The sequence below is a fragment of the Pseudoxanthomonas sp. genome (assembly GCF_035999195.1).
In the GTDB taxonomy this organism is placed as follows: domain Bacteria; phylum Pseudomonadota; class Gammaproteobacteria; order Xanthomonadales; family Xanthomonadaceae; genus Pseudoxanthomonas_A.
Genome location: NZ_DASYGY010000009.1, coordinates 1,590,628 through 1,705,970, shown reverse-complemented (window position 1 = coordinate 1,705,970; position 115,343 = coordinate 1,590,628). Strand labels below are relative to the sequence as shown.

Genomic DNA, 115,343 nt, shown 5'->3' with positions numbered 1-115,343 from the left:
CCGGCATCCTGATCGCCGGCGCGGGCATTCCGATGGACGCGGTGGTGGCCGACTTCGCGGCGGGCGCGGCCGAAATGCTGTCGCCCAACGCGGCCCCGTCCCACTGGGACGTGATCGAAGGGCAGGGGTCGCTGTCGCATCCGGCGTATGCCGGCGTGTCGCTGGCGTTGCTGCACGGCAGCCAGCCGGACGTGTTCGTCGTCTGCCACGAACACGGCCGCGCGCGCGTGCTGGGGTATCCGCACTACCTGCTGCCGTCCATCGAGGAGACCATCGAGCTGGCGCTGCGCCTCGGCGCACGCACCAACCCGGCCATCCGCTGCGGCGGCGTCAGCCTCAACACCGGCATGCTGGACGCGGACGCCGCGCGCGAGGTCATCGATGCGCTGTCGGACCGGCTCGGCATGCCGGTCGCCGATCCGGTGCGGGGCGGCGACGCGTTCACCGCGCTGGTCGCCGCCTGCCTTGCCCGGCAGGCCGGCTGAGGCGATGCCTTCCACGCGCTTCCAGCGCTGGATCCTGCCGGGACTGGCCTTCAAGGCGGCGGTGATCGGCGGCGGTTACGCCACCGGCCGGGAACTCGCGGAGTACTTCATCCCCAGCGGCCCGCAGGGCGGCCTGCTGGCGATCGTGGTGGCGATGCTGTGCTGGAGCGCGATCTGCGCGCTGACCTTCGCCCTCGCCCACGCGACGCGCAGCGTCGACTACCGCGCCTTCTTCGGCGTGCTGCTGGGCCGGTTCGCGTTCGTGTTCGAGGTGGCGTACCTGGTCTTCATGGTGCTGATCCTGGCCGTGTTCGGCGCGGCGGCGGGCGAGATGTTCGCGGCGATGCTGGGCTGGCCCACGCTGGCCGGCACGCTGTTGCTGATGGCGGCGATCGGCGGCTTCGTCGCCTTCGGCAACGAAACGGTCGAGGCCCTGTTCAAGTGGGTGTCGATCCTGCTGTACGGCACCTACGCGCTGTTCGTGGTGCTGGTGCTGGCCAGGTTCGGCGAGCCGGCGATGGCCACGCTGGCCACGCCGCATCCGGCCACCGGCTGGCTGCAGGGCGGATTGACGTACGCGGGCTACAACATCGTCGGCGCGGTGATCGTGCTGCCGCTGGCGCGGCACTTCCTGTGCCGGCGCGATGCCGTGGTCGCCGGCGTGCTGTCCGGGCCGCTGGCGATGCTGCCGGGCCTGCTGTTCTTCGTCTGCATGCTGGCGTGGTATCCGGGCATCGGCGACGAAGCGCTGCCGTCGGATTTCATCCTGCGCCAGTTGCAGGCGCCGGCGTTCCACCTGCTGTTCCAGCTGATGATCTTCGCTGCGCTGCTGGAAACCGGCACGGCGGCGATCCATGCCTGCAACGAACGGATCGCGCACGCTTGGCGCGCACGCGGCCGCGCCGGCATGGGCCGTAGCGCACGCCTGTCGGTCGCGGCGCTGCTGCTGGTCGGTTCGATCTTCATCGCCGACCGTGTCGGCCTGGTGGCGCTGATCGCGCAGGGCTATCGCGCGCTGGCGTACCTGTTCCTCGTGGTCTATATCGTGCCGCTGCTGACGGTCGGCCTGTGGCGACTGCGGCATCGCCCCGCATCCGGCGCTGCGCCCGCGCCCGTCCTGTCCGGAGATCGCTGATGAACGTGTTCCTCATGTCGCTGGTGGTGGCCGCGACCGTCATGCTGCCGTGCAAGGCCGTGCAGGCGCAGGTGCCGGCCGGCTTCGATGCACGGGTCGAACAGGCCATGCGCTCGCGCGATGTGCCCGGCATGGCCATCTCCGTCGTCAAGGATGGACAGATCGTGCATGCGAGGGGCTACGGTGTGCGCCGGCTGGGCGGCACCGAACCGGTCGATGCGGACACGATCTTCCCCACCGGCTCGACCGGCAAGGCGGTGACCGCGGCGGCGCTGGCCATCCTGATCGACGACGGCAAGCTGGCATGGGACGACCGGGTGATCGACCACCTGCCCGACTTCCGCATGTACGACGCCTGGGTCACCCGCGAGATGACCGTCGCCGACCTGCTGCTCCACCGCAGCGGGCTGGGGCTGGGCGCCGGCGACCTGCTGTTCATTCCGCGCACCTCGCGCAGCCGCGCCGACATCGTGCGCGCGCTGCGGCACCTCAAGCCGGCCACCAGCTTCCGCAGCGGCTATGCCTACGACAACATCCTGTACATCGTCGCCGGCGAACTGGTCACTCAGGTCAGTGGCATGCCGTGGGAGGAGTTCGTGCGCACCCGCATCTTCGTGCCGCTGGGCATGAAGACGGCGGTGAGCGACGAGCGCGACCGTTTCGCCAACCCCAATCGGGTGCAGCCGCATGCGCGGCTGGACGCCCGGCTGCGTGGTCTGGGTCCGCAGCAGGTATTGCCCGAACGCGAGGGCCTGGGCCAGGTGGGCGCACCGGCCGGTGGCCTGTCCTGGAGCGCGAACGATTTCGCCCGTTGGCTGCAGGTGCAGCTGGCCCTGGGCGCGCTGCCCGACGGCAAGGGGCGGCTCTACAGCGAAGCGTCGGCCCGCGCGATGTGGACGCCGCAGGTGACCATCCCGATCCACGCCTATCCGGCGCCGATCGCCGACATCACGCCGCAGTTCTCCAGCTATGGCTACGGCTGGAACGTGCAGGACTACCGCGGCGTCAAGGTCGTGCAGCATGGTGGGGCGGTGTTCGGCGTGCTCGCCTTCGTGGTGCTGGTGCCGGAGCGCAACCTGGGCATCTCGCTGCAGATCAACGCCGAAGACGTGGACGTGATGCGCGGGCTCGGCTACGAACTGCTGGACCACTATCTCGGCCTGGCGCCGCGCGACTGGGTCGCGGCGTTCTCGACCTGGAACCAGGCGCGGCTGGCGGGCGGACTCGAAGCGCTGAAGGGCGCGTCCACCGGCGCACGCACGGCATCGCTCCCCTCGCTTCCCCTTGCCGGATACGCGGGTGCCTATCGCGACGCGTGGTACGGCCCGATCAGCGTCGCCGACCAGCGCGGCACGCTGCGCGTCGACTTCAGGCAGACGCCGAACATGGCCGGCACGTTGCGCCACTGGCAGTACGACACCTTCCGCGTGGACTGGGACGACACGTCCATCGAGCCGGCCTACATGACGTTCGCCCTGGATGCCGACGGCCGCGTGGCGCGCATCACGATGAAGGCGGTCTCGCCGCTGGCCGACTTCAGCTACGACTATCCGGATCTGCTGTTCGAGCCGGCGAAGTAGCGCACGGTCGGCCGGCAACCAGGCCGCACGGACGGCGCACGCGGTACCATCGGGTCCTCCCACGATTCGATGCATGCACGTGAAGTCTTCGTTCTGCTGGATGCTGGGTGGTTCGCTGCTCGTATCCCCCTTCGTCACGCCTGTCCGCGCGCAGTCGGCCGCATCCGCGGAAACGCTGGACCGCATCGTCGTCACCGCGACGCGCCTGGAAGCGGTCACCGCCTTCGATACGCCGGCATCCACCAGCGTGGTCTCGCTGGGCGATGGCGGCGCCCGGCCGCAAGCCGCGCTATCGGAAGCACTGGACGGTATCCCGGGGTTGCTCGCGCGCGAACGGCAGAACCTGGCGCAGGACACGCAGTTGTCGATCCGCGGCTTCGGCGCCCGCTCGACCTTCGGCGTGCGCGGCTTGCGGCTGTACGCCGACGGCGTGCCGGCGACCATGCCGGACGGGCAGGGCCAGGTGTCGCACTTCAGCATGCTGGGTGCCGATCGCGTGGAGGTGCTGCGCGGGCCGTTCTCGGCGCTGCACGGCAATTCGTCCGGTGGCGTGATCCAGTTGTGGAGCGAACTGCCGGACACGGGGCACGATGCGCGCGTGCAGGCCAGCGTGGCCGGCCACGACAGCACGCTGGTGGGCGCTCGCCTGCGGGGTGCCGGTGGCGCGATCGGCTACAACGTGGCGGCGTCGGTGCTGGAGACGCGGGGGTACCGCGACCACAGTGCGGCACGGCGCGAGTCGCTCAACGCCAAGGTCCGGTTGACGCCCGGCGCCGGCACGCTGGACCTGCTGCTCAACCACTTCAATGCGCCCGACGCGAAGGATCCGTTGGGGCTGACGCGCGCGCAGGCCTGGCAGGATCCGCGCCAGGCCTCGCCGGTCGCCACGCAGTACGACACGCGCAAATCCGTTCGCCAGGACCAGCTCGGCGCGGTCTACGCATGGCCGTTCGCCCACGGGCATCGGCTGCGTGCGATGGCCTACGTGGGCCGCCGCGACGTGGAACAGTACCTTGCGTTGCCCGTCGCGGCGCAGGCCAATCCCCTCAACTCGGGCGGCGTGATCGATCTGGACAACGAGTACGGCGGCGCCGACCTGCGCTGGTCGTGGACCGGCGATCTCGCCGGGCGCCCGTTCGAGCTGAGCGCGGGCGTCAACGCCGACCGCCAGCGCCAGCATCGTCGCGGCTACGAGAACTTCGTCGGCGCGGCGCTGGGCGTACGCGGCGCGCTACGGCGGAACGAACGCAACCAGGTGGCGAATGCCGACCAGTATGCGCAGGCATGGTGGCATGTTGCGCCACAGTGGTCGCTGCTGGTCGGCGCCCGCCACAGCCGCGTGCGCTTCCGCTCCGACGATGCCTACGTCACCGCCACCAATCCCGACGACAGCGGCCGCGTGGTGTACGCGCGGACCACGCCGGTGGCGGGCCTGGTGTTCGCTCCCTCCGACGCGCTGCGCCTGTATGCCTCGATCGGGCGCGGCTTCGAGACGCCGACCTTCAACGAGGTCGGCTATCGTGCCGACGGGGGTGCGGGGCTGGCCTTCGACCTGCGGCCGGCGACGACGCGCAATACCGAGCTGGGCATGAAATGGCGTGGCGGTCAGGGTGCGGGTATCGAAGCCGCGCTGTTCCGCGCGGATACCGACGACGAACTGGCGGTAGCGCGCAATGTCGGCGGCCGCAGCAGCTTCCGCAATGCTGGCGCCGCCCGTCGGCAGGGCATGGAGATCCAGGCCGAGCTGCCGTTGCACGCGGCATGGCAGCTGCAACTGGCCTACACCTGGCTGGACGCGACATTCCGTGATCGCTTCCCGATCTGCACCGCGAGCGGCTGCACCTCGCCCGTGGTACAGGTTGCCGCCGGCACCCGCATCCCGGGCGTCGCACGGCAGCAGGCATCGGCACGGCTACGATGGCAGGGCGAACAGTGGCATGCGGCCGCACAGCTGCTGGCCGTCAGTGATGTCACCGTGAACGACACGGGCAGCGAGCGCGCCCCCGGCTACGGCGTGCTCAACCTGGAAGTCGTGCGCGACTGGTCGATGGGCAGTGGGCGCCTGCAGGGATTCGCCCGCATCGACAATGCGCTTGATCGTTTCCACATCGGTTCGGTCATCGTCAACGAAGGCAATGGCCGCTTCTACGAACCGGGCGCGGACCGTACCTTCACCGTCGGCCTGCGCTGGCACTGGACCGGCGGTGGATGACGCCTCGCGCGCGTCAGGGGTGCGAGGCGGGCGCTGCGCTGCCGTGCGAGGCGACGTGCCGCATGATGTCGACGAACGGCGCCACCCAGTAGACGTCCGGGTGCGCGGCAAGGTGGCGCAGCAGCTGTTCGTGCGCCTCCTTCGAGACGGCGAGGTAGTCGCCGCCGATGCCATGGAAGGTGAAGCCGACCATCGTGCCGCGGCGGGCGGCTTCCTTCACGCGCGCGATCAGCTGTTCGCCGGTGGCATCGACGGGAACATCCACGGGTACGGCGGCGGGATCGATGCGGGTCATGTCGTCGATCACCCCGCCTTGCCCCCGCTTGATCGCGACGAAGTCCGCAGCGACGGCATCGACGTAGTTGCCGTCGCGTGCCTGCGTATCCCCGCACGGTACGGTCATCGTCCGTTCGCTTCTGCCATCGAGCGCGGCCAGCATGACGTTCGCCAGCCGCACCTGGTCGACCATCTGCGCCACGGTCGTATTGTCGAGGTCGCGGTGCGGCTCCACCCAGGCGCGGTCGGGCTGCGACGCCGAGCACTGGTGGAACAGCGTGTGGTTGCCGAGCTCGTGGCCGTTGCGTGCGGCGGCGATCCATTCCCGCTGGCGCGTGCGCAGGGTGTCGGAGCCCAGCGTCAGGTAGAAGCTGCCCTTCAGTCCGTGGCGATCGAGGGCCGGGATGGCGCGGTCGAGCTGAGAGGGGATGGCATCGTCGTACGCCAGGCTGACCGCCGCCTTGCGGCCTCCGGGCCACGGAAACGGTTCGGCCGCCTGTGCCGCCGCGCTCAGCACGACCAGCATCGACAGCAGTACACGCCGCGCGCCGCGCATGCCTACTGCACCAGCGTCTGGATGGCGCGGGCGGGAATGGTCACCACCGCCGACGCCTGGCCGACATAGAAGTTGTAGTCGATCGCCTTGTCGGTCGGATTCATCACCACCGTCGCCAGTCGCCCGTCGGGATTGACGAAAGCGGTGGCCAGCAGCGTGCTGCGGCTGGTGGCGGCGCTGACCCGGCGTGCTTCCGGCCGGATGAACTTGGAGAAGTGGCCGATGTAGTAGTAGCTGGGCGTGTAGATCAGCTCACCGGTGCGGGTGTCGGCGTGCAGTGGCGCGAAACAGTAGTTGCCCACGTGGTTGGGGCCGCCCGTGTGATCCAGCAGCATGTTCCAGTCGGTCCAGCCCACGGCGCCGTTGTTGAAGTCGTGGATCATCGAGGTGCCGTAGCGCTCGGCGTTCGGCCAGTGCTGGTAGCGCGCCGGGTCGAACTTCTCCACCGCCGCCTCGGTCAGCAGCACCGGCTTGTCGGGGAAGGCTTCCGTCACTGCCGCAACATTGCGGAACATCGGATCGAAGCCGGCCCAGGTCTCGTACCAGTGGAAGCCCAGGCCCCATGCATACTTCGCCGCGTCCGGATCGCCCAGGATCACCTGCGCGCGGTACAGCATCATGTCGCGGTTGTGGTCCCACACGATGATCTTCTTGTCGGCGTAGCCGGCGGCATGCAGGGTCGGGCCCAGGTGCAGCTTGAGGAAGTCGCGCTCCTCTTCGGCCGTGTACAGCATCGATTCCCAGGTCTGCGTGGCCATCGGCTCGTTCTGCACGGTGATGCCCCAGATCGGGATGCCTTCCTGCTCGTAGGCCCGGATGAATTTCACGAAGTAGTTGGCCCACGCATCGCGGTACTCGGGCAGCAGCGCGCCACCCTTCAGCATGTGCCGGTTGGTCTTCATGAAGGCCGGCGCGCTCCACGGGCTGGCGTACAGCGGCAGCGTGCCGCCGGCCGCGGCCATCGCCTGCTTGATCATCGGGATGCGCGCCGTGCGGTCGTGCGCGATGGAGAAGGTCGCCAGTTCCCTGTCGCCCTCCTCGATGTAGGTGTAGCTGGCGGAACTGAAGTCGGAGCTGTGGATGGTGGTGCGCGCGAGCGAGTAGCCGATGCCGTCCCGGGTGTCGTAGTAGGCGCGCATGAACTCCGCTCGCTTTTCCGGCGACAGGGTGGCGTAGACCTCGGCGGTGGAATCGGTGATGGCGCCGCCGATGCCGAGCAGCGCCTGGAATTTCCGGGTCGGATCGACGAAGACCGAGTTCTCCACCTCGGTCAGTGCGTGTCCCGGCTGCAGCGTGGCGCTCCCGGTCCGGGCAAGGCGCTGCGTGCTGTCCTGTGCCGTGGTGTAGATGGCGACGGTCACGGGAGTACCAGCCGACGGTGCGGCCGAGGCGTCGCTCATCATCGACAACCCCAGCAGGGCAGCGGCGAACAGGGGGGTGTGGCGCATCGTCGTGATCCTCGTGGGCGCGGCATGGCATCCCGCGTGCTGCGCGGGCGATCTCGGAGCGGGATGGTTGACAGCGCTGTCATACAGTTGCTACATCATGCTGTCAACCGGAGGCGAGGAACGCCACGGTAAGGCGCGGCGCGGTGAGGAGGTCGGCCATGCGCGGCGTGCGGTCTGTTGCCATGCAGCATGAAAGATGCGTCGGCCGCGCCGCCTCGCGCGCGGCCGACGCAGTATCCAGCGATGCGCGGCGCTGTCAGAATCCGGCCTCGTCGCCGGAAGGAATGGACGAAGTGGAGCGGGAACCGCCTTATGCGTAGTCGGATCGAGGATGTGGCCGCCGCTGCCGGCGTTTCGATGAAGACCGTATCGCGCGTGCTCAACAACGAGCCCAACGTGCGCGATGCGATGCGCCAGCGCGTCATGGCGGCGGTCGAGCAGCTCCAGTACCGTCCGAACCTCTCCGCGCGCAGCCTGGCCGGCCAGCGGTCCTATGTCATCGCGCTGGTCTACAACAATCCGTCGCGCAACTACCTGATGGAGATCCAGAGCGGCATGCTCGACGCCTGCCGCGACCATCACTACAACCTGGTGCTGGCGCCGGTGGGATCTGCCAGGCAGCGCAAGGCCGAGGACCTGAAGGTCGTGTTCGAGCACTTCGCGCCCGACGGCGTGGTGCTGATCCCGCCGCTGACCGACGATCCTGCGGTGCTGGAGTTCCTGGAGCAGCAGGAGGTGCCGTTCGCCTGCATCGCGCCCAAACGTACCGAGGGGCGGATCGGCGTGATGATGGACGAGACCTCGGCGGTACTGGAACTGATGGCCGGACTGGTGGCGCAGGGACACCGCCGCATTGCCCACATCAAGGGGCCGCCCGCGCACGGCGCCTGCCAGTGGCGCTACAAGGGGTACCGCGATGCGCTGAAGAAGGCCGGGATCGAGTACGACCCGGCACTGGTCGTGCAGGGTGCGTTCTCGTTCGAATCCGGCATCGAGGCGGGGGATGCGTTGCTCGGCCTCGAACGACCGCCCACCGCGATCTTCGCGGCGAACGACGACATGGCGGCCGGCGTGATCCGTGCCGCCTGCGAGCGCGGGCTGTCGGTGCCGCGGGACATCTCGGTCTGCGGGTTCGACGACACGCCGATCGCACGCCATATCTATCCGGCGCTCACCACGGTGCGTCAGCCCACCTCCGAGATGGGCAAGCTGGCGACGCTGCAATTGCTGTCGCGCATCCGCGCGGCCGAGTCGGGCGGCATGGTGCAGGTGGAACACGAAGTGCTGTTCCGCGAGTCGACGCAGCCTCCCGCAACGCGCTGAGTGCATCGCTGCAGGATTGGAAGGAGGCGCCGCGTTCCGCAGCGCGCAGGTAGGTCGCGCACGTCATCTTCCATACCAATAGAAAACCTCAGCTCTGGTCCGCGTGGAATTTTCGTCCGGCGTCGTGTCACGGATGCAATGCAGAAAACGATTTCAGCTGCGATGCAGCATGAAGAATATTGCTGAAAACAAGCGGTTTCTCAGCCAGTCCATCGAAAATTCGGGAAAGTTGACAACGCTGTCAATCGCGCGTCCAATGCGGCCCCATGCCGTGGCGAAGGGGCCGCGAGCACGTACACCACCACATTCGTGAATTTCCGGAGAGGGGAAAGTCCATGAAGCAGTTGCAGTCCGTTCCAAGGAAGCGGGTGCTGACATCCGCGTTGTTGCTGGCGCTCGCCGGCCCCGCGTGGGCGCAGCAGGCCGAGCCGCAGGGCGATACCGGCGCCGCGCCCGCCGTCACCGGCCAGGTGGATGCCACGGAGCTCGACACGGTCGTGGTCAAGGGCATCCGCGCCAGCCTCGAGTCGTCGATGAACCTCAAGCGCGACGCGCAGGGCGTGGTCGACGGCATCGTCGCCGAGGACATCGGCAAGTTCCCGGACACCAATCTGGCCGAATCGCTGCAGCGCATCAGCGGCGTGTCGATCGATCGCACGTCCAGCGGCGAAGGTTCCAAGGTCACCGTGCGCGGCATGGGTCCGGACTACAACCTCGTGCTGCTCAACGGCCGCCAGATGCCGGCGTCCAACCTCGGCAGCGGCGGTGCGGGCAACTCCACGTCCCGTTCGTTCGACTTCGCCAACCTGGCCAGCGAATCGATCTCGGAAGTGCGCGTCTTCAAGACCGGTCGCGCGGACAATCCGACCGGCGGCATCGGCGCGACCATCGACGTGCGCACCGCGCGCCCGCTGGAAGCCGATCCGGTGGCGACGTTCGGCCTGAAGGCGGTCAACGACAGCTCCAACCGCAACCTGCCCGACACCCTGCAGGGCAGCGATTTCACCGGCGAGATGTCCGGCATCTTCAGCCAGACCTATGCCGATGGCCGCTTCGGCGTGACCCTCAGCGGCAGCTACCAGGAGCGCGATTCCGGCTTCAACCAGGCGTCGGTGGCCGATGGCTGGCTGACGTTCTACGGCGACAATTCGAACAGCTGGCAGCGCCTGCCGCTGCCGGGCGAGACCTACTACGACCGCATCCAGAACCGTCCCGGGCTCGACGACGTCTATGCACGTCCGCAGAACACCGGCTACAGCGTCAACGGCGTGCAGCGCCAGCGCACCAACGGCCAGGTGACCCTGCAGTGGGCGCCCACCGACCGCGTGACCACGACGCTGGACTACAACTACATCGAGAACAAGGTGCAGCAGCAGCGCAGCGAGTTGTCGGTGTGGTTCAACTACGGCCCGGGCGACAGCTCGTGGACCGACGGTCCGGTCGCGGCGCCGATCATCTACTCCGAGGACATGACCGGCGCCGACCTGTCGATGGGTGGCATGCAACTGGCCACCAAGACGCAGGGCGATTCGCTGGGCTTCAACGTGGAGTGGGAAGTCAGCGACAACCTGAACCTCGAGTTCGACTACCACAACTCGCAGTCCGAATCGAAGCCCGACAGTCCGCTCGGTTCGGCCGGCGTGCTGGGCGTGGCCGCCTACGTGCGCGGCACCACCACGGTCGACTACTCGGGCGAGATCCCGATCGTCAACGTCGTGCTGCCGCCGGGCCAGACCGAAGTGCTGGCCTCGCAGGCGCTGGTGACCGGCTCGGTGTTCCAGAACAGCTACAACAAGTCCGAAGTCGAGCAGATGCAGGCCAAGGGCCGCTTCGAGTTCGGCGAGTACTCGGGCCTGGACTTCGGCGTGTCCGCGATGGACGTGCGGAACCGCTCCGCTTCGGCGGTGATGCAGCGCGATACGTGGGGCGGCGTGGGGACGCCGGCCGACTACGACGACAGTATCTGGTACGCGGACCACATGTCGCGCTACTTCGACGCGTTCGGCAACCACAACAATCCGAACTGGACCGACACCTTCCTGGTGTTCGACTTCGAGCGCCTGCGCCAGGCCGCGATCACCGAATCCGGTTGCGCCACCTGCTACCAGATGCCGACCCAGTTCACCGACGACATCCGCACGACCGAGAAGTCGAAGAGCGCGTACGTGCAGTGGACCACGATGTTCGACTGGTCCATGCCGCTGCACCTGGCGCTGGGCGTGCGCTACGAGGAAACCGAAGTGGTCTCCACCGCGCTGGAGCGCGTCGGCGAGACCATCAGCTGGGTGGCCGCGAACGAGCTGTACGTGAACTATGCGGACGGCCAGTCGTTCGGCCGGCGCGAGGGCAAGTACGACTACCTGCTGCCGAACCTGGACCTGAAGCTGGACCTCAGCGAAAGCATGGTGCTGCGCGGCAGCTACAGCCAGACCATCGGCCGCCCCGGCTGGGGCGCCATCCGCGGCGGCCAGCAGCTGGCCAACGTGGTGCGCATCAGCGGCGGCGACGGCAGCCGCGGCGATCCGGCGCTGGAGCCGCTGCTGTCGGACAACTTCGACCTGTCGTTCGAGTGGTACTACGGATCGGGCAGCTACTTCTCGGTCGGCTGGTTCCGCAAGGACATCGAGAACTTCATCAGCGATACCGTGGTGCGCGAGGAACCGTTCTCCCTGCATACGCCGGTGGGCGGCACGTACTGGAACAACGCGCTGGCGGCCGGCTGCCTGCCGACCGACGGCGACTGCATCCGCAACTACATCTTCGCCAACCACGCCAACGATCCGGGCGTCGACGTGGCGGCGGGCACGATCACCGGCCAGCCAGGCGATCCGATCGCCGGCTTCAACATCACCGTGCCGGCCAACCAGCGTTCGGACACGCTCGATGGCTTCGAGATCAACGTGCAGCACGTGTTCGGCGAGAGCGGCTTCGGCCTGGCGGCGAACTACACCAAGGTGGATTCGGGCCTGACGTTCGACGACACGGACCTGGGCGACCAGTATCCGCTGGCGGGCCTGAGCGATTCGGCCAACCTGGTGGCGTTCTACGACAAGGGGCCGTGGCAGGTGCGTGCGGCCTACAACTGGCGCGACAAGTTCTTCAGCGGCGTCGGCGGGCAGGGCAACAACCCGAACTACACCGAAGCCTACGGCCAGTTCGACATGAACGTCAGCTACCAGGTGACGCCGCAGCTGACGCTCAGCCTGGAAGGCATCAACCTCACCGACGAGACGATGCGCACCCACGCCCGTCACGAGAACATGGTGCGGTTCGCCACCCAGACCGGTCCGCGCTACATGTTCGGACTGCGGTACAAGTTCTGATCCTCGCTGCGTGATCCAGGGCGGAGTCGTCGGCGTGTCCGGCGGCTCCGTCTTTCTTTGCGCCATGGGTTCGGGCACGATGCCCGGGGACCGTGCTTTCCACTACAGATGGCCTGCGAGCGCCGATGAGCCAGCATGTGCTGTTGAACAACGTCGAACACCGCACGCTGCGCGTCCACGCCGGACACGGCGCAGCACTCGGCGATGCGGTCATGCGTGCATTGACGTTCCCCGCGGAGTTCCGCGACGTGCAGGCGCACTATCCGATCGTGTTCGCGCGCGATGGCGAGGGGCGCTTCGTGCCGCTGGCGCTGCTGGGCCTGGAAGAGGGCGAGAACCTGTTCCTCGACGGGACGCGCTGGGATGCCACCTACGTTCCGCTGTCCATCCGGCGGCAGCCGTTCCTCGTCGGCGTCTCGGGCGAGGAGCGTCTGCTGCACGTCGACCTGCAGCACCCGCGTGTCACCCTCGACGGCGGCGAGAGGCTCTTCCACGAACACGGCGTCGCCACCGACTACCTGGAACGGATCAAGTCCGTGCTGCTGGCGCTGCATGACGGCGTGGTCGCCACGCCCGCCTTCATCGATGCGCTGGTGGAGCACGAACTGCTGGAGTCGTTCGTGCTGGACGTGAAGCTGGACGACGGTTCGCACAACCGTTTGGCCGGCTTCCACACCATCGACGAGGCGCGCCTGCAGGCGTTGCCGGGCGCGGCGCTGGAACGGCTGGCGCGCGAGGGCCACCTGCTGCCCATCTACATGGTGCTGGCCTCGCTCTCCCGGTTCCGCGACCTGATCGAGCGGATCAACCGACGCCGTGCTGCCGCTGCCTGATCCCATCGAAGAGGTGGGCGGGTGCGATCCCGCCGCCGTACCGGAGTCGCTGCTGTCGGGCAGCACGCCACGGGTGCTGCGCGGCCTGGCGTCGGCCTGGCCTGCGGTGCGGGCGGCACGCGCCTCCGCCCAGGAAGCGATCGCGTACCTCAAGCGCTTCGATCATGGCCGCATGCCGGTCGTCGCCACGGTGGCGCCGCCGGAGGCCGGCGGACGCGTCTTCTACAACGCGGACCTGAGCGGCTTCAACTTCCGGCGCGAAGAGGTGCCGCTGGCGGTCGCGCTGGATACGCTGCGCAAGTACCTCGATGCCGTTGCGCCGCCGTCGATCTATGTGGCGTCGACCACGCTGGACACCTTCCTGCCGGGGTTCCGCGCCGAGAATCCGATGGATCTGGGTGCGCGCGATCCGTTGGCCAGCATCTGGATCGGCAACCGCAGCCGCATCGCGGCACACCAGGACGTGCCGGACAATCTGGCCTGCGTGGTGGCGGGCCGGCGACGGGTGACGCTGTTCCCCCCGGACCAACTGGCAAACCTCTACATCGGACCGCTCGATCACACGCCGGCCGGACAGGCGGTGAGCCTGGTCGATTTCGCTGCGCCGGACCTGCAGCGCTTCCCCCGTTTTGCCGACGCGATGCGCCACGCGCGCACGTCGGTGCTCGCGCCCGGCGATGCCGTGTTCATCCCGTCCATGTGGTGGCATCACATGGAAGGCCTGGATCCCTTCAACGTGTTGGTGAACTACTGGTGGCGCCGCACGCCCGCGTGGATGGACACGCCGATGAACGCGCTGATGCTGGCCATCACCAGCCTGCGCGACCTGCCGCCGCACGAGCGCGCCATCTGGAAGGACGTGTTCGACCATTACGTGTTCGGCTACGACGAAGCCGTCGATGCCGCCCACATCCCCGAATCCGCACGGCGCGTGTTGGCGTCGCTCGACGAAGACCGTGTCCGTCACCTGCGTGCGCTGCTGGTGCAGCGCCTGAACCGATAGAGTCCACCGCATGCAAAGCCAAGAACTCGTCGCCACGCCCCGTCCCGTCAAGCGCGTCGTCATCGCCGGTGGCGGCACCGCGGGCTGGATGGCCGCCGCCGCGCTGTCGAAGACGCTGGGCAAGGTGCTCGACATCACCCTGGTGGAGTCCGAAGAGATCGGTACCGTCGGGGTGGGCGAGGCGACCATCCCGACCCTGGTCGTGTTCCATCGCCTGCTCGACATCAAGGAGCAGGATTTCATGTCCGCCGTGCAGGGCACGGTGAAGCTGGGCATTTCCTTCGAGCACTGGAAGGACGTCGACCACCGCTACATCCACTCGTTCGGCATCAGCGGCAAGGACCACTGGTCCGCCGGCTTCCAGCATTTCTGGTTGCGCGGCCGCGCCGAAGGCATGGCCAGCGAGTACAGCGACTACTGCATCGAACTGCAGGCGGCGCTGCAGGATCGCTTCTCGCACCTGCCGCGCTACCACGTCAACTACGCCTACCACATGGATGCCGCGCTCTACGCACGCTTCCTGCGCGACTTCAGCGCCCGCCACGGCTGCAAGCGCGTGGAGGGGAAGATCGTCGACGTGGCCACCGATGCCGAGGGCTGCATCTCCTCCATCAAGCTGGAACGCGGCGAGACGATCGAGGGCGACCTGTTCATCGACTGCACCGGCTTCCGTGCGCTGCTGATCGGCAAGGCGCTGGGCGTGGGCTACACCGACTGGTCGCAGTGGCTGTTCAACGACAGCGCGCTGGCCACGCAGACCACGGCCGTGCGCGACGCCGTGCCGTACACGCGCGCCATCGCGGGCAAGGCGGGCTGGCAGTGGCGCATCCCGCTGCAGCACCGCGTCGGCAACGGCATCGTCTACTCCAGTCGCCACATGAGCGACGACGAGGCGCGCGAGGAATTCCTCGGCAGCGTCGAGGGTGAGGTGATCAAGCAGCCGTGGCCGATCCGCTTCCGGCCCGGGCAGCGCCAGCAGTGCTGGGCGAAGAACTGCGTGGCCTTGGGGTTGGCCGGCAGCTTCATCGAGCCGCTGGAATCGACCACCATCCACCTGATCCAGCGCGGCATCGTTCGCCTGCTGCAGACGTTCCCGCACACCATCACCCAGCCGGCGATCGACGAGTACAACGCGCGCCTGGACGAGGAACTGCAGCATGTCCGCGACTTCGTGATCATGCACTACAAGGTCAGCGACCGGCGCGACTCGCCCTACTGGCGCGAGATCGCCGAAATGGACATCCCGTCCACGCTGCGCCATCGCATCGACCTGTTCCGCGAGACCGGCACCGTGTTCCATGTGCCCGGCGAGCTGTTCGGCGAGAACTCCTGGATCCAGGTGATGATGGGGCAGGGCATCGTGCCGAAGCGCTACCACCCGACGGCCGACGTGATGTCGCCGGCGGACCTGCAGCGTTTCCTCGACGACATCCGCCGCAACGTGCTGGACACGGCGCGGCAGATGCCGGCGCACATGGACTACCTGCGCAGCTACTGTCCCGCGCCGAAGCCCTGAGCCACGCAGGCGCGGCATGGCCTATGCTGCCGGCATGATCGACACGCGACTGGAAGAGTTCGTCTCGGCGCACCGCCGTCTGTTCGTGCTGACCGGTGCCGGGTGCAGCACCGCGTCCGGCATCCCCGACTACCGGGACGAGCAGGGCGCATGGAAGCGCACGCCGCCGGTGACCTACCAGGCCTTCGTCGGCGATCCCGTCACGCGCCAACGCTACTGGGCGCGCAGCCTGCTCGGGTGGCCGCGCGTCGCGGCAGCCCGCCCGAATGCCGCGCATGCCGCCTTGGCGGCGCTGGAAGCCCAGGGCCGTTGCGAAGTGCTGCTGACCCAGAATGTCGATGGCCTGCACCAGGCCGCCGGTCATGCCGCCGTGATCGATCTGCATGGACGGCTCGACGGCGTCGCCTGCCTGGGCTGTACGGCGGTGTCGCGGCGCGAGCGGCTGCAGGTGCGGCTGGCGCAGGCGAATGCCGACTGGCTGTCGCTGGACGCCAGCCCGGCGCCGGATGGCGACGCCGATCTCGAGGGCAGGGATTTCAGCCTGTTCCAGGTGCCCGCCTGCGAGGCCTGCGGCGGCATGCTCAAGCCGGACGTGGTGTTCTTCGGCGAGAACGTGCCGCGTGCGCGGGTGGAGACGGCGATGGCGCACCTCGGGCGCGCCGACGCCATGCTGGTGGTCGGGTCGTCGCTGATGGTCTATTCGGGCCTGCGCTTCGTGCATGCCGCCGTGCGCCTCGGCCTGCCGGTGGCCGCGGTCGGCCTGGGGCGCACCCGTGCGGACGACCTGCTGCAGTTCCGCCTGGCGGCGCCGTGCGGGGATGCGCTCGGGTTTCTGCTGGACGACCCGGCGCGTTCCGCCCTCACCCGGCCGGCGGTTGCAGGGTGACCCAGCGTTCCAGCGAGTGCGGGGACAGCGGCCGCGAGACGTAGTAGCCCTGCAGCAGGTCGCAGTGGAGCGACGCCAGCACGGCGCGCTGGGCGGCGTTCTCCACGCCCTCGGCCACGACCTTCAGCGACAGGCTTTCGCCGATGCGCAGGATCGAGGTGGTCAGCGCGCGCGCGGATTCGCTGTGCTCCAGGTCGCGGACGAAGCTCATGTCCAGCTTCAGTTCGCTGATCGGCAAGCGGTGCAGATGGCTCAGGCTGGAGTAGCCGGTGCCGAAATCGTCGATCGACAGGCTCACGCCCATCCGGTGGATCGCGTCGATGTTGGCCAGCACTTCCGGCTTCTGCGCCAGCATCACGCTTTCGGTCACCTCCACCATCAGTTCGGCGGGCGACAGCCCGCACTTGCCCAGTACGTTGCCGATGAAGCTGGGCAGGTCCTGCTGTTCGAAGTTGATCGCCGACAGGTTGACCGAGACGCGCGGTACCGGCACCCCGCGACGGCGCCAGTCGGCCATCTGCGTGCAGGCCTCCTCCAGCGTCCAGCGACCCAGTTCGTCGATCAGGCCGCACTCCTCGGCCATCGGCACGAAGGTGGAGGGGGAAATCTCGCCGATCTCCGGGTGCCGCCAGCGCAGCAGCGCCTCGACGCCGTGCAGCGTGGCGTCGTCGTCCAACGCGACCTGCGGCTGGTAGTGCAGGCGCAGCTGGCCGCTGCGGATGGCGTCACGCAGGGCGTTCTCCAGCGCCAGGCGCTCCTGCATCGCCTGGTTCATTTCCAGGCTGTAGAACACGATGCGTCCACCGCCTTCGGACTTGGCGCGGTACATGGCGATATCGGCATGCCGCACCAGCGAGTCGACGTCCCAGCCGTCGGACGGGAACATCGCCACGCCCACGCTGGCCTGCGGGGTGAGCATCATGCGGCCGGCGCTGACCGGCTCGGACAGGCGCGCCATCAGGCGGTCGGCGAGGTTGGCGGCTTCCTCGGCCGTGCGATCGGGCACCGCCAGCACGAACTCGTCGCCCGCCAGCCGCGCCACCACGTCGCCCTCGCGCAGTTCGCTGCCGAGCCGCTTGGCCAGTTCGCGCAGCAGCATGTCGCCGGCGGTGTGGCCCTGGGTGTCGTTGACGATCTTGAAGCGGTCGATGTCGACGAACAGCAGCGCGACGTGGGTATCGCGTCGCGCCGCCCCCAGCAGCATCTGCTCGACCTTGCTGTTGAACAGCGCCCGGTTCGGCAGGCCGGTCAGCGTGTCGTAGAAGGACAGCTGGTGCATGCGGGCGTGCGCACGCTCGCGCTCCATGGCCAGCGCGCACAGGTGCAGGCAGACGTCGACCACGCGCTGGTGGAACTCGTCCGGTGCGCGCGTTTCCCAGTAGTACAGGGCGAAGGTCCCCAGCACGCGCCCGTCGTTCCCCTTGATGGGACTGGACCAGCACGCGCGGATGCCCAGCGCCAGGAACGGCGCGTTGTAGGCCTGCCAGCGCGGATCGCGCTCGATGTCGCCGCATTCGACCGGCTGCCCGCTCCAGGCGGCCGAGCCGCAGGCGCCGACCATGGGGCCGGCGAGCTCGCCGTCGATGACCACGGCGATGGTGTCCGGCAGGCTGGGGGCGGCGAGCGGACGCAGGCGGCCGTAGTCGTCCACGGCGATCACCGACGCGACCGCCTCGGGCATGACCTTCTCTACTTCGCGGCAGATCAGCGTCAGCACATCGCGCAGCGGCTGCTCGCGCACGATCGCGCCCAGCACCTTGCGGTGCATTTCCTCGTGCAGCTTGCTGTGGGTGATGTCGGTGTACACGCCGAGCAGGTAACGCACGTTGCGCTCGGGATCGAACACCGGGTTCACCACGGCGGAGATCCACAGCGGCACGCCGTTCTTGGCGTAGACCAGCAGTTCGGTGCGGTAGCCCTGCTGCGTATGCAGCTGTCCGCGCACCCATTCGACCGTTTCCGGATCGGTGTGCGGACCGGCCAGGAAATCGCTCGGCCGCCGGCCTACGGCGTCCTCCCGCGTATAGCCCAGCATCCGGGTGAAGCCCTGGTTGGTCCAGGTGATGCGCGCGGAGTCGTCGCAGACGACGATGGCGTTGTCGCTGTGGTCGATGACCCAGGACACGTCGGGCTCGCCATCGGCGATGTGCGAAGGCATGGCGATGGCGGTAGGCCTCACGGTCGGTTCTTCCCCAAAAGAACGGTTGCCGCATGATGGAGGGGGTCGCGGCGGCACGCGCTGCCGGGCCGCTCCCCGGGGGGCGGTACGTCGTGATATCGGCCCCGGATCATCTCACTGTACCTGAAGTTTCGCGGTGCGCGGGCCGCAGGCGCGCCTGCAAACGGTTCCAATGGCACCGGTGCACCCTGTGCTCCGGGAGGGTGCACAGGAGGGGCGCCCCGCACGACCCTTGCCCCGGCCGAGCGGCATCCCGGTCGCTGACGCATGCCCGTCATCAACGCCGCCTAGATTTGCCGACCGCAGGACAGGGGCGGCCATGAAAACGATGTTGATGTGGGTGGGCGTGGGAATCGCCTTGGGGATGACGGCGTGCGGCGATGCGGCGGCACCCGCGGTGAGCCGGGAAGAAGCGGCTGCGATCGACGTGGCAACCGGGGACGAACCTGCGGCGCCGTACGAGCGCGCGACGCGTGCGCTGTCCGCCGGCCGGATGCTGTCGCCGGCGGGCGACAACGCGGTGGAATACTACCTGGCCGCACGTGCGCAGGTCGCGGAGCAGGCGCGTGCGCAGGCGGCGCTGGCCGAACTGCAACCCTACGTGCTGATCGCCGCCGAGCAGGCGATCGCGCGCGGCGACGCGCCGGAGGCGCTGCGACTCCAGGGCCTGATCGAGCGCATCGATGCCCGTGCGCCAGCGTTGCCACGCCTGCGCACCGCCCTGGCCGCACTCGCGCGCGCACAGGCGGCACGTGAAGCGGCGATCGCGCAGGAGGCCCCGCAACCGCTTGCACCCGCAGCGGCCGCACCCGCGTTGCCGTCGCAGGCTGCCGTACCGGTGGCGCGAGCCCCCACGTCGCAAGCCGAGCCCGTGCCGCCTCCGCTTGCGCCGGCGGCGGTGCAGGACGCGCCCCCGCCGGCCAGCACGCCGCCGGCGGCATCGCGCACCGCGCAGGGCGCGCCGCCGCCGCGGCTGCTGCAGGATGCACAGCCACGCTACCCCTTGCCGGCGCTGCGTGCGCGCATCGAAGGACAGGCGGAAGTGGCCTTCACCATCCAGCCCGATGGCAGCGTGCGCGATGTCCGCCTGCTGTCGTCGACCGCAGACGGCATGTTCGATGCGTCGGCGCTCGCCGTGGCGCAGCGCTGGCGTTTCGAGGCGACCGGACGGGCGCATGCATCGAGCCGCACCGTGCGGTTCCGCTTGCCCGCCGGTGGTGCCCGCGACGGCTGAGTGGTGTCCGCGCGCGTCTGCGGCCAGAATGACGGCATGACGATCTCTTCCGCTTCCGCCGTCCTCGATACCGTCGAACAGGAAACCGGCCCGGCGCCGCAGTGGTCCGTGCTCTGGCTGCACGGGCTGGGTGCCGACGGCCACGACTTCGCGCCGCTGGTGCCCGAGCTGGTCCGTCCGGGTTGGCCGGCGCTGCGCTTCGTGTTCCCGCACGCGCCCGTGCGCGCGGTGACCATCAACAACGGCGTGCGCATGCGGGCCTGGTACGACATCGTGGGCATGGATTTTCCCACCCGTGCGGACAGCGCCGGTATCGACGAATCCATCGCCCAGGTGGAAGCGCTGATCGAACGCGAACAGGCGCGCGGTATCGCACCGAAGCGGCTGTTGCTGGCCGGGTTCTCCCAGGGCGGCGCGATTACCCTGGCCGCCGGCCTGCGCAGGCAGGTGCCGCTGGCGGGGCTCATCGCGCTGTCGACCTACCTGCCGGGCGCGGCCCAAGCCAAGTCCCATCTCGCCCAGGCGGCGACCGCACAGCCCGTCTTCATGGCACACGGCAGTGGCGATCCGGTGATCCCGCTCGTCCATGCCGAGCAGAGCGCGCGGGTGCTGGGCGAGCTGGGTTTCGACGTGCAATGGCACCGCTATCCGATGGCGCACCAGGTCTGCGCGGAGGAAATCCGTGACCTGGGTGACTGGATGGCGCAACGATTTGCGTTGTAATCCCCGCGTATCCCGACCGGGTGACGCAGGGCGCGGGCATGGGTAACCTAGGCCGCGGGGGATCACGCCAACGTTCAACGAGGACGCCTTTGCCGTGAAAGTGGTCATCGCCGACGACGAATCCCTGGCCCGCGAACGCCTGCGCGCCCTGCTGGCCGAACATGCCGGCATCGAGGTGGTCGCCGAAGCCGAGAACGGCCTCGACGCGCTGCAGGCCTGCTCCGAGCATCGTCCCGACATGGTGCTGCTCGACATCGCCATGCCCGGGGTCGACGGCCTGGAAGCGGCCCGCCACCTGGCCGCCTTCGACCCGCGTCCGGCCGTGGTGTTCTGCACCGCGTACGACGAACACGCGCTCTCCGCGTTCGAGGCCGCCGCCATCGACTACCTGATGAAGCCGATCCGCCCCGAACGCCTGGCGGCGGCGCTGGAGCGTGCCCGCACCTTCATCGCCGGTCGCGAGAGCCATCCGCCGGCGGCGAACAGCCAGCCGCGCACCCACCTGTGCGCGCGTCTGCGCGGCAGCCTGCGGCTGATCCCGGTGGACGAGGTGCATTACCTGCAGGCCGAAGAGAAGTACGTGGTGGTGCACCACGCCCGTGGCGAGGACCTGATCGAAGAGTCGCTGAGGTCGCTGGAGGAGGAGTTCGGCGGGCGCTTCGTGCGCATCCACCGCAACTGCCTGGTGGCCCGACACGAACTGGTCGAGATCAAGCGCGTCGGCGATGGTCATGTGCAGGCCATCCTGCGCCACGGCAAGGCCCCGCTGGAGGTCAGCCGGCGCTGCGTGGCCGGCCTGCGCGAGACCGTCAAGGCGCTCTGATCCCCGCCATCGCCGCGCCATGCGGGATAATGCCCGCATGACCACGCTGCGCATCGCCACCCGCAAGAGCCCGCTCGCCCTCTGGCAGAGCGAACATGTCGCCGACCGCCTGCGCGCCGCGCACCCCGGCGTCGTCGTCGAGCTGGTGCCGATGAGCACGCGCGGCGACGAAGTGCTGGACCGGTCGCTCGCCGCGATCGGCGGCAAGGGCCTGTTCCTGAAGGAACTGGAGCTGGCGATGCTGCGCGGCGAGGCCGATTGCGCGGTGCATTCGCTCAAGGATGTGCCGATGGAACTGGAGGGGCCGTTCGCGTTGCCCGCCATCCTGACGCGTGCCGATCCCGCCGATGCTTTCGTCTCGAATCTGTACGCCGACATCGCGGCGCTGCCACAGGGCGCGCGCGTGGGTACGTCCTCGCTGCGCCGGCAGGCGCAATTGCGCGCGCTGCGCCCGGATCTGGACCTGCGCGACCTGCGCGGCAACGTCAACACGCGCCTGGCCAAGCTGGACGCCGGCGAATACGACGCCATCGTGCTGGCGTGCGCGGGCCTGCAGCGGCTCGGTTTCGCCTCGCGCATCCGCGCGCGGCTGGATGCGCCGGACTGGCTGCCGGCACCCGCGCAGGGTGCCGTCGCGGTCGAGTGCCGCGCCGAGGATCCGGAACTGCTCGCGCTGTTCGCCGCGCTGGACGATGCCGCCACGCGCGTCTGCGTGGAAGCGGAGCGGGCGATGAACCGCGCGCTGCATGGCAGCTGCCATGTGCCGGTCGCGGCGTTCGCGCAGCGCGACGGCGACGAGCTCGTGCTGTCGGGCCTGGTGGGCTCGGTGGCCGACGGACAGCTGCTGCGCACGGAAGCGCGCGGACCGGCCACCGATCCGGATGCGCTGGGTCGCCGGGTCGCCGCGCAGCTGCTGGAGCAGGGCGCGGGCGCGTTCCTCGCCTGAAGGACAGCGCCTACTTGAAGCGGTAGACCACGTTCATGGTGGTCAGGGTGTCGGTCTTCTTGATGTCGGGGGCGACATCGCTGTTGTGGCGCGCCTGCCAGCCGGCCTTCAGCGCCAGGTGCGAGTTCATCGTCACCGACACGCCCAGATCGTTCTGCGCGAACGTGTTGTACTCGCCCGATTCGACCAGCAGCTTGTTGACGATCTCGGTGTTCTCGCTCAGCGCATAGCGCAGGTCGATCAGGCCGCGGCCGATGAAGCTGGCCTCGTTGCGTCCGTCCAGGGTGTCGTAGGCGCGGCGAAAGCCCGGGCCGACCTGCAGGTCCAAGTGCGCGCGTTCGTTCTCGATCACGCGGTTGCCGTAGCTCAGGCTCACCGACTGCTGCCGGCTGTAGGTGCCGAAGTCGTCTTCCTCATGGCGCACGGACGTGTTGAGCGTGCCGCGTTCGTCCATCAGGTAGGCGCTGTTGGCGGTCACCGTGTAGCGGTTGGCGGTGGTGCGCCGGTCGCGCACGATGCTGCCGTCGTCCAGCGTGCGGTTGTATTCGGAGCGGGAATGCAGTCCGAACAGGCTGCCGCTGTGGCGCCATGCGCCGCCATCGGTATAGGTCAGGTCCAGGCGCCCGTTGAAGCTTTCGTTGTTGCTGTTGCCGCTGGCGGCAGCGAAGCCCAGCTCGCCGCCGCCGGTGAACTTCGGTGCGGGCGGCGGAGGCGGCGGGGGTGTTTCCGGCATCGGACGCACCGCCATGGCCACCACCGGAAGCGCCATCCCGTGTTCTTTGGTGAAGCCCTTGCCGGTCGTGGTCGCGTCGACCTTGTCGTTGCGTGGCAGCGACATATCGGCGGCGCTGGCCTGGCACGCGCCGCCCGCCAGCAGGGCGAAGGCGAGCAGGGAACGGGGCATCCGGGCGGGCATGGCAGTCTCGGGGAGGATGGTTGTAATCGGTTACATGGTAGGCGGCGATGTGTGACACCACAACCCAAGTGCTTGTTCGGATTCAGGTTTGCGACATGCACTCGCGCACGCGCATGCGTCCGATCCGCGATGGCCGTCACGATCGACGGCGTTCCCCTTGCGGGTCGCTGGCGTCGGGCTGGACGCATCCGTTGCGCGCAGACCGGAGACCGTGCTTCGAGGATGAAGATCGCGTGCGCCGCATGGGCCCATGGCAGGCGTGCGTCGGTGAGCACGTGCTGGCAGAGCGGTGCACACTCCTTGCCGGCGTAGTGCGGCGCGACAGCGCCTTGGGTCCGCGCGTTGAGGGCGCCACGACGGTGAGGACACGCCGGGGCACCAGGCACCGCACGGGCCCAAGACGCCGTCGGCGCAGGTCCCCGTTGCCTGTTCCAACGGCGACGGGGCGATGAAAACGGCCATCCGTCGGTGATAATCCGGGCACGCCCCCTGCCGTGCCGCCCATGGACAAGATCGAACGCATCACCGCCCTGCACCGACTCCTCAAGGCGGCCCGCTACCCGGTCACGGTGAAGCGGTTGCAGGAGGAACTGGGCTGTTCGCGCGCGACGGTCTACCGCGACCTGGCGTACCTGCGCGATGCGCTGATGGCGCCGATCGAGGGCGACGGCGAAGCGGGGTTCCGCTACCACGCCGCCGAAAGCGACCGTTTCGAGCTGCCCGGCCTGTGGCTGAGCTCGGAAGAGCTGTATGCGCTGCTGGCGGCGCAGCAGTTGCTGGTGCGCACGGGGGGCGGCGTGCTGTCGGGCGCGCTGGCGCCGTTGCAGAAGCGCATCGAAAGCCTGCTGGCCGACCATGCCGGCGTGGACCACTGGCCGGTCGACCGTGTGCGCGTCATCCCGCACCGCGGTCGCAAGCTCGACGAAGCCAGCTTCCGTACCGTCGCCTCGGCCGTGCTGGAGCGCAAACAATTGCAGTTCGAATACCGCGCCCGTTCCACCGACGAGCGCACCCGGCGCACGGTGTCGCCGCAGCGCATCACCCACTACCGCGACAACTGGTACCTCGATGCGTGGGACCACGAGCGCAACGCCCTGCGCAGCTTCGCCGTCGACCGCGTGAGCAACGCGCGGCTGGCCGAAGAGGCCGCGCGCGACCTTCCGAATGAGGAACTGAACCAGCATCTGGCCTCGAGCTACGGCATCTTCTCCGGCGAGCCGAAGGGCTGGGCGAGCATCCTGTTCAGCGCCAAGGCCGCGCGCTGGGTCGCCGACGAACAGTGGCATTCCAAGCAGCAGGGCCGCCACCTGCCCGATGGCCGTTACGAGCTGAAGATCCCCTACAGCGTCTCGCGCGAGTTGCTGATGGACATCCTGCACTACGGCGCCGACGCGGAGATCGTCGAGCCCGCCGTGCTGCGCGAGCAGGCGAAGGCGCTGCTGGAACTGGCGCTGTCGAACTACGAGAAGCGATGATCCATGTAGGAGCGACGTCAGTCGCGACCACTGATCTCGAGTGTCTTGAAGCGGTACTCACGCGTTATGGCGCAGGAAGCAGGCGCCACTCTTGTTGCGAAGCATCCAGGGCAACGTCCGCAATCGGTCGCGACTGACGTCGCTCCTACAGGATGCCGAATCACGGTTCTTTCGGTTCGCCGAATCCCGGCGTCCCCACCTGCTGCGGCAGCTGCGGCACACGCACCAGTTGGCGGGCATTGATGCCGTGGTCGCGGGCGCGTTTCACCAGGTCCTGGTAAAGCGCATCGTCCATCATTGGATCCCGCGCCAGGATCCAGCCCATGTCGCGGCCGGGGTAGTCGGCCAGCGCCCAGGAGTAGTCGGGCGCCACCTCACGGATGCGCCATTTCGCCGGCACCACGCCGACGAACCACAGCGTCCACTCGCGATTGCCGGAGTCGCCCTTGACCGAGGCGCGGGCTTCGCGCGTCTGTCCGGGCTGGTCGAAGCCTTCCCGGTAGTGATACGTCACGCCCACCTTGTCGGTGTCGCGCAGCGCGTATTCGTAACGCGCGGCCACATGCCCGCGCTCGGCGAAGTAGGGGACGTGCGCGATGACGTTCCACGTGCCCATGAAGCGGGGCAGGTCCAGCGCGGCGGGGTCTTCCCGGACGGCGCCGCGATGGCCGCAACCGGCCATCAGCGCCAGCAGGCAGGCCAACAGCGCGAGGCGGACCACACGGGGAAACAACGGCATGGGCATGTTGACTCCTTTCTCCCCGTCTTACGGACACGCTAGCCAGCAGGATGCGAGGAAGATGTTAACCGGTGATGTCGCAGTCCGTGAGATGCCCGTGCGCCAGTGTGACGTCGTACCGACATCACCTCACGGGAGCCCCTTGCCATGTCCATCGTGTCCATCGCGTCATTCCCCTCGTCACGTCCGGTCGATCCCGATCGTCCCGACGCTGCCCTGGATCGCATGCTGCGTCGGGCCGTCCTGACAGGACTTGCGCTGGTGTTGCTGGTGCCGCTGGCGCGCGCCAGCACCGATGCCCTGGGCTGGTTGCCGCTGTGGCTGGTCGGCATGCCGGCGGTGGCGTGGTGGGCGCTGCACCGGTTCCGCCTGCCGGCGGCAGCGCGCCGGCTTCGCCCTGCGGTCCGCCGCCGCTCGCCCCAGGCCCGTCGCCTGCGTGCCCGCCACGCGGGCGTGGTCCGGGCGGCCTGACCTTCGGCAGGGGGTGGCCTCCGGGCCTTGTGCTAGCGTGACATGTTCATGAACTGCACCTCCGGAGCGCTCCCCGATGCCCAGACTCACCCATGCCTGCCTGGCCGCAGGTCTTGCCGTTGCGGGCGTGATGTCCGCCCCCGTCCACGCCGCGGAGGCTGATGTGTCCAACGACCCGTATGCGTGGCTGGAAGACGTCGAAGGCCAGAAGCAGCTCGACTGGGTGAAGAGTGTCAACGCCAGGGCCGAGGCCGAGATCGCGGCCACGCCCGCCTTCAGGCAGCTGGAAGCGGACATCCGCGCCATCCTCGACTCCGACGCCAAGATTCCCGGCGTGCAGAAGATCGGCGACTTCTACTACAACTTCTGGAAGGACAAGCAGCACGAGCGCGGTCTCTGGCGCCGCACCACGCTGGCCGAGTACCGCAAGGCGCAGCCGCAGTGGGAAACCGTGCTCGACCTGGACGCGCTGAACAAGGCCGAAGGCAAGAACTGGGTCTGGCACGGGGCCGACTGCCGCAAGCCCGACTACACGCGTTGCCTCATCGCGCTGTCGCGCGGCGGCGCCGACGCCGACGAGACCCGCGAGTTCGACCTGGTCAACAAGAAGTTCCTCGCCGACGGCTTCTATCGCCCCGAGGCCAAGGGCGCCCTGGGCTGGAAGGACGCCGACACCGTCTACGTGTACACCGACTTCGGTGCCGGCAGCCTGACCAGCTCGGGCTATCCGCGCATCGTCAAGGAATGGAAGCGCGGCACGCCGCTGGACAGCGCCAAGGTCGTCTACGAAGGCAAGCCGAACGACATGTACATCGCGGCTTACCACGACGACACGCCGGGCTTCCAGCGCGATTTCGTCAGCCGCACGCTGGCCTTCTACAACGACGAGCTGTACCTGCGCCGCGCCGACGGCACGCTGGCCAAGATCAACGCGCCCAACTCGGCCAACAAGGGCGTGTTCCGCGAGTGGCTGACGCTGGAGCTGCGCGAGCCGTGGACCGTCGGCGGCACGACCTACGCGGCCGGCTCGCTGCTGGCGGCGAAGTTCGATGATTTCATGGCCGGCACGCGCACGTTCGACGTGCTGTTCGAGCCGACCATGACCACCTCGCTCGCGGGCATGTCCGTCACGAAGAACCACGTCGTGCTGAACGTGCTGGACGACGTCAAGAACCGCCTCAGCGTGCTGACGCCCTCGGCGACGGGCTGGAAGCGCAGCGAGTTCGTGGGTGCGCCCGGCTTCGGCACCATCAGCGTCAGCGCGGTGGATGCCGACAGCAGCGATGCGGTCTGGATGACGGTCACCGACTACCTGACGCCGACCACGCTGTCGCTGGTCGAGCTGGGCAAGCAGCCGGAACAGCTGAAGTCGATGCCGGCGTTCTTCGATGCGTCCGGCAAGAAGATCGAGCAGCACTTCGCCACCTCGAAGGACGGCACCAAGATCCCGTACTTCCTGGTGCGTCCAGAAGGCCTGAAGTACGACGGCAGCACGCCGACCCTGCTGTACGGCTACGGCGGCTTCGAGATTTCGATGACCCCGGGCTACTCCGGCGGCGTCGGCAAGGGCTGGCTGGAGAAGGGGGGCGTCTATGCGGTCGCCAACATCCGCGGCGGCGGCGAGTACGGTCCGCGCTGGCACCAGGCCGCGCTGAAGGCCAACCGCCACAAGGCCTATGAGGATTTCGCCGCGGTCGCGCAGGACCTGATCGCCCGCAAGATCACCTCGCCGAAGCACCTGGGCATCCAGGGCGGCAGCAACGGCGGCCTGCTGACCGGCAACATGCTGACGCAGTATCCGGAGCTGTTCGGTGCGGTCGTGGTGCAGGTCCCGCTGCTGGACATGAAGCGCTACAGCCATCTGCTGGCCGGTGCGTCGTGGATGGCCGAGTACGGCAATCCCGACACGGCCGACTGGGAGTTCATCAAGACCTTCTCGCCGTACCACCTGTTCGATGCGAAGAAGGACTATCCGCCGACGCTGTTCATGACTTCGACGCGCGATGACCGCGTGCACCCCGGCCACGCCCGCAAGATGGCGGCGATGATGCTGGATGCCGGCAAGGACGTGCGCTACTACGAGAACATCGAGGGCGGCCACGGCGGCGCGGCGAACAACGCCCAGGCCGCGCACATGAGCGCGCTGGCCTATACCTTCCTCTGGCAGCAGCTGTCGAAGTAAGTCTTCGCTCCCTTCCCCCGCCTGCGGGGGAAGATGCCCGAAGGGCGGAAGGGGGCAGCGCCGACGTCAGACGGAGCCGCTGTCCCCCACCCCAACCCTCCCCCGCACGCGGGGGAGGGGGCCTATCCCGACGCATTGCATCCCGCATCCCCGGACCCCATCCATGAAGCCGACCTCCTTCCTGCTTGCCGCGACCGTCCTGATGAGTACCCCGATCACCTCCGCTTTCGCCGCCACCGCCACCCCGCCCGACGTGGCCAAGAAGCCGCACGTCGTGAAGGCGCCGCACGGCGCCGAGCGCAACGACGAGTACTACTGGCTGCGCGACGACAAGCGCGAGAACAAGGAGATGCTCGCCTACCTCGAAGCCGAGAATAAGTACACCGATACGGTGATGGCGCCGCTGAAGCCGCTGGAGGACACGCTCTACAACGAGGTCGTCGCGCGCATCAAGCAGGACGACGCCAGCGTGCCGTACCGCGAGCGCGGCTGGTGGTACTACGCGCGCTTCGTGACGGGCAAGGATTACCCCGTGCACGCGCGCCGCAAGGACGGCCCGGGCGTGGACGCGGTGTCGATCCAGAAGGCCAACGAGGCCGGCGACTTCGCCGGCGAGCAGGTGCTGCTGGACGTCAATGCGCTGGGCGAAGGCAAGGACTACTACAGCGTCGGCGACTACGAGGTCAGCCAGGACAACCGCCTGCTGGCCTATGCCGACGACACCAACGGCCGCCGCCAGTACACGATCCGCTTCAAGAACCTGGACACCGGCGAGATGCTGCCGGATACCGTGACCAATGCCGAGCCGAACCTGGTCTGGTCCGATGACGGCCGCACGCTGTTCTACGTGGACAAGGATCCGGAAACCCTGCTCAGCAAGCGGGTGAAGTCGCACGTGCTGGGCACGCCGGCCAGCCAGGACAAACTCGTCTACGAAGAGGAAGACGACAGCTTCTACATGGGCATCGGCCGTACCCGCGACGACCAGTTCATCTGCATCGGCGTGGAAAGCACGGTGTCCTCGGAGATGCGCTGCACGCCGGCGGCCAATCCGGGTGTCTTCACCGTGCTGGCGCCGCGCGAGCGCGACGTGGAGTACCAGGCCGATCATCTGGGTGGCCGCTGGGTGATCCGCACCAATGCCGACGGCGCCACCAACTTCAAGGTGGTCACGGCGCCGACGGGCTCGACCTCGCGCAAGGACTGGAAGGACTGGATACCGCACCGCGACGACGTGTTCGTCGAGGGTGTCGAGCTGTTCGACGGCTTCAGCGTGGTCTCCGAGCGGGCCAATGCGCTGGAAAGCCTGCGCGTGGTCAAGGCCGACGGCAGCAGCGAGTACATCAAGGCCGATGAGTCCGCCTATTCGATGGGCCTGTCCGCCAATCCCGAAACCGGCACCGACTGGGTCCGCTACAGCTACACGTCGATGACCACGCCGGCCACGACCTACGAAATCAACACGAAGACCGGCGAACGCCGCCAGCTGAAACAGCAGCCGGTGCCGGGCTACGACGCCTCGAAGTACGTGACCGAGCGCGTGTGGGCGCCGGCCCGCGACGGCAAGACGAAGATCCCGGTGACGCTGGTTTACCGCAAGGACGTCGCCCGTGATGGCAAGGCGCCGATGCTGCAGTACGCCTACGGCAGCTACGGCTCGTCGATGGATCCGAACTTCAGTATCACCAACATCAGCCTGCTCGACCGCGGTGTGGTGTACGCGCTGGCGCACATCCGCGGTGGCCAGGAAATGGGCCGTGCGTGGTACGACGACGGCAAGCTGTACAACAAGATCAACACCTTCACCGACTTCATCGACGTCACCGACTACCTGGTGAAGGAAGGCTATGCGGCCAAGGATCGCGTCGCCGCAATGGGCGGCAGCGCCGGCGGCCTGCTGATGGGCGCGGTGTCGAACATGGCGCCGGAAAAGTACAAGGTCATCCTGACCCTGGTGCCGTTCGTCGACGTGGTCACCACCATGCTGGACCCCAGCATCCCGCTGACCACCAACGAGTACGACGAGTGGGGCAACCCGGAAGAGAAGGGCTATTACGACTACATCCTGAAGTACTCGCCCTACGACAACCTGCAGGCCAAGGCCTACCCGGCGATGTTCGTCGGCACCGGCCTGTGGGACTCGCAGGTGCAGTACTGGGAGCCGGCCAAGTACGTCGCCCGCCTGCGTGACCTGAACACGAGCAGGAACACCGTCGTGTTCCGCACCAACATGGAGGCCGGGCACGGCGGCAAGTCGGGCCGCTTCCGCCAGTACCGCGAGCGTGCCGAGATGTACGCCTTCATGCTGGACCAGCTGGGCGTGGCGTCGAAGTAACCGCTTCGCGCGGCAACATAAAGAGCCGGGGAAACCCGGCTCTTTCCGTCTGCGGCCCGTCGCCGACAGGCGGCGCTTCAGTGACGCTCCTGGCCAGCCGATACCCTGGCAGGTCCTCGGTCGGAGTGATGCGTCATGGCAAGCTGGGGCGTGGTGGTCCGCTCCGCGCAGAGCATGTTTGCGCCGTCGGTGCGGGATTTGGGGTACAAGGTCGCCGTGCACGAGCCGTCTCCGCCACCGCCGCGCGACCTGCCCGACGCGCGCCCTGCGCGCTTCCGCTGGGCGTGGCGGCTGCTGGCCTATGCCAGCCTGGGGATGGGCATCGTGGGCGTCTTCGTGCCCGGCCTGCCGACCACGGTCTTCATCCTGATCGCCGCCTATGCCGCCTCGCGCGGCTCCGAACGTCTGCACCGCTACCTGGTCACCCACCCGCGCTTCGGCCCGATGATCCACGACTGGCATCTGCACCGTGCGGTCTCCCGGCGCGCCAAGTGGGCGGCCACGTGGACGATGCTGGTCAGTGCGGCGATCCTGCTGGCCGCAATGCTGTGGATGGGCTCGCATCGCGGGTGGATGGTCGCCTTGCCGATCGCCTGCATGACCACCGTCGCGCTCTGGCTGTGGCGACGTCCGGAGCCGCCGCACGGCCGGTGATCGACGATCGCATTCATCCCGCTGTGGCTATACTCGCGGCATGAACCGGAACGTCCGTCTTGCCTTCGCCGCCGCCCTCATGGCGGCCCTGTCCGCCTGCGGTGCCAAGGGCCCGCTGTTCATGCCGGAGAAGCCGGTCGAAGAGGCGCCGGTGACGCCGGCCGAGGCGGCACCGCCCGCGACCGACAGCGTCCCCGCCGAGCCGCCGATCGATCCGGCCACGGTGCCGGCCACCGACGGGAATGGCTGAGTCTCCGCACGCGCGGTCCAGGGCGATGCGTTTCACCAAGATGCACGGGGCCGGCAACGATTTCGTGGTGCTGGATCTCCGCGATGGCGCGCCGCCGCCGGATGCCGCGCTGGCGTCCGCGTTGGCCGACCGGCACCGCGGCGTGGGCTGCGATCAGATCCTGACCATCGAACCGCCGCGCAGCGCCGGTTCGGTCGCGGCCTACCGCATCTGGAACGCCGATGGCTCCGGCTCGCAGCAATGCGGCAACGGTGCGCGCTGCGTCGCGGCTTGGCTGGTGCGCGACGGTGTCGCCCGGGGCGATGTCTTCGAGGTCGACAGTCCGCTTGCCACGCATGCGGTGGAACGCATCGGCGATGACCGCTATGCCATCGCCATGGGCGTGCCCGAGTTCGTGCCGGCCCGCATCCCGCTGCAGGGCTTCGACCAGCCGCGGGCGGAGTACGACGCCGACGTGGACGAAGGCCTGCGGCTGCGTTTCGGCGCGGTGTCGATGGGCAATCCGCATGCCGTGATCGAAGTGCCCTCCGTCGAGGCGGCACCGGTCGCGCATTACGGCCCGCTGCTGCAGCGGGCGCGGCACTTCCCGGAATCGGTCAATGTCGGCTTCGCCGAAGTGGTGGCGCGCGACCGCGTGCGCCTGCGCGTGTACGAGCGTGGCGTCGGCGAGACGCTGGCCTGCGGCAGCGGTGCCTGCGCGGCCGCCGCCGTGCTGATCCGTCGTGGCCGGGTGGATCGTGACGTGGCCATCGTGTTGCCCGGTGGCGAACTGCGCATCCGCTGGCCGTCCGACGACGCGCCGGTCATCATGTCCGGGCCGGCGGCATTCGTATTCGAAGGGGAATGGACAGCATGAGCGAGACAGCGGAAAAAATGGGTGCGCACGAAGTCGCGGCGTGGCTGCGGCGGCATCCGACCTTCCTGAAGCAGTTCCCGGACCTGGCGCTGAGCATGGTGGTGCCGCGCGACGAAGGTCCGACGGCGTCGCTGGCCAGCTATCAGCTGGAAGTGCTGCGCGACAAGAACCGCGAGCTTTCCAAGCGCCTGGGCGACCTGTTCGCCAATGCGCAGGAAAACGAGCGCCTGGCCGTGCGCACCCACCAGCTGGCGCTGACGTTGATGAAGCAGGGGACCGCCGCCGACACCGTGCGTGCGATGGCGGCCTCGCTGGCCGAGGATTTCAACGGCGACCGCGTCAGCATCGTGCTGCTGCAGCCGATCGCCGGCCTGGAGGAAAGCGAGTGGTTGCAGGTGGTGCCGGCCGACAATCCGCACATGGCACCGTTCCGCGACTGCCTGCGCGACGGCGAGCCGATCTGCGGCCGCCTGCAGCCGGAGAAGCACGTGCTGCTGTACGGGTCGCGTGCCGAGGAAGTTGCCTCGTCCGCATTGCTGCCGCTGCCCGGCATCGGTCTGGTCGCGGTCGGCAGCCGCGACGGCAACCGCTTCTATCCCGGCATGGGCACGCTGTTCCTGCGCATGATGGGCGACACGCTGGTGACGGCGCTGAAGCGGTTCGATGGTTGAACTCGTCTCCGCAATCCTCCCCCGTCATTCCCGCGAAGGCGGGAACCCAGTGCCTTTGGCCGAGTGTGTCGCCGGCTTTCCGAAGCACGAAGTCGCTGGATTCCCGCCTTCGCGGGAATGACGGGGAGGGAAGATCCATGTCCACCGCCGACTTCCTCGCCCATCTCGACGTCGAGCGCCGCGTCTCGGCCCACACGCTGGACGCGTATCGCCGTGACCTGGCCGCGCTGGCCGAATGGGCGCACGCCCAGGACATCGCGGATCTGGCCGACATGCAGCCGGAACAGTTGCGCAGCTTCGTCGCCAGCGAACATCGGCGCGGTCTGTCGCCGAAAAGCCTGCAACGCCGGCTGTCGGCGTGCCGCAGCTATTACCAGTGGCTGCTGAAGCACGGTCGCATCGCCGCCAGTCCCGCCGCTGCGCTGCGCGCACCCAAGGCCCCGCGCAAGTTGCCGCAGGTCCTGGACGCGGACGAGGCCGTCAGGCTGGTCGAAATTCCCACCGACGCACCGCTGGGCAAGCGTGATCGTGCGTTGCTGGAACTGTTCTATTCCTCCGGTCTGCGCCTCAGCGAACTGTGCGCGCTGCGCTGGCGCGACCTGGACATGGCCGGCGGCATGGTCACGGTGCTCGGCAAGGGCAGCAAGGAACGCAAGGTGCCGGTCGGTTCGCATGCGCGCGCTGCGCTGACCGAATGGCGTCAGGAACGGCCGGCGGCGAACGAGGCTTTCGTGTTCCCCGGTCGCGGCGACGGGCCGATCTCGCAGCGCGCCGTGCAGATCCGCATCAAGCAACTCGCGAACCGGCAGGGCCTGTTCAAGCACGTGCACCCGCACATGCTGCGGCACAGTTTCGCCAGCCATATCCTGGAATCCTCCGGCGACCTGCGCGGCGTGCAGGAACTGCTCGGCCACGCGGACATCGCCACCACCCAGATCTACACCCACCTCGACTTCCAGCACCTGGCCAAGGTCTACGACGCCGCGCATCCGCGGGCGAAGCGGAAACGCTGAGTCCCTTGTAGGAGCGACGTGAGTCGCGACCGCAGATATCAACAGGCAAGACAGCCGTATCAGGCGCGGTCAGGAGGGTGTCGTACGTCGCCGGGTGTCCTGGGATCGCCGTCGCGACTCACGTCGCTCCCACAACGGCGCCAAACGTCATGCTTGAACCCGGAGGCAGCGTCCCCACCTCTGGGAGAACCCCCCGGAGGCCTCCATGGACCCCAGCCAGAACCCGAACGTCTTCCACGCCACCACCATCCTGTCCGTGCGCCGCAACGGCCATGTCGCCGTCGCCGGCGATGGCCAGGTGACGCTGGGCCACACGGTGATGAAGGGCAATGCGCGCAAGGTGCGCCGGCTCGGCCGCGACGGCCAGGTGCTGGCGGGCTTCGCCGGCGCGGCGGCCGACGCGTTCACCCTATTCGAGCTGTTCGAGGCCAAGCTGGAGAAGCATGGCCAGCTGACGCGCGCTGCCGTGGAACTGGCGAAGGACTGGCGCACCGAGCGTCGCCTGGGCAAGCTCGAGGCGCTGCTCGCCGTCGCCGACAGGGAAACCTCGCTGATCATCAGCGGTACCGGTGACGTGATCGAGCCGGAGGACGGCATCATCGCCATCGGCTCCGGCGGCTCCTACGCGTTGTCCGCCGCGCGCGCGCTGCTCGCGCATACCGAACTGGACGCGAAGTCCATCGCCGTCGAGTCGCTGAACATCGCCGGCGACATCTGCATCTATACCAACCGCAACGTGGTCGTTGAAGAGCTGTGATGGGTGATTCGTGATGCGTGATTGGCAACAACGAACTTCGCGCCGCTCGCCTTCCTCTGCTACCGCTTCTGACGAATCCCCAATCACTAATCACGAATCACGGCCATGACCAATCCCGGCTCTTCAACCATGACCCCGCGCGAGATCGTGCAGGAACTCGACCGCCACATCGTCGGCCAGCAGGCTGCCAAGCGCGCGGTCGCCATCGCGCTGCGCAACCGCTGGCGCCGCATGCAGCTCGACGACGGACTGCGCAATGAAGTGATGCCGAAGAACATCCTGCTGATCGGTCCGACCGGCGTCGGCAAGACCGAGATCGCGCGCCGCCTGGCCACGCTCGCCAATGCGCCCTTCGTCAAGGTCGAGGCCACGCGCTTCACCGAGGTGGGCTACGTGGGCAAGGACGTGGAGCAGATCGTCCGCGACCTGGCCGACACGGCGGTCAAGATGTACCGCGAGCAGGCCAAGGCGCGCATGCGCACGCAGGCCGAGGAGCGGGCGGAAGACCGCATCCTGAATGCCTTGCTGCCGCGGCGTGATGCGTCGGGTGGCAACGGCTTCGGTTTCGGCGCCGCCACGGCCACCGTCGACATCGGTGCCGAACCGTCATCGAAAGAGTCGGAAACGCGGCAGAAGCTGCGCCGCCAGTTGCGCAACGGCGACCTGGACGACCGCGAGATCGAGTTGGAACTGGCTGCCAACGTTGGCGTCGACATCATGACGCCGCCCGGCATGGAGGAAATGGGCCAGCAGCTGCGGCAGATGTTCTCCAACCTGGGAGGCGCCAAGACCCACAAGCGCACCGTGACCATCAAGGCCGCGCGCCCGCAGTTGATCGAGGAAGAGGCCGCCAAGCTGGTCAACGAGGACGACATCCGCGCCGCCGCCATCGAATCGTGCGAACAGCACGGCATCGTCTTCATCGACGAGATCGACAAGGTGGCCAAGCGCAGCGGCACCATGAGCGGTGCCGACGTCAGTCGCGAGGGCGTGCAGCGCGACCTGCTGCCGCTGGTGGAAGGCAGCAACGTGTCGACCAAGTACGGCACGGTGAAGACCGACCACATCCTGTTCATCGCCTCGGGCGCATTCCACCTGGCCAAGCCCAGCGACCTGATTCCCGAGCTGCAGGGCCGCTTCCCGATCCGCGTGGAGCTGTCGGCGCTGAGCAAGGAGGACTTCATCCGCATCCTCACCGAGCCGAAGGCCGCGCTGAGCAAGCAGTACGTGGAGCTGATGAAGACCGAAGGCGTGGCGCTGAGTTTCGCCGACGACGCGATCGACCGCCTTGCCGAGATCGCCGCGCTGGTCAACGAACGCCAGGAGAATATCGGCGCGCGTCGCCTGCACACCGTGCTGGAGCGCCTGCTCGATACGCTGAGCTACGAGGCGCCGGACCGCGACGGCCAGAGCGTCGTCATCGACCGCGCCTATGTCGATGCGCATCTGGGCGAACTGGTGCAGGATCCCGACCTGAGCCGCTACATCCTGTAGCGTGCGCCATGCGCACGACCGCATGAACCCATCTACATGCGGCCGTGCGCGCAGCGCACGCTACAGCCCGCACGCCCTGTAGCGTGCGCCATGCGCACGACCGCATGAACCCATCAAGACGCGGTCGTGCGCGCGGCGCACGCTACGCATGCGACAATCGCGGCTGTATCCGCTTCCCGGTCCGCCATGTCGACGCTGCCGCCGTGCCCCCAATGCCAGTCCGAGTACAGCTACGAGGACGGTGGCCAGTTGGTGTGCCCGGAATGCGGTCACGAATGGTCGGCCGACGTGCCGCCTGCCGGCGACGAGGAACGTGTGACCAAGGATGCCAACGGAAACCTGTTGCAGGACGGCGATACGGTCACCGTCATCAAGGACCTGAAGGTCAAGGGCTCGTCGCTGGTGGTGAAGGTCGGCACCAAGGTCAAGAACATCCGCCTGGTCGATGGCGACCACGACATCGACTGCAGGATCGACGGCATCGGCGCGATGAAGCTCAAGTCGGAATTCGTGCGCAAGGCCTGACCCCTGCGGGACGGAGATTCAATCCTCGCCGATATCCTCGTTCCACACCTCGGGGTTGGCGCGGATGTAGTCGCCGAGCATGGTGATGCATTCCTCGCTCTGCAGGTCGATGACCTCCACCCCGGATTCGCGCAGCCAGTCGATACCGCCCTGGAATGTCACCGATTCGCCGACCACCACGGTGCCGATGTTGAACTGCCGCACCAGTCCGCTGCAGTACCAGCACGGGGCCAGCGTGGTGACCATGATCGTGTCGCGGTAGCGGCGCTGGCGCCCCGCCTTGCGGAACGCATCGGTTTCGCCATGCACGGACGGGTCGCCCTCCTGCACGCGGCGATTGTGGCCGCAGCCGAGCAGGCGCCCGTCCTGGTGATACAGCGCCGCCCCGATCGGGATGCCGCCTTCGGTCAGACCCTGGCGCGCTTCGCTGATCGCGGTTTCCAGAAGGGCACGGTAGTCGGGAGAAGCGCTCATGGCGGCCTGCGTCGACGCTGGAGGGGGAACGGGATCATACAGGTGGAGAGTGTGATGCCACGCACGGCGCCCTGGCCGCATACCCGTTAGAACGCGGAGTGCGTTGCGTGGTGCGCGTTCAGGTCAGGGGAGCCGGGGAACATGAAAGGGAAGCTCAACAGGGTGTCGCGCGGTGCGCGAATCACGGCGATGCTGGCCGTGGCATGCGGACTCTCGTTCGCGACGGCGCTGCGCGCGCAGACCATCGAGCAGGGGTTGCTGCAGCTGGAGTGGGGCGATCCCGCGCCTGCGGCAACCGGCCAACCCCGTCTTTCGCCGCGCTTCAACGCCTCGCTGCTGAAGGATGACGGCAGCCGCCTGCCGCTCGATCCCGTGCAGGCACGGCTTGCCGCGGGCGATCTGTACGTGCTGGCCAACCGCCGCGTGGCGGTGGCGTTCGCGGCGCAGGGGCGGGTGATGTCGTCCGCACCCGCGATCGAGGCCATCGTGCCGGCCGATCGCGTCACCCAGTCGGCGCCCGTGCATGCGGCCAACGCACGCGTGATGGCGGCGGCGCCGATCAGCGGCACCACGCGCTGGGTGACGCTGATGTGCAAGTTCAACGACATCGTCGATGAGCAGAAGGACCTGGCGTTCTTCCAGTCGCAGTACGGCGAAGGCGTCGGCCAGCTGGGCCACTACTGGCGTGAGGTGTCGTACAACAAGATCAACCTGGTCGGCAGCACGGCGCATGGGTGGTATACGTTGCCGAACCCGCGTTCGACCTACGTGACCAAGGTGGACGGCAAGGACAAGGCGGACCTCAACAAGCTCTTCGCCGATTGCGCCTCGGCGGCGCCGGAGACCGTCGACCTGAATGCGCCGGTCGGCATCAACATGATGTTCAACGGCGACCTCGACGGGTTCGCCTGGGGCGGACAGAGCTGCGCCACCGTGCGCGGCGCGCGCCTGTGCAAGCGGGTGACGTGGAATCCGCCCTGGTCGTTCCGCAACCTGGCGCCGCTGGCGCACGAGATGGGGCATGGCTACGGCCTGCCGCATTCCGACAATTCCGACGGCGACAGCGATACCTACGACAATCCGTGGGACGTGATGAGCGACAGCTGGAACAACGCGGTGGCCGACACCACGTACGGCACGCGGCCCAAGCACATCAACATCTTCCAGCGCCATCGCCTGAGCTGGGTGGACACGGCGAGGCAGCGCGTGGTGCCGCTGGGCGATCTGGCCACGCGCGACATCGCTCTCGATTACGCGCATCTGACCGGCGCGGCCAATGCGCAGATGCTGGTGCTGTCGCTGTCGCCGCAGGCCGATCCCTACGCGACCGTGGTGTACACGCTGGAAGCGCGTAAGCGCGAAGGCACCTACGAAGGCAACCTGGCCGGCAACGCGGTGATCATCCACAAGGTGGAGCGGTCGGGCACGGCGTACAGCATGGATGCCGACACACCGCCGGCCAACCGCGCGAACAACGAAGGCTCGATGTTCAAGGTGGGCGAGCGCTGGGTCACGCCGGAAGCCTCGCATGCGGTGACGATCAAGGCGCAGACGGCCACCGGCTTCGTGATGACGGTCGGTCCGCCGCGCGTGATGAGCAGTCCGTTGCCGGCGCTGGTGCGGCCCGCGGCGGTCGCGGCGCCCGCGCCGTCGTCTGCGTCATCGACGCCGGGCACGCGCGCGGTCATTGATGACCGGACGCGTCCGCGTGCGCGCGATGCGTCCACGCCGCGTTGCGCGTCGGATGCGCGCAGATCGCCGGCGGGTTGCGCGCTGCGCGAACGCTGACCGGTAGGGGTTTTTCCGACACGCTGGGTGCGGCCCCGACAGCGCGCGCCAGGGCGCTGTCGGGGCCCGGATGGATGCGTTTCGCACGCGTTTGCTGACCGGCATCGCAGTTCGCGACATCCGTGCGGAAAACGTGTCCTGTCGCGTCCTTCACCCCTCAAGCACTCACCTTTGCAGCCGACACCCACGATGACGGCGTCATTCCGACCCGTCCATCGTGAATGGGGTCGCGCGTGGTCAACCACCGATCGGCCGGCACGTGGCGCAGGAGCATGCGGGTGCTCCTCGGCGCGGGATTGCCGGTGCTGGCATGTCTGTTTCCGTCGCTTCCGCTGCGCGCGGAAACGGTCCTGCAGGGAACCCTGCAGCTGCAGTGGGCCGATCCGCCGCGCGCGTTGCCGGGCCGCGTGCAGGCGCCACCCCAGCTGGACGCGTGGCTGGACATGGGACCGGGACGGCGTGTCGCACTGGATGTGGATCAAGCCAGGCGGGCGGCGGGCGATCTCTACGCATTGGCCAACCGCCGCGTGGCGGTGTCGTACGCGGTGCGCGCGGACATCGCCGCGTCGTCCAAGGTCATGTCGGCGGCCGGCGCACGTGCTTCGATCAGCGCCATCGTTCCGACCGACCGCCTGCCGCAGCGTGCGCTGGCGATGGGCGCCGATGGCCGCGTCATGGCGTCCGCACCGGTGATCGGCGCGACGCGCTGGATCACGCTGATGTGCAAGTTCGCCGACATCACCGCCGAACAGAAGCCACGCAGCTTCTTCCAGGAACAGTACGGCAATGCGCCGGGCCAGCTCGGCCACTACTGGTCCGAGGTGTCGTACGGCCAGATCAACCTGGCCGGCAGCACCGCGCATGGCTGGTACACGCTGCCGAAGCCGCGTGCGGCCTACCTGGCGGACGTCAACGGCAAGCAGAAGGCGCAGCTGTCGGAGCTGTTCGCCGACTGCGCCAGCGCGGCCGACCCCGAGGTCGACTTCGCCGGCATCCAGGGCGTGAACCTTATGTTCAACGGCGAGCTGGACGGCAACGCGTGGGGCGGCGGCGCGTGCAGCACGCTCGACGGGGTCTACGGGTGCACGCGCGTGACCTGGAGTCCGCCATGGTCGTTCGCCAATCTCGCGCCGCTGGCGCACGAGATGGGGCATGGCTACGGGCTGCCGCATTCCAACAACTCCGATGGCGACGGCGACACCTACGACAACCCCTGGGACGTGATGAGCGATGCGTGGCGGAACGCCACCAGCGATCCCGCCTTCGGGCTGTTGCCCAAGCATCCGAACATGTACCAGCGCGAACGACTGGGTTGGCTGCCTGCGTCGCGCAAGCGCGTGATCGAGGCCGGCAACCGCGAGACCCACGAGTTCGTGCTGGATGCGGGCAGCGTGCTCAACACGTCGAACACGCAGATGGTGGTGCTGGCCCTGCCCGCGCAGCCGGATCCCTACAGGACGGTGATCTACACGCTGGAAGCGCGTCGCCGCACCGGCACCTATGAATCGAAGCTGGCGGGCGACGCGGTGATCATCCACAAGCTGGAGGACTACGGCATCGCCTACAGCATCGACCGCGATACGCCGGCCGCCACGCTGTCGAGCAACGAAGGCTCGATGCTGAAGGTGGGCGGACGCTGGAACACGCCGGACGAACTGCATTGGGTCGAAGTGGTGTCGGCCACGGCACAGGGCTTCGTGGTGCGGGTCGGGCCACGGCCACGCTCGATGAGTTCGCCGGCGCCCGCGCTGGAGCGCCCCGCGAGCGTCGCGGCGTCCTCGTCGCCGGCGGCGCGTCCATCGTCGTCCACGCCACCGGCGCCGTCGGTGCCCGTCATCCGCGCGGCGGCGGGTCTGCATCGTCGTGCCTGCGCTGCACTGCCGTCCTTGCTGCGGAGGGCGCCGCTGTGCGCCCTGCTGGAGCGCTGATCCGGCTGGAGCCCTGATCGCGCCGGACCGTCGGCCACGCAACGCTCCGCATCTGCGGACGTCGTCGCATTCGGGTGTGACAGCGACGGAATCGGCGGACACGAACGCATACGTATTCGTCGCGACGGAGTGCGCACCGTGGCGCAGGTGAACGGCGACCTGCATTCCAGAACGCGACATTCGCCGTCGCGAACGGCAATCCCTTTGCCGGATCGAGCCTCCCGGAGCGATGTCCGAAGTAGTCGCGCGACACCGCGCGCTTTCGGAGAATGGAATGTACCGGGGCCGATGGATTCGCGCCGTATGCGCGACCATGCCGCGTGTCGTCGCGTGCCTGACGATGATGGCTGCGGCGGCGATGGAGGCGCACGCGGACGAGATCGTGCAGGGCGTGTTGCAGCTGCGCTGGGGCGACGGTCCGCCGGTGGCGCACGGCACGCCGCGCGCGGCACAGTTCGAAGCGTGGCTGGATGCGGGGCCGGAGCGGCGCTACCGGCTCGATGCCGCGCAGGCACGCGTCGCCGCCGGCGACCTGTACGCACTCGCCAACCGCCGTGTGGCGGTGGCCTACCGCGCACCGGCGCACGTGATGGCCGCCGCGGGCGCCGGCAACGCGATGCCTGTGGTATCGGGTATCAGTGCGATCGTCCCGGTCGAGGCATCGGCCGGCAGGACGATGGCCCGCAGCGAAAGCGTCGGCGGACGCACGCCGACGCTGTTGTCCGGCACCACGCGCTGGGTCACGGTGATGTGCAAGTTCGCCGATGTGCCGTCGGAACAGAAATCGCGCGCGTTCTTCCAGTCCCAGTACGGCGATGCACCGGGGCAGCTGGGCCACTACTGGTCCGCCGTGTCCTACGGCCGCATCGACCTGGCCGGCAGCACGGCGCATGGCTGGTACACGCTGCCGCGCACGCGGGCTTCGTACCTGTCCGTCGTGAACGGCCGCACCCGGGCCGACCTGTCGCAGCTGTTCGCCGACTGCACGGCGCTGGCCGATGCCGAGGTGGATTTCCGCGGTGCGCAGGGCGTCAACCTGATGTTCAACGCGGAACTGGACGGCAGCGCGTGGGGCGGCGGCGCCTGCGCAACGCTGGACGGCAGCTACCAGTGCACGCGCGCCACCTGGAACCCGCCCTGGGCCTTCAGCAATCTCGCCCCGCTGGCGCACGAGATGGGGCATGGCTATGGCCTGCCGCATTCGGACAATTCCGATGGCGATGCGGATACCTACGACAATCCCTGGGACCTGATGAGCGACGCCTGGCGCAACGCGGTCAGCGACGCCGCGTACGGGCTGCTGCCCAAGCAGCTGACCATGGCGCAGCGCGACCGGCTGGGATGGGTGGCGCCGGACAGCAAGCGCGTCCTGGCCGCCGACAACGCCGCCACGCATGACGTGCTGCTGGCCTGGGCGGACGGCGCCGCGGGCAGCGGCGCGCAGATGCTGGTGCTGGTCCAGCCGACGCAGCCCGATCCGTTCCGCACCGTCGTGTATGTGCTGGAGGCGCGCCGCCGCCACGGCAGCTACGACGGCAGGCTGGCGGGCGATGCGGTGATCATCCATGTGCTGGAGGACTACGGAATCGCCCGCAGCATCGACACCGACATCCCGTTGGCGGATTTCTCGAACAACGAAGGCTCGATGCTGCGCGTCGGCGAAAGCTGGCGTACGCCGGACGAGCGGCACTGGGTGGAGGTGCTGTCGATCACGGCGCAGGGCTTCCTGGTGCGCGTGGGACCCCGGCCGCGCGCGATGAGCACGCCATCGCCGGTGCTGGTCAGGTCGACCGTGTCGGCCGGGCAAGCGGCCACGCGCGCGACGGCATCGCCGGCTTCCGCACCGAAGGCCTCGCCGCCGGCGCGCCGGGCCCGCGCACAGGACCGTCGCTGCGACGTGCTGCCGCGGTTGCTGCGGCTGCCTACCCTGTGCGCGGTCCTGGCTCGCTGAGGCGCGTGCGATGGATGCCACGAGGCGGCCTTCGCGTTACGTGCGTTCCGTCCTGCGCAGGACGATGCTGCTGGTGCTGTGCGGCCTGCCGTGGGTGGCCGCGGCGCAGCAGATCGTGCAGGGCACCTTGCAGCTGCAGTGGGGCGATCCGGCGCCGGCCACGCGTGGCGAACGTGCGACGCCGCGGTTCGAGGCCTGGCTCGACGTGGGGTCGGGTGTCCGCCTGCCGCTGGATACCGCGCAGTCCCGGCGCGCCGCCGGCGATCTGTACGCGCTCGCCAACCGGCGGGTGGCGGTGTCGTATGCGCCCGGTCTCCACGCGGCGCGGATAGACGCCATCGTGCCCGCCGACGCAGCGGTCGCGCGCGATGCCGACCGGCACGTCAGCGGGCGGGTGCTCGCGGCCGCGAATGTGCAGGGCAGCACGCGCTGGGTCACGGTGATGTGCCGGTTCGCCGATGTGGCGGGGGAGCCGAAGCCGCGCGCGTTCTTCCAGCAGCAGTACGGGTCGGCGCCGGGCCAGCTCGGGCACTACTGGTCCGAGGTGTCCTACGGCCGGATCGACCTGGCCGGCAGTTCGGCCCATGGCTGGTACGCATTGCCACGCGCCCGCGCCGCTTACGTCGCCAGCGTCAATGGCGTGCTCAAGGTCGACCTGAATGCCCTGTTCGCCGACTGCACCGCGCAGGCCGATGCCGAGGTCGATTTCAGCGGTGTGCAGGGCATCAACCTGATGTTCAACGCAGAACTCGATGGCCGTGCCTGGGGCGGCGGCGCCTGCGCCGAGCTGGAGGGCGCATACCGCTGCATGCGTGCGACCTGGAGCCCCCCCTGGGCCTTCGCCAACCTGGCCGGCCTGGCACACGAGATGGGACACGGCTACGGGCTGCCGCACTCGGACAACGCCGATGGCGATACCGATACCCATGACAACCCCTGGGACGTGATGAGCGACGCGTGGCGGCATGCGACCCACGATGCGGTCTACGGCCTGCTGCCCAAGCATCCGGGCATGATCCAGCGCGAACGACTGGGCTGGGTGCCCGATGCGCGCAAGCGCGTACTGGGGATGGACAACCGGCAGGTGCACGAGATCCCCCTGGACGTGGCCGGCCTGCGCGACGCGGACGGCGTGCAGATGATCGTGCTGGAGGGCGTGCCCCAGCCCGACCCTTACCGCACCGTCATCCATGTCATCGAAGCGCGCCGGCGGGCAGGCGCCTACGAAGCCGCACTGGCCGGCGATGCGGTGATCATCCACACGCTGCAGGACTACGGCATCGCCCGCAGCATCGACGCCGACCTGCCGCCGGCGGACCTGTCGAACAACGAAGGCTCAATGTTCAGGCCGGGCGAGATCTGGAGCACGCCCGATGGCCGCCATCACCTGCAGGTCGTGTCCGCCACCGATCACGGCTTCGTGGTGCGGATCGGCCCGCGCCCGCGCGTGATGAGCCTGCCGATGCCCGCCCGCGAAGCGCCGGCCGCGACGGCGCAGGCGTCGTCCGCGCCACCACCGCTGCTCCAGCGCGTACCGGCCACGCCCCCGCAGGCGCCCTCCGGCCTGCGCGAGCCGGCCCGCATGCGCCTGCTGCCGCGGCACCGCTGAGCGCTGTGAGGAATGCGCGGGCCGGGGAGTGCGATAATCCCGGCATGAGCGAATCCCCCTACGAACGCGGCACCACCCATTTCGGCTTCCGCGACGTCGCCGCCAAGGACAAGCAGAAGCTGGTCGGCGAAGTCTTCACCTCGGTCGCCGGCAAGTACGACCTGATGAACGACCTGATGAGTCTCGGCATCCACCGGGTCTGGAAGCGGTATTTCGTCAGCACCTGCCAGGTGAAGCGAGGCGACCGCGTGCTCGACCTGGCCGGCGGCACCGGCGACATCGCGGCGCTGTTGAAGGACCGCGTGGGCGACACCGGCCAGATCGTGCTGGGCGACATCAACGCCGGCATGCTGTCGGTGGGCCGCGACCGCATGACCGACCGCGGCGTGGTGCAGGGACTGGAATACGTCCAGTGCAACGCCGAGGCGCTGCCGTTCCCGGACGCGAGCTTCGACCTGGTGACCATCGCCTTCGGCCTGCGCAACGTCACCGACAAGGCGGCCGCGCTGCGCGAGATGCACCGGGTGCTGAAGGTGGGCGGGCAGGCGCGGGTGCTGGAGTTCTCCGAGGTGACCGTGGACTGGTTCAAGCCGGTCTACGACTTCCACTCGTTCAAGGTGCTGCCGAAGCTGGGGCAGCTGTTCGCACAGGACGCCGGCAGCTACCAGTACCTGGCCGAAAGCATCCGCAAGCATCCGCCGCAGGCCGAACTGCAGGGCATGATGGACGAGGCCGGCTTCGCCCGGACCGGGTTCAAGAACCTGTCCGCCGGCATCGTCGCCATCCACACCGGCTACAAGGTCTGAACCGGGCGGCCGCGCCATGGCGCGGTAAACTGGGCATTCCCCTGTAGCGCTGGAAGTCCCCTGATGCGTTCTCTGGCTTTGCTGTTGTCCTGTGCCGCCGTGCTGGCGGCCGGTTGTTCCAAGGAACCCGACCCCACCCCCGTGGCCGCCACCCCCAAGCCCGCCGTCCAGGCACCGGTCGACCGCGACGAGCATTCGTATGCCGAGCCGCAGAAGGTCGCCATCTACGACCTGGCGCTGGATATTGCCGTCGATTTCGACGCCAAGACCATCGGCGGCACCGCGACCTACACGCTGGACTGGAAGGACAAGGCCGCCACCCAGCTGGTGCTGGACACGCGCGACCTGACCATCGCCAAGGTCGAAGGCCTTCGACAGGCTCAGGCCGATCGTGCCGAGGAGTGGGCGCCGCTGCAGTACGCGCTGGCCGCCAAGGATGCGGTGCTGGGCAGCAAGCTGACCATCGAGACGCCGGCCCGCAACGCCAAGGTCCGCGTCACCTACGCCAGTTCGCCGGAGGCCTCCGGCCTGCAGTGGCTGACGCCGGAGATGACCGAAGGCAAGCAGCTGCCCTTCATGTTCAGCCAGTCGCAGCAGATCCATGCGCGCAGCTGGGTGCCGCTGCAGGACACGCCGCAGGTGCGCTACACCTACAGCGCTCACGTGACCTCGCGCCCGGACGTGATGGTGCTGATGAGCGCCGACAACGACCCGGCCGCCGCGCGCGACGGCGACTACACGTTCAAGATGCCGCAGAAGATCCCCTCGTACCTGATGGCGATCGCGGCCGGCGACCTGGTGTTCAAGCCGATCTCCGCGCGCAGCGGCGTGTGGGCCGAGCCGGCGATGGTCGACCGCGCCACCAAGGAGTTCGAAGACACCGAGAAGATGATCGCCACCACCGAGCAGCTGTACGGCCCCTACCGCTGGGACCGCTACGACATGCTGGTGCTGCCGCCATCGTTCCCGTACGGCGGCATGGAGAACCCGCGCCTGAGCTTCATCACGCCCACCGTGATCGTCGGCGACAAGACGCTGGTCTCGCTGATCGCGCACGAACTGGCGCACAGCTGGTCCGGCAACCTGGTGACCTTCTCCAGCGCCAAGCACGGCTGGTTGAACGAGGGCTTCACCAGCTACGTCGAGAACCGCATCGTCGAGGCGCTGTACGGCAAGGAGCAGGCGAGCATGGAGTATGCGATCGCCCGCAACAGCCTGAAGAAGGAGATCGGCACCATGCCGGAGGCGACGCAGTCGCTGGCGGTCAAGCCGGGCACGCAGCTGGACGCCGACGACGCGCTGAGCGCGGTGTCGTACGACAAGGGCGCGTGGTTCCTGCAGTTCCTGGAAGAGCGTTTCGGCCGGCAGGCGTTCGACGCCTTCCTGCGCGGCTACTTCGATCATTTCGCGTTCCAGAGCATCACCACCGAGCAGTTCCTCGATTACGCGAAGAAGCACCTGTTCGACAAGCATCCCAACCTGGTGACCGATGCCGAGATCCAGGCCTGGGTCTACGGCACGGGCATTCCCGCCAACGCGCCGCAGGTGCAGTCGCGCGGCTTCTCCAACACCGACACCGCACGCATCGCCTGGCAGGGCAGCGGCCAGCTGCCGAACAAGCAGCTGACCGACGCCTGGGTGACGCAGCAGTGGGTGCATTTCCTCGAGGGCATGGGCGAGAAGCTCACGGTCGAGCAGCTGAAGCAGCTCGACGGCGCCTACGGCTTTACCGGTACCGCCAATGGCGAGATCGCGATGCGCTGGTATCCGCTGGCCATCCGCAGCGGCTACGTGGACGCGCAGCCGGAGATCGCGAAGTTCATCGAGCGCGTCGGCCGTCGCAAGCTGATCATGCCGATCTACGAGGAGCTGGTGAAGACGCCGGAAGGCCTGGCGCTGGCGAAGGAGAGCTTCGCGCGTGCCCGGCCGGGTTACCACCCGATCACGACCGGCTCGGTCGAAGCGCTGCTGGCGAAGGCCCCGGCGGCGCCGTAAGCCATGGCGTTGCGCCTGACCCGCACACGGACGGTCGCCTTGCTGGCGGCCGTTCTTGTTTGCGCGGTGGCAGCGGTCTGGCTGTGGCGCGACCCGATGGCGCCGCTGCGCAACGGCTTTGCGCTGCAGGGGTGGTGGATCGGCCTGTCGGAACGGCACGTCGTGGCGGGCGACCATCGCTGGGTCTACGACGAAAGCGATGCGGATGATCCCACCGCAGCGACCGTGGTGATGGTGCACGGCTTCACGGGCGGCAAGGAGAACTGGTATCCGCTGGCCGAACGGCTGCGCGGCCGCTACCGGCTCGTCATCCCCGACCTGCCGGGATGGGGCGAAAGCCAGCGCATCGCCGGGGCCGACTACGGTTTCCGCGCACAGGCCGCGAGACTGGCGGACTTCCTGCGTGCGGTCCGCCGCGATGGCAGTCCCGTCGTGCTGCTGGGGCATTCGATGGGCGGTGGCATCGTGGCCATCACGGCCGCCGACCACCCGGCGCTGGTCGCACGCGTGGCGCTGATCGACGCGGCGGGCGTGCGCTTCGCCGACAACGCCTTCGGCCTGGAGGTGCTGGCCGGACGCAATCCGTTCGCGGTGCATGACGCGGCCTCGCTGCAACGTTACCTGGACACCGTCTTCCACGATCGGGCGGCACAACCGGCGATTCCGTGGCCGGCGTCGAAGGCGGTGATCGACTGGCGCATCGCGCAGGCGCCGTTCGAGCAGCAGGTGCTGGACCGTATCGGACGCAGCGAGGAGCGCTTCCTGCCCGGCGAGCGCGCGGCATCGATCCGCCAGCCGGCGCTGCTGCTGTGGTGCCGGCAGGACCGCGTGATCGATCACAGCGCGATGGCGCTGTATGCACAGACGATGCCGCAGGCGATCCAGGTTTCACTGGACGGTTGCGGCCACATGTCCATCATGGAAAAACCCGACGACGTGGCGGCCGCGGTCGTCCTGTTGATCCAGCAAGGAACCCCCCGATGACGATGAAGCACACGACCCACGCCTTCTCCCTGGCGCTGGCCTGCGCGCTGGCCGTGTCCGCCTGCGGCGACCGCGAGGCCGAACGCGCCGCCGCCGCGGCGGCGGAAACGGCCGCGATGGAACAGCAGGCCGACGAGCTGGCGAAGAAGTACGACAGCGCCGTCGCCTCCAACGACTGGGACATGGCGCGCATCCATGGCATCGCACTGGTCGACCAGTACCCGCAGAGCACCGCGGCCACACGCATCGGCCCTGCGCTGGACGAGGTGAAGTCCAAGGCCGAGACCGCGCGGGAGCAGCGGCGGATGGAAGCGCTGTGGGCCTACGCGCAGGTGCCGGCCGGCAAGGGCATCCAGCGTTCGGCGATGATCTACAGCAAGGAGCCGGTGGACGTGGACGGCAGCGGCGCCAGGCCGGTGCAGCTGGTGTTCCGCGACCACCCCGAGTGGAAACGGAGCAGTTACCTGGTGCTGCAGGCGAGCGACTTCGCGAAGGCCTGCTACACCCGTTGCCAGGTGACCCTGGTCGCCGACAGCGCCGCGCCCAGGCGCATGGCGGCGCACCGGCCGGATACTGACGAAGCGACGGCGATGTTCATCGACGACAACAAGGCGCTGTGGCGTCTCGTGCGCAAGACGAAGGTGCTGGAAGTCGAGTTCCTGGTGAAGGACGGCAGCCCGCGCACGGCCGTGTTCGAGGTCGGCGGACTGGACGGCAGCCAGATGCCGGGATGGGACTGACGCCGGCAGCGGCACCCGCCGCCGTGCCGGCGCTGGCGGACCTGCGGCACTGGGTGTTCGACCTGGACGGCACGCTGACGGCGCCGGTGCACGACTTCGTGTTGATCCGGCGTGCGCTGGAGATCCCGGCCGACGCCGACATCCTGGGCCACCTCGCCGCGCTGCCGGCGGATCAGGCGCGCCAGAAGCACGACTGGCTGATGCGGCACGAGCGCACGCTGGCCGAAGCGGCCACGCCGGCGCCGGGCGCGGTGGCACTGGTACGCGCGCTGCACGGCCGGGGATGCCGGCTCGGCATTCTCACCCGCAATGCGCGCCCACTGGCCACGGTGGCGTTGGGCGCCATCGGTCTGGAGGGCGTGTTCGACCCCACCGACATCATCGGGCGCGACGAGGCGACGCCGAAGCCGGCACCGGACGGCCTGCATGACTTCGCGGATCGCTGGAACGTGTCGCCGGCGCAGATGGTGATGGTGGGCGACTACCGGTTCGACATCGAGTGCGGTCGCGCCGCCGGCACGCATACCGTGCTGGTCGGCGACACCGATGAGGCGTGGTCGGCGTGGGCGACCTGGCGGCTGGCCGATTGTGCGGCGATCCTGGCCGAGATCGACCGTGCGCCTGCGCGAGACGGGCGCGATCCGGCATGAGCCTTCCGCGCGACGTATCGCGCCGCCCGATGCACTTACGACACCACCCGGTTGCGCCCCATCGCCTTGGCGCGATAGAGCGCCACATCCGCCTGGCTGAGCAACGTCTCCAGCGCATCGGCGTGCATCGACGCGGATGACAGCGCCACGCCCACGCTGACGGTGATGTCCAGCACGCGGCCGTCGTCGAGCGTGATCGGTTCGCTGGCCAGGTGGCGCAGGCGCTCGGCGACGCGCATCGCCGCGTCGGCGTCCAGTCCGGGCAACAGCGCCGCGAACTCCTCGCCGCCGAACCGCCCGAACAGCCCGTCCTCGCGCAGGTGTTCGCGCATGCGGGTGGCGAACGTCACCAGCACCGCATCGCCGGCCGCATGGCCGTGGCGGTCGTTGACCGACTTGAAGTGGTCGATGTCGAGCATCATCGCGACCACCGTACCGCCCGTGCGTTGCGCACGTTCGGCCAGTTCGCGACCGCGCCGCAGGAAGGCGGCGCGGTTCAGCGTGCCGGTCAGCGGGTCGTGGTCGGCGGCGTGGTTGAGCGTGGCCAGCAGCCGGTTGCGCGCCGCATTGACGCTGGCCACGGTCAGCGGCGCCACCGCCAGCAGCGCCATGCCCATGCGCAGCGAGATCACCGGCAGCGGGCCATCGCCCTGCAGCTGCAGATCGATCACGCCGGTGGCGATCGCCATCAGCGTCCACACGCACAGCAGCAGGGTGACCAGGGCGGTGGTGAACAGGCGGTAGGCCAGCGCGCACCACAACAGCGCGGGAACCGGGAAGGCGATGGCGCCCGGGCCGCCGATCGCCACGCCCAGCAGGATCGTCAGCAGCAGCGCCAGCAGCGGCATCACCGTCAGCGGGCGCCGCCGCAGCCGCACCAGGCGCTCGCGCAGCGCATGCCCCAGCGTGGCCGGCGCCGGTGCCAGCAACACCACCGGCAGGATGGCGACATAGCAGACCAGCTCGGCCGAGAACCAGAAGCCGCTGGTGGCCAGGAAGCCCAGCTTCATCGACGAGGTCAGGCTGCCCGCCAGTCCGGCCGCCAGCGCCGCGGCGGCGGACACCGCCAGCACCGACAGCATCGACAGCGGATGCTGCAGCTGCCGGTCCTCGTGGCGCACCCGGCGGAACACCAGAAAGCCGGCCGCCACGCCCGCCAGGTTGGCGGTGGTCAGGCGCAGCGTGGTGAACAGCGGACTGCCGGTCAGCAGGTCGGCCGCGACATAGCCCAGCGCGGCGGCAGCCCAGCCGGCCGGCGAGGCGAGGGCGGGACGCCGGGCGAACAGGCCCAGCAGCAGCGCATTGGTGGGCCAGAACGCGGCCAGCTGGTGCTCGGGGCGGGTCAGGATGCCCAGTCCGCTGGCGATGAAGACCACCGCGACGATCAGCAGGGCCTGCAGCGCGAGCTGGCGGAACGTGGCAACGGCGGAGACGGGGACGTCTTGCGAAAAAGGTTGCCGATGCTGCACGACCATGCTGCCCCTGCCCGTTGCCGACTGCGCGGGACAGCGCACCGAACGCCGCTTCCCCGGCGCTAACCTTACGTCACAAACAGGTCCGGGTGGCGACCATCCCGGGGGAAACGTCGAGTCACATTTGAGGCGCAGGAGAGAGGGGCGTGCACATCGCGGACGGCGTCGCCGCCCACGCCCGGCCGCGGCCGGCCTACAGCGCGTAGCCGAACTGCTGCTTGAACTGTTCGTTGAATTCGTCGAAGTCGAAGCGCTGGTTCTGCGTCCCCGGATGCTCGACCTTCAGGGCGCCCATCAGGTTGCCCATGCGGCCGATGGTGAGCCAGTCGTAGCCCTTCTCGATGCCGAAGATCAGGCCGGCGCGGAAGGCGTCGCCGCAGCCGGTCGGGTCGGTCACCCGGCGCTCGTGCGCCGGCGGGATGTCGAAGGTCTTCTCGGGCGTATGGATCTGCGAACCGTGCGGACCACGCGTGGTGATGTAGGCCTTCACCCGCTGGACGATGTCGGCCTCGCTCCAGCCGGTGCGCTCCTGCAGCAGGTTGGACTCGTAGTCGTTGACGGTCACGTAGTCGGCCAGTTCGATGAAGTGGCGCAGTTCCTCGCCGTTGAACAGCGGCATGGCCTGGCCCGGGTCGAAGATGAACGGGATGCCGGCGTCGGCGAATTCGGCGGCATTCTGGATCATGCCCTCGCGCCCGTCCGGGCTGACGATGCCGAAAGTCACCCCAGCCACGTCCTTCACGTGGTTCTCGTAGCTGCGCATCATCGCGCCCGGATGGAAGGCGGTGATCTGGTTGTTGTCGTGGTCGGTGGTGATGAAGGCCTGCGGCGTGAACAGTTCGTCGATCACCTTCACCTGATCCAGCGTGATGCCCTGCTCGACGAAGTGCTCGCGGTACGGGCCGAAATCCTGGCCCACCGTCGCCATCGGCACCGGGTCGCCGCCCAGCAGCTTGAGGTTGTAGGCGATGTTGCCGGCGCAGCCGCCGAACTCGCGGCGCATGCGCGGCACCAGGAACGACACGTTCAGGATGTGCACCTTGTCCGGCAGGATGTGGTTCTTGAACTGGTCCGGGAACACCATGATGGTGTCGTAGGCAAGGGAACCACAGATCAGTGCGGACATCGGCAGACTCGGCTGGAGGGCGGGTGCGGCCGTCCCGGGCCGCAGGAAAAGCGGGACGTGCGCCCCATTCCCGGCGCGCCGGTGCGAAGGTTACCGGCTGGACCGGGCGGCGGCCAGTCTTGTCCGACGTCGCGGCACGGCGGAGCGGTGCGGGCCACGACCGCGCATGCGTTCGGCGAAGCGCGGTTTTTCCTGTGCATTTACGAGATTTTTCCTTGCCCGCACCATGCCGGATTGTTAGGCTAGCCGACTTGTTTTTTGCCCAAAAAATCGCCAGCCCCGCGCGATTTTCCAGCCCCCAGCAGGAACCCGTCCCCCGATGTTCAAGAAGCTCCGCGGCATGTTCTCCAACGACCTGTCCATCGACCTGGGCACGGCCAACACCCTGATCTACGTGCGCGGGCAGGGGATCGTGCTGAACGAGCCGTCGGTCGTGGCGGTGCGCCAGGACCGTGCCATCGGCGGCTCGCGTTCGGTCGCGGCGGTGGGCGCCGAGGCCAAGCAGATGCTGGGCCGCACGCCGGGCCACATCACCACCATCCGCCCGATGAAGGACGGCGTGATCGCCGACTTCACCTATACCGAGGCGATGCTGAAGTACTTCATCAAGAAGGTGCACAAGTCGCGCTTCCTGCGTCCCAGTCCGCGCGTGCTGGTGTGCGTGCCGGCCGGCAGCACCCAGGTCGAGCGCCGCGCCATCAAGGAATCGGCCGAGGAGGCCGGCGCGCGCGACGTCTACCTGATCGAAGAACCCATGGCGGCCGCGATCGGCGCCGGCATGCCGGTGACCGAGGCGCGCGGCTCGATGGTCATCGACATCGGCGGCGGCACCACCGAGGTGGCGGTGATCTCGCTGAACGGCATCGTCTACTCGCAGTCGGTGCGCATCGGCGGCGACCGCTTCGACGAGTTCATCACCAACTACGTGCGCCGCAACCACGGCATGCTGATCGGCGAAGCCACCGCCGAGCGCATCAAGCTGGAGATCGGTTGCGCCTACCCGCAGGCCGAGGTGCAGGAGATGGAGATCTCCGGCCGCAACCTCGCCGAGGGCGTGCCGAAGATGATCAAGATCAACTCCAACGAAGTGCTGGAGGCCCTGCACGAGCCGCTGTCCGGTATCGTCAGCGCGGTCAAGCTGGCGCTGGAGCAGACCCCGCCGGAGCTGTGCGCCGACGTCGCCGAGCGCGGCATCGTACTGACCGGCGGCGGCGCCCTGCTGCGCGACCTGGACCGCCTGATCAGCGAAGAGACCGGCCTGCACGTGCAGGTGGCCGACGACCCGCTGACCTGCGTGGCCCGCGGTGGCGGCCGTGCGCTGGAGCTGGTCGACATGCACGGCAACGAGTTCTTCGCGCCGGAATGAGGAAGGCAGGAACGAGTGGCGAGGAGTGAGAAGTGAGTGGAAGCCACTCGCCCGCCCTGGCCTGCGTTGCACTCCTCACTTCCCACTCCTCGTTTCTCTCCACGCGTCCCTAGCCCGTGCCCTCCTACGCCGGTCCGCCCGTCGCCTCCCGTCCCGGTGAAGTCGCCAGCACGCTGCGGCTGCTGGGTTATCTGGCGCTGACCATCGCCCTGGTGGTCATGGACCATCGCGGCGGCTGGCTGTCGCAGCTGCGCTCGCAGCTCAACGTGGTCACCCAGCCGCTGTGGTGGGTGGCGGGTCTGCCCGGGCGGGTGACCACCCGCGTCCAGGACGATGCCGCCACCCGCGCCGGCCTGATCGAGGAGAACGGGCGTCTCCGCAACGACCTGCTGGTGGCCAACGCCCGGCTGGCCCGTCTGCAGACGGCCGCCACGGACAACGCGCAGCTGCGCGCGTTGCTGGGCGTGAAGACCTCGCGCGGGCTGGACGTGCAGCTCGCGCCGATCCTCGATGTCGACCTGGCACCCGGTCGGCAGCGTCTGGTGCTGGACGCCGGCAGCCGCGCCGGTGCGAAAGTGGGGCAGTCGGTCATCGATGCCGGCGGGCTGATGGGCCAGATCATCGACACCACGCCGGCGCACGCCACCGTGCTGCTGCTCACCGATCCGGATCATGCGGTGCCGGTGATGGTCGCGCGCAACGGCGTGCGCCTGATCGTCTACGGGCGCGGCCGCAGCGACCTGCTGGAACTGGCCGACGTGCCGCTCAACAGCGGCATCGAGGTCGGCGACCTGCTGGTGACTTCCGGCCTGGGCGGCCGCTTCCCGGCCGGATTCCCGGTCGGCAGGATCTCCGCGCTGCGCCCGGACGACAGCCATGCCTTCCTGGTGGGGGACGTCACGCCGGCCGCGCGCCTGGATCGCGGCCGCGACGTGCTGCTGCTGAAGTCCGCGCCACCGCAGCCGTTGCCAACCCCGGATCCGTCGCGGTTTCTGCCGGAGGTGGCGACGCCTGGCGAAGGTGCCGCGCAGCCGGCGGGAGCGCCACCTGTCGCGCCCGCGACCCAGAGCCCCTCTCCCCCCGGGAGAGGGGTTGGGGTGAGGGCTGACGAAGGCAGCACCGGGGCGGCTGCGCAGAATACATCCGCGCCCGCGCCCACTTCTTCGCAAGCCCCACGCCCCGCGAACGTCCCGACCCTCACCCCAACCCCTCTCCCGGCGGGAGAGGGGCTCAACGGCCGCGCGCCCGTAACCGGCGAAAGACTCGACCGCGATACTCCGGCTTCGCCCCGCCCGACCACGCAGGAGCCGCAGCGATGAGCCGCGCCCGTACCGGCTGGCTGATGCCGCTGAGCGTCATCGTGGCCCTGCTGCTCGGCCTGCTGCCGTTGCCGGAGGTGCTGCAGCCCCTTCGCCCTTACTGGCTGGCGCTGATCGTCGCGTACTGGGTGATCGAGGCGCCGGACAGCGCGGGCCTCGGCTTCGCCGTCGGTATCGGCCTGGTCGCCGACCTGATGTTCGGCACGCTGCTGGGCGAACAGGCGCTGCGCCTGCTGATCATGGCCTTCATCCTGCAGCGCTTCCGCGCGCGGCTGCGCTTCTTCCCGATGTCGCAGCAGGCGCTGGCGATCGGCGGCCTGCTGCTCAACGACCGCATCGTCACCACCGTGGTGCACCTGACGCTGGGCGAACCGACGCTGCCCTGGCAGTACTGGTGGGCGCCGTTGCTGGGCATGCTGTTCTGGCCGCCGCTGTTCGTGCTGATGGACGCGCTGCGGCTGGGTCGCCGCCGGCGGGGCTGAGCGATGATCGGAGCCCGCCGACGCGGCAAGAACCCGCACGCCGAAGCCGACCAGTTCCGCCGCCGTGCGGTGACCGGCTTCGTGGTGGTGGCGTTGTGCCTGCTGGGCCTGGGCGCGTGGTACTTCAAGCTGCAGGTCATCGAGCACGCCGACTACGCCACGCGCTCGGAGGCCAACCGCATCCGCCCGCGGCCGGTCGTGCCCGGGCGCGGCACCATCTACGACCGCAACGGGCTGCTGCTGGCGGAGAACGTGCCGGCGTTCCGCCTGGACGTCACGCCGGACAAGGTGAAGGAGCCGGCGAAGCTGGTCGCCGACCTGGCGAAGATCATCGACCTCTCCCCCGAGGACATCGAGCGCTTCGAGGCCACCCGCAAGGCGACGCGCGGCTTCCGCCCGATCACGCTGAAGCTGCGCGTCAGCGAGGAGGAGATGGCGCGCTTCGCGGTGGACCGCTGGCGCTATCCCGGCGTGGAACTGGTGCCGTACCTCACCCGGCGCTATCCCTACGGCGAGCTGTTCGCGCACATCGTCGGCTACGTCGGCCGCGTGGACGAGAAGGATCTGGAAACGCTGGGCGAGATCAACTCGGCGCTGACCCACATCGGCAAGACCGGCCTGGAGCGTTACTACGACGAGCAGCTGCGCGGGAAGATCGGTTACGAGAAGGTCGAGACGAACGTGGAAGGCCGCGCGCTGCGCGTGGTCGGGCGCGTGCCCGCGCAGGCCGGCACCGACCTGCGCCTGAGCGTGGACGCGAAGCTGCAGCAGGCCATCGTCGATTCCTTCGGCGAACTGGAAGGCTCGGCGATCGCGGTCGATCCGCGCACCGGCGAGATCCTGGCGATGGTCAGCCTGCCCAGCTACGACCCCAACCTGTTCGTCAACGGCATTTCCAGCAAGGACTTCAAGCGGCTCAACGACAATCCGTCGCGCCCGCAGTTCAACCGCCTGGTGCTGGGCGGCGTGGCGCCCGGCTCCACGCTGAAGCCGCTGATCGCGCTGGCCGGACTGGACAGCGGCAAGCGCAAGCCGGAAGACACGGTGGTGTCCACCGGCATGTTCTACCTGCCCGGCACCAGTCGCGGCTGGGGTGATGCCAGCCGGCGCGGCCACGGCGTGACCGACCTGCGCAAGTCGATCTCGCAGTCGGTCAACACGTATTACTACCGGCTGGCGCTGGACATGGGCATCGCGCAGTTCGACGAGTACATGGCGCACTACGGCTTCGGCCAGCCCACCGGCATCGACCTGCGCGGCGAGATCGGCGGCATCCTGCCCTCGCCGGCGGCCAAGCTGAAGTCGCGCAAGGAACGCTGGTACCCCGGCGACACCGTCAACGTCGCCATCGGCCAGGGCGACTGGAAGGTCACCCCGCTGCAACTGGTGCGCGCCACGGCCGGCATCGCGAGCGGGCAGTTGCGGCGTCCGCACCTGGTGCGGGAGACCCGTGTCGGGTTCGATCGGCCATGGGAACCCGTGCCGCAGCCCGCGCCCATCGCGATCAGTCCGAACCCGGCGAACGTGGAGGTGGTGCGGCTCGGCATGCAGGACACCATGCAGCCCGGCGGCACCGGTTGGCGTACGGCGCTGGGTGCGCCGTATCTCATGGCCGGCAAGACCGGCACCGCGCAGGTGATCAGCCGCCGCGGCACGGCGGCCGTCGATCCGCGCAGCCTGCCGATGCACCTGCGCCATCGCTCGCTCTTCGTCGGCTTCGCGCCGGCCGACAACCCGACCATCGCCATCGCCATCGCGGTGGAAGGCGGCGGTTACGGAGGCAGCACCGCCGGCCCGATGGCGCGCAAGATCTTCGACGCCTACCTGCTGGGGAAGATGCCCGAGAAGGAAGGGGAGGAGGCTGCGCCCGCCGGCACGGCACCGGCGACATCGCCGGCATCGCCGACACCGGCGCCGGCGCAGCCGACGAATGCGAATCCGCGCCCGGGCCAGGTTCCGAGCCAGGTTCCGAGCCAGTTTCCGAGCCCCTCTCCCTCCGGCGGAGCGCCTGCTCAACGCCCCTCTCCCAATGGGAGAGGGGCTTGAAGCCGCCTCTGCGTCGAGGGCTTCGGCATGACCGATCTCCTGCGCTCGGGCTTCGACCTGCTGCGGCACCTGCTGCGCACGGTGGACTGGTGGCTGCTCGGCGCGCTGCTGGCGCTGATGGGCATCGGCCTGGCCGTGCTGTACAGCGCGGGCGGGGAGGCGTTGGGCGAGCGGCTGGTGCTGGCGCAGGGCGTGCGCTTCGGCGTTGGCCTGGTAGCGATGTGGGCGCTGTCGCGGGTGACGCCGGTGCGCCTGCGCGCGTGGACGCCGGGGGTGTTCGCGGTGGCGCTGCTGCCGCTGGTGCTGGTGCTGTTCATCGGTACCGGCAAGCACGGTGCGCACTGGATCGACCTGAAGTTCTTCTACCTGCAGCCGTCGGAACTGCTGAAGATCGCGCTGCCGATGATGCTGGCCTGGTACCTGCATCGCGAACCGCTGCCGCCGGGCTGGCGCACGACGATCGTGTCGGCGTTGCTGATCGGATTGCCGACCGGGCTGATCCTGCTGCAGCCTGATTTCGGCACGGCGATGCTGGTGGCGGCCAGCGGCGTGTTCGGCCTCTACCTGGCCGGGCTGTCGTGGTGGTGGTTCATCACCGCCGGCGTGCTGGGCGGCACCGCGGTGGGTCTGGTGATGTTCGCGCCGATCTCGTGGTTCTCGTTCCTGCGCGAGTACCAGCAGAATCGCATCCTGACGTTCCGCGATCCGGAAAACGATCCGCTCGGTGCCGGCTGGAACATCCTGCAGTCGAAGATCGCCATCGGCGGTGGCGGCTGGACGGGCAAGGGCTGGGGGCAGGGCTCGCAGTCGCACCTGGACTACCTGCCGGAGCACACCACCGACTTCATCTTCTCCGTGCTGTCGGAGGAATTCGGCTGGGTCGGCGTCGCGGTGGCGCTGTCGCTGTACCTGTTCGTCGTCGGCCGCTGCCTGTGGATCGCGATGGACGCGCGCGACACGTATTCGCGCCTGCTCGCCGGTACGCTGGGCATGGCGCTGTTCGTCTACGTCATCGTCAACGGCGGCATGGTCTCGGGCCTGCTGCCGGTGGTGGGCGTGCCGATGCCGCTGCTTAGCTACGGCGGCACGTCTGCGGTGTCGCTGCTCGCCGGCCTGGGCCTGGTGATGGCGGTGCGTGCGCACCGGCCGGTGCATGGGTATTGAGGCGTGAGTGGAGAGGAGTGAGGAGTGAGGAACGGCAAGGCCCGCTTCTGCTCACGTCTCACTCCTCTCCACTCACGCCTGCCCCCCACGTTCACGATTTTCAGCACCCTGCATGCTACCCTCGCGCCGATGATGCGAAACGCACTTTCCTGTCTTTTGGTGCTGGGCCTGGCGTCCTGCGCCACGCCGCAGCCACCGCCGCCGGCCGCGTCGGCGACGCCTCCCGCACCTGCTCCCACCACCCCCGCCGAAACCTCGGTCGAACGCGTCGCCGAGGTGCCGACGGAAGCGCTGAAGCCGGTCGATTTCCCCACCGCGCGGGCGCAGTTCGTGCGGGACACGGCGGCGAAGTACGGCATCGCGCCGGCCGAGATCGAAGCCACGCTGGCGAAGGCGCAGTTCCTCGACAGCGTGGTCGCGGCCATGTCGCGTCCCGCCGAGCGGGTGAAGCCGTGGAGCGAATACCGCGTCGGCTTCCTGACGCAGGCGCGCATCGACGGCGGTCGCAAATTCATCGCCGCGCATCGTGATGAACTGACCCGCGTCGAGCAGCAGTACGGCGTGCCCGCGGAGATGATCGTGTCGATCATCGGCGTGGAAACCAACTACGGTGGCTTCACGGGCCGCCACAAGGTGCTGGATGCGCTGTATACGCTGGCCTTCCGCTATCCGCGCACCGGCAATCCCGAGCGTGCCGCCTACGAACACCGTCGCGAGCAGTTCTTCCGCGACGAGCTGGCGCAGTTGTTCGCGCTGGGCCGCGAGGAGAACCTCGACATCGCCTCGCTGACCGGCAGCTACGCCGGCGCGATGGGGCTGGGCCAGTTCATGCCGTCCAGCTATCGCGAGTTCGCGGTGGACGGCGACGGCGACGGTCGTCGCGACCTGTTCGCCAGCTACCCCGACATCTTCGCCTCGATCGCCAACTACTTCCGCAAGAAGGGCGGCGAGCGCGGCGGCTGGGTGCCGGGCGGCGCGGTGGTGGCGCGTGCGCAGCTGCAGGATGGCTTCGCCGAGTTCAATCCGGACACCTGGACGCCGGACTACACGCTGGCGCAGCTGGCCGACAAGGGCTACCGCCCGATCGACCCGGTGGCGCCCGACGCCACCGCCACGCTGGTGCAGCTGGATGGCGCCGACGGCCGGCAGTACTGGCTGGGCTTCCAGAACTACTACGCGATCACCCGCTACAACAACTCCAAGATGTACGCGATGGCGGTGTACCAGCTGTCGCAGGCCATCGCCGGTCGCGAGATTCCGCCGGCATGAAGTGGCTGGCCCTGCCGCTGATCGCGGTGGCGTTGGCCGCATGCAGCACGGCGCCGAAGAAGTCGCCGTCGCCGTTGGGCGGCGGCGCCACGCGGCCATCCCCGGCGACGCCATCGCCGGCCGTCGCCGGCAGGGACTGTTCGCGTTACGCACCGGCGCAGGAAGACCTGTCCACGCGCGGCGACTACACCGCCGGCGGTCTCTACAAGCCGGGCGTGCCCGACACCACGCCGGACCACGTGCCCGACCTGGACTGCATCCGCGAGCCCCTCGTCACCGCCGAGCCGCGCTCGCGCGTGGGCAACAAGTCGCCGTATTCGGTGCTCGGCAAGCAGTACCGCGTGCTGGACAAGGTGGAGGGTTACGTCGAGCAGGGCACGGCGTCGTACTACGGCAACAAGTTCCATGGCCGTCGCACCTCCAACCAGGAGGTCTACGACATGTACGCCTACAGCGCCGCGCACAAGTCGCTGCCGTTGCCCAGCTTCGCGCGCGTCACCAACCTGGACAACGGCAAGTCGGTGGTCGTGCGGGTCAACGACCGCGGGCCGTTCCACGAAGGCCGCGTGATCGACCTGAGCTATGCGGCTGCGGTGCGCCTGGGCATCACCCAGCGCGGCACCGGTCGGGTGGAAGTGCGTGCGTTGACGCCGGACGGCACCGCGCTGGCCGCCGCGCCCGCATCCTTGCCCGCATCCTTGCCCGCGTCGTCGGCGATGGATCACCTGGTCGGGCGGTTGCCGAAGGAGGCGGCGCGCTACCACGTGCCGGCCAAGCCGGGCGATACGCCCAGCGCGGACGGGTTCGACGCATGGATGAAGGCCAATGGCGTGCGCGTGGCCTCCGGCAAACCCGCCGCGCCTGCAGCGGCCACCCCGGTCGCCACCCCGTCGGCGATGCCTGCCGCCGCTTCGTCCGCAGCGGTCGCCGTGCCGGCCAGCCGCGCCCCGGCTGCGCTGCAACTGCAGGTCGCCAGCTTTTCCAGCCGCGACAACGCCGACCGCGCGCTGGCGCGGCTCACCGCCGCGGGCATTGCCGACGCGCGGCTCAGCGATGTGCCGGGTGCGGACCGTCCGTTGTGGCGGCTGCGCGTGGGGGCGGCCGATGCCGCGTCGGCCGAGGCGCTGGCGGGCAGGATCGCCAGCCTGGGCTTCGCGCGCCCGCGCATCGTCCGCGAGTAGGAACGGCGTTTCCCGGCTTTTTACGTCTTTCCAACCCATGCGCCGGCGCGTCTCCCTACAATGTGCGCCTCGAACCGACAGGCCCACGGCCTTGCCAGGAGTTTTCCGCCGATGAAGTTCCGTTTCGCCCTCGCCGCGCTCGCGACCACCGCCATGGGGCTGGCCATCGCCCAGACGCCCGCGCCGACGCCGGCGCCTGCCGCTCCGGCCGCTGCGGCTGTCGAGATTCCGCCGCCGCCCACCCCGACCGCCACGGCGTGGATCCTGATGGACTACATCACCGGCCAGGTCCTGGCCGGCGAGAACTACAACGAGCGCGTCGAGCCGGCCAGCATCACCAAGGTCATGACCTCGTACGTGCTGGCGGCCGAGCAGAAGAACGGCAAGATCAAGCCCACCGACCAGGTGATGATGAGCGAGCGCGCCTGGCGCGAGGGCGGTGCCGGCACGGACGGCAGCTACAGCGGTTTCGCGGTCAACAAGACCGCGTCGCTGCTGGATATGGAAACCGGCATGGCCGTGCAGTCGGGCAACGACGCCGCCATCGCCCTGGCCGAACATGCCGCCGGCAGCCAGGAAGCGTTCGCCGCGCTGATGAACAACTATGCCGCGCAGATCGGCATGAAGGGCTCGAACTTCGTCAACGCGCACGGCCTGTCGGCGCCGGAGCACTACTCCACGGCCTACGACCTGGCCCTGCTCGGGCGCGCGCTGATCCGCGAGTATCCGGAGCAGTACGCCTTCAACAAGATCAAGGAGTTCACGGTCGGCACCATCACCCAGCCGAACCGCAACCTGCTGCTGTGGCGCGACCCCAGCGTGGACGGCATCAAGACCGGCCATCACTCCGGCGCGGGCTACTGCCTGATGAGCTCGGCCAAGCGCGGCGACCAGCGCCTGATCGCGGTGGTGATGGGCTCGACCTCCGAGAAACAGCGCGCCGACGACAGCCTGGCGCTGCTGAACTGGGGCTTCCGGTTCTACGAAACGCATCGCCTGTACGAGCCGGGCAAGTCCATCGCCACCCAGCGCGTGTGGAAGGGCAAGGCGAAGGACGTGCAGCTGGGCGTCGCGCAGCCGATGCTGGTCAGCGTGCCGCGTGGCCGTTACGAGCAGCTCAAGCCCACGATGGACGTGCCGAAGACGCTAGTGGCGCCGATCACCGCAGGCCAGGCCATCGGTACCGTGAAGGTCACGCTGGACGGCAAGGTCGTCGCGGAATCGCCGCTGGTGGCGATCACGGCGATCGAAGAAGCCGGCTTCTTCAAGCGCCTGTGGGACGCGTTCTGGATGTGGTGGGAGTCGGAGTGATCCGCCGCGATCCGTGAGCACGACGAAGCCGGCGAATGCCGGCTTCCTTGTTTTCCGGCTCAGCGCATCCCGCTGGCGATCAGCGCGATCGCCACGATCGCCAGCGGAATGGCCAGCAGGTTGAGCCGGCCGAGCCGCTCGCCGAAGCCGAACACGCCCGCCAGCGTGCCCAGCAGCACCACGCCGATGTTCATCATCGAAAACACCACCGCCGGATGCTCGGGCAATGCGCGGTGCGCCTTCACGTAGAACAGGATGTTGGCGAAGTTCAGCACGCCCAGCAGCAGGCCGCTGCCGAGGGCGGCGCGGGTCAGCGCGACGTGTCCACGCCAGGCGCGCAGCAGCTGCACGGCCAGCATCACCGCGAAGGCGGCGACGAAGGCCAGCTGCAGCGACGCGGCGAACGGGGTGCCCGAGGCGGACAGCCGCTTCAGCAGCACGTCGACGCTGGCGTAGCCCACCAGCACCAGCAATGGCAACGCCCAGGCCTGCCAGCCGTCGCTGCGTGCGCCGCGCTCCGGGCGCACGACCAGGCAGGCGATGGCGATCACGCCGAGGACCAGTCCGGCGATCCGCAGTCCGTCGACGCGTTCGCCGAACCACAGGAAGGCGGCCAGCAGCGACAGCACCAGCGACATGCGCTGGGCGATGTCGGTGCGCACGATGCCGGCCGCGCGCACGGAGGCCGACAGGGCCAGGAAGATGCCGGGCAGCAACAGGGCCAGCAGGGCCAGCTCTCCCTGCGGCGCATCGGCACGCGCCAGCGTCGCCAGCGGCGGGTCGAGCAGCACGAAGCACAGCACCGCCGCGGCCAGGTAGTTCCAGGTGATGCCCTGCGCCGTGTCGATCCCGCGCCGCTGCATCAGCTTGAGCAGCACCGAGACGAGCACGCTGCAGACGATGCTGATGAGCAGGTAGGACACGGCGGGGCTCGATGCGGGGCGGGCGATTATCGCGCACCGGCTGGCGGCCACGGGCCAGGGTCCCCGATGGCCTGTCGGCTTCACATTCGCCGTGCTTGCAGGCATGGCGCCCGCCATGGCCTATCATCCGCACCGGGGACACCGGCATCCGCGCCGCGGTCGCCCGTGCCGATGGAGCGCTTCCGCGTCGGGAGCGACAATCTTTCAAGGAGTGACATCAGTGAGCAGGGGAATGAGCAAGACCGTACGTATCACCGCCGGCATGCTGGCGCTCGTGGCCGCGCTGCCCGCGTTCGCCCAGCGCCAGAGCGCGCAGGACCAGCGCAAGCAGCAGACCGCCGAAATCCCGACCTGCAGCAAGCCGCTGGGGTCGATCTCGGTGATCGAGCCGGAGGATGCGGTGAACTGGTGGACCGGCCAGCAGCTGCCGGCGCCGTCGAGGCTGATCAAGGTGTTCGTCAACAAGTCGCGCTGCTTCACCCTCGTCGATCGTGGCGCCGGCATGGGCGCGGCCATGGCCGAGCGCGACCTGGCCGCGAGCGGCGAGCTGCGCAACCGCTCCAACGTGGGCAAGGGACAGATCCGCGCCGCCGACTACGTGCTGGTGCCGGACCTGATCTCGCAGAACAGCAATGCCGGCGGCAACGCCATCAGCGGCCTGCTGGGTGGGCTGATCGGCGGCAACGCGGGCGCCATCGTCGGTGGCCTGAACTTCAAGAAGAAGACGGCCGACGTGGTGCTGACCGTGACCGACGTGCGTTCGTCCGAGCAGGTGGCGATGGCTGAGGGCAACGCGGTCAAGACCGACATCGGCTGGGGCGCCGGTGGCGGCCTGTTCGGCGGCAGCGGCCTGGGCGCGGCGGGCGTCGGCGGCTACGCCAATACCGAGATCGGCCAGGTCATCACGCTGGCCTATCTGAAGGCCTACACCGACCTCGTCGGCCAGCTGGGCGGACTCACCGACAACGCATCGGGCTCCAACGCCCAGCAGGCGGTGGAAATGACCAAGCCGGGCCGCCTGTTCGCCAACGCCAAGGGCACCGGCAAGGCCGTGCGCGACCTGGATCCGGGCATGATGCTGTATCCCACCGGCAACAAGGACGGCGTGATGTGGGAAGTCGAGGACGAACTGGGCAACAAGGGCTGGGTCTCCTCCACCCTGGTGAAGCTGGCGCGCTGAGCGTCGCCGCCGCAGGAACGAAGGGCCGCGCATGCGGCCCTTCGTCGTTCGGGGACCGGTCGGCTTGGCTTTCGCCGTCTCCATCCCAATAATCCGGGCATGGAGATCAAATCCGACAACCCCGAACACGGCTTCCAGTTCCCCGGCACCTTCGAGCTCAGCGCGATGGGCACCGCCGGCACGGGCCTGGAAACCGAACTGCCCCGCCTGCTGGAAGCCTCCGGCGTGTCGGTGGTGCACGAGGACATCACCTGGCGGCATTCGGCCAACGGCAAGTACGTGTCGGTGCGCATCCGCTTCCAGGCCAACGACCGCGCGCAGTACTACGCCGCGCACGAGGCGCTGCGCGAGCATCCCGAAGTGAAGTGGACGCTGTGACCACGGACTGCGTCGTCCGCGACCTCGGGCGGCAGCCGTACGAACCGGTCTGGCGCGCCATGCAGCGCTTCACCGATGCGCGGACCGACGCAAGCGGCGACGAACTGTGGCTGGTCGAACACGAGCCGGTGTTCACGCTCGGCCAGGCGGGCAAGCCCGAGCACGTACTCGCGGCCGGCGACATCCCGGTGGTCCAGGTCGATCGCGGCGGACAGGTGACATACCACGGCCCCGGCCAGATCGTCGCGTACCCGCTGTTCGACCTGAAGCGTCTGAAGGTCGGCGTGCGCGACTATGTCTGCAAGATCGAACAGGCGATGATCGATACGCTGGCCGAATGGAACATCGAGGCCGTCCGCAAGGACGGCGCGCCCGGCGTGTACGTGGCCGGCGCCAAGATCGGCGCGCTCGGCATCCGCGTGCGCCGCGGGTGCACCTTCCACGGCCTGGCGTTCAACATCGCGATGGACCTGGAGCCGTTCCATCGCATCAATCCCTGCGGTTACCAGGGCCTGCAGGTGGTCTCGCTGGCCGATCTCGGTGGCCCGACGGGCATGGACCAGGTGAAGCCGGTGCTGCTGGAGCAGATGGCGGCGCAGTTCGGGCTGTCGTTTAAACACGACGCCGCGTTGCCGGATCTTTCCGAAGCGGCCTAGCGCCGGTACGGTGTGGGAGCGACATAAGTCGCGATCGCTTTCCCGGGGGGGGGCGCCGCCCAAGCGGTACAGGCTCCGCTTCAGCCAAGGCGTATTGCACAGCTATGCGTTCGCGGCGGTTCGTTCGCGACTCACGTCGCTCCCACACATGGACGACGGTGATCGCGTGCCTCGCGCGGCCCCATGCCACAATCGGTCGCCATGAATGACGCGACCCCGCTTCCGGATGCCGAGCGCGATGCCCTGATCGAACGCGGGCTGGTGCGATTGCGTGCCGTATCGACCGACGTCGATGCGCTTCTTGCCGATCCGCACCACGTCGATCGCGTCTCGCACGTGATCGCTGCCAGCGACTTCGCCCTCGAAACCCTGCGCCGGCAGCCCGACGTGCTGACCGTACTGCTGCGCGACGATGGCGCCGCGCCGTGGCCGGTGCCCGCGCTGACGATCGACAACGCCGCGCAATGGCCCGAACTGCTGCGCCGCTACCGGACCGCCGAGTCGACGCGCCTGGTCTGGCGCGATGTGCATGGCCTGGACACGGTCGATGACACCCTGGCCGGCACCACGCGCCTGGCCGAGGTCTGCCTGCAGACGGCGCTGGAGGCCCTGGAAGCGGAGTTCGCGCAGCGTCATGGCGTGGTGCGCGCGGCCGACGGCAGTGCGCAGCGGCTGGTGGTGTTCGGCCTGGGCAAGCTGGGCGGCGGCGAACTGAATTTCTCGTCCGACATCGACCTGGTCTATGCATACCCGCAGGGCGGCGAGTCCGACGGCGCGCGATCGCTGGCGGCGGAGGATTACTTCATGCGGCTGGGCCAGCGGCTGGCCAGGCTGCTGGACGAACCGACGGTCGACGGCTTCTGCCATCGCGTCGACCTGCGCCTGCGGCCGTTCGGCAACGCCGGTCGCGTTGCGCTGTCGTTCGCCGGGATGGACCAGTACTTCCAGCGCGAAGGGCGCGACTGGGAACGCTACGCATGGCTGAAGGCCCGCGCCGTGGCAGGCGATATCGAGGCCGGCGAAGCCTGGCTGGAGTCGCTGCGGCCGTTCGTCTATCGGCGCTACCTGGACTACACCGCCCTCGACGGCCTGCGCGAGATGAAGGCCGCGATCGCCGCCGAAGTCGCACGGCGCGAACTGGCCGACGACATCAAGCGCGGGCCGGGCGGCATCCGCGAAATCGAATTCCTGGTGCAGGCGCTGCAGCTGATCCGCGGGGGGCGCGAGCCCAGCCTGCGCGAGCGCCGCCTGCGCGTGGCGTTGCCGGCGCTGGTCGCCGCCCGGCAGATGTCGGCGGAAGAGGGTGACGCGCTGGCCGGTGCGTATCGCTTCCTGCGCCGGCTGGAGAACCGCCTGCAGATGCTGCGCGACGCGCAGACGCACGCGCTGCCGGAGGATCCGCTGGACCGCCATCGCATCGCCGCAGGCCTCGACTATCCGGACTGGGACGCCCTGCGTGCAGCGCTCGACGTGCAGCGCGCACGCGTGTCGGCCGAATTCGCCGAACTGCTGGCACCGCGCCGGCGCGATGCCGCCCCCGGAGCGCTGGCGCTGTACTGGCGTGCGCTACCCGAGGGTGGCGACGCGGAGACGCTGGCCGCGTCGGGTTTCCAGGACCCCGGCAGCGCCGACGGCGCGCTGCGCGAGTTCGCGCAGTTCAGCGGCGTGCGCGCGCTGTCGGATGCGTCGCGCGCCCGGCTCGACCGGGTCGTTCCGGCATTGCTGGAGGCCTGCGCGCGGTCGTCGCAGCCGGATGCCGCACTGCGTCGCGTGCTCTCGCTGCTGCAGGCCATCCTGCGCCGTGCCAGCTATCTGGCGTTGCTGGACGAACAGCCCAGCGCGCTGGGCCGGCTGGTCGACGTGCTGGCGCGCAGTGCCCTGCTGTCCGAGCGGCTGGCGCAGTATCCGTTGCTGCTGGACGAGCTGCTGGACACGCGCGTGTCGGGACCCATGCCGGATCGCGCGGAGTTGCGAGGCGAATGCGAAGCTGCGTTGGCCGAGGACGATCCGGAGACCTGCCTGCGCGTGCTGAACGAGCGCAGGCTCGCGCTGAGCTTCCGGGTGGCGCTGGCGGCACTCGACGGTCGCCAGGCGGCGCGCGACAGCGTGCGCCAGTTGGCGTGGCTGGCGGACGAGGTGGTCCGCGTCGTCGTGCAGATCGCAGCGCGCGATGTCGCCGCGTCGCATGGTGCCGTCGCGTCTGGCCGGTTCGCGGTGGTGGGTTATGGCAGCCTGGGCGGCGAGGAACTCGGCTTCGGCTCCGACCTCGACCTGGTGTTCCTGTTCGACGCGCCGGCCGACACGGAATCCGAGGGCGCGCGTCCGCTCGAAGCCGGTCGTTGGTATGCGCGCCTTGCGCAGAAGATCGTCGCACTGCTGGGCGCGGTGACCGCCGCCGGACGCCTGTACGACGTGGACGTGCGGCTGCGCCCGGACGGTGCGAAAGGCCTGCTGGTGTCCTCGCTGGCCAGCTTCGGCGACTACCAGCGCGACCGCGCCTGGACGTGGGAACACCAGGCGCTGGTGCGCGCGCGCGGCGTGGCCGGCGATGCGTCGCTGCTGCGGGCGTTCGAAGACATCCGCAGGGCCACGCTGGCACGGCCACGCGAGATCGAAGCGCTGCGCGAGGAAGTGGACAGGATGCGCACGCGCATGCGCGCGGAACTCGACCGCAGCGACACCGCGCGGTTCGACCTGAAGCAGGGCGCCGGTGGACTGGTCGACCTGGAGTTCCTGCTGCAGTACCTGGTGCTGCGCGACGCGGCTGCGCAACCGGCCCTGCTGTCGCCACGCGATACGCCCGGCCTGATCGCCGCGTTGTCGACCGCAGGCGCATTGTCGTCCGGGCAGGCGACTGCGCTGGATGCCGTGCATGCGACCTTCGTCGCCGAGGGGCTGGCCTGCACCCTGGACCGGCGTCCGCGGCTGATCGTCGAGCACGCATCGCTGGCCACGGCGCGCGCCGTGGTGATGCGCACGACCGCCGCGCACGGACTCGCCTTCGCTTCCGTGCCTACCTAGGCGGGAGCCCGAGACGGGAGCGAACGTCCGCGGCGATGCGGGCGGTCTCGCGCAACGGCTCGCCATCGAACGGGAGAGGCGCATCGGGAAGATCGTGGAGGCGGCCGCGTTGGCGCAAGGCGTCGAGGAAACGGCGCGGGCGTCCGCTGGCGCGATCCGCCTCGAAGACGTGCACCGGTACGCGCGTGCCGCAGGCTTCCGACACCATGTTGACCGAGTCCGGCGTGCAGACGATGCGGTCGGCCCAGCCCAGCAGGCCGGCGTACGGATTCGGTCCATCGGCGGGGCCGCACCAGAGCACGGCATGGGGCCGCTGCGACCAGCGTGCCCGCAGGGCGTCGATCACGTCGCCTGGTGTGCGGCGCGAGGTCGTGACCAGCAGGCTGCCCGCCGTCGACGCGTCATCCAGCTGCGCCGCCAGCCGGTCGAACGCGGCGGCATCGAAACGGTAGTGCGCGCTGTCGCCGCCGAGTAGCACCGCCGTGCGTGGCGAAGGCAGGGCAGCGAACGCGGGGAATGCGTCGCGCGCGTCCGCCAGCCATGCATCGTCGACGGGATTCAGGCTGCCGAGCAGGGTCAGCACGTTCGCGCCCCGCAGGCCATCGTGTTCCGGCGCGATGACGAGGTCCCAATGCGCCGGATCGAGGCGGGGGTCGAGGATCTGCACCGTCCGGCTGCCGCATGCGCGCAACAGGCGTGTCGCCAGTGCGGCCTGCCGGCCGCAGCCGATCGCGACGGCGGGCGCCTGCATCCGCAGGGAATGGAACGCCGTACCGAACGCACGCCTTGCACCGGGCAACATCCGTGGCGCGCTCCAGCGCCAGGGTGCCCGTGGCTCCAGCACGATCTCCTCCGCCTCGACGCCGAGTGCACGCGTCAGCGACTGGGCCTGGCGTAGGTTGCCGGCACGGCCGTCGGTCAGGGTGCAGACGCTGCGCGAAGCGGGGTCGACAGGCGGCGTTCGTTCCACTTGTTAAAACAATCCGTTCCGGGTCGATTGGATGTTGCCATAGTCAGGACACTCTACACTGCCCCGCATTCGGTCTCCCCGGCCCCATTCTTCCGCTGAAGGTCTGCCCATGTCCCACGCCCTCGACGCCGCCTCGCTCGACCAGCTGTTCCGCACCGCCCGCACCTACAACGCCTTCACCGGCGAGGTCAGCGACGACACGTTGCGGCAGCTGTACGACCTGGTGAAGTTCGGCCCCACCCAGGCCAACACCACGCCGGCGCGCTTCGTGTTCTTGAAGTCGGCCGAGGCCAAGGCCAAGCTGGGTCCGGCGCTGTCCGAAGGCAACTACAAGAAGACGATGGACGCCCCGGTCACCGTCATCATCGGCCGCGACGAGGACTTCCACGAGAAGCTGCCGTTCCTGTTCCCGCACACCGATGCCAAGGCCTGGTTCGATGGTCCGCGGGAAAACCGCAGCAAGCCCTCGCTGCGTAACATGAGCCTGCAGGCGGCGTACCTGATCATCGCCGCCCGCGCGCTTGGCTTGGATGCCGGCCCGATGACCGGCTTCGACGCCGACAAGGTGGATGAAGCCTTTTTCGCCGGCACCGCGATCAAGTCCGACATCCTGGTCAACCTGGGGCACGGCGACCCGGCCAGCATCTTCCCGCGTTCCCCGCGCCTGGGCTTCGACGAAGCCGCGCGCATCCTCTGACACCCCACCACCCGGAGACATCCCCATGCGCAAGACCCTGCTCGTCGCCGCCCTGTTCGCGTTCGCCGGTTCCGCCTTCGCCGCGCCGGTGACCTACAAGATCGACCCCGGCCACACCAACGTGCTGGCCAGCTGGAACCATTTCGGCTTCTCCAACCCGAGCGCCAACTTCGGCCAGGCCGACGGCACCCTGGTGTACGACGCCGACAACGTGGCCGCGTCCAGCGTCCGGGTCACGCTGCCGCTGACCGGCCTGAGCGCGCTGGCCGACCAGTTCTACGAGCACCTGACCAGCGACAAGTGGTTCGATGCCGCCAAGTACCCCAGCGCCACCTTCACGAGCACCAAGGTGGAAGCCGCGGGCGAAGGCAAGCTGAAGGTCACCGGCGACCTGACCATCAAGGGCGTCACCAAGCCGGTGGTGCTGGACGTGACCCTCAACAAGGCCGGTGAGCACCCGATGAAGAAGGTGCCGGCGATCGGCTTCGACGCCACCGCCACCGTCAAGCGCAGCGACTTCGGCCTGGGCGCCTACGCGCCGATGGTCAGCGACGAGGTCGCGCTGAAGATCACCACCGAAGCCACGGCCGACGCCAAGAAGTAAACCCGCTGCGATCCGGTGCGCTTCCCTCGCCGGGTACCGCCCGTAAGGACTCGCCGCCCCGCTCATGCCGGGCGGCGTTTTCTTCGGGGGCGGTTCCATGGGCGGGCGTGGCGCCGGCTGGTAGACTGGCGCCCTCGTTCCACGACCGCCTGCACGCCATGAGCCAGACCGCCACCGCGCCCGCCAACGCCGAGAAGCGCTACACCGTGTCGCGCGCCGACCTGCCGCTGAGCTGCCCGCTGCCGTCGATGGCGCTGTGGAATTCGCACCCGCGCGTGTACCTGGCCATCGAGGATGCGCCCGGCGGCGAAGTGCAGTGCCCGTACTGCGGCTCGCACTTCGTCCTGGCCGACTGACCGCCTGATGCGGTCGCGCCGCATCGCCTCTCGACCATGCGCCGGCTGACCGTCGTCCAGCTGCTGCCGGCGCTGGAATCCGGCGGTGTCGAACGTTCCACCCTCGAGATCGCCGACGCGCTGGTGCGCGCCGGGCATCGCGCCATCGTCGTGTCCGCCGGCGGGCGACTGGAGCCGGCACTGCGCGCGACCGGTGCGGAACACGTCGCCCTCGACATCGGCCGCAAGTCGCTGCTGACGCTGCGCCATGCCGCTGCCTTGCGACGGCTGTTCGCCGAGGTCGGCGCCGACCTCGTGCATGCGCGCTCGCGGCTGCCGGCCTGGATCGGCCTGTGGGCGCTGCGGGGCATGCCGGCGGCGTCGCGGCCGCGCTTCGTCACCACCATGCATGGGCTCAATTCGCCGGGTCGCTACAGCGCGGTGATGACCTATGGCGAGCGCGTGATCTGCGTGTCGGACACGGTGCGCACGTATCTGCTGCAGCACTATCCGCAGACCGATCCGTCCAGGCTGGTGGTGATTCCGCGCGGGATCGACCCGGCGCAGTTCCCGCATACCGCGCATCCCGATCATGAGGCGCGCGCGTGGGCGGCAGCGCAGCATCCGGCACTGGCCGGCGAGGGACCGCTCCTGCTGCTGCCTGGCCGCGGCACCCGACTGAAGGGTCATCACGATGCCATCGTCTTGCTGGCCCGCCTGCGCCGGGCCGGCATCGATGCGCGCGTGTGGATGCCGGGCGCACGCGAAGCCGGGCGCGAGCAGTACGTGCTCGATCTCGAAGCGGATGCGGCGCGTGCGGCGTGCGCGGAGGCAGTGGCCATCACGCCACCCACCACCGAAATCGCACGCGCCTACGCCGCCAGCGACCTGGTGCTGCAGCTGTCGCACAAACCGGAAGCCTTCGGTCGCACGGTGATCGAGGCGCTGTCGGTGGGGCGTGCGGTCGCCGGCTGGGCGCATGGCGGTGTCGGCGAACTGCTGGCCGAGCTGCAACCGTGCGGTGCGGTGGCGCCCTTCGACGAGGATCGCCTGTTCGATACCGTGAAGGCGATGCTTGCCCATCCGTCGCCGCCATTGGCTACGATGCACGCCTACACCCTGCGCGCGATGCAGGACGCCACGCTCGCCCTCTACCACGATCTCGCCGATGACCGCCGACTCGCCCACGCTCCCTGACACGTCCGCGCGTCGCGCGCCGCACGGCTGGCGCTGGGCGCCGGCGTGGGTGCTGACGTTCGTCGCCCTGTGGCCGGCGCCGGGCTATGCCGAGGCGGTGATGGTGCTGGGCGCGCTGGCGGCGATCGTGCGCCTGCTGATGGATCGATTCCGCAACGGCACCCGTTTGCTGAGCAGTGGCGCCTGGGCGCTGACCAGCGCGCTGTTCGCGGCCTACTGGCTGCCGCAGGCGATCTCGGCGGTGGATGCCGTCGATGCGCCGCGCGCCTTGCGCGAGGCGGCCGTCGACCTGCGTTACCTGCCGTTCCTGTGGCTGGTGGCGGCGTCGGTGGCGAACGCGCCGGCACGACGCACGACCTTCAACGGCCTGGCCATCATCGTGGCGGTCTGGACGCTGGATGCGCTGGCGCAGGTGGTCTTCGGCACCAGTCCGCTGTTCTGGGGGCTGGATCAGCTCAAGCAGGCGATCAGTGGCCGGCCGATGTGCACGCCGGATGCGACGCTGGCCGTGGATCGGCTGAGTGGGTTCCTGGGGCCATGCAACCTCAAGCTCGGTATGGTCATGGCCAGCCTGTCGCCCTTCCTGCTGTTCGTGGCCGCGCGGCGCATGGACGTGGCGGGATGGTTGCTGGCCGCGACCCTGGTGGGCATCGTGGTCCTGTTGGCCGGCGCCCGTGCGGCCTGGATCACCTATGCGCTGGTACTGGTGTTTTCCGGTTGGCGCCTGCTCGGTTGGAAGCGGTTGGCGGCGGTGTTCGGTTTCGGCGGATTGCTGCTGGCCTGCCTGGCCGTGATGTCGCCGCAGGTGCGCGAACGCGTCGTGCGCACCACCCACGTGTTGACGGCGGACGGGGCGGGCGTCGACACGGCGCTCTCCGGGCGCGCGCAGATCTGGTCCGCCGCCACGTGCATGGTGATCGATCATCCGGTCAATGGCGTGGGCGCGCGCGGATTCCGCGAGGCCTATCCGGCGTGCGATGCGATGCCCGGGCAGCGGCCCGCCTGGGGCGAGGGTCCTGCGTTGCACGCGCACCAGATCATCCTCGAGATCCTCAGCGAAACCGGCGTCATCGGGTTGCTGCTGTGGCTGGCCGGCGCCGCGCTGGCGTGGCGCGCCTGGCGCTATGCCACGCCGCAGGCGAAGGACCGCGCACGGCCGGCGATGCTGGCGCTGGCGGTCACGGTGTTTCCGTTGAACACGCACCTGGCGTTCTATTCCACCTTCTGGGGCGGGCTGACCGTGATGCTGGCGGCGCTGTACGCAGGCAGCCTGCTGGCGCGCGATGGCGAGTGAGCGCGCGTCGGGCGTGCGTTGCTGGTTCGTGATGCCCGCCCATCTGTTGGCATCCGCGGTGGCGCGCCTGCCGCAATCCGGGCTGCTCGCACTCGGACGCCTCGCCACGGTGGTGCTGTGGCCGCTGCTGGGCAAGCGTCGGCGCTACGCGGCGACGAATCTGGCGCTGTGTTTTCCCGAGCTGGATGAACGCACGCGCACGCGACTGGTGCGTGCCACGGTGCGCGCCACGGTGACCGGCGTCTTCGAGCTCATCCGCGGTTGGTACGCCCCGGCACGCGCGCTGCGCGGCCTCGCCGACGTGCAGGGCCTGGAGCACGTGCGCGCCGCGCAGGCACAGGGGCGCGGCATCCTGCTGTTCGGTGGGCACATCCCGCATTCGGAGCTGTGCGCGCGCCTGCTGGGCGACGCGCTGGGTGAGCGCGTGACCATCGTCGCGCGGCGCAACAACGATCCCTGCATCGAGCGCCTGATGGACGACGCGCGCCGCCGCGTGTTCGCCGACGTCATCGGCAAGAAGGATGTGCGCGGCCTGCTGCGCGCGCTGTCGCGCGGCGGCATCGTGGCATATTCGGCCGACCAGGACTTCAACTACCAGAACGCGTTCGTGCCGTTCTTCGGCGTGCAGGCCGCCACGCTGACGGCCACGCCGGATCTCGCGCGCCGCGGCAATGCCGTGGTGCTGCCGTTCTGGTTCCATCGCGACGAAGACGGCCGCTACCGGCTGCAGGTCGAGCCGACCTGGAGCGGATGGCCGAGCGGCGATCCGGTGCAGGATGCGGCGCGCTACATGGCCGAACTGGAAGCCGTCGTGCGCCAGCATCCCGAGCAGTACCTGTGGATCCACCGCCGCTTCAAGACACGGCCGCCCGGCGAACCGGATCTCTACCGGTAGAGTGCGCCGCGCCCGTCGGGCTGGCGCTTGAAGCGCCGGTGGATCCACAGGTACTGCGTGGGCGCCTGCCGCACCATGGTCTCGATCGCGGCGATCACGCGCGCGGTATCGGCGGTCGCATCGGACGACGGAAAGTCCTCGAACGCAGGCGACAACCGCAGCGTGTAGCCGCCGTCTTCGCGACGCACATGCGAGAACGCCATCACCGCGGCGCCGGAGAGACGCGCCAGCTGGTGCGTCGAGGTCAGGCTGTAGGCGGGATGGCCGAAGAACGGCACGAACACGCTGTCGCCCCGGCGCGTGTCCTGGTCCGGCGCGAACCACAGCAGTCCGCCCTGCTTGAGATGCTTCAGCGCGGGACGCAGTTCCTCGCGCGTGAACATCGCGGTGGCGTAGCGCAGCCGGCCGCGCTTGACCGCCCATTCCATCGCGCCCTGGTTGTGCGGGCGGTACATGCCGGCCAGCGGCGCGTAGTCGCACATCAGGCGCGCCGAGATTTCGAGCGTGGTGAAGTGGCCCGACACCACGATCACGCCACGGCCGCCCGCACGGGCGGCGGCCAGGTGCTCCAGCCCCTCGACCTGCAGACCCTTCCGCATCGGATCGACGCTGCCCCACCAGGCGCGGGCGAACTCGAACAGGCCGATGCCCAGTTCGCCGAAACTGGCGCGCGCCAGCGCTTCCTGGCGCGATGCGTCCAGTTCCGGGAAGCACAGCGCGATGTTGCGAAGGGCGACGCGCCGGCGGTCGCGCAGCACGCGGTACAGCAGCGCACCCACGCCGCGGCCGAGGACGCGCTGCAGGCGCCACGGCACGCGGGCGACCAGCCAGGCCAGACCGATGCCCAGCCACGATGGCCATTGCCGCAGGCCCATGGGCGGGCGTTCGCCCGCGTCGGAGGATCGCTTCTCGGATTCGGCCATGACCCATTGTAACGGTGGCCCCGGGTATCCTTGTCGCCCATGTCGAACCGCACCGCCGAACGCCTGTTGCGCATCCTCTATTCGGTGGTGCTGTACCTGCTGACGCCGGTCACCGTCTACCACCTGATCTGGCGCGGCTTCCGCTATCCCGAGTACTTCCTGCGCTGGAGCGAGCGCTACGGCAGCTACGCCACGCCATCGCGTCCCGTCGACGTCTGGCTGCACGCGGTGTCGGTGGGCGAGGTCAACGCCGCCGCGCCGGTCGTCGACGCCTTGCTGAAGCGGCATCGCGGCCTGCGCCTGCTGGTCACCACGATCACGCCGACCGGGTCTCAGCGCGTGCAGGCGCTGTGGGGCGAGCGCGTGCTGCATGTGTATTCGCCCTACGACCTGCCCGGCGCCGTCGCACGCTTCCTCGCGCAGTTCCCGCCGCGGCTGGCGCTGATCATGGAAACGGAACTGTGGCCCAGTCTGCTGTTCGGCTGCCACGATCGCCGCGTGCCGGTCTACATCCTCAATGCGCGCCTGTCCGCGCGATCGCTGCGCGGCTACAGCGTGCTGCGGCCGTTGATCGCGCGCACGCTGCGCACCGTGCGCAGGGTGGCGGCGCAGTCCGGCGACGATGCCGCGCGCTTCGTGCAGCTGGGCGCACGGCCCGACCAGGTGCGCGATGTCGGCAACCTGAAGTTCGACATTCCCGTACCCGCCAACGTGGCCGAGGTGGTCGCCGGCTTCCGCCAGCGTCTGACGACCGGGCGTCCCGTCTGGATCGCCGCCAGCACGCACGAGGACGAGGAAGCGCCGGTGCTGGCGATCCATGCGCGCCTGCGCAAGCGCTGGCCGGACCTGCTGTTGCTGTGGGCGCCCCGGCATCCCGAACGCTTTCCGCGCGTGGCGGAATCGGCGCGCGCGGCGGGCTGGAACGTCGGCACGCGCCGCGGCGAGGGCTGGCCGTCCACCGGCAACGACGTCTTCGTGCTCGACACGCTGGGCGAACTGATGGCGTTCTACGCCTGCGCGGACGTGGCCTTCGTCGGCGGCAGCCTGCAGGCCATCGGCGGACACAACCTGCTGGAGCCCGCCGCCGTCGGCACCCCTGCCGTCACCGGTCCGCACCTGTACAACTTCAGCGAGATCTCCCGTCGCCTGACGGAAGCCGATGCGCTGGTGATCGCGCCCGACGCGGCCGGCGTGGGCGATGCGGTCGAAGCGCTGCTCGCAGATGACGCCCGCCGCCAGGCGATGGCCGACCGCGGCCGTGCGCTGGTCGAGCACGGACGCGGCGCGCTGGCGCGCACGCTGGCGATGATCGCCCCGCACCTGCCGGCGCCGGTGGCGTGAGCACGGCAGCGCCGCAGGCCCTGGCGGGTGTGCGCGTGCTGGACCTGACGCGCGTGCTCGCCGGTCCGTGGTGTACGCAGGTGCTGGCGGACCTCGGCGCCGACGTCATCAAGGTCGAGCGCCCCGGCAGCGGCGACGACACCCGCCGCTGGGGGCCACCGTTCCTCCGCGACGCCGACGGCAACGAGACGACGGAATCGGCGTACTACCTGTGCGCGAACCGCAACAAGCGCTCGCTGACCGTCGATATCGCCACCGAGGCGGGGCAGGCGGTCATCCGCCGGCTCGCGCTGCAGAGCGACGTGCTGGTGGAGAACTTCAAGGTCGGCGACATGGCGCGCTACGGCCTGGACGCCGCCACGCTGCGCGCCGCCAATCCGCGGCTGGTGTACTGCTCGATCACCGGCTTCGGCCAGGACGGCCCGTACGCGCAGCGTGCCGGTTACGACTTCGCCATCCAGGGACTCGGTGGCCTGATGAGCGTCACCGGCGCGGCCGAGGGCGAGCCGCAAAAAGTGGGCGTGGCCGTCGCCGACCTGTTCACCGGCATGTATGCCACCGTCGCCATCCTCGCCGCGCTGCGCCACCGGGATGCGACGGGCCAGGGCCAAGTGATCGACATGGCATTGCTGGACACGCAGGTCGCGATGCTCGCCAACCTCGGCAGCCACTATCTGGTGAGCGGGGACATGCCGCCGCGGCAGGGGAACGCGCACGCCAACATCGTGCCGTACCAGGTCTTCACCGTCGCCGACGGGCATATCGTCGTCGCCGTCGGCAACGATCGGCAGTTCGCGCGGCTGTGCGGCCTGCTCGGCGAGCCGCAGCTGGCGGACGACACGCGCTTCGCGACCAATGCCGGTCGCGTTCGCCATCGCGACGTGCTCGTGCCGCTGCTGCAGCAACGGCTGCTGTCGCGCGAACGGCGGGCCTGGTTGGCGCTGCTGGAATCCGCCGGCATCCCCTGCGGACCGGTCAACGACCTCGCCGACGTGTTCGCCGATCCGCAGGTGCAGGCGCGGGGCATGGTGGCCGGGTTACCGCATCCGCTGGCCGACGCATTGCCGCTGGTGAACAGTCCGATCCGGCTGTCGGCCACCCCGGTCGTGCACCGGCATGCACCACCGCTGCTCGGACAGCATGCCGACGAGGTATTGCGCGAGGCCGGCTACGATGATGCGGAGATCGCCGCGCTGCGTGCGCGTGGCGCGATCTGACGTGCACGTGTAGGAGCGACGTGAGTCGCGACCGGACATCTTCCGTGGCGTGCGGTCGCGACTCACGTCGCTCCTACAGCAGTGCCTGACGCCGGAAACGACGACGGCGGGCCGAAGCCCGCCGTCGTGATCGTGCGTGGTGCGCTTGGCGTTACTGCGACACCGGCTGCGACGACAGGCGCGCTTCGGCGTCGGCGGTCAGCAGGCGGTTGATGTCCTGCACGTCGGTTCCGTCGAGCGTCCCGGCGGCCTGTTCCAGCAGCAGGCGGTTCTGCAGGAAGTTGTAGCGGGCCTGCGCATACTCGACCTGCGCCTGGAACAGCGTGCGCTGGTTCTGCAGCACGTCCAGCACGGTACGCGTGCCGACTTCCAGACCGACCTGCGAGGCATCCAGCGCGCTCTGCGCGGAGAACACCGCCAAGCGGCGGGCTTCCACTTCGGTTACGCCGGCGACCAGCGCCTGGTAGGCGTTGCTGGTGTTGCGGATCAGCGCGCGGCGCGTCTGCTCCATGCCGTCGGCCGCGCGGTCGCGCTGGGCCAGCGCCTGGCGCACGCCGGACTGGGTGGCGCCACCGGAGAAGATCGGGACATTGAGGGTGATGCCCCAGTTGTAGCCTTCGTCATCCTGGGAGATGCCGGGGCTCAGCGGACCGTGCACAGAGTCCCACGCGGTACCGTTGGAATAACCGCCGCGGAAGTTCAGCGTGGGGTAGTGGCCGGCGCGCGCGCTGGACACGCCATGCTGCGCGGACTCCAGCACGTATTCGGCCGACTTCAGGTCCGGGTTCTGCTCGAGCGCGCGGTCCACCCACGCCTGTGCGTTCTGTTCCGGCGGAAGTTCCGGACGGAAGTCGTCCGGCAGGCCCTTCAGGCCGCTGATCGGCTGGCCGGTGATCTCGGCCAAGGCGCGGTAGCTGTCGTCCAGCGCATTGCGGGCCAGGATGGTGTTGGCGCGCGCGCTGTCGTACTGGGCACGGGCTTCATGCACGTCGGTGATCGGCGCCAGGCCCACATCGAGGCGCTTCTGCGCGTAGTCGAACTGCTTCTTCGACGCGGCCTCGTTGGTCTCGGCGGCGGCCAGCGACTCGATGCCGATCAGCACGTTGAAGTAGGCGGCCGAGGTGCGGGTGATCAGCGTGTTGTTGGCCGAGGCCAGGTCGTAGTCGGCGGCCTGGCTGATGGCGCGCTGGCCGCGCAGGTTGGCGATGCGGCTCCAGTCGAAGATCGTCTGGCTGACGTCCACGCCGTAGCTGCGGCTCTTGGTATCGCCGATGTCGATCTGGCCGCCGTTGCCGTCGTTGACCAGGTTGCCCGGGCGGCTGCTGTGGTTCAGCGAATAGCCGACGCTGCCGCTGACCTGCGGCAGCAACGCCGCACGCGCCTGCACCGCGCCTTCCTTGTCGAACAGACGGGTGGCCTCGGCGATGGACAGCTGAGGATCGCCGGTGCGCGCCAGCTCATAGGTCTGCATCAGGTCGGTGGCGCCGGCCGCGGACGGCAGGGCCAGGGCGAGCGCGAGTACGAGGGGGCGACGGCTCATGCGGGGTTCCTTGTTTAATCTTCAGAAGACGAACTGGGGCGCCGGTGCGGCGCCGACCAGGTAGGGGAGGTCGGTTTCGAACAACGATTCGATGCGCGCGCCGTTGACGTCGTTGACATGCAGTACGCCTTCCATCACCGGCGATGCGCCCTGCACGACGAACAGGCGGCCGCCCGGACGCAGCCATTGCAGGAAGCGCGCGGGCACGGTGGCGACCGCGCCGGTCACGCAGACCACGTCGAAACGGCGGTCGCTGTCCCATGCCAGCGCATCGGCGGTTTCGATGCGCACGTTGCTGCCCAGGCCGGTGGCATCCAGGCGCGCACGCGCGGCCTCGGCCAGGTCGGGATGGATCTCGAGGCTGACCACCTCGCGCGCCAGGTGCGCCAGGCAGGCGGTCAGGTAGCCGCTGCCGGTGCCGATTTCCAGCACGTCCTCGTTGGCCTGCGGCTTGAGCGCCTGCAGGGTGCGGCCTTCGATCACGGGCTTGGCCATGACTTCGCCATGGCCAAGCGGCAGCGCCAGGTCCGCGTAGGCCAGTGCACGGTGCGCGTCGGCCACGAAGGCCTCGCGCGGCAGCGTGGCCAGGGCGTCCAGCACGCGCGCGTCCAGCACGTCCCAGGGACGTACCTGCTGCTCGACCATGTTTTCGCGGGCCTGGGAGTAATCGATCGTCATGGGGGTGGTCATCCGACGCGGAGGGCTGGGCCGGGCATTTTAGCGGGCTGGCCCCGTCCGCGCTGGGCAAGGATCGCGGCACGCACGCCGGCGGACGCAGTGCCGGAAGTCACCGCAACCTCCGTCGCCCGGGGCGGCGCTTCAGATTCAGCGGCGGCCATAGGCCCTCAGGAACATGTCCACCGTGGCGTCGACATGCTGGCGGGCATCCATCGGCCCGGGCCGGCTGCACAGGCCGCAGGTCATGCGGGCATGCACTTCGCCCTTGATCAGGGAGAAGAACTGCACGGAGGCGGTCGCCACGTCGGGAATGTCCAGTTCGCCCTTGGCCACCAGCGCCTGCAGCATCGCGGCGAACGCATCGTGCGTGCGCTGCGGGCCGGCGTCCCAGAAGGTCTGCTTGAGTTTGTCGTCGATGTTGCCCGGCACCATCATCATGCGGTGCGTGCTGATGGCCTCCTCGCTGGTGATCAGCGCGAAGAAGGCCTGCGCGATGTGCCTGAGCTGGTCGCGCAGGCTGCCGGTCAGTTCGAGCTCGAACAGCGTGTCCGGCAGCATTTCCTCGCACTTGGCCTTCACTGCGGCGGCGAACAGCGCGTCCTTGTCGCCGAAGTGGCTGTACACCGTGAGCTTTGAAACGCCCGCCTCGGCGGCGATCTGGTCCATGCTGACGCCGTTGAATCCCTCGCGCGCGAACAACTGCTTGGCGGCTTCGAGGATGGCGGCGCGCTTGCCCAGGTCCTTGGGGCGGCCGGGACCGCTGGCAGCGGGCTTGGCGGGGGACTTGGGGCGGCTGGCGGAGTGGCGTGGACTGACCATGCTGTAATACTAGACTACCCGGTTCGATATTTATACTATACCGCCAAGTCCATTAATTGAAATCGCAACGGAGCGGTCATGCGCCAGACGCGCTGGAACGGAGTGTTCGCAATCGTGCTGCTCGGGCTGGCCGCCTGCAGCGAGGAGCAACCCGCGGAAATGCCACGTCCCGCGCTGGTCGTGCAGCCCGGCGGCGGCGCCGGGGCCGCGCTGTCGGCCTACGCCGGCGAAGTGCGGGCACGCGAGGAAAGTCCGCTGGCGTTCCGCGTCGGCGGCAATCTCGTCCGACGCAACGTGGATGCCGGTGCCCGCGTTCGCAAGGGCGAAGTGCTGGCGGTGCTCGATGCCGGCGACTTCGCGCTGCAGGCACAGGCCGCGCAGGCGCAACTGGCCGCCGCCGAAGCCGACCTGGTCCGCGCGCGCGGCGACCGCGACCGTTACGCCAAGCTAGTCGGCGACCGGCTGATCAGCCAGTCCGCCTACGACGCGCAGGTCGCGGCCTACCGGGCCGCCGAAGGCCAGGCGCGTGCCGCGCGTGCGCAGATGGACGTGATGCGCAACCAGGAAGGCTATTCGCAACTGCGCGCCCCGCGCGATGGCGTGATCGCCAGCCGCCAGGCAGAAGCCGGGCAGGTGGTCGCCGCAGGCCAGACGATCTTCACCCTGGCCGCCGACGGCGGTCGCGAGGTCGCGATCGGTCTGCCGGAGAACCGCATCCGCCAGTTCAGTGTCGGTCAGCCGGTGATGATCGAGCTGTGGAATGCCCCCGGCCAGCGCCTGCCCGGTGTCATCCGCGAAATCGCCCCCGCCGCGGATGCGCAGACCCGCACCTATGCCGCACGCGTCAGCCTGGTCGGCGACGAAGTGCAGCAGCAGGTCGAACTGGGCCAGAGCGCGCGCGTGTACGTGCAGGAGAGCGGCACCCAGGCGGCGCTGAAGCTGCCGTTGTCGGCGATCCAGCGCGGCGACGGCGACAGGACCACGGTGTGGGTCGTCGATCCGGCCAGCGGCAAGGTGCGTGCGCAAGCGGTGCAGTTGGGTCCCTACGGTGAGGCGTCGGTGCCGGTGCTGGGCGGGCTGAAGTCCGGCGACTGGGTGGTCGGCGCCGGCGGCCATCTGTTGCGCGAAGGCCAGGTCGTCGCGCCGGTGGATCGCAGCAACCGGCCGCTGGCGCTCGCTGCATCGAAGCCGCAGGAAGGATCGCGCTGATGGACGTGCCGATGAGTTTTCCGTACCCGTATAGCGCCCCTTCCCCCGCTTGCGGGGGAAGGTTGGGATGGGGGCAAAGCATCCGCGGACTTTCCGGAGAGATGTTGCACACGTTCGCCCCCACCCCAGCCCTCCCCCGCATGCGGGGGAGGGAGCTGATCGCCATCGCGGGGAGTCGCTGAGCCATGCGCCGCTTCAATCTTTCCGAGTGGGCGCTGACCAACCGCAGCCTGGTGCTGTTCGCGATGATCCTGCTGGGCCTGGTCGGCGCGTGGTCGTACCGCCACCTGGGCCAGTCCGAGGATCCGCCGTTCACCTTCAAGGCGATGGTGGTGCGCACGGTGTGGCCGGGGGCGACCGCCGAGGAAGTCTCCCAGCAGGTCACCGAGCGCATCGAAAAGGCGCTGATGACCACCGGCAACTACGAGTACATCCGTTCGTATTCGCGGCCGGGCGAGTCGCAGGTGATCTTCGCCGCGCGCGACAGCCTGAAGTCGCGCGACATGCCCGAGCTCTGGTACCAGGTGCGCAAGAAGGTCGGCGACATCCGCGCGACACTGCCGGCGGGCGTGGTGGGTCCGTTCTTCAACGACGAGTTCGGCGACACCTTCGGCAACATCTACGCGCTCACCGGCGACGGATTCGACTACGCGGTGATGAAGGATTACGCCGACCGCATCCAGTTGGAGCTGCAGCGGGTGGACGACGTCGGCAAGGTCGAACTGGTCGGCCTGCAGGACGAGAAGATCTGGATCGAACTGTCCAACACCAAGCTGGCCACGCTGGGCATCCCGCTCAATGCCGTGCAGCAGGCGCTGGAGGAACAGAACGCGGTGACGCCCGCCGGCTTCTTCGAGACGCCCACCGACCGCGTGCAGCTGCGGCTCAGCGGCGAGTTCACCTCGGTCGACGAGATCCGCGAGTTCCCGATCCGGGCCGGCGGGCGCACCGTCAAGCTGGGCGACATCGCCGAAATCACGCGGGGCTTCGCCGATCCGGCGGCGCCGCGCATGCGTTTCATGGGGCAGCCCGGCATCGGCATCGCGGTGGCGATGAAGGATGGCGGCGACATCCTCAAGCTCGGCGCGACGCTGGAATCCGAATTCCAGCGTCTGCAGAAAACGCTGCCGCTGGGCATGGAGCTGCGCAAGGTGTCCGACCAGCCGGCGGCGGTGGAGGCGTCGGTGGGCGAGTTCGTCCGCGTGCTGGCCGAGGCGGTGGTCATCGTGTTGCTGGTCAGCTTCTTCTCGCTGGGTCTGCGCACGGGGCTGGTGGTGGCGGTGTCCATCCCGCTGGTGCTGGCGATGACCTTCGCGGTGATGCACTACTTCGGCATCGGCCTGCACAAGATCTCGCTGGGCGCGCTGGTGCTGGCGCTGGGCCTGCTGGTCGACGACGCGATCATCGCGGTGGAGATGATGGCCATCAAGATGGAGCAGGGATTCGATCGCCTGAAGGCGGCCAGCTTCGCCTACGAATCCACGGCGTTCCCGATGCTCACCGGCACCCTGGTGACGGCGGCCGGCTTCCTGCCGATCGCGACCGCGGCGTCGAGCACCGGCGAGTACACGCGCTCGCTGTTCCAGGTGGTGACGATCGCGCTGGTGGTGTCGTGGATCGCGGCCGTGCTGTTCATTCCCTACCTCGGCGACAAGATGCTGCCCGACCTGGGCAACCCGCAGCCGCCGAAGCCGGGCTCGCTCGCTGCGCGCTGGCACGCGTTCCGTGCCGGCCTGGCCGACCGCTGGCCGCAGTACGCCGGCATGCTGGCGCCGAAGCCGCATGATGCGCACGACCACAATCCGTACCACACGCCGTTCTACCAGCGCTTCCGCGGCTGGCTGGCCTTCTGCCTGCGCCACCGCTGGGTGGTGATCGGCATGACGGTGGCGGCGTTCGTCGCCTCGATCGCGCTGTTCCGCTTCGTGCCGCAGCAGTTCTTCCCGGATTCGGTGCGTCCCGAGCTGATGGTCGACCTGGAGCTGGCCGAGGGCAGTTCGCTGAAGTCCACCGATGCGCAGGCGCGCAAGCTCGAGGCGCTGCTGGCCAAGCGCGAGGGCATCCTCAACTACGTGGCCTACATCGGCACCGGGTCGCCGCGCTTCTACCTGCCGCTGGACCAGCAGCTGCCGCAGGCGAACTTCTCGCAGTTCGTGGTGCTGACCGCGGACACCGCATCGCGCGAATCGACCCGGCGCTGGCTGATCGACGAGGTGGCGCCGCGGTTCCCCGAGCTGCAGTTCCGCGTGACGCGGCTGGAGAACGGTCCGCCGGTCGGCTATCCGATCCAGTTCCGCATCTCGGGCGAGCACATCGACCGGGTGCAGGCGATCGCACGCCAGATGGCCGAGAAGGTGCGCGCCAATCCGCATGTCGCCAACGTCAACCTGGACTGGAGCGAGCCCAGCAAGATCGTGCGGCTGCAGATCGACCAGGACCGCGCACGCGCGCTGGGTGTCAGTACGGCCCAGGTCTCGCACTTCCTCTCCGGGTCGCTGTCGGGCCTGAGCGTCAGCACCTACCGCGAGGGCAACGAACTGGTGGAGATCCTGCTGCGCGGGCCGGAAGAGGAGCGCACGCGGCTGGACCTGCTGGGCAGCCTGGCCGTGCCGACCGGCAACGGCGGCAGCGTGCCGCTGTCGCAGATCGCCAACCTCGAGTACGCGTTCGAGGACGGCATCATCTGGCATCGCGACCGCCTGCCCACCGTCACCGTCCGCGCCGACCTCAACAACGACGACGTGACGGCACCGACGGTGGTGGCGCAGATTTCGCCGACGCTGGACGACCTCCGCGCCACGCTGCCGCAGGGCTACCTGCTGGAGACCGGCGGCACGGTGGAGGATTCGGCGCGCGGGCAGAAGTCCATCGCCGCCGGCATGCCGCTGTTCCTGCTGGCGGTGACCACGCTGCTGATGCTGCAGCTTCGCAGCTTCTCGCGGATGGCGCTGGTGCTGCTGACCGCGCCGCTCGGCCTGATCGGCGTGACGCTGGCGCTGCTGGTGTTCCGCGTGCCGTTCGGTTTCGTCGCGATGCTGGGCACCATCGCATTGGCGGGCATGATCATGCGCAACTCGGTGATCCTGGTGGACCAGATCGACCAGGACATCCAGGCCGGCCACGACCGCTGGCATGCGGTCATCGATGCCACCGTGCGCCGCTTCCGGCCGATCGTGCTGACCGCCCTGGCGGCGGTGCTGGCGATGATCCCGCTGTCGCGCAGCGCGTTCTTCGGGCCGATGGCGGTCGCCATCATGGGGGGGCTGACGGTGGCCACGGTACTGACGCTGTTCTTCCTGCCGGCGCTGTACGCGGCCTGGTTCAAGGTACGGCCGGAAGAGGACGCCGCGCGCTGAGCGACCCGGGCGGCGGGGGTTCAAGAACCCCCCCGCCACAGCCGATACTGAGGAGGTCGAAGCTCCTCCGGACCGTGTGCCCGCCGTGCGCTGCCTGTTCCTCACCGGCCTGAGTCTGCTGGTCCTGCTCGTCGGCGCGCCTGCGTGGGCGCTGGATCCCGCGCGCAAGGTCGACGAGTACACGATCGCGCGCTGGACGATGGAAGACGGGTTGCCGCACAACCTGGTGCATGCCATCCAGCAGGATGCCGACGGCTATCTGTGGACGGGCACGTGGGAGGGCGCGGCGCGTTTCGATGGCCGCCGCTTCACGGCGTACGACGGCGGCAGCGTGGCGGGCCTGGAGATCGAAGGGGTGCGTGCCATCGCGCCGCATCCGCAGGGCGGGATGGTGCTGAGCCTGGGCCGCGTGGGCCCGGGCGTGCTGCATTTCCGGCAGGGACGCTGGCAGCGTTTGCCGGGCCCGGCCGGCACGCTGCCCGACGTGTCGGTGCTGCGTTTCGGACCCGACGGCGTGTTGTGGATCGGCACCGACCACGCGCTGTTCCGGCGGGAGCCCGGCGGCGAGCTGCAGGAGATCGAAAGCGCCGGCGCGCGCCTGGCCAACGAGCGCGTGCTGGCGATCCTGCCGTTGCCGGACGGGCGCGCGCTGGTCGGCAACCGCCATGGTCTGTTCCGCATCGGCGGCGGGCGCGCCACCGCGTGGGGGCGCGAAGCGGGACTGCCGGAGACGTCGGTGCTGGCGGTGCAGCCGTCGCGCTGGGGTGGCCTGCTGGTGGGCGGCAGCGCGGGCGTCTGGCGGCTGGAGCATGGCCGGGCGCAGCAGATCACCGGCGAGCGCGTGGAAGCGATGCTGGAAGACCGCAACGGCAACCTCTGGGTCTCCACGCTCGATGGCCTGCGCCGTTACACCCAGGGACGCTACGAGACGCTGGGCGAGCGCGAGGGTCTGTTGGGGCGTCTGGCGCCTGGGCTGTTCGAAGACCGCGACGGTCTGCTGTGGGTGGGCACCACCAACGGGCTGTACCGCATCTCCGACGGGCCCGTGTTCGGCCTGGGCCGCAGCAGCGGGCTGCGCGACATCTATGTGCGCGCGATCATCGAGCGCCCCGGGCAGGGCGTGTGGATTGGCCATCCGATGGGCGTGGACGCGTGGCAGGCTGGCCAGAGCCGTGCGGTGCCGCTGGCGTTCGACGGCAGGTCCGACCCCTCCGTGCTCTCGCTGGCCAACGCACGCGACGGCGGCCTGTGGATCGGCACCTACGACCAGGGCGTCATCCACCTGCCTGCCGCAGCCGAAGGGACGCAGGCGCGCCCCTGGCGCCTCGACGAGGCCGGCGGCCTGCCGTCCAATCACGTGCGCGCGCTGCTGGAGCGCGCCGACGGCTCGTTGTGGATCGGCAGCAACGAAGGTGTGACCGTCTACCGCGAGGGTCGCATCGCACGCCATTACGACGCCAACGATGGCCTGCCGGACGGCAACGTCTACGTGCTGTACGAAACCGCCCAGGGCGTGTTGTGGATCGGCACCAGCAACGGCATGGCGATGATGCGGCGCGACGGCACGGTGCGCCGATGGACGCCGATGTCCGACTTCCCGGCCGTGGCGGCGTTCGACTTCCTCGCCGATCCCGACGGCAGCCTGTGGATCGCGACCGATCGTGGCCTGCTGCATTGGCGCGATGGCGCGTTCGTGCAGTTCGACCACCGCCAGGGCCTGCCGAACAACCGCCTGTTCCGGTTGCTGGAAGACGACAACGGTGACTTCTGGGTGTCCAGCAACCGGGGGGTGTTCCGCATCTCGCGGCCGGCGCTGACGGCGGTGGAGAATCGCCACCTGGCGCGACTGCCGGTGGAGGCCTTCACCCACGCCGACGGATTGCCCAGCAGCCAGGCCAACGGCGCCTCCGCGCCGGCGGGCTGGCCGATGCGCGACGGCAAGTTGTGGTTCGCCACCGCGAACGGCGTGGGCGTGATCGATCCCGACGATGCGCGCCGCCAGCGCACGCAGGGCGTGACGCTGGTGATCGAGTCGGTGGAAGCCGACGGTCGCGTGCTGCCCCTGCAGGCGGGATACGCGCTGGCGGCGGACACGCGCCGCGTGGTCATCCGCTTTACCGGACTCAACCAGCGTGCCCCGGAACGCCTGCGCTACCGCTACCGGATGGTTGGTTTCGATCACGACTGGGTCGAAACCGACAACGGCATCGCGCACGACGCCATCTACACCAATCTCCCGTCCGGGAAGCTCCGCTTCGAGGTGCAGGTGATGAACGCGCCGGCGGACTGGAGCAGGACCGAAGGCCGGGTGATGCGCTCGGTCGAACTGGACAAGGCCGCGCCCTGGTGGCTGACGGCGTGGGCGATGACCGCCTACCTGGTGCTGGCGGGCCTGCTGGGCTGGAGCGTGCTGCTGCTGGCGATGCGCCGCCATCGCCAGCGCCAGCACCGGCTGCAGGCGCTGGTGGACGCGCGGACGTCGGAGTTGAGCGAGAAGAATGCGCAGCTCGAACAGGCAGGGGCCGCGAACGCGCAGCTGCTGGAACAGCTGGCCTACCAGGCGCGCCACGATCCCCTGACCCGGCTGGCCAATCGCCGCGCCGGCGATGCGTTCCTGGCCGAAGCGCTGGACACCAGCCGCCGCGAGGGACGCCCGCTCTGCGTCGCGCTGCTCGACATCGACCACTTCAAGACGATCAATGACCGCTACGGCCACGCCTTCGGCGACGAGGTGCTGTCGCGGATCGCGGCGCTGGCCGAACGCCTGGCCGGTGGCCGCGACGACGTGCTGATCGCGCGCTGGGGCGGCGAGGAATTCCTGGTCTGCCAGCAACTGCCCTGGTCGACGGCGCGTGCCCGCCTGGAAGCGCTGCGCGAAGGCATCGCGCAGGCCAGCATCGACACGCCGGACGGCGGCGACCTGCGCTGCACGGTCAGCATCGGCGTGGCGGAGCTGGAAGCCGGCCAGGACATGCGCGACCTGCTGCGTGTCGCCGACGAGCGCCTGTACCGTGCCAAGCAGCAGGGACGCAATCGCCTGGTCCCCGGCTGACCGGTATCGGGCGCGCAGGCGTCGCGCTGTCCTCTTGCTCCCGCGGTCGACGTTTATCGGGACACGCCGCCCTGCCTGGTGCGGCGCACAGGGGGCACGATGGAGTGGGTTCCAGCCTGGCGACCCTGTCCGCGCTGTGGATGTTGAGCGTGCTTCTGCGCAGGCGTCGCCGCCACCCGCGTCAGTCGCGCAGCTCCGCCACGTAGCACTGGGCCTGCATCTGTTCCAGCACGGCCTGCGTGGCCGCCTGGGTGGACACGCCACGCCCACCGGTCGCCAGGTCGTTGGTGAACACCTGCGCGTTCAGCGCGCCGTCGACTGCACGCTCGATGCAATCCGCTTCTTCGTGCAGGCCCAGCGAATGGCGCAGCAGCAGGGCGCAGCTGAGGATCGTCGCGTAGGGATTGGCGATGCCCTTGCCGGCGATGTCCGGCGCGGAGCCGTGGATCGGTTCGTACAGGCCGACCTTGCCGTCGCCCAGCGAGGCGGACGGCAGCAGGCCCAGCGAGCCGGCCAGCATCGAGGCTTCGTCGGTCAGGATGTCGCCGAACATGTTCTCGGTGACGATCACGTCGTACTCGCGCGGCTTGGCCAGCAGGTGCATCGCCATCGAGTCGACCAGCTGGTGTTCCAGCGTGACATCGGGAAACTCCTCGCGGCCGATGCGTGTGGCGACATCGCGCCACAGGCGCGAGGTTTCCAGCACGTTCGCCTTGTCCACCGACACCAGGTAACCGCGGCGCTGCCGGGCCAGCCGGAAGGCACTGCGTACCACGCGCTCGATCTCGGTGACCGAGTAGCTGCACAGGTCACTGGCGCCGCGCGCGTCGCGGGTCTTCTCGCCGAAGTAGATGCCGCCGGTCAGTTCGCGCACCACCACGATGTCCACGCCGGTCAGCAGGTGCGGCTTGATCGGCGAGGCATTCAGCGCCGCCGGATGCGGCCGCACCGGACGCAGGTTGGCGAACAGGCCCAGGCCCTTGCGCAGCGCCAGCAGGCCCTGCTCGGGGCGTACCTTTGCATTGGGATCCGACCACTTCGGTCCGCCGACCGCGCCCAGCAGCACCGCGTTCGCCTGCTGGCAGCCCCGCAGCGTCCCCTGCGGCAGCGGTTCGCCGTGGCGGTCGATGGCGATGCCGCCGATGTCGTATTCGTGGAAGTCCAAGCTGTGGCCATGACGGCGCGCCAGGGCGCGCAGCACGGTGACGGCGGCGGCGGTGACTTCGGGGCCGATGCCGTCCCCGGGCAGTACGGCGATGTCAGCGTGCATGGCGGGTAGCCTCGTAGGTTTCGATGTCGGTATGGCGGGCCAGCAGGTAGCCCAGTTCGTCCACGCCCTCCAGCAGGCAGGTCTGCGCGAAGGCATCCAGCGGGAAGCCGAAGACGGACCCGTCGGGCGCGCGCAGTTCGCGCGCCGCGACGTCGATCGTCAGCTCGTCGTCTGGCCGTTCCATCAGCGACTGCACGATCTCCTCGGGCAGCACGATGGGCAGCAGGCCGTTCTTCAGGCTGTTGTTGCGGAAGATGTCGGCGATCTCGCTGCTGACGATGGCGCGCAGGCCCAGGTCGGTCAGCGCCCACGGCGCATGCTCGCGCGAGGAACCGCAGCCGAAATTGCGGCCGGCCAGCAGGATGCGGCGGCCCTGGTTCTCGGGCTGGTTGAACGCGAAGGCCGGATTCGGCGACCCATCCGCCTGCCAGCGCCAGTCGTTGAAGGCGTGCCTGCCCAGGCCGGCGCGCTCGGTGGTCGAGAGGAAGCGCGCCGGGATGATCTGGTCGGTATCGATGTTGGTCTGCGCCAACACCACGCTCTTCGAGCGCAGTTCGCGGAACGCGGTCATCACGCCACCTCCTTGCGCGCGTCGAACAGCTCGCGTGGATCGCTGACGCGCCCGTTCACGGCCGCCCACGCAGCGGTCAGCGGCGAGGCGAGCAGCGTGCGCGCCCCCGGCCCCTGCCGGCCCTCGAAATTGCGGTTGCTGGTGCTCACCGCCAGCTGGCCGGGCGCGACCAGGTCGCCGTTCATCGCGATGCACATCGAGCACCCCGGCTCGCGCCATTCCGCGCCCGCGTCGCGCACGATGCGGTCGATGCCCTCGGCCTCGGCCTCGCGCTTGACGATCTCCGAGCCGGGCACCACCAGCATGCGCACGCCCGTCGCCACCTTGCGGCCGCGCAGCACGTGCGCCACCTCGCGCATGTCGCGCAGGCGGCCGTTGGTGCAGGAGCCGACGAACACCACATCCACCGGCGTGCCCGCCACCGCGTGGCCGGCCTCCAGCCGCATGTAGTCCAGGCCCTTCTGGTCCGCCGGACCGGCGGGCGCCGGAATCGGCGCATCCACCGCGATCGCGGTGCCCGGATGCGTGCCCCAGGTCAGGGTGGGACGGATCTCGGCGGCATCCACGCGGACGTCCGCATCGAACACCGCGCCATCGTCGCTGCGCAGCGTCCTCCAGTAGGCGACGGCCGCATCGAAGGCGTCGCCCTTCGGACCCCGAGGCGTCTTCGCCACCCAGTCGAACGTGGTCTGGTCGGGCGCCACCATGCCGGCGCGCGCGCCGGCCTCGATCGACATGTTGCACAGGGTCATGCGCTGCTCCATGTCCAGCGCCTCGATCGCGCTGCCGCGGAACTCGATGACATGGCCGGTACCGCCGTTGACGCCGATCATGCCGATCACGTGCAGCACGATGTCCTTCGCGCCCACGCCGGGCGCGAGCGTGCCGTCGACGGTGATGCCCATCGTCTTCGGCCGGCGCTGCAGCAGGCACTGCGTGGCCAGCACATGGCCGACCTCGCTGGTGCCGATGCCGAAGGCCAGCGCACCGAACGCACCGTGCGTGCTGGTGTGGCTGTCGCCGCAGACGATGGTCATGCCGGGCAGGGTGAAGCCCTGCTCGGGCGCGATGACATGGACGATGCCGCGGTTCGGCGACGCCATGTCGAACAGCTCGATGCCGTACTCGGCGCAGTTGCGCGCCAGCGTCTCCACCTGCGTCTCGGCCGCCTTCGTGTAGTAGGGCAGCTTGCCGTCAGCGCCGGCGGGCAGGGTGGGCGTGGAATGGTCCATCGTCGCTTTCGTGCGGTCCGGGCGGCGCGGCGACAGCCCGCGCGCCTTCAGCTCGGTGAAGGCCTGCGGCGACGTGACCTCGTGGATCAGGTGCAGGTCGATGTACAGCACCGCGGGCGCGGCGTCCGTCTCGGGGACGACGACGTGGGCATCCCAGAGTTTGTCGAACAGTGTGCGGGGTGAGGTGGCGGGATTCATCAAATGTGTCCGTCATGCCGAGAGTTGCAGTGGTGCGGCCCCTTCCCCCGCACGCGGGGGAAGGTTGGGATGGGGGCAGCAGGAAACCGCCTGTGTCGGGAGGAAGGGGAGTCGAGTGGGGAAGGCCGCTCTGCACTCGATACACGCGTGGCTCGAATACACGCGCGGCTCCGGTTCGCCCCCACCCCAACCCTCCCCCGTGTAACGGGGGAGGGAGCGTGTACGGAGCAGTGGATGCCGCTCATGCCGCCGCTGCTTCCTGCTGTTCGACACGGCGCTGGCGGAGCAACCGGTTGGCCACGTCCAGCCAGGCCAGTGCGCTGGCCTCGATGATGTCCTTGCTGGTGCCCGTGCCCTCGTACTCCTGGCCGTCGCAACGCACCGACAGGCTGGCCTCGCCGCGCGCATCGGCGCCGATGCCGACACTGTGGACCTGGTAGCTCTCCAGCTGCAGTTCCACGCCGGTGGCCGCAGCCAACGCACTGAACAGCGCGTCGACCGGGCCATTGCCTTGTGCGGTTTCCGAGATGCGCTTGCCGTCCGGATCGGACAGCTCGACCAGCGCATTCGCGCGGCTGCCGACATCGCTGATGGTCATCGACGACAGCCGGTAGCCGTCGCTGACCGCGGCATCCTGCATCAGCGCCTGCAGGTCGGCGTCGCCGACCACGCGCTGCTGTTCGCACAGCGCCTTGAACTGTTCGAACACCAGCTTCAGTTCTTCCTCCTCCAGCCAATAACCCAGCGCCCGCAGGCGCTGCTCGACCGCGGCGCGGCCGCTGTGGCGGCCCAGCACCATCTGCGACGACGGCCAGCCCACGTCCTGCGGCTGCATGATCTCGTAGGTGCCGCGATGGCGCAGCATGCCATGCTGGTGGATGCCGGACTCGTGCGCGAACGCATTGGCGCCGACGATGGCCTTGTTGCGCTGCACCGGCATGCCGACCAGCCGCGACAGGAGTTGCGAGGTCGGCACGATGCGCTGCGTGTCGATGCCCGTGTCCAGGTTGTAGAAGGCGTTGCGGACCTTCAGCGTCATCACCAGCTCTTCGATCGCGCAGTTGCCGGCGCGCTCGCCGATGCCGTTGATCGAGCCTTCGACCTGGCGCGCACCGCCTTCGATGGCGGCCAGCGAGTTCGCCACGGCCAGGCCCAGGTCGTTGTGGCAGTGCGCGCTGAACACCACCGTGTCGGCCCCCGGAATGCGGGCGATCGCGCGCTCGAACATGCCGCGGATCTCCTCCGGCGTGGTGAAGCCCACGGTATCCGGCAGGTTGATGGTCGTGGCGCCGGCCGAGATGGCGGTGGCGATGGCCTGGTGCAGGAAGTCCTCCTCGGTACGCGTCGCGTCCTCGGCGGAGAACTCGATGTCGTCGATATGGCCCCGTGCCATGCGCACGTGGGTGTCGATCGATTCCAGCACCTGTTCGCGGCTCATGCGCAGTTTGTGTTCACGGTGCAGCGGGCTGGTCGACAGGAACAGGTGCAGGCGCGGCTTCGCCGACGCCGACAGCGTGCGCAGCGAGGTCTCGATGTCGCCGGTCAGGCAGCGCGACAGCACGGCCAGCGTCGTCCCGCGCAGGTCACGGGCGATCAGTGCGTGCGCTTCGCGGTCGGACTGCGAACTGGCGGGAAAACCGGTCTCGATGATGTCCACGCCCAGGTCGGCCAGGCCGCGGGCCATCACCAGCTTCTGCTGCGGCGTCATGCTGCAGCCGGGGGATTGTTCGCCGTCGCGCAGCGTGGTGTCGAAAATCCGGATCTGCGCGGAGGTGGGAATGGTCGTGTTCACCAGATGGATTCCTCGTGTACTGCTGTTTCCAGGGGCGCGACCGCAATGCGACGCGCGCCGGTCTTGATGGGGGAGGTCGGTGCGGCCGCGCGGTGGAGTGCGCGGCCGGGGGAAAGCGAGGGGTCGCCGTCGACGCTGCGGCGGCGTGGCTTGCGTGGTGCGCGTGGGCGGACATCGGACAGCAGTTGGGCCAGCACCATCGCATCGATGTTGCCGCCCGAGACGACGGCGCACTTGCGCTTGCCGGCGACGCGGCGCCCGGCGGCCAGCGCCAGCGCGCCCGCGCCCTCGGCGATCAGGTGCTCTTCCAGCGCCAGCCGCACCAGCGTCTCGCGCAGCTCCGCTTCGCGCACGGTCACCACGTCGTCGAGCAGCTGGGTGCACAGCCGCCGGGTGATGAAGCCGGGCACCTTGACGCGGACGCCGTCGGCCAGCGACGCGACCGGGTCGACCGGCGAGACATCGCCCTTCATCGCCCGGATCATCGAATCCACGCCTTCGACCTGCGCGCCGACGACGCGCACGCCCTGCGACTTCAATGCCAGCGCGACGCCGGAGGCCAGGCCGCCGCCGCCGATCGGGACGATGACGACATCCGGCGCATGCGGCGCAATCTCGATGCCGACCGTGCCCTGGCCGGCGATGACGTCCGGGTCGTCGAACGCGGACAGGAAGCGGTAGCCATTCTGTTCGGCGAGTTCCTTCGCGAAGGCGAACGCCTCGTCGTAACTGTTGCCGTGCTGGCGCACGGTGGCGCCCCAATGCGCGACGCCGGCGATCTTGGTGGCCGGTGCGCCGTGCGGCATCACCGTGATCGCCTGCACGCCCAGGCGGTAGGCGGCCCACGCCAGGCCCTGCGCATGGTTGCCGGCCGAGGCGGCGATCACCGGGCGCTGGTCGCCGCGCTCGCGTGCCGCCAGCAGCGCGTTCAGGGCGCCGCGGACCTTGTACGAGCCGGTGCGCTGCAGGTTCTCCAGCTTCAGCATCACCCCGAACCGCTCTGCGTGATGCATCGGTGTCGGCGGCAGGTACCGGCGCAGCCGCGCCTGTGCCGCCAGCACGTCGGCCACGGTGACGACGACGTCGCCTACGTCGGGCTCATTGCTGGCGGGGGCGCGGCCGGCGTCAGGCATCGCGGCACGGGTGCGGCCGATGTTGAAGAAGACGCCTCCGGACCACGGCGCGCGCGGTGGCGGACGCGGCGTTCATGCGGCGCGATCCTGCGGGCGACGGTCGCGGCTCAGTTCCTGCACAGCGCTGAAGGACAGTTCCTCCACGTCGTAGATCTTCAGCAACTGCTGGCGCAGCGTTTCCGGCGCGCGCGTACTGTCGATCACCAGCGCCAGCGCCCAGTAGCCTTCGCTGTCGTGGGTCGCATGTACCGCGTGTGGCGGGAAGCCACGGCGCTCGATCATGCCCAGCACGCGCAGCAGGGCGCCCTCGGCAGGTTTGAGCTTGAGTTCAAGCCGGTAGCGCATTCGTCTTCTCCGGGCCGTGGGCCGCGATGGCAGTCTCGGCGGCGACCTTGGCGGGATTGGCGTCCAGCATCGAGCTGTTGGCGTGGTTCGGCGGTACCAGCGGCCAGACGTTGGCCTTGATGTCGATGGTGACGTGCAGCAGCGCCGGCCCCGGCGTGGCCAGCAGCTTCGCCAGCGCATCGTCCACCTCGTCGCGCAGGCTGATGTGGTGCGCGGGAATGCCGAACACGCGCGCCAGTGCGGCGAAGTCGGGGTTGTCGGACAGGTCGATCTCGCTGTAGCGCTCGGCGAAGAACAGTTCCTGCCACTGTCGCACCATGCCCAGCGCGCTGTTGTCGATCAGCACGATCTTCACCGGCAGCTTGCAGCGCGCGATGGTCGCCAGCTCCTGCACGTTCATCATGAAGCCGCCATCGCCGTTGACCAGCACGACGGTGCGGTCGGGACAGGCGAACTGCGCGCCCATCGCGGCCGGCAGGCCGAAGCCCATCGTCCCCAGCGCACCGCTGGTCAGGTGGTTGCGCGGATGGGTGAACCGGCAGTGCTGCGCCACCCACATCTGGTGCTGGCCCACGTCGCAGACGACGATGGCGTCCGCCGGCGCCACGTCGCTCAACCGCTTCAGCAGCCCGGGCGCGTAGATGTCGGTGCCGGGCGCGTCGTAGCGGAAGCCGAAGCGGTCGCGGTTGCCCAGGCAGTGCCTGCGCCACTCGTCGCACGTGCTGCGCGCGGCCGTCAGCGCTTTCAGGCTGGTGGCGATGTCGCCGGGCACCGCGATGTCCGCGGTGCGCAGCTTGCCGATCTCGTAGGCGTCGGCGTCCACGTGCAGCACGCGGGCGAACGGCGCGAACTCGGCCAGCTTGCCGGTCGCGCGGTCGTCGAAGCGCGCGCCGACCACGATCAGCAGATCGCATTCCTGCGTGGCCATGTTGGCGGCGCGCGTGCCGTGCATGCCCAGCATGCCCAGGTAGTGCGGATGGCTGGCGGGCAGGGCGCCCAGCGCGCGCAGCGTCAGCACGGTGGGGATCTTGGTCGCGTCGACGAACTGCCGGAACGCCTCCACCGCGTCGGCGATGCCGATCCCGCCGCCGCCGTAGATCAGCGGCTTCTCCGAACCGGCGATGGCGGCCAGCGCGTCCGCCAGCGTCGCATCATCCGGTGCCGGCAGCGGATCGACGCTGGCCGGCACGTGGTCGGGCAGGTGCGAGGCATCGGACATCTGCACGTCCTTCGGCAGATCGATCAGCACCGGCCCGGGACGCCCTTCGCGCGCGATGCGGAAGGCCTCGCGCACCATGGTCGGCAGGTCGTCCACGCGCCGGGCGACGAAGCTGTGCTTCACGATCGGCAGGGTCAGGCCGAACACGTCCAGTTCCTGGAACGCGTCGGTGCCCATCAGCGTGGTGGCGACCTGGCCGGTCAGGCAGACCATCGGCACCGAGTCCAGCATCGCATCGGCGATGCCGGTCACCAGGTTCGACGCGCCCGGACCGGACGTGGCCACGCACACGCCGACCTTGCCGCTGGCGCGGGCATAGCCGTTCGCGGCCAGCGCCGCGCCCTGCTCGTGGCGCACCAGGATGTGCTTGAGGTTGGAGTCCACCAGCGCGTCGTAGAACGGCATGATGGTGCCGCCGGGATAGCCGAACAGCGTGTCCACGCCCTCGATTTCCAGGGCACGGGCCAGCCAGCGGGCGCCATTGCGTGGGGCAGTGGCCGCGGCGGCGTTCATGCGGCGGCCTGCTCGTCTGTATCGGGTTGCGCGGCGTTGGCCTGCAGCCACACCATCTTCGCGCGCAGTTCCCTGCCGACCTTCTCGATCGGGTGGTCCTTGTCGGCCTGCTGGAACTTCCTGTAGTTCGGCAGGCCGGCGTCGTACTCGGCCTGCCAGTTGCGGGTGAAGGTGCCGTTCTGGATGTCGGTCAGCACGTCCTTCATGCGCGCCTTGACGCTGGCGTCGATGACGCGCGGACCGCTGACGAAGTCGCCGTACTGCGCGGTCTCGGAGATGAATTCCAGCATGCGGGTGATGCCGCCTTCGTAGAACAGGTCGACGATCAGCTTCAGCTCGTGCAGCACTTCGTAGTAGGCGATCTCCGGCTGGTAGCCGGCTTCGACCAGCGTCTCGAAACCGGCCTGCACCAGCGACGAGGCGCCGCCGCACAGCACGGCCTGTTCGCCGAACAGGTCGGTCTCGGTCTCTTCCTTGAACGTGGTCTTGATGATGTTGGCGCGCGCGCCACCCAGGCCGCCGGCGTAGGCCAGCGCGAACTGTTCGGCCTTGCCGCTCCTGTCCTGGTGCACGGCGTAGATGCAGGGCACGCCACGACCGATCTCGTACTCGCGGCGCACCAGCGCGCCCGGACCCTTCGGCGCGACCAGCACCACATCTAGGTCGTCGCGCGGTTCGATCATGCCGAAGTGCACGTTGAGGCCGTGCGCGAACAGCAGCACCGCGCCCTGCTTCATGTTCGGCGCCAGCACGTCGGCGTAGAGCTTCTTCTGCACCATGTCCGGCGTCAGCACCGCGACCAGGTCGGCGTCCTTCACCGCCTCGGCCGGAGCTTTCACCGCGAAACCGTCGGCCTTGGCTTTCACTTCGGTCGGACCGCCCGGACGCAGCCCGACGACGACATCGAAACCGGAATCGCGCAGGTTCAGCGCATGCGCGCGGCCCTGGCTGCCGTAACCGATGACGGCGATCGTGGGATGCGGGAGGGCGTTGGCGGTGGTCATGGCGCTGATTTCCTGAGGTTGAGGTGGAATCGAAGGCTCTTAAACAAAAAACCCCGCACTTCATCAGTGCGGGGTTTTGCGAATCTGGCGTTGCTTGCTGCCTACACGCCGGTCCGTCCCGCAGTTGTGGGCGAGGTAATAAGGACGAGTACAAGGAGCGACGCCGCGGCGGAGGCGGTCGGTTCGTTCGTCGTGGGCGTGTGGCGCTGCAACATGCGGCAAGAGAAACATGCCGCTTCAAATCGTGTCAAGCGGTTTTGCGGTCTTTTCGACGATCGGATGATTTCAGTCGAGATGGTTGCAACTGAAACCGAGAAAACGCCGCAGAATCCAGCCTCCCCACGTCGTAGCCGCACCTCCGTTTTCATGCCCGAATACCGCTCCAGGACCTCCACGCACGGTCGCAACATGGCGGGCGCCCGCGCGCTGTGGCGCGCCACCGGCATGAAGGACGACGACTTCCACAAGCCGATCGTCGCCATCGCCAATTCGTTCACCCAGTTCGTGCCGGGACACGTGCACCTGAAGGACCTGGGCCAGCTGGTCGCGCGCGAGATCGAGCGGGTCGGCGGCGTGGCGAAGGAGTTCGACACCATCGCCGTCGACGACGGCATCGCGATGGGCCACGACGGCATGCTGTACTCGCTGCCGTCGCGCGAGATCATCGCCGACTCGGTGGAGTACATGGTCAACGCGCACTGTGCCGACGCGCTGGTGTGCATTTCCAACTGCGACAAGATCACGCCCGGCATGCTGATGGCCGCGCTGCGCCTGAACATCCCGACGGTGTTCGTGTCCGGTGGACCGATGGAAGCCGGCAAGACGCGGCTGGCGGACCACAAGCTCGACCTGGTCGATGCGATGGTGATGGCGGCCGACCCGAACGTGTCCGACGAGGAGGTCGCCGCCGTCGAGCGCAGCGCGTGCCCCACGTGCGGCTCGTGCAGCGGCATGTTCACCGCCAACTCGATGAACTGCCTGACCGAGGCGCTCGGCCTGTCGTTGCCGGGCAACGGCACGGTCCTGGCGACGCACGCCGACCGCGAACAGCTGTTCAAGCGTGCCGGCGTGCTGGCGGTCGAGTTGTGCCACCGCTGGTATGGCGGTGAAGACGTCAGCGCGCTGCCGCGCGGCATCGCCACGGTGCAGGCATTCGAGAACGCGATGACGCTGGACATCGCCATGGGCGGTTCCACCAACACCATCCTGCACCTGCTGGCTGCGGCGCAGGAAGGCGACGTGCCGTTCGACATGCGCGACATCGACCGCTTGTCGCGGCGCGTGCCGCAGCTATGCAAGGTGGCGCCGAACACGCAGAAGTACCACATCGAGGACGTGCACCGCGCCGGTGGCATCATGGCGATCCTCGGCGAACTGGCGCGCGGCGGGCTGCTGCATACCGGCGTCGCGACCGTGCATGCGAAATCACTGGGTGACGCCATCGCCAAGTGGGACGTCACCCGGAGCGACGACGAGGCCGTGCACACGTTCTACAAGGCGGGACCGGCCGGCATTCCCACCCAGGTCGCCTTCAGCCAGGCCACGCGCTGGCCCTCGCTGGACATCGACCGTGCCGAGGGCTGCATCCGCAGCGTCGGGCACGCGTACTCGCAGGAAGGCGGCCTGGCCGTGCTGTACGGCAACCTCGCCGTCGATGGCTGCGTGGTGAAGACGGCGGGCGTGGACGAATCGATCCATGTCTTCGAAGGCACCGCCCGCGTCTACGAGAGCCAGGATGCGGCCGTGGCCGGCATCCTCGGCGACGAGGTGAAGGCGGGCGATATCGTCGTGATCCGCTACGAAGGGCCGAAAGGCGGCCCGGGCATGCAGGAGATGCTGTACCCGACCAGTTACCTGAAGTCGAAAGGCCTCGGCAAGCAGTGCGCACTGCTGACCGACGGCCGCTTCTCCGGCGGCACGTCCGGGCTGTCGATCGGCCATGCATCGCCGGAAGCCGCGGCGGGCGGCGCGATCGGCCTGGTGCAGGATGGCGACCGCATCCGTATCGATATCCCGCAACGCTCCATCGTCTTGCGGGTGTCCGACGAGGAACTCGCGGCGCGCCGTGCCGCCCAGGATGCGAAGGGTTGGAAGCCCGCGCAGCCGCGTCCGCGCAAGGTCAGCACCGCGCTGAAGGCGTATGCCTTGCTCGCGACCAGCGCTGACAAGGGTGCCGTGCGTGACAAGGCGCTGCTGGATGGCGTCTGACAGGCGGATGCGCGTTCGCTTTGTCCTGGTCCTGCTGTTCGCCTTGGCGGGCCTTCACGTCTCCGCCAAGGAGGACCAGCACACGCCGTGGGTGGTCGCCACCTACGCCTATCCCGAGCGCGACCGCCTTGCCGCGATCCAGCCGTTGGCCGACTACCTGGCGAAGCGTGGCCGCCATCCGGTGCAGGTGAAGGTGTTCCCGTCCCCGACCGCGCTGGTGCAGGCGATGCGCGACGGCCAGGTCGATGTCGCGGTGCCCAACCTGCATGGCTACCTGCAGGCGCGGCGCGACATCGCGCAGGTCACCACGTTGCCGGTCCCGCAGGTGCCGGCGTTGCAGGCGGATCGCTACCGAGCGGTGCTGGTGGCGCGCGATGCCGCATCGCTCGCGGAGGTTCAGGCGAAGGCCGGCAGCCTGCGGCTGGCGCTGGTCGGTCGCGATTCGGCGTCCGGTGGCTTCGTGCCGGCGCAGTATCTGCGCCAACAGGCGCTGGATCCGGCGACGGCATTCGCGTCGGTCATCCATGCGGGTTCGCATGCGGCCGCCTTGCAGGCGGTCGTCGACGGGCGTGCGGAGGTGGCGGCGCTGGCGGGCGACGTCTACGACGCGTCGCGCCCCGACGGTATCCGCGAACTGTGGCGCTCCGATCCCATCCCGCCGGGGCCGTTGGTGTGCCGCGCGACGACCGACGTACCGTGCCAGGCGATCGCTGCCTGGCTGCTGGACGCGCATCGCGAGGAGCCGGCCGTGATGGCCGCCCTGCGCATGGGCTGGCCCGAATTCGGCGACGCCACGGTCTTCGTTCCCGCCGACGCTGCCCGCCTGTCCCAGGTGACGCTGGTCCAGGACTGAATACCGGTCCCGCCTGAACAGGGCGCTCAATTCGCTGCGATCCCGGCCGCTACCGGTAGACGGAGGAGCGGACATGGCAGCGATCGAAGACAGGCAGGCCGAGCGCGCGGCCAGTGAAGGCACCCTGCCGGATGCGCCGGTGGGACTGGTGCGCCTGGACGCGGCCGCCCGCGTGGTGGCCGCCAATCGCGCCGCCTGGGACCTGCTCGCCTTGTCGCCGGATGCGTTGCTGGGCCAACCCTGCGAACAGCTGTGGGGTCTGCCTGTCGCCGTGCTGAACGACGAAGAAGGCACCTGGTGCGCGCCGGGCAACGATCCTGCCCGCCGCATCCGCTACCAGGCCGACCGCGATGGCGAAGGCTGGCTGCTGTCGCTCCCGCACCCGGAGACCGCCGCGCTGCTGCGCGACGCCACGCGACTGGCCCAGGGCGAGCGTCCCGTCGCGGTGACGCCTCCGCTGCGCGACCTGGCGCAGCGCCTGGCCGATGCCGCGACCGAACGCGCATTGCTGGAGCGCATCGGCGGCCTGCTGGGCGGTTGCGATCTCGATCTGGCCTTGCCGGATGCACAGGCCGCGCATCCGCTGTCGCGGCAGATCGCCGCCGGCTTCGGCAACCTGGCCGAGGCGATCCGGCAGGCCGTGGCGCTGTCGGTGCAGGTGGCGGCGGAAGTGCCTCACCTGGTCGGCGACAACGACGAACTGCTGACGCAATCGCAGGCGCAGGTGACGGCGCTCGACACCGTGCTCGACATCACGCGCCGCCTGCTGCAGGGACTGAAGGGCGCAGGCGAAGAGCTGCAGGCGGTCATTGCCGTCGCCGCCAGCGCCGACGCCAGTGCACGCCAGGGCGTCGCCGCCGCACGCCAGCTCGGCGATGCGATGCGCGAAGTCGAGCGCCGTTCCGCGCGCGCCGGCGACGTCATCGAAGTCATCGACGCCGTCGCATTCCAGACCAACATCCTGTCGATCAATGCCAGCATCGAAGCGGCGCGCGCGGGACCGGCGGGGCGCGGTTTCGCCGTGGTCGCCACCGAAATCCGCCGGCTGGCCGAACAGGCGGCAACGGCGGCGCGTGACGTGCGGGTGATCCTGGACGAAAGCGGGCGTGCGCTGACCGAGAGCGCGGCCTCGGCCGAAGCGACCGGCGAGGTGCTGGTCGGCATCGGCGACCTGCTGGCGCGCGCCAGCCAGGCGATGGAATCCGTGGTCGAGCGCGTCTCCGCGCAGGATCAGGAAGTCATCGCGATCGATGCCGCCGTCGATCGGGTGGCTGCCCTCAGTCGCAGCAACCTGGAGCACGCGGACCAGGTCGCCGCGCGCGGTACCGCGCTGGCGCAGGGCACCGATACGTTGCGGGACTGCGTCGGCCTGTTCCGCCTGCCGGCCGATCCCCTCGGGCATCGTCGCCACGCGCGCGTCCGCGATCTCGCGCAGGACGCCGCCGTGCGGATCGGTGAAGCGCTGGCGCTGGCGCTGGGTCACGGACGCATCGGTGAAGACGCGCTCTTTTCGCGCGACTACGCGCCCATCCCCGGCATCGAGCCAGCCAAGTTCACTACGCCGTTCGACGCGCTCTGCGACGAACTGCTGCCGCCGCTGCAGGAACCCGTGGCGGCGCGGCATCCGTGGATCGTGTTCGCCATCTGCGCCAATCCCGACGGCTACGTGCCCACGCACAACCTGCGCTTCACCCAGCCGCTGACCGGCGACCGCGCGCAGGACCTGGTCGGCAACCGCACCAAGCGCATCTTCGCCGACCGCGTCGGCCGCAGTGTCGGCGCCCATACCGACCCGTACCGCCTGCAGGTCTACCGGCGCGACACCGGCCAGATCATGTTCGACCTGTCCGTCCCCGTCTTCGTCGCCGGCCGCCACTGGGGCGGCTTCCGCGTGGGCTACACGCTGGAATGAGTTCGCGGTGCGGGCGTTTGTGGTCTAATTCGCCCCGAAGCGGGGGTATCGCCGGCGGGGCCGGCGATTGAGACAGACCCTTCGAACCTGATCCGGTTGAGACCGGCGTAGGGAAGCTTCGCAGGATGCGCCGTGTTGCCGTTCCGCCCGCCGAGGGTCCGCAATCCGTCCGCCGCCGCGCCGCCGCTTCGTCCGTGATGCGATCCCCTCGCGTCCCACTGCGCGAACTCCCCGCACTCGCCCTGCGGGGAATCAAAAAGGACGAAGCCGATGAATGCCATTCCCAAGCCCGCCACCGACCTGCTGCAGCAGACCGGCCAGCTCTCCGAATCCGTCACGCGCCCGATCCCCGGGTCGCGCAAGATCTTCGTGGAAGGTTCGCGCCCCGACCTGCAGGTGCCGATGCGCGAGATCGCCCTGACGCAGACGCCGACGCTGTTCGGCGGCGAGGAGAATCCGCCGGTCACCGTCTACGACACCTCCGGTCCGTATACCGATCCGCAAGCGCGCATCGACCTGGCCGCGGGCCTGCCGGCGGTGCGCGCCCGGTGGATCGAGGAGCGCGGCGACACCGAGCAGCTCTCCGCGCTGAGCTCGGAGTTCGGCCGCAAGCGCGAGCAGGATCCCAAGCTCGATGCGGTGCGCTTCCCCAACCGCGTGCTGCCGCGCCGCGCCAAGGCCGGCGCCAACGTCAGCCAGATGCACTACGCGCGCCGCGGCATCGTCACGCCGGAGATGGAATACGTGGCCATCCGCGAAAACCAGCGGCTGGAGGCGGTGCGCGAAGCGCACCTGCTGGCGCAACACCCGGGCGAGAGTTTCGGCGCGAGCATCCAGAAGCTGATCACGCCGGAGTTCGTGCGCGACGAGATCGCCCGCGGCCGCGCCATCCTGCCCAACAACATCAACCATCCGGAAAGCGAGCCGATGATCATCGGCCGCAACTTCCTGACCAAGATCAACGCCAACATCGGCAACAGCGCGGTGTCCTCGGGCATCGCCGAAGAAGTCGAGAAGCTGGTCTGGTCGATCCGCTGGGGCGGCGACACGGTGATGGACCTGTCCACCGGCAAGCACATCCACGAGACGCGCGAGTGGATCATCCGCAACTCGCCGGTGCCGATCGGCACGGTGCCGATCTACCAGGCGCTGGAGAAGGTCGACGGTCGCGCCGAGGCACTGACCTGGGAGATCTTCCGCGACACGCTGATCGAACAGGCCGAACAGGGCGTGGACTACTTCACCATCCACGCCGGCGTGCTGCTGCGCCACGTACCGCTGACCGCCAAGCGCGTGACCGGCATCGTCTCGCGCGGCGGCTCGATCATGGCCAAGTGGTGCCTGGCGCACCACAAGGAGAACTTCCTCTACACGCACTTCGAGGACATCTGCGAGATCATGAAGGCCTACGACGTGGCCTTCTCGCTGGGCGACGGCCTGCGTCCGGGCTGCATCGCCGACGCCAACGACGCCGCCCAGTTCGGCGAGCTGGAAGCGCTGGGCGAGCTGACCAAGATCGCGTGGAAGCACGATGTGCAGTGCATGATCGAAGGCCCCGGCCACGTGCCGATGCAGCTGATCAAGGAGAACATGGACAAGCAGCTGCGCGAGTGCGGCGAGGCGCCGTTCTACACGCTCGGCCCGCTGACCACCGACATCGCGCCCGGTTACGACCACATCACCAGCGCCATCGGTGCGGCGATGATCGGCTGGTACGGCACGGCGATGCTCTGCTACGTGACGCCGAAGGAGCACCTGGGCCTGCCCAACCGCCAGGACGTGCGCGACGGCATCATGGCCTACAAGATCGCCGCGCACGCGGCGGACCTGGCCAAGGGCCATCCCGGCGCGCAGGTGCGCGACAACGCGCTCAGCAAGGCGCGCTTCGAGTTCCGCTGGGAGGACCAGTTCCACCTGGGCCTGGATCCGGAGAAGGCCAAGGAATTCCACGACGAGACGCTGCCCAAGGACGCGCACAAGCTGGCGCACTTCTGCTCGATGTGCGGGCCGCACTTCTGCTCCATGAAGATCACCCAGGACGTGCGCGACTACGCGGCCGAGCACGGCGTGGAGGAGCAGGCGGCGCTCGAGGCCGGCATGGCGGAGAAGTCGGCGGAATTCCTGGCCCAGGGCGCGCAGGTGTATCGTCAGGGCTGACCGGGCAGGGGCGGTCGCATCCGTCCCGGGCCTGCTGCCGTAGCGTTCACAGGACGCCCGCCATGATGGCGGCGTCCCCGACAGGAGCACGATCATGGCCCGTTTCGCCCGCAATGCCGGCCGCTGGATGATGGCCGCCGCTGTCCTTCTCCTGGCGTCCTGCGCCACCGGCCCGCGGATCACCAGCGATGTCGATCCGTCCGCCAACTTCGGCGAGTACCGCAGCTTCGCCTTCTATTCGCCGCTGGCGATCGAAGGGCAGGGCTACGCCACGCTGACCAGCGGCCGGACCAAGGACGCCGCGCGCAGGCAGATGGAGGCGCGCGGCTACGTCTACGACGAGACCTCGCCGGACCTGTGGGTGAACCTCAATGCCTACATGCAGGAGAAGACCGACGTCGTGAACACGCCGGAGGTCGACTACGACTACTACTACAGCTACCGTGCGCGCCGCTATGTGGCGGTGCCCTACTGGCGCGACCGCACCGACGTCTACAAGTACACCGAGGGCACCTTGAACGTGGACCTGGTGGATGCCAAGCAGAACCGCCTGGTCTGGACCGGCGTCGCGGTCGGCCGCGTGGGCCGCACCAAGCCGGAAGAGCGCGGCGCGAAGATCGATGCGGCGGTGGCCGAGATTTTCCTGCGCTATCCGTACCGGGCCGGCAGCGCCACCCCGGCGGCCACGCCATGAAGGGCAGCGGCCCCGGCATCGCCAAGGCCGGCATCGGCTTCGGCACGGCGCTGGCCATCACCCTCTCATGGAGCGCCAACAAGTCGTTGCTGTGGGCGGTGATCCATGGCCTGCTGTCGTGGATCTACGTGGTCTATTACGCGCTGGTGTACCACCTCGAATGAGGTCCGACGCGTGACGACGCCCTTGCGCTGGCTGCGCTGGCTGGTGACCGCGCGGCGGCATCCCTGCGCGTTCCTGCTGATCGTGCAGCTGGCGGGCATCCTGCTGTACCCGATCATGGAAGACACGCAGGCCGGCCGCGCGCTGTTCGGCGCGTTCGGCATCCTGGTGCTGGCGCTGGCCCTGTGGGTGGTCAACCGCAGCACGGCGGTGAACTGGGTCGCGTGGTCGCTGGCCATTCCCTCCGTCGTGCTGTCGGTGTTCGCCGCCGTCTTCGACATGCAGGCGCTGTGGGTCTACGCCCACCTGCTGGAAAGCGGCCTGTACTTCTACACCGCCGGCAGCCTGATCGCGTACATGCTGCAGGACCATTCGGTGACCAGCGACGAACTGTTCGCGGCGGGCGCGACCTTCACGCTGCTGGCGTGGGCGTTCGCGTTCGCCTTTTCGGTCTGCCAGCAGTGGTATCCGGGCAGCTTCACCGCGGCCGTCGACCCGCAGTCGCCGCGCAGCTGGATGGAGCTGCTGTTCCTCAGCTTCAGCCTGCTGTCGGGCGTGGGCCTGAGCGACGTGGTGCCGATCCTGCCGCAGGCGCGTGCGCTGGTGATGCTGGAGCAGTTCGCCGGCGTGATGTACATCGCCGTGGTGGTGTCGCGGCTGATCGGACTGACCATCCTGAAATCGCCCGCCCGCAAAGTGGAGTGAGCGGGTTCACGACATAAAAAATTCGCGCCTTGCGGCGCGAATGTTGGAGCTCGTGTAGTAGGACGTCGGCGGGAGAGAGAGGTTGCCTGTGATGCTCCCGTTCAGGGCGAGCACGAGGGTCACTGTAAAATGCACCGCGACGGTGCGCTTTCCCCGTACTGCCTTGGCACTTTGCCGAATCTGCCGGATCGCCTGGCCCATCGCGCGGCAGGCATTAAGGCACATGACGGACCCTGGACGACCGCGCAGCATTCGCTCCCCATGAGATCCCCCGACTCCGCCGCTCCACCGGCAGGCGATCGCCTGAAGGTGGGGGAATGCCTGGTTGATGTTCCGCTGCGTGAGATCCACGCGCCGGGTGCACGCAGGCCTGCGCGCATCACGCCGAAGGCGATGGGGGTGCTGCGCGTGCTGGCGGAGAACCCGTCGCGCGTGGTCACTCGCGAGGCGCTGCTGGCGGCCGTGTGGCCGGATACGCTGCCGACCAACGACGTGGTCACCCAGGCCGTCACCCAGTTGCGCAAGGCATTCGGCGAACGCGCGGACGGTCCCCGGTACATCGAGACGATCGCCAAGAGCGGCTATCGCCTGCTGGTGGACGTGCAATGGCTGCCGCGCGATGCCGAGCAGGATCCGCCAGCCGAACAGGACGCAGGGGGCGACGCTTCGCCGGCGTCCGGGTCGACGGAGCCGGCGTCCACGCCCGCCATGTCGGCCGATGCCGCCACCTGCCATACCCTGCTGTTCCGGCGCTGGGGATGGGGCCTGGGATTGGGCGTGCTGGCGATCGCATGCGTCCTGGCCGTGCTCTGGTGGTCGGGAGTTCCGCGGCCGCAGATCGGTGCGCAGGACGAGGTGACCGCGTTGCTGCCGGCGGCCAGGCCGTACCGGCTGATCACGTCGTCGCCGGGCTTCGAGCTGTCGCCGACCTTGTCGCCGGACGGCTCGCAGGTGGCGTACCTGTCCAGCATGACCGAGGAGCTGGCAGGCACGGCGATCCTGGTGCAGACCACCGAACCGGCCCAGCCGCGCACGCTCACGTTCCCGCCGGAAGGCGCCTGGGACACCAACCCCGAATGGTCGCCCAGCGGTCGCGAGATCGCCTTCCTGCGCCGCTCGCCCGGTGAGGACTGCCGCATCATGGCGGTGCAGGCCAGCGGCGGCGAACCGCGCGTGCTGGGCCAGTGCGACCCGCACAACCGGCCCTCGTTCGACTGGACGCCCGACGGCACCGGCCTGGTGTTCAGCAGTCCGCTGAGTGGCGACGGCGAGCCGGGCCTGCGGCTGCTGGATCTGGCCACCGGCCGGTGGCACGCGCTCGATTACGGCGCCACTGCGCAGGACGTGGACACGGCGCCGCGGTTCTCGCCGGACGGACGCTGGATCGCCTTCATCCGCAACACGCCGCTGGGCGACCTGTGGAGGATCCCCGCCGGTGGGGGGCGGGCCGAGCGCCTGACCCACCAGCGCGCCGAGCTGCGCGGCTGGGACTGGACCGCCGACGGCAAGGCCATCGTCTTCGGCCGTCGGGTGGACAGCCACACGCGCCTGTACCGGCTCGACCTCGCGGCGCGGACCATCAGCGACCTCGGCATCGAAGATGCCCAGGCGCCGGCCATCGCCGCGCAGTCCAACCAGCTGGCCTTCGTGCAGCGCAAGCCGCAGTTCGGCCTGTACCGCATCGGCGATGCGGCGGACGGTGGCGCGCGGCCCCTGCAGCGCCTGTTTCCGTCGTCGGGTCGCGATTCGCTGCCGTCGGTGGCGCCGGACGGGCGCCAGATCGCGTTCGCGTCCGACCGCTCGGGCGAATTCGCGCTGTGGTGGGCGGACATGGAGCGGCCCGCGTCCTTGCGGCTCATCGAAGGCATCCGTCCCGAGTCGCGCCACCTGCCGGCCTGGTCGCCGGACAGCGGGCGGCTGCTGGTCATCGGTACCGACGTCCGCGGCCACTACGGCCTGCACGAACTCGACCCCGCCAGCGGCCAGCTGCGTTCGCTGCCGGTCCCGGTGCCGGCCGGGGACCTGCTGTTCGCCACCTACATGCCGGACCCCGGCCACCTGCTGGTGGTCGCCGGCAGCGGCGACGGCCAGCAGGCGGTGCTGTTCGACCGCCGGAGCACGCCGTGGCGCCGGCTGGCGAGCATCGAAGGCGTGTCGTTCGCGCGCCCGGACCTGGCGCAGGGCAGGGTGCTGTTCACCCGGCTCGCCCGCGACGGCCTGTGGCAGTCGGACCTGGGCCTGACCGCCGCCAGCATCCGCCAGGTCGACGGCAGTCGTCCCGCCAGCCAGCGCTACCGGACCTGGACGGTGACCGAGGACGGCCAGATCGAATACCTCGAACAGTTGCCCGGATGCTACGTCAGCCTGCGCCACATCGGGGTCGGCCGCTCCCACCCATCGCCGCGCTGCCTGGAGGCGACCCACCTGGCGACCGTGAACGGATTCAGCGCACATGCGCGCGAACGTGTGACCTACGTCTCGATGGCCGTCGTGGACGGCTCCGACATCGGCTTCCTGTCGCTGGATGCCGCGCCGCCGCCGGACGCCGGAGGGTTCCGCTAACTGCCTGAGGCGGAACGGAAAGTTTCTTTCGTAACTTCTTCGGAACCGCATTCGGCAAGATTTCGTCGACATTTCCGGCAAACTTCCTGCCGCCATCGCCCCCGACACGGCACATCACGTCCACACGTCATGCAAAGTGGAACGACCGATGGAGCAAACCTGGTGGGCGGATCGCGGACAGCTGGTCCGTCTGGAAGCGGTGGAAGCGGCGGCGTCGAGCGGCTGTGTCGCGGTGTCGCGGCTGGGTGGGGCACAGGCCGGCGGTGACCTGTTCACGATATGGGTGCAGGTGCGCGGCGCCTCCTGGGTCGAGGCCAAGGAAGGGCGCTTCCGCCTGCGGCGCGGGCAATGGATCGCGCTGGACCGCGATTCCAAGCCGCTGGTCCAGAGCGATCGCCACGGCCTGTGCGTGGGCGTCGCGCTGAACGCCGATGGCGTGAAGGCGATGGCCCGGTTCGCCGACGGCCCCCTCTATTCCGGCCGTGGCCGCATGAGCCGGCGCGACGCGCTGACCCTGCTGCGCCTGTGGAGGGCGGCGTCGGAGCGCGGCACCGACGCCGGCGACGCATTCGCACTGCGTCCGCTGCTGCTGCACTTCGCCGCGGTCCAGCAGGAACTCGACCGCTACATCCAGCGCTGCCCGGGCCGCTCGCGCACCCGCAAGCGCCAGGTGTTCGGCCGCCTGCAACGGGCGCGCCTGTATCTGGAAGGCAACTGCGACCGCGTGGTCCGCATCAGCGAACTGGCGGAACTGACCAGCTTCTCGAGCTGGTACTTCTCGCGCACGTTCTACAGCCTGTACGACGAAAGCCCGCAGGCGGCCGCGGCGCGCCTGCGCCTCGAACACGCGGCGGACCTGCTGCGCAGCACGTCGATGATGGTGGGCGAGGTCGCGGCCGCGTCGGGCTTCGACAACTGCTGCAGTTTCGCGCGTGCGTTCCGCGCGCGCTTCGGCACGTCCGCCAGCCGTTACCGCACCGCGTCCGCGGCGTCGAGGACAGATTCGGCAAAGTCATCGGGCGTCGGCCGCAAAGCGGTGGTGAAGACTGGAACGTAAGTTTGCAGGGCGTTTTAACACGCCCATAACGCAACACGTTCCTCTGAGGAGAGATTGAATGAACCACCGCAATTCGCGTCGTGCGATGCGGGTCGGCATGCTGCCGGCCGGTATCGCCATCGCACTGATCCCCGCGTTCGCCAGCGCGCAGGAAGCCACCGCCGACGCTTCCAGCACCACGACGCTGGATCGCCTGGAAGTGACCGGCTCGCGCATCCGCGGCGCCGACATGGAAACGCAGCAGCCGATCATCACGCTGAGCCGCCAGGACATCGAGAAGCAGGGCTTCACCTCGGTCGCCGACATCCTCCAGAACCTGACGTCCGCCGGCTCGCCGGCGATCTCGCGTTCCGATGCGCTGGCCTCGGGCGAGAACGTGGGCGGTTACTACATCGACATCCGTAACCTGGGTGCGCAGCGCACGCTGATCCTGCTCAACGGCAAGCGCCTGGGTGCGACCACCTCCGGCCTGCAGGACCTGAGCCAGGTGCCGATGTCGGCGATCGACCGTGTCGAGATCCTGAAGGACGGCGCGTCGGCCATCTACGGTTCGGACGCCATCGCGGCCGTGGTCAACGTGATCACCCGCAAGCGCTTCGACGGCGCCGAAGCCGAAGCCTATTTCGGCCAGTACAGCGAAGGCGACGGCGAGACGCAGACCTACTCGTTCACCACCGGCTCGACCAGCGAGCGCGGCGGCACCACGCTGTCGGTCGAGTACTCCAAGCAGGAACCGGTGTTCGCGGGCGACCGCTGGTTCTCGAAGGACGGCAATGCCGGTCCCAACTACCCCGGCTCGGGCTGGAGCCCGGTCAGCCAGAACGGCTCCTGGTTCGGTCCGTGCGGACCCGGTGGTGAGGATGCGTGGTGCACCCTGCGCGCCGGCGGCGACCCGACCAATGCCGCCGACTACGTGCCGCATACCGCCGACTACAACGCCAATGCCAACCTGCAGATGATGCTGATGACGGGCATCGAGCGGCGTTCGGTGTTCGCGAACTCGAACTACGACGTGACCGACAACATCACGTTCAACGCCGACATCCTGTACAACCACCGCATCACCGACCAGCAGATCGCCGGCTATCCGTACCAGTCGGCCGCCTTCGGCACGCCGCTCTCGGGCGACAGCGCCTTCAACCCGCTGCCGGGCACGGACATCGACTTCCGCCGCCGACTGTGGGAAGTGCCGCGCACCACCCGCAGCGAGCTGGAGACCTACCGCTTCGCCGGTGGCTTCTCGGGCTTCTTCGAACTGGGCGACAAGACGTGGGACTGGGATGTCGGTGCGCTGATCAACCGCAACAACACCACCAAGACCGGCCACGGCGACATGAGCCTGATCGCGTCGCGCCAGGCGCTGGGTCCGTCGTTCATCAATGCCGACGGCGTCGCCCAGTGCGGTACCGCCGCCGATCCGATCGCGCTGAGCGCCTGCCGTCCGTGGAACCCGCTGCTGCCGAACGGCGTGGCAGGCCAGGGTTCGCTGGCCGATCCGGACGTGCAGCGCTTCCTGTTCCCGTACTACACCGACACCGGCACCACCCGCACCACCAGCTACACCGCCAACCTGGCCGGTTCGCTGTTCGCGCTGCCGGCCGGTGACGTGGGCATCGCCGTGGGCGTCGAGCACCGTCGCGAGCAGGGCCGCTTCGTGCCGGACGCGTTCGCGCAGTCGGGCGAAAGCACCGGCCTGGCCGCCACGACCACCGAAGGCGACTACTCGCTGGACGAGGTCTACATGGAGCTCAACGTCCCGCTGCTGTCGGACGTGGCCTTCGCCAAGGAACTGACCCTCAACCTGGCCAGCCGCTATTCGGACTACAGCAACTTCGGCGACACGCTGAACAGCAAGTTCGGCTTCACCTGGCGTCCGATGGACGAGCTGCTGGTCCGCGGTACGTATGCCGAAGGCTTCCGCGCGCCGACGATTTCCGACCTGTACGGCGGCATCGGCAGCAGCTTCGAGTCGTACACTGATCCCTGCGGCGTGGGCGCGGTGAACAGCGTCAACGGCAACGCGGCGTGCTCCGGCGCGGGCGTTCCGCTGGGTTACGTGCAGCTGGGCCAGGGCCTGGTGCCCTGCACCACGTATCCGTGCCAGACGCCGGACCAGTTCCTCAGCGGTTCGGACCCGAACCTGCTGCCGGAAACCTCCGAGAGCCGCACCGTCGGCGTCGTGTGGAGCCCGCGCTGGGTGCAGGGCCTGGACATCTCGCTGGACTGGTACAACTACCAGCTCACCGACATGATCATCGAGGACAGCGTCGACCGCATCCTGCGTGACTGCTACGTGCTGGGCAACGCCGCGCGCTGCAACGGCATCGCGCGTGCCGCCGACGGCCACATCACCGACCTGTTCTACGGCCTGGCCAACCTGGGTTCGATGGAAACGGAAGGCTGGGACCTGGGCGTCAAGTACCGCCTGCCGGAACTGGCCGTGGGCCAGTTCGCCGTCGACTGGCAGACCTCCTACGTCAGCAAGTACGACGAAGCGGGCGAGAACAGCGCGGGCGAGCCGATCACCATCGGCCGCGTCGGCGAGCCGGGCATCTTCCGCGTGCGCTCCAACCTGGGCGTGAGCTGGGAGAAGAACAGCTTCGGCATGGCGTACACCGCGCGTTACTACTCCGGCATGAACGAAGCCTGCGTCGCCGGCCGTCCCTGCAACGACCCGGACCGCTACCAGAACGGCGAAGGTGCCGCCCAGCGCCAGACCGGTTCCAACACGTTCCATGACGTGCAGTTCAGCTGGAAGGCGCCGTGGAACGCCACGATCGCCATCGGCGCGAACAACGTGTTCGACCACCGCGGTCCGGTGATGTTCACCTCGCCGAACAGCGACTTCGCCTACTACGGCGGCTTCGACATCGGTCGCTACATGTACATGAAGTACCAGCAGCGCTTCTGATCCCCGGATCCTCCGCTGTCGTTCCATGCCACGGCCCCGCAAGGGGCCGTGGTTTTTTGTGCCCGGCCCGTGACGCAAAAAAGAAGGCCGCACAAGGCGGCCTTCCCGTCCACGCGCGCGTCGCCGCGCCGGGGCTCAGAACTTGTGCTTTTCGTCTTCCGGCTGCGCGGCCTGGCGGGCGATGGCGTCGACCAGCACGGCCTTGGCTTCGGCAGCGTTGCCCCAGCCGTCGAGCTTGACCCACTTGCCCTTCTCCAGGTCCTTGTAGTGCTCGAAGAAGTGGCCGATGCGCTCCAGCCAGTGCGGGCTGACCTGGTCGATGTCGCTGATGTGGCTGTAGCCGGCGAACACCTTGTCCACCGGCACGGCCAGCAGCTTCTCGTCGCTGCCGGCTTCGTCGCTCATGCGCAGCACGCCCACCGGGCGGCAGCGGATCACCGAGCCGGGGATCAGCGGCAGCGGCAGCACCACCAGGACGTCGGCCGGGTCGCCGTCGCCGCACAGGGTGTGCGGGACGTAGCCGTAGTTGCAGGGGTAGCGCATGGGGGTGGAGAGGATGCGGTCGACGAAGATCGCGCCGCTGGCCTTGTCCACTTCGTACTTCACCGGTTCGGCATCCTTCGGGATCTCGATGATGACGTTGATTTCGTCCGGCGGGTTCTTGCCGGCGGTGACCAGATCCAGGCCCATTGCGTGCTCCGAAGGGGGTGCGGTGAGTGAGAGCCGGCATTTTACGCACTTGGCTGCTGCGGCGCAGCAGGACCATCGGCGCAGTGGCCGACCGTCGGCGGGGGCCGCGTGGTTCAGGTTGTCCTCCCATGTCCGGGCCTAGAATCCGCCGCCCATGCGCTACCTCCGATCCACCGCCAGCCTGCTGCTGACGGTGCTGGCCCTTCTGGCCAGCGCCGAGGCCGGCGCGCGCACGGTCTACCGCTGTGTGCAGGGCGGGACGGTCAGCCTGGCCACCGCGCCGGAGCCGGGGTCGAAGTGCGTGGCCAAGGAGATCGACGACAACGCCGTCAGCACGCCCAACCTGTGGGGCTCGATGGGCGTCTTCAGCGGCACGTTGTACGAGCGTGAGCAGGACGGGCAGAAGGTGTATTCCACCCGCAACCTGCCGGGTTCCACGCCGTACCTGAAGTTCACCGTGCAGACGCCGCCGGGCGAACCGGCGCATCCCGGTCTGGGTCGGGTGGGCAAGCCGAAGCTGGACCGGTACCCCAGCGAGTTCAAGGCCGCCGCGCGCCAGACCGGCGTGGACGACGCGTGGCTGCGCGCGGTGGCGCATGCCGAAAGCGATTTCGACGCCAAAGCGGTGTCGCCCAAGGGTGCGATGGGCGTGATGCAGCTGATGCCCGACGTGGCCAGGGAATACGGCGTGGCGGACCCGTTCTCCTCCGAGGAGTCGATCCACGCAGGCGCGCGCCATCTGCGGCAGCTGATGAAGCGATACAAGGGCGACCTGACCCTGGTCGCGGCGGCCTACAACGCCGGCATCGGCACGGTCACGCGCTATGGCGGCGTACCCCCGTATGCGGAGACGCAGGAATACGTCTCCAAGGTCACCGCGCTGTACGAGCTGTACCTGCGCGCGCTGGGCCGCAAGCAGGCACCGGAACGGCCGGCGCTCTGAGGCATCTTCACCCCATATCCGCGCCTGCACGCCTAGCGTGTGGGGTGGCCCGGCCTTCGTCAGCCGGGCAGGAGACCGTGATGAAGCACCGCCGCGTATTCAGCGCCCCCACCGTCGCCGTGGCCGAAGCCGCCTTGCGGCGTGCCGTCGGCGCGGGCATCGACCCCGACCATGCCGCCCTCATCGGCCGTCCCGAGACCGAGGCGCGGGACGTCCCCGACCACGAGAAGGAAGCCGCCCCGACCGACTTCAAGCCGGCCGCCGTGCGTGGCCTGATCGGCGGCGCGGTGCTCGGGCTGCTGCTGGGCGGTGCGGCGATGCTGGTGCCTGCGGTCGGCATCCCTCCCGCCGGCGTGGCGGTGTGCGTGGCGATCGGCGGTTTCGTGGGCATGTGGGCGGCCTCCCTCGCCGGCTCGGCGGTGCCCAGCGACGTCCGTCGCGACTACG

The 115,343-nt window shown here is 69.0% G+C and carries 93 protein-coding genes and 1 riboswitch (2 of these 94 only partly in view); of the genes, 70 read left to right on the top strand and 23 right to left on the bottom strand.

What is annotated here, in order from left to right:
• From VGN58_RS15035 to VGN58_RS15020, 4 genes are all read left to right on the top strand, one after another.
• Positions 1 to 485: the 3' end of a DUF1611 domain-containing protein gene (locus VGN58_RS15035; RefSeq protein ID WP_327483985.1), read on the top strand. 568 nt of this gene lie to the left of the window's left edge; the window shows 485 of its 1,053 coding nt (coding positions 569–1,053); its start codon lies beyond the left edge, outside the window; its stop codon occupies positions 483 to 485.
• Between the two features lie 4 nt (positions 486 to 489).
• Positions 490 to 1,620 carry a hypothetical protein gene (locus VGN58_RS15030; RefSeq protein ID WP_327483984.1) on the top strand — a complete coding sequence of 377 codons (1,131 nt, stop codon included), beginning with the start codon at positions 490 to 492 and terminating at the stop codon, positions 1,618 to 1,620.
• Positions 1,620 to 3,200 carry a serine hydrolase gene (locus VGN58_RS15025; RefSeq protein WP_327483983.1) on the top strand — a complete coding sequence of 527 codons (1,581 nt, stop codon included), beginning with the start codon at positions 1,620 to 1,622 and terminating at the stop codon, positions 3,198 to 3,200. Before VGN58_RS15030 ends, VGN58_RS15025 begins: the two co-directional genes overlap by 1 nt.
• Positions 3,201 to 3,300: 100 nt before the next feature.
• Positions 3,301 to 5,412: a TonB-dependent receptor family protein gene (locus tag VGN58_RS15020; RefSeq protein ID WP_414710829.1), complete on the top strand. Its 2,112-nt coding sequence runs from the start codon at positions 3,301 to 3,303 to the stop codon at positions 5,410 to 5,412.
• 13 nt (positions 5,413 to 5,425) lie between these two features.
• Here VGN58_RS15020 and VGN58_RS15015 read toward each other — a convergent pair whose 3' ends face one another.
• Positions 5,426 to 6,244 carry a polysaccharide deacetylase family protein gene (locus tag VGN58_RS15015; RefSeq protein WP_327483981.1) on the bottom strand — a complete coding sequence of 273 codons (819 nt, stop codon included), beginning with the start codon at positions 6,242 to 6,244 and terminating at the stop codon, positions 5,426 to 5,428.
• Positions 6,245 to 6,246: 2 nt separating this feature from the next.
• A complete protein-coding gene (locus VGN58_RS15010; protein WP_414710804.1) occupies positions 6,247 to 7,692 on the bottom strand; it encodes a glycoside hydrolase family 30 protein in 1,446 nt (481 codons plus the stop codon).
• A gap of 312 nt (positions 7,693 to 8,004) precedes the next feature.
• Here VGN58_RS15010 and VGN58_RS15005 point away from each other — a divergent pair, with 312 nt between their 5' ends.
• The 6 genes from VGN58_RS15005 to VGN58_RS14980 all read left to right on the top strand — a co-directional run bounded on the left by VGN58_RS15005 (position 8,005) and on the right by VGN58_RS14980 (position 16,576).
• Entirely contained in the window at positions 8,005 to 9,015 is a 1,011-nt protein-coding gene (locus VGN58_RS15005; protein WP_327483980.1) for a LacI family DNA-binding transcriptional regulator, read from the top strand.
• Positions 9,016 to 9,350: 335 nt separating this feature from the next.
• Positions 9,351 to 12,338: a TonB-dependent receptor gene (locus VGN58_RS15000; RefSeq protein ID WP_327483979.1), complete on the top strand. Its 2,988-nt coding sequence runs from the start codon at positions 9,351 to 9,353 to the stop codon at positions 12,336 to 12,338.
• Positions 12,339 to 12,463: 125 nt separating this feature from the next.
• The gene (locus VGN58_RS14995; RefSeq protein WP_327483978.1) at positions 12,464 to 13,171 is read left to right on the top strand and encodes a SapC family protein; all 708 of its coding nucleotides are present in this window, start codon (positions 12,464 to 12,466) and stop codon (positions 13,169 to 13,171) included.
• Positions 13,155 to 14,174 carry a cupin-like domain-containing protein gene (locus VGN58_RS14990; protein ID WP_327483977.1) on the top strand — a complete coding sequence of 340 codons (1,020 nt, stop codon included), beginning with the start codon at positions 13,155 to 13,157 and terminating at the stop codon, positions 14,172 to 14,174. Before VGN58_RS14995 ends, VGN58_RS14990 begins: the two co-directional genes overlap by 17 nt.
• A gap of 10 nt (positions 14,175 to 14,184) precedes the next feature.
• The gene (locus tag VGN58_RS14985; RefSeq protein ID WP_327483976.1) at positions 14,185 to 15,690 is read left to right on the top strand and encodes a tryptophan halogenase family protein; all 1,506 of its coding nucleotides are present in this window, start codon (positions 14,185 to 14,187) and stop codon (positions 15,688 to 15,690) included.
• Positions 15,691 to 15,706: 16 nt separating this feature from the next.
• Positions 15,707 to 16,576: an NAD-dependent protein deacetylase gene (locus VGN58_RS14980; RefSeq protein ID WP_327483975.1), complete on the top strand. Its 870-nt coding sequence runs from the start codon at positions 15,707 to 15,709 to the stop codon at positions 16,574 to 16,576.
• On the opposite strand, the gene VGN58_RS14975 is transcribed toward VGN58_RS14980, so the two are convergent.
• Positions 16,551 to 18,755 (bottom strand): sensor domain-containing protein, encoded by a 2,205-nt coding sequence (locus tag VGN58_RS14975; protein ID WP_327483974.1) that lies wholly within the window; start codon positions 18,753 to 18,755, stop codon positions 16,551 to 16,553. The two genes, VGN58_RS14980 and VGN58_RS14975, sit on opposite strands and share 26 nt — an antisense overlap.
• Positions 18,756 to 19,074: 319 nt before the next feature.
• Here VGN58_RS14975 and VGN58_RS14970 point away from each other — a divergent pair, with 319 nt between their 5' ends.
• The 4 genes from VGN58_RS14970 (at position 19,075) to hemC (ending at position 22,481) form a co-directional block, all read left to right on the top strand.
• Positions 19,075 to 19,989 carry an energy transducer TonB gene (locus tag VGN58_RS14970; RefSeq protein ID WP_327483973.1) on the top strand — a complete coding sequence of 305 codons (915 nt, stop codon included), beginning with the start codon at positions 19,075 to 19,077 and terminating at the stop codon, positions 19,987 to 19,989.
• A gap of 36 nt (positions 19,990 to 20,025) precedes the next feature.
• A complete protein-coding gene (locus VGN58_RS14965) occupies positions 20,026 to 20,712 on the top strand; it encodes an alpha/beta hydrolase (RefSeq protein ID WP_327483971.1) in 687 nt (228 codons plus the stop codon).
• Between the two features lie 94 nt (positions 20,713 to 20,806).
• On the top strand, positions 20,807 to 21,535 hold the full coding sequence (locus VGN58_RS14960) for a LytTR family DNA-binding domain-containing protein (protein ID WP_327483970.1): 729 nt from the start codon (positions 20,807 to 20,809) through the stop codon (positions 21,533 to 21,535).
• A 37-nt stretch (positions 21,536 to 21,572) separates the two neighbouring features.
• Entirely contained in the window at positions 21,573 to 22,481 is a 909-nt protein-coding gene (hemC, locus tag VGN58_RS14955; RefSeq protein ID WP_327483969.1) for a hydroxymethylbilane synthase, read from the top strand.
• 10 nt (positions 22,482 to 22,491) lie between these two features.
• Here the strand turns inward: hemC and VGN58_RS14950 are convergent, their stop codons facing one another.
• Positions 22,492 to 23,229 carry a DUF481 domain-containing protein gene (locus tag VGN58_RS14950; protein ID WP_414710828.1) on the bottom strand — a complete coding sequence of 246 codons (738 nt, stop codon included), beginning with the start codon at positions 23,227 to 23,229 and terminating at the stop codon, positions 22,492 to 22,494.
• Between the two features lie 671 nt (positions 23,230 to 23,900).
• On the opposite strand from VGN58_RS14950, the gene VGN58_RS14945 reads away from it, so the two are divergent.
• Positions 23,901 to 24,872 (top strand): YafY family protein, encoded by a 972-nt coding sequence (locus VGN58_RS14945; protein WP_327483967.1) that lies wholly within the window; start codon positions 23,901 to 23,903, stop codon positions 24,870 to 24,872.
• A gap of 160 nt (positions 24,873 to 25,032) precedes the next feature.
• Here the strand turns inward: VGN58_RS14945 and VGN58_RS14940 are convergent, their stop codons facing one another.
• Complete coding sequence (locus tag VGN58_RS14940) at positions 25,033 to 25,611, bottom strand: lipocalin family protein (RefSeq protein WP_327483966.1); 579 nt, start codon at positions 25,609 to 25,611, stop codon at positions 25,033 to 25,035.
• Between the two features lie 147 nt (positions 25,612 to 25,758).
• Here VGN58_RS14940 and VGN58_RS14935 point away from each other — a divergent pair, with 147 nt between their 5' ends.
• The 11 genes from VGN58_RS14935 to VGN58_RS14885 all read left to right on the top strand — a co-directional run bounded on the left by VGN58_RS14935 (position 25,759) and on the right by VGN58_RS14885 (position 36,819).
• Positions 25,759 to 26,082 carry a hypothetical protein gene (locus VGN58_RS14935; protein WP_327483965.1) on the top strand — a complete coding sequence of 108 codons (324 nt, stop codon included), beginning with the start codon at positions 25,759 to 25,761 and terminating at the stop codon, positions 26,080 to 26,082.
• 76 nt (positions 26,083 to 26,158) lie between these two features.
• Positions 26,159 to 28,264, top strand: a complete 2,106-nt coding sequence (locus tag VGN58_RS14930; RefSeq protein ID WP_327483964.1) for a prolyl oligopeptidase family serine peptidase — start codon at positions 26,159 to 26,161, stop codon at positions 28,262 to 28,264.
• A 163-nt stretch (positions 28,265 to 28,427) separates the two neighbouring features.
• Positions 28,428 to 30,599, top strand: coding sequence for a S9 family peptidase (locus tag VGN58_RS14925; RefSeq protein ID WP_327483963.1), 2,172 nt, complete (start codon positions 28,428 to 28,430; stop codon positions 30,597 to 30,599).
• A gap of 216 nt (positions 30,600 to 30,815) precedes the next feature.
• Positions 30,816 to 31,253 (top strand): YbaN family protein, encoded by a 438-nt coding sequence (locus tag VGN58_RS14920; RefSeq protein WP_414710827.1) that lies wholly within the window; start codon positions 30,816 to 30,818, stop codon positions 31,251 to 31,253.
• Between the two features lie 40 nt (positions 31,254 to 31,293).
• Positions 31,294 to 31,503 carry an LPS translocon maturation chaperone LptM gene (gene lptM, locus VGN58_RS14915; RefSeq protein WP_327483962.1) on the top strand — a complete coding sequence of 70 codons (210 nt, stop codon included), beginning with the start codon at positions 31,294 to 31,296 and terminating at the stop codon, positions 31,501 to 31,503.
• Complete coding sequence (gene dapF, locus VGN58_RS14910; RefSeq protein WP_414710803.1) at positions 31,496 to 32,359, top strand: diaminopimelate epimerase; 864 nt, start codon at positions 31,496 to 31,498, stop codon at positions 32,357 to 32,359. Before lptM ends, dapF begins: the two co-directional genes overlap by 8 nt.
• Positions 32,356 to 33,030: a DUF484 family protein gene (locus tag VGN58_RS14905; RefSeq protein ID WP_327483960.1), complete on the top strand. Its 675-nt coding sequence runs from the start codon at positions 32,356 to 32,358 to the stop codon at positions 33,028 to 33,030. Before dapF ends, VGN58_RS14905 begins: the two co-directional genes overlap by 4 nt.
• Before the next feature lie 137 nt (positions 33,031 to 33,167).
• On the top strand, positions 33,168 to 34,043 hold the full coding sequence (gene xerC, locus VGN58_RS14900) for a tyrosine recombinase XerC (RefSeq protein WP_327483959.1): 876 nt from the start codon (positions 33,168 to 33,170) through the stop codon (positions 34,041 to 34,043).
• A gap of 205 nt (positions 34,044 to 34,248) precedes the next feature.
• Positions 34,249 to 34,800, top strand: coding sequence for an ATP-dependent protease subunit HslV (gene hslV, locus VGN58_RS14895; protein WP_298127729.1), 552 nt, complete (start codon positions 34,249 to 34,251; stop codon positions 34,798 to 34,800).
• Between the two features lie 105 nt (positions 34,801 to 34,905).
• A complete protein-coding gene (gene hslU, locus VGN58_RS14890) occupies positions 34,906 to 36,294 on the top strand; it encodes an ATP-dependent protease ATPase subunit HslU (protein ID WP_327483958.1) in 1,389 nt (462 codons plus the stop codon).
• Between the two features lie 186 nt (positions 36,295 to 36,480).
• A complete protein-coding gene (locus VGN58_RS14885) occupies positions 36,481 to 36,819 on the top strand; it encodes a zinc ribbon domain-containing protein YjdM (protein WP_327483957.1) in 339 nt (112 codons plus the stop codon).
• Between the two features lie 18 nt (positions 36,820 to 36,837).
• Here VGN58_RS14885 and VGN58_RS14880 read toward each other — a convergent pair whose 3' ends face one another.
• Entirely contained in the window at positions 36,838 to 37,293 is a 456-nt protein-coding gene (locus tag VGN58_RS14880; RefSeq protein ID WP_327483956.1) for a nucleoside deaminase, read from the bottom strand.
• Positions 37,294 to 37,434: 141 nt separating this feature from the next.
• Here VGN58_RS14880 and VGN58_RS14875 point away from each other — a divergent pair, with 141 nt between their 5' ends.
• From VGN58_RS14875 to VGN58_RS14835, 9 genes are all read left to right on the top strand, one after another.
• The gene (locus VGN58_RS14875) at positions 37,435 to 39,081 is read left to right on the top strand and encodes a hypothetical protein (protein WP_327483955.1); all 1,647 of its coding nucleotides are present in this window, start codon (positions 37,435 to 37,437) and stop codon (positions 39,079 to 39,081) included.
• Positions 39,082 to 39,353: 272 nt separating this feature from the next.
• Positions 39,354 to 41,009 carry a hypothetical protein gene (locus tag VGN58_RS14870; protein ID WP_327483954.1) on the top strand — a complete coding sequence of 552 codons (1,656 nt, stop codon included), beginning with the start codon at positions 39,354 to 39,356 and terminating at the stop codon, positions 41,007 to 41,009.
• Positions 41,010 to 41,322: 313 nt separating this feature from the next.
• Positions 41,323 to 42,960, top strand: a complete 1,638-nt coding sequence (locus VGN58_RS14865) for a hypothetical protein (protein WP_327483953.1) — start codon at positions 41,323 to 41,325, stop codon at positions 42,958 to 42,960.
• Positions 42,961 to 43,000: 40 nt separating this feature from the next.
• Entirely contained in the window at positions 43,001 to 44,569 is a 1,569-nt protein-coding gene (locus VGN58_RS14860) for a hypothetical protein (RefSeq protein ID WP_327483952.1), read from the top strand.
• A gap of 44 nt (positions 44,570 to 44,613) precedes the next feature.
• Positions 44,614 to 45,375 (top strand): bifunctional demethylmenaquinone methyltransferase/2-methoxy-6-polyprenyl-1,4-benzoquinol methylase UbiE, encoded by a 762-nt coding sequence (gene ubiE / locus VGN58_RS14855; RefSeq protein ID WP_327483951.1) that lies wholly within the window; start codon positions 44,614 to 44,616, stop codon positions 45,373 to 45,375.
• A 63-nt stretch (positions 45,376 to 45,438) separates the two neighbouring features.
• The gene (locus VGN58_RS14850) at positions 45,439 to 47,370 is read left to right on the top strand and encodes a M1 family metallopeptidase (RefSeq protein ID WP_327483950.1); all 1,932 of its coding nucleotides are present in this window, start codon (positions 45,439 to 45,441) and stop codon (positions 47,368 to 47,370) included.
• A 3-nt stretch (positions 47,371 to 47,373) separates the two neighbouring features.
• On the top strand, positions 47,374 to 48,354 hold the full coding sequence (locus VGN58_RS14845; RefSeq protein ID WP_327483949.1) for an alpha/beta hydrolase: 981 nt from the start codon (positions 47,374 to 47,376) through the stop codon (positions 48,352 to 48,354).
• 2 nt (positions 48,355 to 48,356) lie between these two features.
• The gene (locus tag VGN58_RS14840; protein ID WP_327484676.1) at positions 48,357 to 49,094 is read left to right on the top strand and encodes a hypothetical protein; all 738 of its coding nucleotides are present in this window, start codon (positions 48,357 to 48,359) and stop codon (positions 49,092 to 49,094) included.
• The gene (locus VGN58_RS14835; protein WP_327483948.1) at positions 49,085 to 49,744 is read left to right on the top strand and encodes an HAD family hydrolase; all 660 of its coding nucleotides are present in this window, start codon (positions 49,085 to 49,087) and stop codon (positions 49,742 to 49,744) included. Before VGN58_RS14840 ends, VGN58_RS14835 begins: the two co-directional genes overlap by 10 nt.
• 35 nt (positions 49,745 to 49,779) lie before the next feature.
• Here VGN58_RS14835 and VGN58_RS14830 read toward each other — a convergent pair whose 3' ends face one another.
• The gene (locus tag VGN58_RS14830; RefSeq protein WP_327483946.1) at positions 49,780 to 51,219 is read right to left on the bottom strand and encodes a diguanylate cyclase; all 1,440 of its coding nucleotides are present in this window, start codon (positions 51,217 to 51,219) and stop codon (positions 49,780 to 49,782) included.
• 190 nt (positions 51,220 to 51,409) lie between these two features.
• Complete coding sequence (locus VGN58_RS14825) at positions 51,410 to 52,342, bottom strand: carbohydrate kinase family protein (protein WP_327483945.1); 933 nt, start codon at positions 52,340 to 52,342, stop codon at positions 51,410 to 51,412.
• Positions 52,343 to 52,661: 319 nt separating this feature from the next.
• Here VGN58_RS14825 and VGN58_RS14820 point away from each other — a divergent pair, with 319 nt between their 5' ends.
• The 8 genes from VGN58_RS14820 (at position 52,662) to VGN58_RS14785 (ending at position 62,480) form a co-directional block, all read left to right on the top strand.
• A complete protein-coding gene (locus tag VGN58_RS14820; protein ID WP_055937350.1) occupies positions 52,662 to 53,708 on the top strand; it encodes a rod shape-determining protein in 1,047 nt (348 codons plus the stop codon).
• Positions 53,709 to 53,824: 116 nt separating this feature from the next.
• Positions 53,825 to 55,027, top strand: a complete 1,203-nt coding sequence (gene mreC, locus VGN58_RS14815) for a rod shape-determining protein MreC (protein WP_327483944.1) — start codon at positions 53,825 to 53,827, stop codon at positions 55,025 to 55,027.
• Entirely contained in the window at positions 55,024 to 55,509 is a 486-nt protein-coding gene (gene mreD, locus VGN58_RS14810; protein ID WP_327483943.1) for a rod shape-determining protein MreD, read from the top strand. Before mreC ends, mreD begins: the two co-directional genes overlap by 4 nt.
• 3 nt (positions 55,510 to 55,512) lie before the next feature.
• On the top strand, positions 55,513 to 57,555 hold the full coding sequence (gene mrdA, locus VGN58_RS14805) for a penicillin-binding protein 2 (protein WP_327483942.1): 2,043 nt from the start codon (positions 55,513 to 55,515) through the stop codon (positions 57,553 to 57,555).
• Between the two features lie 27 nt (positions 57,556 to 57,582).
• On the top strand, positions 57,583 to 58,719 hold the full coding sequence (gene rodA / locus VGN58_RS14800) for a rod shape-determining protein RodA (protein ID WP_327483941.1): 1,137 nt from the start codon (positions 57,583 to 57,585) through the stop codon (positions 58,717 to 58,719).
• 129 nt (positions 58,720 to 58,848) lie between these two features.
• A complete protein-coding gene (mltB, locus tag VGN58_RS14795) occupies positions 58,849 to 59,988 on the top strand; it encodes a lytic murein transglycosylase B (protein ID WP_327483940.1) in 1,140 nt (379 codons plus the stop codon).
• Positions 59,985 to 61,169, top strand: a complete 1,185-nt coding sequence (locus VGN58_RS14790) for a septal ring lytic transglycosylase RlpA family protein (RefSeq protein ID WP_327483939.1) — start codon at positions 59,985 to 59,987, stop codon at positions 61,167 to 61,169. Before mltB ends, VGN58_RS14790 begins: the two co-directional genes overlap by 4 nt.
• 111 nt (positions 61,170 to 61,280) lie before the next feature.
• Positions 61,281 to 62,480 (top strand): D-alanyl-D-alanine carboxypeptidase family protein, encoded by a 1,200-nt coding sequence (locus tag VGN58_RS14785; RefSeq protein ID WP_327483938.1) that lies wholly within the window; start codon positions 61,281 to 61,283, stop codon positions 62,478 to 62,480.
• A 59-nt stretch (positions 62,481 to 62,539) separates the two neighbouring features.
• Here the strand turns inward: VGN58_RS14785 and VGN58_RS14780 are convergent, their stop codons facing one another.
• Positions 62,540 to 63,403: an EamA/RhaT family transporter gene (locus VGN58_RS14780; RefSeq protein ID WP_327483937.1), complete on the bottom strand. Its 864-nt coding sequence runs from the start codon at positions 63,401 to 63,403 to the stop codon at positions 62,540 to 62,542.
• A gap of 232 nt (positions 63,404 to 63,635) precedes the next feature.
• Here VGN58_RS14780 and VGN58_RS14775 point away from each other — a divergent pair, with 232 nt between their 5' ends.
• From VGN58_RS14775 to glnE, 4 genes are all read left to right on the top strand, one after another.
• Positions 63,636 to 64,583 carry a CsgG/HfaB family protein gene (locus VGN58_RS14775; protein ID WP_327483936.1) on the top strand — a complete coding sequence of 316 codons (948 nt, stop codon included), beginning with the start codon at positions 63,636 to 63,638 and terminating at the stop codon, positions 64,581 to 64,583.
• 99 nt (positions 64,584 to 64,682) lie between these two features.
• On the top strand, positions 64,683 to 64,961 hold the full coding sequence (locus VGN58_RS14770) for a DUF493 family protein (RefSeq protein ID WP_327483935.1): 279 nt from the start codon (positions 64,683 to 64,685) through the stop codon (positions 64,959 to 64,961).
• Positions 64,949 to 65,617 (top strand): lipoyl(octanoyl) transferase LipB, encoded by a 669-nt coding sequence (lipB, locus tag VGN58_RS14765; protein WP_327483934.1) that lies wholly within the window; start codon positions 64,949 to 64,951, stop codon positions 65,615 to 65,617. The genes VGN58_RS14770 and lipB overlap by 13 nt, the downstream gene beginning before the upstream one ends.
• A 201-nt stretch (positions 65,618 to 65,818) precedes the next feature.
• Entirely contained in the window at positions 65,819 to 68,638 is a 2,820-nt protein-coding gene (glnE, locus tag VGN58_RS14760; RefSeq protein WP_414710802.1) for a bifunctional [glutamate--ammonia ligase]-adenylyl-L-tyrosine phosphorylase/[glutamate--ammonia-ligase] adenylyltransferase, read from the top strand.
• Here glnE and VGN58_RS14755 read toward each other — a convergent pair.
• The gene (locus tag VGN58_RS14755) at positions 68,631 to 69,608 is read right to left on the bottom strand and encodes a mitochondrial fission ELM1 family protein (RefSeq protein WP_327483932.1); all 978 of its coding nucleotides are present in this window, start codon (positions 69,606 to 69,608) and stop codon (positions 68,631 to 68,633) included. The two genes, glnE and VGN58_RS14755, sit on opposite strands and share 8 nt — an antisense overlap.
• Before the next feature lie 109 nt (positions 69,609 to 69,717).
• Here VGN58_RS14755 and VGN58_RS14750 point away from each other — a divergent pair, with 109 nt between their 5' ends.
• The 6 genes from VGN58_RS14750 (at position 69,718) to VGN58_RS14725 (ending at position 74,630) form a co-directional block, all read left to right on the top strand.
• Complete coding sequence (locus VGN58_RS14750; RefSeq protein WP_327483931.1) at positions 69,718 to 70,305, top strand: malonic semialdehyde reductase; 588 nt, start codon at positions 69,718 to 69,720, stop codon at positions 70,303 to 70,305.
• A 25-nt stretch (positions 70,306 to 70,330) separates the two neighbouring features.
• On the top strand, positions 70,331 to 70,909 hold the full coding sequence (locus tag VGN58_RS14745; protein WP_327483930.1) for a YceI family protein: 579 nt from the start codon (positions 70,331 to 70,333) through the stop codon (positions 70,907 to 70,909).
• Positions 70,910 to 71,067: 158 nt separating this feature from the next.
• Positions 71,068 to 71,265, top strand: a complete 198-nt coding sequence (locus tag VGN58_RS14740; RefSeq protein WP_327483929.1) for a zinc-finger domain-containing protein — start codon at positions 71,068 to 71,070, stop codon at positions 71,263 to 71,265.
• 36 nt (positions 71,266 to 71,301) lie between these two features.
• Positions 71,302 to 72,441, top strand: coding sequence for a glycosyltransferase (locus VGN58_RS14735; protein WP_327483928.1), 1,140 nt, complete (start codon positions 71,302 to 71,304; stop codon positions 72,439 to 72,441).
• On the top strand, positions 72,413 to 73,735 hold the full coding sequence (locus tag VGN58_RS14730) for an O-antigen ligase family protein (RefSeq protein ID WP_327483927.1): 1,323 nt from the start codon (positions 72,413 to 72,415) through the stop codon (positions 73,733 to 73,735). Before VGN58_RS14735 ends, VGN58_RS14730 begins: the two co-directional genes overlap by 29 nt.
• A gap of 31 nt (positions 73,736 to 73,766) precedes the next feature.
• Positions 73,767 to 74,630: a lipid A biosynthesis lauroyl acyltransferase gene (locus tag VGN58_RS14725; RefSeq protein ID WP_327483926.1), complete on the top strand. Its 864-nt coding sequence runs from the start codon at positions 73,767 to 73,769 to the stop codon at positions 74,628 to 74,630.
• Here VGN58_RS14725 and lpxL read toward each other — a convergent pair.
• A complete protein-coding gene (gene lpxL, locus VGN58_RS14720) occupies positions 74,621 to 75,505 on the bottom strand; it encodes an LpxL/LpxP family Kdo(2)-lipid IV(A) lauroyl/palmitoleoyl acyltransferase (protein ID WP_327484675.1) in 885 nt (294 codons plus the stop codon). The two genes, VGN58_RS14725 and lpxL, sit on opposite strands and share 10 nt — an antisense overlap.
• An 87-nt stretch (positions 75,506 to 75,592) precedes the next feature.
• Here lpxL and waaA point away from each other — a divergent pair, with 87 nt between their 5' ends.
• Both waaA and VGN58_RS14710 read left to right on the top strand, forming a co-directional pair.
• Entirely contained in the window at positions 75,593 to 76,894 is a 1,302-nt protein-coding gene (waaA, locus tag VGN58_RS14715; protein ID WP_327483925.1) for a lipid IV(A) 3-deoxy-D-manno-octulosonic acid transferase, read from the top strand.
• Positions 76,891 to 78,111: a CaiB/BaiF CoA-transferase family protein gene (locus VGN58_RS14710; RefSeq protein ID WP_327483924.1), complete on the top strand. Its 1,221-nt coding sequence runs from the start codon at positions 76,891 to 76,893 to the stop codon at positions 78,109 to 78,111. Before waaA ends, VGN58_RS14710 begins: the two co-directional genes overlap by 4 nt.
• Before the next feature lie 151 nt (positions 78,112 to 78,262).
• On the opposite strand, the gene VGN58_RS14705 is transcribed toward VGN58_RS14710, so the two are convergent.
• The 3 genes from VGN58_RS14705 to VGN58_RS14695 form a co-directional block, all read right to left on the bottom strand.
• Positions 78,263 to 79,651, bottom strand: coding sequence for a TolC family outer membrane protein (locus tag VGN58_RS14705; RefSeq protein ID WP_327483923.1), 1,389 nt, complete (start codon positions 79,649 to 79,651; stop codon positions 78,263 to 78,265).
• A gap of 21 nt (positions 79,652 to 79,672) precedes the next feature.
• The gene (locus tag VGN58_RS14700) at positions 79,673 to 80,329 is read right to left on the bottom strand and encodes a protein-L-isoaspartate O-methyltransferase (RefSeq protein WP_327483922.1); all 657 of its coding nucleotides are present in this window, start codon (positions 80,327 to 80,329) and stop codon (positions 79,673 to 79,675) included.
• Positions 80,330 to 80,476: 147 nt separating this feature from the next.
• The gene (locus VGN58_RS14695; protein ID WP_327483921.1) at positions 80,477 to 81,148 is read right to left on the bottom strand and encodes a TetR/AcrR family transcriptional regulator; all 672 of its coding nucleotides are present in this window, start codon (positions 81,146 to 81,148) and stop codon (positions 80,477 to 80,479) included.
• A gap of 78 nt (positions 81,149 to 81,226) precedes the next feature.
• Here VGN58_RS14695 and VGN58_RS14690 point away from each other — a divergent pair, with 78 nt between their 5' ends.
• The 3 genes from VGN58_RS14690 (at position 81,227) to VGN58_RS14680 (ending at position 88,765) form a co-directional block, all read left to right on the top strand.
• Complete coding sequence (locus VGN58_RS14690) at positions 81,227 to 82,357, top strand: efflux RND transporter periplasmic adaptor subunit (RefSeq protein WP_327483920.1); 1,131 nt, start codon at positions 81,227 to 81,229, stop codon at positions 82,355 to 82,357.
• Positions 82,358 to 82,542: 185 nt separating this feature from the next.
• Entirely contained in the window at positions 82,543 to 85,713 is a 3,171-nt protein-coding gene (locus VGN58_RS14685; RefSeq protein ID WP_327483919.1) for an efflux RND transporter permease subunit, read from the top strand.
• Between the two features lie 85 nt (positions 85,714 to 85,798).
• Positions 85,799 to 88,765 (top strand): two-component regulator propeller domain-containing protein, encoded by a 2,967-nt coding sequence (locus VGN58_RS14680; protein ID WP_327483918.1) that lies wholly within the window; start codon positions 85,799 to 85,801, stop codon positions 88,763 to 88,765.
• Positions 88,766 to 88,946: 181 nt separating this feature from the next.
• On the opposite strand, the gene leuB is transcribed toward VGN58_RS14680, so the two are convergent.
• The 8 genes from leuB to ilvC all read right to left on the bottom strand — a co-directional run bounded on the left by leuB (position 88,947) and on the right by ilvC (position 98,042).
• Positions 88,947 to 90,035, bottom strand: a complete 1,089-nt coding sequence (leuB, locus tag VGN58_RS14675) for a 3-isopropylmalate dehydrogenase (RefSeq protein WP_327483917.1) — start codon at positions 90,033 to 90,035, stop codon at positions 88,947 to 88,949.
• Complete coding sequence (gene leuD, locus VGN58_RS14670) at positions 90,025 to 90,606, bottom strand: 3-isopropylmalate dehydratase small subunit (protein ID WP_327483916.1); 582 nt, start codon at positions 90,604 to 90,606, stop codon at positions 90,025 to 90,027. The genes leuB and leuD overlap by 11 nt, the downstream gene beginning before the upstream one ends.
• Positions 90,606 to 92,036, bottom strand: a complete 1,431-nt coding sequence (gene leuC / locus VGN58_RS14665) for a 3-isopropylmalate dehydratase large subunit (RefSeq protein ID WP_327483915.1) — start codon at positions 92,034 to 92,036, stop codon at positions 90,606 to 90,608. The genes leuD and leuC overlap by 1 nt, the downstream gene beginning before the upstream one ends.
• 241 nt (positions 92,037 to 92,277) lie before the next feature.
• Positions 92,278 to 93,828 carry a 2-isopropylmalate synthase gene (locus VGN58_RS14660; RefSeq protein ID WP_327483914.1) on the bottom strand — a complete coding sequence of 517 codons (1,551 nt, stop codon included), beginning with the start codon at positions 93,826 to 93,828 and terminating at the stop codon, positions 92,278 to 92,280.
• On the bottom strand, positions 93,825 to 94,961 hold the full coding sequence (locus VGN58_RS14655; RefSeq protein ID WP_327483913.1) for a threonine dehydratase: 1,137 nt from the start codon (positions 94,959 to 94,961) through the stop codon (positions 93,825 to 93,827). The genes VGN58_RS14660 and VGN58_RS14655 overlap by 4 nt, the downstream gene beginning before the upstream one ends.
• A 72-nt stretch (positions 94,962 to 95,033) precedes the next feature.
• Entirely contained in the window at positions 95,034 to 95,306 is a 273-nt protein-coding gene (locus tag VGN58_RS14650) for an ACT domain-containing protein (RefSeq protein ID WP_213603225.1), read from the bottom strand.
• Entirely contained in the window at positions 95,290 to 97,038 is a 1,749-nt protein-coding gene (ilvG, locus tag VGN58_RS14645) for an acetolactate synthase 2 catalytic subunit (RefSeq protein ID WP_327483912.1), read from the bottom strand. Before ilvG ends, VGN58_RS14650 begins: the two co-directional genes overlap by 17 nt.
• The gene (gene ilvC, locus VGN58_RS14640; RefSeq protein ID WP_327483911.1) at positions 97,035 to 98,042 is read right to left on the bottom strand and encodes a ketol-acid reductoisomerase; all 1,008 of its coding nucleotides are present in this window, start codon (positions 98,040 to 98,042) and stop codon (positions 97,035 to 97,037) included. Before ilvC ends, ilvG begins: the two co-directional genes overlap by 4 nt.
• 366 nt (positions 98,043 to 98,408) lie before the next feature.
• Between ilvC and ilvD the strand changes: the two genes are divergently transcribed.
• The 10 genes from ilvD (at position 98,409) to VGN58_RS14590 (ending at position 113,263) form a co-directional block, all read left to right on the top strand.
• Positions 98,409 to 100,250, top strand: a complete 1,842-nt coding sequence (gene ilvD / locus VGN58_RS14635; RefSeq protein ID WP_327483910.1) for a dihydroxy-acid dehydratase — start codon at positions 98,409 to 98,411, stop codon at positions 100,248 to 100,250.
• 7 nt (positions 100,251 to 100,257) lie between these two features.
• On the top strand, positions 100,258 to 101,103 hold the full coding sequence (locus tag VGN58_RS14630) for a phosphate/phosphite/phosphonate ABC transporter substrate-binding protein (RefSeq protein ID WP_327483909.1): 846 nt from the start codon (positions 100,258 to 100,260) through the stop codon (positions 101,101 to 101,103).
• Between the two features lie 73 nt (positions 101,104 to 101,176).
• Entirely contained in the window at positions 101,177 to 103,015 is a 1,839-nt protein-coding gene (locus VGN58_RS14625) for a methyl-accepting chemotaxis protein (RefSeq protein ID WP_327483908.1), read from the top strand.
• 31 nt (positions 103,016 to 103,046) lie between these two features.
• Positions 103,047 to 103,147, top strand: a riboswitch (TPP riboswitch).
• Between the two features lie 138 nt (positions 103,148 to 103,285).
• Positions 103,286 to 105,172: a phosphomethylpyrimidine synthase ThiC gene (gene thiC, locus VGN58_RS14620; protein WP_327483907.1), complete on the top strand. Its 1,887-nt coding sequence runs from the start codon at positions 103,286 to 103,288 to the stop codon at positions 105,170 to 105,172.
• A gap of 94 nt (positions 105,173 to 105,266) precedes the next feature.
• Complete coding sequence (locus VGN58_RS14615) at positions 105,267 to 105,866, top strand: DUF4136 domain-containing protein (RefSeq protein WP_327483906.1); 600 nt, start codon at positions 105,267 to 105,269, stop codon at positions 105,864 to 105,866.
• Entirely contained in the window at positions 105,863 to 106,030 is a 168-nt protein-coding gene (locus tag VGN58_RS14610) for a hypothetical protein (protein WP_327483905.1), read from the top strand. The genes VGN58_RS14615 and VGN58_RS14610 overlap by 4 nt, the downstream gene beginning before the upstream one ends.
• 10 nt (positions 106,031 to 106,040) lie before the next feature.
• Positions 106,041 to 106,733, top strand: coding sequence for an ion channel (locus VGN58_RS14605; protein ID WP_327483904.1), 693 nt, complete (start codon positions 106,041 to 106,043; stop codon positions 106,731 to 106,733).
• Between the two features lie 261 nt (positions 106,734 to 106,994).
• Positions 106,995 to 109,295 carry a winged helix-turn-helix domain-containing protein gene (locus tag VGN58_RS14600; RefSeq protein ID WP_327483903.1) on the top strand — a complete coding sequence of 767 codons (2,301 nt, stop codon included), beginning with the start codon at positions 106,995 to 106,997 and terminating at the stop codon, positions 109,293 to 109,295.
• A gap of 148 nt (positions 109,296 to 109,443) precedes the next feature.
• On the top strand, positions 109,444 to 110,352 hold the full coding sequence (locus tag VGN58_RS14595; protein WP_327483902.1) for a helix-turn-helix domain-containing protein: 909 nt from the start codon (positions 109,444 to 109,446) through the stop codon (positions 110,350 to 110,352).
• Positions 110,353 to 110,410: 58 nt separating this feature from the next.
• Positions 110,411 to 113,263: a TonB-dependent receptor plug domain-containing protein gene (locus tag VGN58_RS14590; RefSeq protein ID WP_327483901.1), complete on the top strand. Its 2,853-nt coding sequence runs from the start codon at positions 110,411 to 110,413 to the stop codon at positions 113,261 to 113,263.
• A 135-nt stretch (positions 113,264 to 113,398) separates the two neighbouring features.
• Here VGN58_RS14590 and ppa read toward each other — a convergent pair whose 3' ends face one another.
• A complete protein-coding gene (gene ppa, locus VGN58_RS14585; protein ID WP_093295280.1) occupies positions 113,399 to 113,953 on the bottom strand; it encodes an inorganic diphosphatase in 555 nt (184 codons plus the stop codon).
• A 154-nt stretch (positions 113,954 to 114,107) separates the two neighbouring features.
• Here ppa and VGN58_RS14580 point away from each other — a divergent pair, with 154 nt between their 5' ends.
• Positions 114,108 to 114,896, top strand: a complete 789-nt coding sequence (locus VGN58_RS14580) for a lytic transglycosylase domain-containing protein (protein WP_327483900.1) — start codon at positions 114,108 to 114,110, stop codon at positions 114,894 to 114,896.
• A gap of 80 nt (positions 114,897 to 114,976) precedes the next feature.
• A protein-coding gene (locus VGN58_RS14575) for a hypothetical protein (protein WP_327483899.1) crosses the window boundary here: on the top strand, positions 114,977 to 115,343 show its 5' portion. It continues 140 nt past the right edge of the window; 367 of the gene's 507 nt are visible here — the first part of the coding sequence; its start codon is at positions 114,977 to 114,979; its stop codon lies beyond the right edge, outside the window.

Bases quoted from the DNA above. Each gene is read 5' to 3' on its own strand.
- VGN58_RS15030 (WP_327483984.1), top strand. From the start codon at position 490: ATGCCTTCCACGCGCTTCCAGCGCTGGATCCTGCCGGGACTGGCCTTC.
- VGN58_RS15025 (WP_327483983.1), top strand. From the start codon at position 1,620: ATGAACGTGTTCCTCATGTCGCTGGTGGTGGCCGCGACCGTCATGCTG.
- VGN58_RS15020 (WP_414710829.1), top strand. From the start codon at position 3,301: ATGCTGGGTGGTTCGCTGCTCGTATCCCCCTTCGTCACGCCTGTCCGC.
- VGN58_RS15015 (WP_327483981.1), bottom strand. From the start codon at position 6,244: ATGCGCGGCGCGCGGCGTGTACTGCTGTCGATGCTGGTCGTGCTGAGC.
- VGN58_RS15010 (WP_414710804.1), bottom strand. From the start codon at position 7,692: ATGCGCCACACCCCCCTGTTCGCCGCTGCCCTGCTGGGGTTGTCGATG.
- VGN58_RS15005 (WP_327483980.1), top strand. From the start codon at position 8,005: ATGCGTAGTCGGATCGAGGATGTGGCCGCCGCTGCCGGCGTTTCGATG.
- VGN58_RS15000 (WP_327483979.1), top strand. From the start codon at position 9,351: ATGAAGCAGTTGCAGTCCGTTCCAAGGAAGCGGGTGCTGACATCCGCG.
- VGN58_RS14995 (WP_327483978.1), top strand. From the start codon at position 12,464: ATGAGCCAGCATGTGCTGTTGAACAACGTCGAACACCGCACGCTGCGC.
- VGN58_RS14985 (WP_327483976.1), top strand. From the start codon at position 14,185: ATGCAAAGCCAAGAACTCGTCGCCACGCCCCGTCCCGTCAAGCGCGTC.
- VGN58_RS14980 (WP_327483975.1), top strand. From the start codon at position 15,707: ATGGCCTATGCTGCCGGCATGATCGACACGCGACTGGAAGAGTTCGTC.
- VGN58_RS14970 (WP_327483973.1), top strand. From the start codon at position 19,075: ATGAAAACGATGTTGATGTGGGTGGGCGTGGGAATCGCCTTGGGGATG.
- VGN58_RS14965 (WP_327483971.1), top strand. From the start codon at position 20,026: ATGACGATCTCTTCCGCTTCCGCCGTCCTCGATACCGTCGAACAGGAA.
- hemC (WP_327483969.1), top strand. From the start codon at position 21,573: ATGACCACGCTGCGCATCGCCACCCGCAAGAGCCCGCTCGCCCTCTGG.
- VGN58_RS14950 (WP_414710828.1), bottom strand. From the start codon at position 23,229: ATGGCGGTGCGTCCGATGCCGGAAACACCCCCGCCGCCTCCGCCGCCC.
- VGN58_RS14945 (WP_327483967.1), top strand. From the start codon at position 23,901: ATGGACAAGATCGAACGCATCACCGCCCTGCACCGACTCCTCAAGGCG.
- VGN58_RS14940 (WP_327483966.1), bottom strand. From the start codon at position 25,611: ATGCCGTTGTTTCCCCGTGTGGTCCGCCTCGCGCTGTTGGCCTGCCTG.
- VGN58_RS14935 (WP_327483965.1), top strand. From the start codon at position 25,759: ATGTCCATCGTGTCCATCGCGTCATTCCCCTCGTCACGTCCGGTCGAT.
- VGN58_RS14930 (WP_327483964.1), top strand. From the start codon at position 26,159: ATGCCCAGACTCACCCATGCCTGCCTGGCCGCAGGTCTTGCCGTTGCG.
- VGN58_RS14925 (WP_327483963.1), top strand. From the start codon at position 28,428: ATGAAGCCGACCTCCTTCCTGCTTGCCGCGACCGTCCTGATGAGTACC.
- lptM (WP_327483962.1), top strand. From the start codon at position 31,294: ATGAACCGGAACGTCCGTCTTGCCTTCGCCGCCGCCCTCATGGCGGCC.
- dapF (WP_414710803.1), top strand. From the start codon at position 31,496: ATGGCTGAGTCTCCGCACGCGCGGTCCAGGGCGATGCGTTTCACCAAG.
- VGN58_RS14905 (WP_327483960.1), top strand. From the start codon at position 32,356: ATGAGCGAGACAGCGGAAAAAATGGGTGCGCACGAAGTCGCGGCGTGG.
- xerC (WP_327483959.1), top strand. From the start codon at position 33,168: ATGTCCACCGCCGACTTCCTCGCCCATCTCGACGTCGAGCGCCGCGTC.
- hslV (WP_298127729.1), top strand. From the start codon at position 34,249: ATGGACCCCAGCCAGAACCCGAACGTCTTCCACGCCACCACCATCCTG.
- hslU (WP_327483958.1), top strand. From the start codon at position 34,906: ATGACCAATCCCGGCTCTTCAACCATGACCCCGCGCGAGATCGTGCAG.
- VGN58_RS14885 (WP_327483957.1), top strand. From the start codon at position 36,481: ATGTCGACGCTGCCGCCGTGCCCCCAATGCCAGTCCGAGTACAGCTAC.
- VGN58_RS14880 (WP_327483956.1), bottom strand. From the start codon at position 37,293: ATGAGCGCTTCTCCCGACTACCGTGCCCTTCTGGAAACCGCGATCAGC.
- VGN58_RS14875 (WP_327483955.1), top strand. From the start codon at position 37,435: ATGAAAGGGAAGCTCAACAGGGTGTCGCGCGGTGCGCGAATCACGGCG.
- VGN58_RS14870 (WP_327483954.1), top strand. From the start codon at position 39,354: ATGCGGGTGCTCCTCGGCGCGGGATTGCCGGTGCTGGCATGTCTGTTT.
- VGN58_RS14865 (WP_327483953.1), top strand. From the start codon at position 41,323: ATGCCGCGTGTCGTCGCGTGCCTGACGATGATGGCTGCGGCGGCGATG.
- ubiE (WP_327483951.1), top strand. From the start codon at position 44,614: ATGAGCGAATCCCCCTACGAACGCGGCACCACCCATTTCGGCTTCCGC.
- VGN58_RS14850 (WP_327483950.1), top strand. From the start codon at position 45,439: ATGCGTTCTCTGGCTTTGCTGTTGTCCTGTGCCGCCGTGCTGGCGGCC.
- VGN58_RS14845 (WP_327483949.1), top strand. From the start codon at position 47,374: ATGGCGTTGCGCCTGACCCGCACACGGACGGTCGCCTTGCTGGCGGCC.
- VGN58_RS14840 (WP_327484676.1), top strand. From the start codon at position 48,357: ATGAAGCACACGACCCACGCCTTCTCCCTGGCGCTGGCCTGCGCGCTG.
- VGN58_RS14835 (WP_327483948.1), top strand. From the start codon at position 49,085: ATGGGACTGACGCCGGCAGCGGCACCCGCCGCCGTGCCGGCGCTGGCG.
- VGN58_RS14830 (WP_327483946.1), bottom strand. From the start codon at position 51,219: ATGGTCGTGCAGCATCGGCAACCTTTTTCGCAAGACGTCCCCGTCTCC.
- VGN58_RS14825 (WP_327483945.1), bottom strand. From the start codon at position 52,342: ATGTCCGCACTGATCTGTGGTTCCCTTGCCTACGACACCATCATGGTG.
- VGN58_RS14820 (WP_055937350.1), top strand. From the start codon at position 52,662: ATGTTCAAGAAGCTCCGCGGCATGTTCTCCAACGACCTGTCCATCGAC.
- mreD (WP_327483943.1), top strand. From the start codon at position 55,024: ATGAGCCGCGCCCGTACCGGCTGGCTGATGCCGCTGAGCGTCATCGTG.
- mrdA (WP_327483942.1), top strand. From the start codon at position 55,513: ATGATCGGAGCCCGCCGACGCGGCAAGAACCCGCACGCCGAAGCCGAC.
- rodA (WP_327483941.1), top strand. From the start codon at position 57,583: ATGACCGATCTCCTGCGCTCGGGCTTCGACCTGCTGCGGCACCTGCTG.
- mltB (WP_327483940.1), top strand. From the start codon at position 58,849: ATGATGCGAAACGCACTTTCCTGTCTTTTGGTGCTGGGCCTGGCGTCC.
- VGN58_RS14790 (WP_327483939.1), top strand. From the start codon at position 59,985: ATGAAGTGGCTGGCCCTGCCGCTGATCGCGGTGGCGTTGGCCGCATGC.
- VGN58_RS14785 (WP_327483938.1), top strand. From the start codon at position 61,281: ATGAAGTTCCGTTTCGCCCTCGCCGCGCTCGCGACCACCGCCATGGGG.
- VGN58_RS14775 (WP_327483936.1), top strand. From the start codon at position 63,636: ATGAGCAAGACCGTACGTATCACCGCCGGCATGCTGGCGCTCGTGGCC.
- VGN58_RS14770 (WP_327483935.1), top strand. From the start codon at position 64,683: ATGGAGATCAAATCCGACAACCCCGAACACGGCTTCCAGTTCCCCGGC.
- glnE (WP_414710802.1), top strand. From the start codon at position 65,819: ATGAATGACGCGACCCCGCTTCCGGATGCCGAGCGCGATGCCCTGATC.
- VGN58_RS14750 (WP_327483931.1), top strand. From the start codon at position 69,718: ATGTCCCACGCCCTCGACGCCGCCTCGCTCGACCAGCTGTTCCGCACC.
- VGN58_RS14745 (WP_327483930.1), top strand. From the start codon at position 70,331: ATGCGCAAGACCCTGCTCGTCGCCGCCCTGTTCGCGTTCGCCGGTTCC.
- VGN58_RS14740 (WP_327483929.1), top strand. From the start codon at position 71,068: ATGAGCCAGACCGCCACCGCGCCCGCCAACGCCGAGAAGCGCTACACC.
- VGN58_RS14735 (WP_327483928.1), top strand. From the start codon at position 71,302: ATGCGCCGGCTGACCGTCGTCCAGCTGCTGCCGGCGCTGGAATCCGGC.
- VGN58_RS14730 (WP_327483927.1), top strand. From the start codon at position 72,413: ATGACCGCCGACTCGCCCACGCTCCCTGACACGTCCGCGCGTCGCGCG.
- VGN58_RS14725 (WP_327483926.1), top strand. From the start codon at position 73,767: ATGCCCGCCCATCTGTTGGCATCCGCGGTGGCGCGCCTGCCGCAATCC.
- lpxL (WP_327484675.1), bottom strand. From the start codon at position 75,505: ATGGGCCTGCGGCAATGGCCATCGTGGCTGGGCATCGGTCTGGCCTGG.
- waaA (WP_327483925.1), top strand. From the start codon at position 75,593: ATGTCGAACCGCACCGCCGAACGCCTGTTGCGCATCCTCTATTCGGTG.
- VGN58_RS14705 (WP_327483923.1), bottom strand. From the start codon at position 79,651: ATGAGCCGTCGCCCCCTCGTACTCGCGCTCGCCCTGGCCCTGCCGTCC.
- VGN58_RS14700 (WP_327483922.1), bottom strand. From the start codon at position 80,329: ATGACGATCGATTACTCCCAGGCCCGCGAAAACATGGTCGAGCAGCAG.
- VGN58_RS14695 (WP_327483921.1), bottom strand. From the start codon at position 81,148: ATGGTCAGTCCACGCCACTCCGCCAGCCGCCCCAAGTCCCCCGCCAAG.
- VGN58_RS14690 (WP_327483920.1), top strand. From the start codon at position 81,227: ATGCGCCAGACGCGCTGGAACGGAGTGTTCGCAATCGTGCTGCTCGGG.
- VGN58_RS14685 (WP_327483919.1), top strand. From the start codon at position 82,543: ATGCGCCGCTTCAATCTTTCCGAGTGGGCGCTGACCAACCGCAGCCTG.
- leuB (WP_327483917.1), bottom strand. From the start codon at position 90,035: ATGCACGCTGACATCGCCGTACTGCCCGGGGACGGCATCGGCCCCGAA.
- leuD (WP_327483916.1), bottom strand. From the start codon at position 90,606: ATGACCGCGTTCCGCGAACTGCGCTCGAAGAGCGTGGTGTTGGCGCAG.
- leuC (WP_327483915.1), bottom strand. From the start codon at position 92,036: ATGAATCCCGCCACCTCACCCCGCACACTGTTCGACAAACTCTGGGAT.
- VGN58_RS14655 (WP_327483913.1), bottom strand. From the start codon at position 94,961: ATGCCTGACGCCGGCCGCGCCCCCGCCAGCAATGAGCCCGACGTAGGC.
- VGN58_RS14650 (WP_213603225.1), bottom strand. From the start codon at position 95,306: ATGCGCTACCGGCTTGAACTCAAGCTCAAACCTGCCGAGGGCGCCCTG.
- ilvG (WP_327483912.1), bottom strand. From the start codon at position 97,038: ATGAACGCCGCCGCGGCCACTGCCCCACGCAATGGCGCCCGCTGGCTG.
- ilvC (WP_327483911.1), bottom strand. From the start codon at position 98,042: ATGACCACCGCCAACGCCCTCCCGCATCCCACGATCGCCGTCATCGGT.
- ilvD (WP_327483910.1), top strand. From the start codon at position 98,409: ATGCCCGAATACCGCTCCAGGACCTCCACGCACGGTCGCAACATGGCG.
- VGN58_RS14630 (WP_327483909.1), top strand. From the start codon at position 100,258: ATGCGCGTTCGCTTTGTCCTGGTCCTGCTGTTCGCCTTGGCGGGCCTT.
- VGN58_RS14625 (WP_327483908.1), top strand. From the start codon at position 101,177: ATGGCAGCGATCGAAGACAGGCAGGCCGAGCGCGCGGCCAGTGAAGGC.
- thiC (WP_327483907.1), top strand. From the start codon at position 103,286: ATGAATGCCATTCCCAAGCCCGCCACCGACCTGCTGCAGCAGACCGGC.
- VGN58_RS14615 (WP_327483906.1), top strand. From the start codon at position 105,267: ATGGCCCGTTTCGCCCGCAATGCCGGCCGCTGGATGATGGCCGCCGCT.
- VGN58_RS14610 (WP_327483905.1), top strand. From the start codon at position 105,863: ATGAAGGGCAGCGGCCCCGGCATCGCCAAGGCCGGCATCGGCTTCGGC.
- VGN58_RS14600 (WP_327483903.1), top strand. From the start codon at position 106,995: ATGAGATCCCCCGACTCCGCCGCTCCACCGGCAGGCGATCGCCTGAAG.
- VGN58_RS14595 (WP_327483902.1), top strand. From the start codon at position 109,444: ATGGAGCAAACCTGGTGGGCGGATCGCGGACAGCTGGTCCGTCTGGAA.
- VGN58_RS14590 (WP_327483901.1), top strand. From the start codon at position 110,411: ATGAACCACCGCAATTCGCGTCGTGCGATGCGGGTCGGCATGCTGCCG.
- ppa (WP_093295280.1), bottom strand. From the start codon at position 113,953: ATGGGCCTGGATCTGGTCACCGCCGGCAAGAACCCGCCGGACGAAATC.
- VGN58_RS14580 (WP_327483900.1), top strand. From the start codon at position 114,108: ATGCGCTACCTCCGATCCACCGCCAGCCTGCTGCTGACGGTGCTGGCC.